This window comes from Pseudomonas flexibilis, assembly GCF_000802425.1.
Lineage (GTDB): Bacteria > Pseudomonadota > Gammaproteobacteria > Pseudomonadales > Pseudomonadaceae > Serpens > Serpens flexibilis.
Window position 1 is genome coordinate 1 of record NZ_JRUD01000030.1, and the last position, 84,619, is coordinate 84,619.

General features: G+C 65.9%; 77 protein-coding genes, 3 tRNA genes and 3 pseudogenes. 47 read left to right on the top strand and 36 right to left on the bottom strand.

Annotation, left to right across the window (positions count from 1 at the left end):
• Positions 1–137: 137 nt before the first annotated feature.
• The 3 genes from SF06_RS16110 to nirJ are packed head-to-tail and all read right to left on the bottom strand — an operon-like array spanning position 138 to position 3,712.
• Positions 138–1,655, bottom strand: coding sequence for a nitrite reductase (locus SF06_RS16110; protein WP_039562668.1), 1,518 nt, complete (start codon positions 1,653–1,655; stop codon positions 138–140).
• Complete coding sequence (gene cobA / locus SF06_RS16115; RefSeq protein WP_039562669.1) at positions 1,646–2,467, bottom strand: uroporphyrinogen-III C-methyltransferase; 822 nt, start codon at positions 2,465–2,467, stop codon at positions 1,646–1,648. The genes SF06_RS16110 and cobA overlap by 10 nt, the downstream gene beginning before the upstream one ends.
• Before the next feature lie 57 nt (positions 2,468–2,524).
• Positions 2,525–3,712: a heme d1 biosynthesis radical SAM protein NirJ gene (gene nirJ / locus SF06_RS16120; RefSeq protein WP_039562670.1), complete on the bottom strand. Its 1,188-nt coding sequence runs from the start codon at positions 3,710–3,712 to the stop codon at positions 2,525–2,527.
• Positions 3,713–4,085: 373 nt separating this feature from the next.
• Between nirJ and SF06_RS16125 the strand changes: the two genes are divergently transcribed.
• The 4 genes from SF06_RS16125 to arfB (SF06_RS16135) all read left to right on the top strand — a co-directional run bounded on the left by SF06_RS16125 (position 4,086) and on the right by arfB (SF06_RS16135) (position 6,091).
• Positions 4,086–4,316: a hypothetical protein gene (locus SF06_RS16125; protein ID WP_052199854.1), complete on the top strand. Its 231-nt coding sequence runs from the start codon at positions 4,086–4,088 to the stop codon at positions 4,314–4,316.
• Positions 4,317–4,454: 138 nt separating this feature from the next.
• Positions 4,455–4,868, top strand: a complete 414-nt coding sequence (gene arfB, locus SF06_RS16130) for an alternative ribosome rescue aminoacyl-tRNA hydrolase ArfB (RefSeq protein WP_039562671.1) — start codon at positions 4,455–4,457, stop codon at positions 4,866–4,868.
• Between the two features lie 258 nt (positions 4,869–5,126).
• A complete protein-coding gene (locus tag SF06_RS18415; RefSeq protein ID WP_139182051.1) occupies positions 5,127–5,402 on the top strand; it encodes a hypothetical protein in 276 nt (91 codons plus the stop codon).
• A 317-nt stretch (positions 5,403–5,719) separates the two neighbouring features.
• Positions 5,720–6,091 (top strand): alternative ribosome rescue aminoacyl-tRNA hydrolase ArfB, encoded by a 372-nt coding sequence (gene arfB, locus SF06_RS16135; RefSeq protein WP_052199855.1) that lies wholly within the window; start codon positions 5,720–5,722, stop codon positions 6,089–6,091.
• A gap of 661 nt (positions 6,092–6,752) precedes the next feature.
• Here arfB (SF06_RS16135) and SF06_RS18420 read toward each other — a convergent pair.
• From SF06_RS18420 to SF06_RS16195, 13 genes are all read right to left on the bottom strand, one after another.
• Positions 6,753–7,244 carry a hypothetical protein gene (locus SF06_RS18420; RefSeq protein WP_139326749.1) on the bottom strand — a complete coding sequence of 164 codons (492 nt, stop codon included), beginning with the start codon at positions 7,242–7,244 and terminating at the stop codon, positions 6,753–6,755.
• Positions 7,245–7,330: 86 nt separating this feature from the next.
• Positions 7,331–8,647: a hypothetical protein gene (locus SF06_RS18135; RefSeq protein ID WP_234703340.1), complete on the bottom strand. Its 1,317-nt coding sequence runs from the start codon at positions 8,645–8,647 to the stop codon at positions 7,331–7,333.
• Between the two features lie 207 nt (positions 8,648–8,854).
• Positions 8,855–9,343 carry a siroheme decarboxylase subunit beta gene (ahbB, locus tag SF06_RS16145; RefSeq protein WP_039562675.1) on the bottom strand — a complete coding sequence of 163 codons (489 nt, stop codon included), beginning with the start codon at positions 9,341–9,343 and terminating at the stop codon, positions 8,855–8,857.
• Complete coding sequence (locus SF06_RS16150; RefSeq protein WP_039562676.1) at positions 9,318–9,761, bottom strand: Lrp/AsnC family transcriptional regulator; 444 nt, start codon at positions 9,759–9,761, stop codon at positions 9,318–9,320. The genes ahbB (SF06_RS16145) and SF06_RS16150 overlap by 26 nt, the downstream gene beginning before the upstream one ends.
• Positions 9,754–10,260 (bottom strand): siroheme decarboxylase subunit beta, encoded by a 507-nt coding sequence (gene ahbB, locus SF06_RS16155; protein ID WP_039562677.1) that lies wholly within the window; start codon positions 10,258–10,260, stop codon positions 9,754–9,756. Before ahbB (SF06_RS16155) ends, SF06_RS16150 begins: the two co-directional genes overlap by 8 nt.
• Positions 10,257–10,718, bottom strand: coding sequence for an Lrp/AsnC family transcriptional regulator (locus SF06_RS16160; protein WP_039562678.1), 462 nt, complete (start codon positions 10,716–10,718; stop codon positions 10,257–10,259). Before SF06_RS16160 ends, ahbB (SF06_RS16155) begins: the two co-directional genes overlap by 4 nt.
• Before the next feature lies 1 nt (position 10,719).
• Positions 10,720–11,898 (bottom strand): cytochrome D1 domain-containing protein, encoded by a 1,179-nt coding sequence (locus tag SF06_RS16165; protein WP_039562679.1) that lies wholly within the window; start codon positions 11,896–11,898, stop codon positions 10,720–10,722.
• A 1-nt stretch (position 11,899) separates the two neighbouring features.
• Positions 11,900–12,187, bottom strand: a complete 288-nt coding sequence (locus SF06_RS16170) for a c-type cytochrome (protein ID WP_037008655.1) — start codon at positions 12,185–12,187, stop codon at positions 11,900–11,902.
• 58 nt (positions 12,188–12,245) lie between these two features.
• Entirely contained in the window at positions 12,246–12,563 is a 318-nt protein-coding gene (locus tag SF06_RS16175; protein WP_027589866.1) for a c-type cytochrome, read from the bottom strand.
• A 57-nt stretch (positions 12,564–12,620) separates the two neighbouring features.
• Complete coding sequence (locus SF06_RS16180; RefSeq protein ID WP_039562681.1) at positions 12,621–14,342, bottom strand: cytochrome D1 domain-containing protein; 1,722 nt, start codon at positions 14,340–14,342, stop codon at positions 12,621–12,623.
• Positions 14,343–14,849: 507 nt separating this feature from the next.
• Entirely contained in the window at positions 14,850–15,725 is an 876-nt protein-coding gene (locus SF06_RS16185; protein WP_027589864.1) for an ethylbenzene dehydrogenase-related protein, read from the bottom strand.
• A 43-nt stretch (positions 15,726–15,768) separates the two neighbouring features.
• Entirely contained in the window at positions 15,769–16,374 is a 606-nt protein-coding gene (locus SF06_RS16190; protein WP_027589863.1) for a NapC/NirT family cytochrome c, read from the bottom strand.
• A gap of 52 nt (positions 16,375–16,426) precedes the next feature.
• Positions 16,427–18,112, bottom strand: coding sequence for a cytochrome D1 domain-containing protein (locus SF06_RS16195; RefSeq protein WP_052199858.1), 1,686 nt, complete (start codon positions 18,110–18,112; stop codon positions 16,427–16,429).
• A gap of 239 nt (positions 18,113–18,351) precedes the next feature.
• On the opposite strand from SF06_RS16195, the gene SF06_RS16200 reads away from it, so the two are divergent.
• From SF06_RS16200 to SF06_RS16230, 7 genes are all read left to right on the top strand, one after another.
• The gene (locus SF06_RS16200; protein WP_234702662.1) at positions 18,352–19,131 is read left to right on the top strand and encodes a CbbQ/NirQ/NorQ/GpvN family protein; all 780 of its coding nucleotides are present in this window, start codon (positions 18,352–18,354) and stop codon (positions 19,129–19,131) included.
• Positions 19,115–19,714 carry a cytochrome c oxidase subunit 3 gene (locus SF06_RS16205; protein WP_027589860.1) on the top strand — a complete coding sequence of 200 codons (600 nt, stop codon included), beginning with the start codon at positions 19,115–19,117 and terminating at the stop codon, positions 19,712–19,714. The genes SF06_RS16200 and SF06_RS16205 overlap by 17 nt, the downstream gene beginning before the upstream one ends.
• 9 nt (positions 19,715–19,723) lie before the next feature.
• Positions 19,724–19,972, top strand: coding sequence for a cytochrome C oxidase subunit IV family protein (locus SF06_RS16210; RefSeq protein WP_027589859.1), 249 nt, complete (start codon positions 19,724–19,726; stop codon positions 19,970–19,972).
• 706 nt (positions 19,973–20,678) lie between these two features.
• The gene (locus tag SF06_RS16215) at positions 20,679–21,212 is read left to right on the top strand and encodes an REP-associated tyrosine transposase (RefSeq protein ID WP_039562682.1); all 534 of its coding nucleotides are present in this window, start codon (positions 20,679–20,681) and stop codon (positions 21,210–21,212) included.
• A 223-nt stretch (positions 21,213–21,435) separates the two neighbouring features.
• On the top strand, positions 21,436–21,876 hold the full coding sequence (locus tag SF06_RS16220) for a c-type cytochrome (RefSeq protein WP_027590186.1): 441 nt from the start codon (positions 21,436–21,438) through the stop codon (positions 21,874–21,876).
• 3 nt (positions 21,877–21,879) lie between these two features.
• On the top strand, positions 21,880–23,298 hold the full coding sequence (locus SF06_RS16225; RefSeq protein ID WP_027590185.1) for a cbb3-type cytochrome c oxidase subunit I: 1,419 nt from the start codon (positions 21,880–21,882) through the stop codon (positions 23,296–23,298).
• 107 nt (positions 23,299–23,405) lie between these two features.
• Positions 23,406–25,256 (top strand): nitric oxide reductase activation protein NorD, encoded by a 1,851-nt coding sequence (locus tag SF06_RS16230; protein ID WP_039562683.1) that lies wholly within the window; start codon positions 23,406–23,408, stop codon positions 25,254–25,256.
• 298 nt (positions 25,257–25,554) lie between these two features.
• On the opposite strand, the gene SF06_RS16235 is transcribed toward SF06_RS16230, so the two are convergent.
• Positions 25,555–26,352, bottom strand: coding sequence for a hypothetical protein (locus SF06_RS16235; protein ID WP_027590183.1), 798 nt, complete (start codon positions 26,350–26,352; stop codon positions 25,555–25,557).
• An 83-nt stretch (positions 26,353–26,435) separates the two neighbouring features.
• Positions 26,436–27,530 (bottom strand): RDD family protein, encoded by a 1,095-nt coding sequence (locus SF06_RS16240; protein WP_039562684.1) that lies wholly within the window; start codon positions 27,528–27,530, stop codon positions 26,436–26,438.
• 127 nt (positions 27,531–27,657) lie between these two features.
• Between SF06_RS16240 and aroC the strand changes: the two genes are divergently transcribed.
• From aroC to SF06_RS16265, 5 genes are all read left to right on the top strand, one after another.
• Positions 27,658–28,749, top strand: coding sequence for a chorismate synthase (gene aroC, locus SF06_RS16245; protein WP_027590182.1), 1,092 nt, complete (start codon positions 27,658–27,660; stop codon positions 28,747–28,749).
• A 62-nt stretch (positions 28,750–28,811) separates the two neighbouring features.
• On the top strand, positions 28,812–29,978 hold the full coding sequence (locus SF06_RS16250) for an MFS transporter (protein ID WP_039562685.1): 1,167 nt from the start codon (positions 28,812–28,814) through the stop codon (positions 29,976–29,978).
• A gap of 22 nt (positions 29,979–30,000) precedes the next feature.
• Positions 30,001–30,552, top strand: a complete 552-nt coding sequence (locus tag SF06_RS16255; RefSeq protein WP_039562686.1) for a cupin domain-containing protein — start codon at positions 30,001–30,003, stop codon at positions 30,550–30,552.
• A gap of 80 nt (positions 30,553–30,632) precedes the next feature.
• Complete coding sequence (locus SF06_RS16260) at positions 30,633–31,217, top strand: tetratricopeptide repeat protein (protein WP_039562687.1); 585 nt, start codon at positions 30,633–30,635, stop codon at positions 31,215–31,217.
• 108 nt (positions 31,218–31,325) lie between these two features.
• Positions 31,326–31,763 (top strand): hypothetical protein, encoded by a 438-nt coding sequence (locus tag SF06_RS16265; RefSeq protein WP_039562688.1) that lies wholly within the window; start codon positions 31,326–31,328, stop codon positions 31,761–31,763.
• Positions 31,764–31,778: 15 nt separating this feature from the next.
• On the opposite strand, the gene SF06_RS16270 is transcribed toward SF06_RS16265, so the two are convergent.
• Positions 31,779–32,669, bottom strand: a complete 891-nt coding sequence (locus tag SF06_RS16270) for a DNA-3-methyladenine glycosylase family protein (protein ID WP_039562689.1) — start codon at positions 32,667–32,669, stop codon at positions 31,779–31,781.
• A gap of 871 nt (positions 32,670–33,540) precedes the next feature.
• On the opposite strand from SF06_RS16270, the pseudogene SF06_RS19080 reads away from it, so the two are divergent.
• Together SF06_RS19080 and SF06_RS19085 are read left to right on the top strand one after the other, a co-directional pair.
• Positions 33,541–33,915 (top strand): annotated as a pseudogene (locus SF06_RS19080) (HAMP domain-containing protein); the annotation flags it as partial.
• Between the two features lie 339 nt (positions 33,916–34,254).
• A pseudogene (locus SF06_RS19085) lies at positions 34,255–34,770 on the top strand (methyl-accepting chemotaxis protein); the annotation flags it as partial.
• Between the two features lie 105 nt (positions 34,771–34,875).
• Here SF06_RS19085 and SF06_RS16280 read toward each other — a convergent pair.
• From SF06_RS16280 to SF06_RS16295, 4 genes are all read right to left on the bottom strand, one after another.
• Positions 34,876–36,219 (bottom strand): short-chain fatty acid transporter, encoded by a 1,344-nt coding sequence (locus SF06_RS16280; RefSeq protein ID WP_027591680.1) that lies wholly within the window; start codon positions 36,217–36,219, stop codon positions 34,876–34,878.
• Positions 36,220–36,343: 124 nt separating this feature from the next.
• The gene (locus tag SF06_RS16285; protein ID WP_039562691.1) at positions 36,344–37,522 is read right to left on the bottom strand and encodes an acetyl-CoA C-acetyltransferase; all 1,179 of its coding nucleotides are present in this window, start codon (positions 37,520–37,522) and stop codon (positions 36,344–36,346) included.
• Positions 37,523–37,572: 50 nt separating this feature from the next.
• Entirely contained in the window at positions 37,573–38,229 is a 657-nt protein-coding gene (locus SF06_RS16290) for a CoA transferase subunit B (RefSeq protein ID WP_039562692.1), read from the bottom strand.
• A 14-nt stretch (positions 38,230–38,243) separates the two neighbouring features.
• Complete coding sequence (locus SF06_RS16295) at positions 38,244–38,942, bottom strand: CoA transferase subunit A (RefSeq protein ID WP_027591677.1); 699 nt, start codon at positions 38,940–38,942, stop codon at positions 38,244–38,246.
• Between the two features lie 124 nt (positions 38,943–39,066).
• On the opposite strand from SF06_RS16295, the gene SF06_RS16300 reads away from it, so the two are divergent.
• A complete protein-coding gene (locus tag SF06_RS16300) occupies positions 39,067–39,957 on the top strand; it encodes a LysR family transcriptional regulator (RefSeq protein WP_027591676.1) in 891 nt (296 codons plus the stop codon).
• A gap of 190 nt (positions 39,958–40,147) precedes the next feature.
• Here the strand turns inward: SF06_RS16300 and betA are convergent, their stop codons facing one another.
• From betA to SF06_RS16340, 8 genes are all read right to left on the bottom strand, one after another.
• Positions 40,148–41,815: a choline dehydrogenase gene (gene betA, locus SF06_RS16305; protein ID WP_039562694.1), complete on the bottom strand. Its 1,668-nt coding sequence runs from the start codon at positions 41,813–41,815 to the stop codon at positions 40,148–40,150.
• Between the two features lie 296 nt (positions 41,816–42,111).
• Positions 42,112–43,584 (bottom strand): betaine-aldehyde dehydrogenase, encoded by a 1,473-nt coding sequence (gene betB / locus SF06_RS16310; protein WP_039562695.1) that lies wholly within the window; start codon positions 43,582–43,584, stop codon positions 42,112–42,114.
• Between the two features lie 17 nt (positions 43,585–43,601).
• Complete coding sequence (locus tag SF06_RS16315) at positions 43,602–44,441, bottom strand: glycine betaine ABC transporter substrate-binding protein (protein ID WP_027591673.1); 840 nt, start codon at positions 44,439–44,441, stop codon at positions 43,602–43,604.
• Between the two features lie 23 nt (positions 44,442–44,464).
• Positions 44,465–45,409 carry a choline ABC transporter substrate-binding protein gene (locus SF06_RS16320; protein WP_039562696.1) on the bottom strand — a complete coding sequence of 315 codons (945 nt, stop codon included), beginning with the start codon at positions 45,407–45,409 and terminating at the stop codon, positions 44,465–44,467.
• Entirely contained in the window at positions 45,406–46,305 is a 900-nt protein-coding gene (locus tag SF06_RS16325) for an ABC transporter permease (RefSeq protein ID WP_027591671.1), read from the bottom strand. The genes SF06_RS16320 and SF06_RS16325 overlap by 4 nt, the downstream gene beginning before the upstream one ends.
• A complete protein-coding gene (locus SF06_RS16330; RefSeq protein WP_039562697.1) occupies positions 46,302–47,504 on the bottom strand; it encodes a quaternary amine ABC transporter ATP-binding protein in 1,203 nt (400 codons plus the stop codon). Before SF06_RS16330 ends, SF06_RS16325 begins: the two co-directional genes overlap by 4 nt.
• 818 nt (positions 47,505–48,322) lie before the next feature.
• Positions 48,323–49,084, bottom strand: coding sequence for an SDR family oxidoreductase (locus SF06_RS16335; protein ID WP_039562698.1), 762 nt, complete (start codon positions 49,082–49,084; stop codon positions 48,323–48,325).
• A 103-nt stretch (positions 49,085–49,187) separates the two neighbouring features.
• Positions 49,188–50,114 (bottom strand): alpha/beta hydrolase, encoded by a 927-nt coding sequence (locus SF06_RS16340; protein ID WP_027591668.1) that lies wholly within the window; start codon positions 50,112–50,114, stop codon positions 49,188–49,190.
• Positions 50,115–50,502: 388 nt separating this feature from the next.
• Between SF06_RS16340 and SF06_RS16345 the strand changes: the two genes are divergently transcribed.
• The 5 genes from SF06_RS16345 to SF06_RS16365 all read left to right on the top strand — a co-directional run bounded on the left by SF06_RS16345 (position 50,503) and on the right by SF06_RS16365 (position 58,684).
• Positions 50,503–51,459, top strand: coding sequence for a lipase family alpha/beta hydrolase (locus SF06_RS16345; protein ID WP_027591667.1), 957 nt, complete (start codon positions 50,503–50,505; stop codon positions 51,457–51,459).
• Between the two features lie 143 nt (positions 51,460–51,602).
• Positions 51,603–52,658: a lipase secretion chaperone gene (locus SF06_RS16350; protein ID WP_052199856.1), complete on the top strand. Its 1,056-nt coding sequence runs from the start codon at positions 51,603–51,605 to the stop codon at positions 52,656–52,658.
• 150 nt (positions 52,659–52,808) lie between these two features.
• Positions 52,809–53,153 (top strand): ribonuclease E inhibitor RraB, encoded by a 345-nt coding sequence (locus tag SF06_RS16355; RefSeq protein ID WP_027591666.1) that lies wholly within the window; start codon positions 52,809–52,811, stop codon positions 53,151–53,153.
• Between the two features lie 57 nt (positions 53,154–53,210).
• A complete protein-coding gene (locus SF06_RS16360; protein ID WP_139326748.1) occupies positions 53,211–55,814 on the top strand; it encodes a winged helix-turn-helix domain-containing protein in 2,604 nt (867 codons plus the stop codon).
• Positions 55,815–55,936: 122 nt separating this feature from the next.
• On the top strand, positions 55,937–58,684 hold the full coding sequence (locus SF06_RS16365; protein WP_027590716.1) for a peroxidase family protein: 2,748 nt from the start codon (positions 55,937–55,939) through the stop codon (positions 58,682–58,684).
• A 343-nt stretch (positions 58,685–59,027) separates the two neighbouring features.
• Here the strand turns inward: SF06_RS16365 and gspD are convergent, their stop codons facing one another.
• Together gspD and SF06_RS16375 are read right to left on the bottom strand one after the other, a co-directional pair.
• A complete protein-coding gene (gene gspD, locus SF06_RS16370; RefSeq protein ID WP_234703341.1) occupies positions 59,028–60,881 on the bottom strand; it encodes a type II secretion system secretin GspD in 1,854 nt (617 codons plus the stop codon).
• A gap of 72 nt (positions 60,882–60,953) precedes the next feature.
• Positions 60,954–61,619 carry a type II secretion system protein N gene (locus SF06_RS16375; protein ID WP_051587448.1) on the bottom strand — a complete coding sequence of 222 codons (666 nt, stop codon included), beginning with the start codon at positions 61,617–61,619 and terminating at the stop codon, positions 60,954–60,956.
• Positions 61,620–61,789: 170 nt separating this feature from the next.
• Between SF06_RS16375 and gspE the strand changes: the two genes are divergently transcribed.
• The 12 genes from gspE to SF06_RS16435 all read left to right on the top strand — a co-directional run bounded on the left by gspE (position 61,790) and on the right by SF06_RS16435 (position 69,463).
• Positions 61,790–63,274, top strand: a complete 1,485-nt coding sequence (gene gspE / locus SF06_RS16380) for a type II secretion system ATPase GspE (RefSeq protein ID WP_027590718.1) — start codon at positions 61,790–61,792, stop codon at positions 63,272–63,274.
• A gap of 3 nt (positions 63,275–63,277) precedes the next feature.
• Complete coding sequence (xcpS, locus tag SF06_RS16385; RefSeq protein ID WP_039562700.1) at positions 63,278–64,489, top strand: GspF family T2SS innner membrane protein variant XcpS; 1,212 nt, start codon at positions 63,278–63,280, stop codon at positions 64,487–64,489.
• A 3-nt stretch (positions 64,490–64,492) separates the two neighbouring features.
• A complete protein-coding gene (gene gspG / locus SF06_RS16390; protein WP_027590602.1) occupies positions 64,493–64,921 on the top strand; it encodes a type II secretion system major pseudopilin GspG in 429 nt (142 codons plus the stop codon).
• Positions 64,921–65,436, top strand: a complete 516-nt coding sequence (gspH, locus tag SF06_RS16395) for a type II secretion system minor pseudopilin GspH (RefSeq protein ID WP_027590601.1) — start codon at positions 64,921–64,923, stop codon at positions 65,434–65,436. Before gspG ends, gspH begins: the two co-directional genes overlap by 1 nt.
• Positions 65,433–65,810, top strand: coding sequence for a type II secretion system minor pseudopilin GspI (gene gspI, locus SF06_RS16400; protein ID WP_039562701.1), 378 nt, complete (start codon positions 65,433–65,435; stop codon positions 65,808–65,810). The genes gspH and gspI overlap by 4 nt, the downstream gene beginning before the upstream one ends.
• Positions 65,807–66,433 carry a type II secretion system minor pseudopilin GspJ gene (gene gspJ / locus SF06_RS16405; RefSeq protein ID WP_039562702.1) on the top strand — a complete coding sequence of 209 codons (627 nt, stop codon included), beginning with the start codon at positions 65,807–65,809 and terminating at the stop codon, positions 66,431–66,433. The genes gspI and gspJ overlap by 4 nt, the downstream gene beginning before the upstream one ends.
• The gene (gspK, locus tag SF06_RS16410; RefSeq protein ID WP_027590598.1) at positions 66,430–67,392 is read left to right on the top strand and encodes a type II secretion system minor pseudopilin GspK; all 963 of its coding nucleotides are present in this window, start codon (positions 66,430–66,432) and stop codon (positions 67,390–67,392) included. Before gspJ ends, gspK begins: the two co-directional genes overlap by 4 nt.
• Positions 67,385–68,491: a type II secretion system protein GspL gene (gene gspL / locus SF06_RS16415; RefSeq protein WP_039562703.1), complete on the top strand. Its 1,107-nt coding sequence runs from the start codon at positions 67,385–67,387 to the stop codon at positions 68,489–68,491. The genes gspK and gspL overlap by 8 nt, the downstream gene beginning before the upstream one ends.
• Complete coding sequence (locus SF06_RS16420) at positions 68,492–69,016, top strand: type II secretion system protein M (protein ID WP_039562704.1); 525 nt, start codon at positions 68,492–68,494, stop codon at positions 69,014–69,016.
• 92 nt (positions 69,017–69,108) lie between these two features.
• Positions 69,109–69,184 (top strand) — tRNA-Val (locus tag SF06_RS16425).
• A 36-nt stretch (positions 69,185–69,220) separates the two neighbouring features.
• Positions 69,221–69,297, top strand: a tRNA-Asp gene (locus SF06_RS16430).
• An 89-nt stretch (positions 69,298–69,386) separates the two neighbouring features.
• Positions 69,387–69,463: transfer RNA gene (locus SF06_RS16435), tRNA-Asp, on the top strand.
• A gap of 126 nt (positions 69,464–69,589) precedes the next feature.
• Here SF06_RS16435 and SF06_RS16440 read toward each other — a convergent pair.
• A complete protein-coding gene (locus tag SF06_RS16440) occupies positions 69,590–70,057 on the bottom strand; it encodes a DUF305 domain-containing protein (protein WP_027591487.1) in 468 nt (155 codons plus the stop codon).
• A gap of 301 nt (positions 70,058–70,358) precedes the next feature.
• On the opposite strand from SF06_RS16440, the pseudogene SF06_RS19090 reads away from it, so the two are divergent.
• The 3 genes and pseudogenes from SF06_RS19090 to SF06_RS16450 all read left to right on the top strand — a co-directional run.
• Positions 70,359–71,045 (top strand): annotated as a pseudogene (locus SF06_RS19090) (cache domain-containing protein); the annotation flags it as partial.
• A gap of 129 nt (positions 71,046–71,174) precedes the next feature.
• On the top strand, positions 71,175–71,900 hold the full coding sequence (locus SF06_RS19095) for a methyl-accepting chemotaxis protein (protein ID WP_407681069.1): 726 nt from the start codon (positions 71,175–71,177) through the stop codon (positions 71,898–71,900).
• A 66-nt stretch (positions 71,901–71,966) separates the two neighbouring features.
• Positions 71,967–72,950, top strand: a complete 984-nt coding sequence (locus SF06_RS16450) for a lipid A deacylase LpxR family protein (protein WP_027591485.1) — start codon at positions 71,967–71,969, stop codon at positions 72,948–72,950.
• Here SF06_RS16450 and SF06_RS16455 read toward each other — a convergent pair.
• Positions 72,938–73,756: a hypothetical protein gene (locus tag SF06_RS16455; RefSeq protein WP_027591484.1), complete on the bottom strand. Its 819-nt coding sequence runs from the start codon at positions 73,754–73,756 to the stop codon at positions 72,938–72,940. The two genes, SF06_RS16450 and SF06_RS16455, sit on opposite strands and share 13 nt — an antisense overlap.
• 1 nt (position 73,757) lies before the next feature.
• Positions 73,758–74,660, bottom strand: a complete 903-nt coding sequence (locus tag SF06_RS16460) for a LysR family transcriptional regulator (protein WP_039562706.1) — start codon at positions 74,658–74,660, stop codon at positions 73,758–73,760.
• A gap of 155 nt (positions 74,661–74,815) precedes the next feature.
• On the opposite strand from SF06_RS16460, the gene SF06_RS16465 reads away from it, so the two are divergent.
• The 8 genes from SF06_RS16465 to SF06_RS16500 all read left to right on the top strand — a co-directional run bounded on the left by SF06_RS16465 (position 74,816) and on the right by SF06_RS16500 (position 84,479).
• Positions 74,816–75,643, top strand: a complete 828-nt coding sequence (locus SF06_RS16465; RefSeq protein WP_039562707.1) for an HTD2 family dehydratase — start codon at positions 74,816–74,818, stop codon at positions 75,641–75,643.
• A 109-nt stretch (positions 75,644–75,752) separates the two neighbouring features.
• Entirely contained in the window at positions 75,753–76,916 is a 1,164-nt protein-coding gene (locus SF06_RS16470; protein WP_027591481.1) for an acyl-CoA dehydrogenase family protein, read from the top strand.
• Positions 76,917–77,092: 176 nt separating this feature from the next.
• Positions 77,093–77,485 (top strand): VOC family protein, encoded by a 393-nt coding sequence (locus tag SF06_RS16475; RefSeq protein WP_027591480.1) that lies wholly within the window; start codon positions 77,093–77,095, stop codon positions 77,483–77,485.
• On the top strand, positions 77,482–78,834 hold the full coding sequence (locus tag SF06_RS16480) for an MmgE/PrpD family protein (protein ID WP_039562709.1): 1,353 nt from the start codon (positions 77,482–77,484) through the stop codon (positions 78,832–78,834). The genes SF06_RS16475 and SF06_RS16480 overlap by 4 nt, the downstream gene beginning before the upstream one ends.
• Before the next feature lie 140 nt (positions 78,835–78,974).
• Positions 78,975–80,180, top strand: a complete 1,206-nt coding sequence (locus tag SF06_RS16485; protein ID WP_027591478.1) for a CaiB/BaiF CoA transferase family protein — start codon at positions 78,975–78,977, stop codon at positions 80,178–80,180.
• Between the two features lie 25 nt (positions 80,181–80,205).
• On the top strand, positions 80,206–81,024 hold the full coding sequence (locus tag SF06_RS16490) for an HpcH/HpaI aldolase/citrate lyase family protein (protein ID WP_039562710.1): 819 nt from the start codon (positions 80,206–80,208) through the stop codon (positions 81,022–81,024).
• Between the two features lie 131 nt (positions 81,025–81,155).
• Complete coding sequence (locus SF06_RS16495) at positions 81,156–82,169, top strand: TRAP transporter substrate-binding protein (RefSeq protein ID WP_039562712.1); 1,014 nt, start codon at positions 81,156–81,158, stop codon at positions 82,167–82,169.
• A gap of 378 nt (positions 82,170–82,547) precedes the next feature.
• On the top strand, positions 82,548–84,479 hold the full coding sequence (locus SF06_RS16500; protein WP_039562713.1) for a PAAR domain-containing protein: 1,932 nt from the start codon (positions 82,548–82,550) through the stop codon (positions 84,477–84,479).
• Positions 84,480–84,619 lie beyond the last annotated feature (140 nt).

Consider the following 84,619-nt stretch of genomic DNA (forward strand, 5'->3'; position numbering starts at 1 on the left):
GCGTTGTCCGCCCTACGGGAACGGGGCTGGGCGGACAACGAAGTTCTTGTCCGCCGGACAGCCGTAACGGCGGAGCGCCGAGGCGGCGGACAGGTGAAGCGTTGTCCGCCCAACATCAGGCTCGGCAACCGCCGGGCTCAGTGCGAGGTGCCTTCCACGAAGCCGATCTTGTTGCCCACGTTGTACTTGCCCGAGGGCTTGTTCATCGGGATGCGCTTGATCTCCTTGAGGGTGTCGGACTCGATCACCAGCAGCGCGCCGTCGGTGTCCCACACGCTGAGCAGCAGGTGCTTGCCGTCGCGGGTGAACTCCACGTGGGCGGCGTTCTTGCCGGGCATCGGCCGCAGGGTGTGGGCGACCTTGAGGGACTGCTTGTCGATCAGGTGGATGGCGTCGTTGTTGGGGCCGAAGAACACGTCGGTCCAGGCGTACTTCGAGTCGGCGTGGCTGCGCATGAAGAAGCCCGGGCCCTCGGTGGGGATCTCCTCGATCAGCTTCCAGCTCTGCATGTCCAGCACCGAGATCAGCCCCTGGCTGACGTTCGGCGTGGCGAACACCCACTGGCCGTCGCGCTGCCAGTAGATGCCCGAGCCCAGGTGCGGCATGCCCGGCAGCGGGATGTCGGTGAGCGCCTTGCCGCTGTCCAGGTCGATCACCTGGCCGCCCTTGGCCTTGCGCGAGGTGGCCAGCAGCTGGCGGTAATCCGGGGTGAAGGAGAAGTCGTCGAGGAAGTCCGCCGCCGGGATACGGCGCGGCTCGAAGGTCGGCTGGCCGGCGTAGGACAGTTCCCACACCTCCTGCACGTCCTTGAGCGCCACCACGAAGCTGTCGCGCGGCGGCGCGGTGTACACGGCGCTGACCCGGGAAATCGTGCCGTCCAGACCCTTGGCCGGGATGCGCTTGACCAGCGACAGGTCGCGGGCGTCGAGCACCACCAGCTCGCCGGGCAGGTAGTTGCCCACCAGCGCCCAGCGGCCGTCGTTGCTGACCGCCAGGTTGCGGGTGTTCAGGCCGGCGCGCACCTCGGCGATCATGGTCAGGTTGTGCAGGTCGTAGACGCTGATCCAGCCGTCCCGGGAGGCGAAGTAGACGAAGCGCCCGTCCGGCGAGAACTTCGGCCCGCCATGCAGGGCGAAGTGCGACTGGAATTTCGCCAGCTCCTCGAAGCGGTCGCCGTCGAGGATACGCACCTGATGGTTGCCGGCTTCCACCACCACGAACAGGTTGAGCGGATCGGCGCCGTGCTGCGGGGTGTCCGGCAGCTTGCGCACGTCGGCCAGCAGACGGTGGCTGGCGCGCAGGTCGGCGTCGGTCCATTGCGGCGCCACGGCGGGCGGGGTGTACAGGTAGTCGGTCAGCGCCTGGATCTGGGTGTCGTCCAGCAGGTGCCCGTAGGCGGCCATCTGGCTGGCGGGGCGGCCATCGCGAATGACCTTCTTCGCCTCGGCGGGCTTCAGGCGGCCGAGGCTTTCCGGCAGCAGCGCCGGGCCGGCGCCGCCCAGGCGGTTCTCGCCGTGGCAGGCCAGGCAGTGTTGGCGGTACAGGGCATCGGCGTCCGACGTCGCGGCGGCCGCCTTGGGGATGCACAGGTCGAGGGCCACGAAGGTCGCCGCCGGCAGGGCGGCGATGGCCAGCAGGGTCATGATCAGTCGCATGGGTCTTCCTCCGTGGCGACCAGGCGCGCCGGGAACTGCGGAGTGCGCTCGGCGAACAGACCGACCACCTTGCCGATCACCGTCAGCGCTGGCGCGCTCAGCTGGTTGCTGCAGGCCATTTCCTCCAGCTCCGCCAGCGTGCCGCGCACCACGCGCTGATCCGCATGGGTGCCGCGGCTGATCAGCGCGGCCGGGGTATCAGCGGCCAGGCCGGCGGCGATCAGCTGGCGGGCGATCACTCCCAGGCTGGCCAGGCCCATGTAGAACACCAGGGTCTGGCCGCCGTTGGCCAGGCTGCTCCACGGCAGCTTCAGCTCGCCGTCCTTCTGCAGGTGGCCGGTGATGAACTGGCAGGAATGCGCCAGGTCGCGATGGGTGAGCGGGATGCCCGCGTAGGTGGTGCAGCCCGAGGCGGCGGTGATGCCGGGCACCACCTGGCAGTCGACGCCCTGATCGAGCAGGAACTCCAGCTCCTCGGCGCCGCGGCCGAAGATGAACGGGTCGCCGCCCTTCAGGCGTACCACGCGCAGGCGGTCGCGGGCCAGGTCCAGCAGCAGCTGGTTGATCTGCTCCTGGGGCAGGCTGTGGTAGCCGCTGGCCTTGCCGACGTAATGGCGGGCGCAGCGCACCGGCAGCAGGGCCAGCAGTTCGTCGCTGACCAGGCGGTCGTAGACGACCGCGTCGGCCTGTTGCAGCAGGCTCCAGGCGCGCAGGGTGAGCAGGCCGGGATCGCCGGGACCGGCGCCGACCAGGGCGACCTCGCCGGGTACGAGGGACGCGTGCAGTGCAGGGGGGAGGGTGAGCTGGTCCATGCGGACTCCTTATCTCGTCTCATCGGCGGCTCTGGCGGCCGCTTGTGTCGGATGCGGTCAGGCGAGCTGCACGCTGGGAATGCATCGGGTTTCCGGCAGGCCGATTTCCGTGTCGCTCAGGTAGCAGCCGGGGTCTTCACCCCACAGGTTGCCTTCGGCCCAGGCGCGGGTACGGGTGTTGCCGTTGCAGATCGACAGCCACTGGCACTCGGCGCAGCGGCCTTCCACGGCGCGCGGGTGTTCGCGCAGGCGCAGCAGCAGCGGATCGGGGTTGTCCAGCCAGATGTCGCGGAAACTGCGCTGGCGCACGTTGCCCACGGTGTGCTGCCACCAGTAGGTATCCGGGTGCACGGCGCCGGTGTTGTCGATGTTGGCGATGCCGCTGCCCGAGGCGTTGCCGCCCCAGGCGCGCAGCATCTTCTCCAGACGCGCGGCGTGCTGCGGCAGGCGCTCGCGCACCCACTGCAGCAACAGGATGGCGTCGGCGTCGTTGTTGCCGGTGACGAAGTCGGTGTCGCGGCCGTTCACCACGTCGGCCCAGGCCTGCTCGAACAGCTGGCCCATGGCGTCGCGGGGCATGCGGTGGTGGGCGTCGGCCTTGCGGCTGCGCTTGCCGCGCCCGCTGTAGTTGAGGTGCGAAAGGTAGAACTTCTGCACGTCGTGCTCGCGCATCAGCGCGAGGATCTCGGGCAGTTGCGGGTAGTTGTACTGGGTGAGGGTGGTGCGCAGGCCGACGCGGATGTCGTGCGCCCGGCACAGGTCGATGGCGTGCATCGAGGCGGCGAAGCTGCCCTTGAGCTGGCGCCAGTCGTCGTGCACCGCTTCCAGGCCGTCGATGCTGATGCCCACGTAGTCGTACTGGGCGGCGACGATCCGGTCGATGTTGCCCGCGTCGATCAGCGTGCCGTTGGTCGACAGTGCGACGAAGAAGCCCTTGTCCCGCGCGTAGGCGGACAGCTCGAAGATGTCCTCGCGCAGCAGCGGCTCGCCGCCGGAGAGAATCAGCACCTTCACCCCGGCGGCGTGCAGGTCGTCGATCACCCGCAGCGCCTCGGCGGTGTCCAGCTCGTCGCGGAACTCGCTGTCGGCGGAGGTGGCGTAGCAGTGCTTGCAGGTGAGATTGCAGCGCCGCAACAGGTTCCAGATCACCACCGGCGGCCGGGTCCCCGGCGTGCCCCGCGCGCCCAGCACCGGGCCGGCCTCCGGCCGGGCCAGCGCGCGCAGGTAATGGCTGATTCGCAGCATGGGCAATTCTCCTCGCGAGACCGAATAGGCCTCCTTTGCGTGGGAGAATCGCCGAGCCGGCCGCCTCGCTCCTTGATCAGAAACAAGCAAAGTGCTGTGCCACAGCCTGTTCGACCGTGGAGCGAGGCGAGGGCGGTCGGCGGTGGTGGTGTTGCAAGAGGCGTAACGGCGGCGTTCCGGCAGGGCGGTCGGCGCTTTCCCGGCCGCCGATGTGGGTTGCACCGAAGCCGCGCCCGGTGGCCAACGCTTTCACGATCGCCGATGCGCATTGCAGCGAAGCCGCAGGGTTCCGGCTGCAACGAGATCGCCGTCAATCCGGACACAGGCCGCTGTGCATAGACTCCGGCTCCCCGACCATCGCCGAGGAGCATCCGTGGAGACCGGAGAATTCGTTGCGCTCTACTGCCTGAACAGCCTGTTCTGGAAATGGATCATCAGCTGGGGCGGCGCACGCTGGCTCGAAGGCTGGAAGAGCATGGTGTTTCTGGAGTGGTTCGCGTGGGGCTGGAACGCCGAGCAGATCCGCCTCTATGCGCTGGTGGCGTGGGGCTTTAGCACGCTGTTCTTCGTGGTTGGCCTGTTCAAACCGGAATGGCGGTTCTGAACCCGGCGCCGTGAATCGCGTAGGGCGACCGGCGCTTTTCCCGGCCGCCGCTGGGTTCCACACCGGGTCGGAACCGCGGGTCGCGGCCCGGCGGGGCCGGCGTTATCCTGTCGCCCCGGCCATTCCTCCGAGCCCGCCATGCTGCACATTTCCAACTCCGTCGAGCTGCCCGACAGCGAAATCGAGCTGAGCGCGATCCGTGCCCAGGGCGCCGGCGGGCAGAACGTCAACAAGGTGTCCAGCGCGCTGCACCTGCGCTTCGATATCCGTGCCTCGTCGCTGCCGGAATTCTACAAGGAGCGCCTGCTGGCGCTGCGCGACAGCCGCATCACCGCCGACGGGGTGATCGTCATCAAGGCGCAGCAGTACCGCACGCAGGAACAGAATCGCGAGGATGCCCTGCAACGCCTGGCCGAGCTGATTCGCAGCGCTGGCAAGGTGGAGAAGGCCCGGCGCCCGACCAAGCCGACCCTCGGGTCGAAAAAGCGGCGGCTTGAAGGCAAGAGTCAGCGGGCGGCGATCAAGTCCGGGCGGGGGAAGGTGGAGTATTGATGAGGCAGATATATTTTTATATCTGTTCCCTTTGTCGTTGTAGTAGTTGGTGTTTTGACCGCCGGGCCTTTAGCTAAATTGCTGGGTATATAGAAGGAGAGCTCCCAGAGGCGTTGGTGCATGAAGCGACGGGGATGGCGGTCGAAAAGTATTCGGTTCTGCGCAGCGCCACCGATGAAATCGAACAGAAGTTATCTGCAATAGCAGTCTTGAGCGGAGCTTGGGATTCTGTCTTGGAAGATATAAGGAATATGTTGGGTGATTAATTTATTGGTTGCGTATAGAGGTATTGTTTTTTCGGTCCTTGTCGCTGCGTCTTTCGCTAACTCAGTGAGATTTCTTCCTGATTGGGGTGTGTTATTGAGTTTTTTGATTCTTCAGATATCCCTTTCTCGTGGGATTTACGCTTATCTTAATGGTGGTCGCATGCTCACCCTTTTAGGGGGTGTGGTGTCTGCAAAGGCTGATCCTGAGAGTAGGTCGGTAATGGCGGGCATTATTTTTGCGGTATATGTTGCGATATTTTTTGTGTGAGTGTTGGGGCAGATTTATTTTCCTTTCCTTTCCTTTCCTTTCCTTGGCTCCGCTATTATTGATAGTTGCGAACACACACCGAGACCAAGGAGCAGCCCGCATGGATGCTAGGCGCCAAACCGATCTTCATCAACAACAGCGCGCTTGGAGGCTTGCCGCCAGCACGGACGTCGATACGTTTGCCAGCTTGCTATCCAGACCTGACCTGCTCGACTGCATCAACATGAAATGGGGACAACATGAAATGGGGACAGATTTATTTTTCTGGCTGCCTGATAATCCAGGGATGGAAAATAAATCTGTCCCCTTTTCCTTAAATCGAGCTGAGCGCGATCCGTGCTCAGGGCGCTGGCGGGCAGAACGTCAACAAGGTGTCCAGCGCGCTGCACCTGCGCTTCGATATCCGTGGCTCGTCGCTGCCTGAGTTCTATAAGGAGCGCCTGCTGGCGCTGCGCGACAGCCGCATCACCGCCGACGGGGTGGTCGTCATCAAGGCGCAGCAGTACCGCACACAGGAACAGAATCGCGAGGATGCCCTGCAACGCCTGGCCGAGCTGATTCGCAGCGCGGGCAAGGTGGAAAAGGCCCGGCGCCCGACCAAGCCGACTCTTGGCTCGAAAAAGCGGCGGCTCGAAGGAAAGAGCCAGCGGGCGGCGATCAAGGCTGGGCGGGGGAGGGTGGAGTATTGAAGGGGTAATAGAAAATAAATCTGTCCCCTTTATTAATTCCTATAATTCCTATGTTTATGGGGAGGAATGATGTTGATTGTATTTTTCAGGATTTTGTATGTTTCTTTTTTTTCGGCGATTTGCTGGGGGGGTAGTGTTCTTTTGATGGGATTGCTAGCTCCGCTTGTGTTGAGTATTTTTAGAGGTCATGATCTGGTTTTCATGTTTCGTTTCGATCTATTTCCTATTGGATTTTTGTTTGGTGGACTTTCTGGGTTTGTTATGGCTTTGTTTTCCTTGTGGAATAATAAAAGAGTTAATTGAAATAAGACAAAAAGGGGACAGATTTATTTTTTCCGGCTAGCTGATTGGCCTAGGGAAGGGAAATAAATCTGTCCCCTACTCGTTTAACGAGTCAGTGCTCTTTTGCAATGATAAAGCTCATTATCGCTCTCGCTTTTCAAGGTCATCTTCGAGTCGGAAAGCTCAACAATCTCGGATCTATCAGCTACATTCAGGGGCATGATTTCCTTTAAATCAATCAAGTCATCAAATTCCGGATGGCTTAGATTGACGACATCAATGCTGTTAAGCGTGCTCACCTAACAAAAAGGGGACAGATTTATTTTTTCCGGCTAGCTGATTGGCCTAGGGAAGGGAAATAAATCTGTCCCCTACTCGTTTAACGAGTCAGTGCTCTTTTGCAATGATAAAGCTCATTATCGCTCTCGCTTTTCAAGGTCATCTTCGAGTCGGAAAGCTCAACAATCTCGGATCTATCAGCTAAATTCAGGGGCATGATTTCCTTTAAATCAATCAAGTCATCAAATTCCGGATGGCTTAGATTGACGACATCAATGCTGTTAAGCGTGCTCACCAAAAAGCCATCCTCCACCTTCCAGGACGATGTGCCGGACAGACGATACTCAATCTCAGGAAGTCGCGAAGAGAACTTGGCCTTAAATAATCCAATGCTATTTGAAACGCCATTCATCATGTAGGTTTCTTTTGCTGTCAGGCTCATCCTGGTCGCGCCCTCGCCAAGGCTATAGATGCAGTCCCATGCACCCGAAATCCTTTTCTCCACCGAAGCAGTACCAGAATCCTTGCTGGAGCATGACGCAACAAGAAAAAATGCCGGGATGAATAAATACTTTGCATTGCAATTAATCATAATTTTTACCAGTATTTAATATTGATTGTCGCTGGCCGAAACCATCGTCCCTATTTAAATCCATCGATATAGATTAAGAATTGTTATCAGCGTTCGAGTTCTAGGCTGCTGATTTCGTAAACGTAGTTTTCTGAGGCTGCCGTATATTCCAGCGTGATGGCGACACCTAGATCTTCGATAAAGGCTTCTAAAGTTCTCGAATTGCCTTGGTTGCATATAAGTTCAAAGGCGTTTCCAGGGAGAGAGTCGAATACTTGCCGGGCAGGGAAACTCTTGCCTACCGTGCACGCTATCAGTCTCTCGGATGATTTGTCGCCACGTTTGGCTGGGAAATATTCCATACGAATTCGGGCAGTAAACTTCTGGCCGGTGTCCCAGCTTTTTGGAGCATTAATTTCAAGCTCTCGAGTTAGGAATACTCGCTCGTTGCCAATGCCACTCATTTTTGATTTTAGTTGAACAAGATCTGCCTTAGTAATGCGCTCAACTTGGAAAGTTCGGTAATTTTCAGTCTTCTTTAGTAATCCGTCCTCCGCGTGAAGTGTTACCGAAACCGGATTGCCCCTACTTCCGCCGTTCTTTTTCGATTCGTAGATATATTTCAAAGATATAAATTTAGGCTGTAGCAGGGGAGAGTTGAGGCTCTTTAGCAATCCTTCAGGTAGGGCAACATTATCAATCTGGGTATCAGTCAGTTTTTGAGGATAATCCGTGGCTGGGATGTCCGGGCGCAATTCGGCAAGTGAAGAGTTATCAACGGCTCCTTGCAGAGAGCAGCTAATACGTGTTAGTGCATCTTCCGGCCCTTCTGGTTCGAGGATCAGTACGCGCTCCAGCCGTGTAGTCCCAGGTGCGCCAGGCGTGGGCTTAATCGTTTGCCAGCGACCGTCCTCTTTCACCTCACTACGAACATAAGATGATTCAACCTGTTGAAGCAGTTCGGAATTCTTCATCAGCGGGGTCAGGCGTTTAGCCACTTCTGCTGTGCGGCCTTCAACTATAAATCCCCAATAAAGGTAAACTCCCAGGCTGCCGAGATCTGAAACTTCGTCGAAATAGGACAGCAGCTCTAAACCAGCCACCTCCGGCGTATTTCGAATGAGGACAGAATTGGCGGACTTGCTGGTTCGGTTTTCAACGGCAATCCAGCTTGTATTTTCCCCATGGCCTAACGGCACATGGGCCTTCCAAATATCGCTGTGGCCATGGAGGCTGGCAAAGAAACCAGCATCACAATCAGTGAATTCCGTGAAAGTATCAACTAGCGATGCGTCACCGGCTTGGGCAATGGAGGGAATCAGCAAGGCTGCGAACAGCAGGGCGGTACGGTTCGACGTTTTCATTGAGAAGGATATTCCATTGAACATTGGGCGGATTTGTTTGCGCGCAATTTCACGCGGCACACGAAACAGTCCGTGCTGGTAAAAGCAATGAGAGGGGTAGAGAAAGGTCTGAAGGCGAAGGCACGCGACGATCCCTGTTTGGCGCTTGGGTTGAGGCTACTGTTTCGCCATCATCGTTGTCCAGCCTACGGACGTTAAGGCGGGAGTTCGGAAAGGATTTGGGTCAGGCAGAAGGCTGTCGGAAGGGTAGCCGGCGCTGGGATCGGGCTAAATCCTCAACCCCGTCTTCTTCAATATCCGACTACTCACCAACATCTCATCCGCCCTGCACGCCTCCCCGAGCAGTTCGCGAATCTGCGCCCGGTACGCCTCGATCTCTTCCGCGCTGCGCCCGTGCACCATGGCGAATAGGTTGTAGCGCCAGCCGTCGCGGCGGGGGCGCCGGTAGCAGTGGCTGACGAAGGGCTGGGCGCCGAGCAGGGGGCCGAGGCGGGGAAGTTCGGCGTCGTCCACGTCCCACACGGTCATGCCGTTGTGGCGGTAGCCGAGGCGGTAGTGGTTGGGCACGGCGGCGATGCGGCGGATGGCGCCGTCGTTTTGCAGCTGGCGCAGCAGGTCGAGCACGGCCTGTTCGTCGAGGCCGAGCTGTTCCCCGATCCACGCCCAGGGGTTGTCCACCAGTGGCAGGCCGGCCTGGGTGAGTTCCATCAGGCGGCGGATCAGCGCGCCGTCATACCGGGAAGTGCAGGCCGACATGGTAGGTCTCCTCCTTGGGCAGGTTGAGCACTGGCAGGCCGGTCAGCGTTTCGATGCGGGCGATGGTGTCGCTGATGCCTTCCGGGGTGGCGCAGCCGAGCACGAACCACATGTTCCATTCATGTTCGCGACGGTAGTTGTGGGCGACTTCCGGCAGGCCGTCGAGGATGGCGGCCACGGCGTCGAAGCGTTCTTCCGGCACCGACAGCGCGGCCAGGGTGAAGGCGCCGCCCAGGCGGTCGATGTCGAACATGGGGCCGAAGCGGGTGAGGGTGCCGTCGTCCAGCAAGGCCTGCACGCGGGCGCGCAGGGTGGCGGCGTCGCTGTGCAGTTCCTCGGCCAGCGCCTCCCACGGGCGCGGCACCAGCGGCAGGCCCAGTTGCAGGCGGTTGATCAGGCGGCGGTCGAGGTCATCCATGGGCGCGGTCCAGGGCCGGCGCGAAGCGCCCGCCGCATTGCTTGTAGGCGCGGGTGCTGAACAGCAGCTTGTGCGGGCGCTCGCTCAGGCCCAGTTCGGCCAGCAGCGCGGCGATGTGCGCGGTGACGCTGGCCCGCTCGCGGCCGTGCACCATGCAGAACAGGTTGTAGGGCCAGTGCGGCAGGCGGCGCGGGCGGCGGTAGCAGAGGTTGACGCCCGGCGCGGCGGACAGCCGTTCGCCCACCGCGTCCACCTCGGCGTCGGGGATGTCCAGCACCAGCATGGCGTTGGCGTGGATGCCCAGGGCGCGGTGCTTGAGCACCAGACCGACGCGGCGGAACAGCCCGTCGCGCTGCCACTGCTGCACTTGTGCCAGCACCCGGTCTTCGGTGGCGCCGATGCGTTCGGCCAGCAGCCGATACGGACTGGCTTCCAGCGGCAGGCCTTCTTCCAGCAGGCGGCGCAGGCGCACGGCCTGCAGGTCGTCGAGCGGCGTCATGGCAGGTTCTCCAGGGAAAAACCCAGGTCGATGCGGTAGGAGTGCTCCATCGGCAGGTCGAGCGGGGCCAGGCTGGTGTCCGTCTCGATCTCGGCGAGCAGGCGATCCAGGCTGGCCCGATCCGGCCCGGTGAGCACGAACCACAGGTTGTAGGCGTGCTCGCGGCGGTAGTTGTGGTTGACCTCCGGGTACTGGCTGATGCGCGCGGCCACCTGTTCCAGGCGTTCGGCGGGTACCGCCAGGGCGACCAGGGTGCTGGCGCCGGCGCGGCTGTGCTCGAACACCGGGCCGATGCGCGACAGGGCATCGCGCTCTTGCAGTCGGCGCAGGCTGTCGAGCAGCGCCTGTTCGCTGCAGCCCAGTGCCTCGGCCATCGCCCGGTAGGGCTCGGCGCACAGCGGCATGCCGTGCTGGAAGCGTTCGATCAGCCGGCGGTCCAGCGGCTCCAGGCGGTCCATGTCACAGCCCCGTCTCGTGGGCACGGCTGGTGAAGAAGATGCCGCTGGGGCTGTCGGCCGGCAGGCGCTGGATCAGCTCCAGGCGGTACGGGTCCCAGACCTGCACCTCGTTGTTGTCGCGCACCGACAGCCACAGCTGGTCGCCACGCGCGGTGAATTCCATGTGCAGCACGGCCGGGCCGGGCTCCAGGGTCTTGATGACCTTGCGGGTTTCGGTGTCGATCACCTGGATCAGGTGGTTGTCCGGGTGGGCGAAGTTCACCCAGATCTGCCGGCCGTCCGGGCGGGCCATGACGAACACCGGCTGGCCGGCCACGTCGATGGCGCCGACCTGTTTCCAGCTATGACTGTCGACCACCAGCACGCGGTGCTGGCCGATGGCGGGCACGAAGGTCTGCTCGCCGGCCACCGTCCAGCCTTCCAGGTGCGGCATCTTGTAGACCGGCAGTTTCTGCTGGCCGCGGCCGTAGCCATCGAGGATGCGTTCGGTGCCGCGCTCGGGGTGCCAGAGGTCGAGCTTGGCCATGCCGTCCTCGCCGAACAGGCCGGCCACGTAGTAGCGGCCATCCGGGGTGAGCAGGGCGTCGTAGGGCTGTTTGCCGATGTTCTCGAAGCGGGTGACCTTCGGCGTGCGGCTTTCGCTGAAGTCCAGCAGCCAGGTTTCGCCGGTGTCGAACAGGCTGTAGATGAAGCCGTTGTTGGGCACGTCGGTGACGCCGACCACGCGGGAATTGCGGCTGCCGTCGGGCAGCGGGGTGGCGGGGATGTCGGCCACCTGTTCCAGGGTGACGGCGTCGAACACCTTCACGCCGCCCGGTTCGTAATTGCCCACGGCGATCAGCGTGCCGTCCTGGCTGATGGCGCCGCCGATACTGTTGCCGCCCTGCACCACGCGCTTGACCAGCCGCTGTTCCAAGAGGTCGACCTTGCTCAGCCCGCCGTCGCGGCCGAACACGTAGGCGAAGCGCTGGTCGCGAGAGAACACCACCGAGGCGTGTGACAGGTCGCCCAGGCCCTCGATGCGCGCCAGGCGGGTCTGGCCGCTGGTTTCGACGAGCTGCAGGGTGCCGGCGGCGCGTTCGACCACCACGCCAAGATCACCGGTGCCGCGCAAGGTGGGCTGCGCGCAGGCGCAGAGAGCCAGGCTGGCCAGGGCCAGCAGCAGGGAAGGGCGCTTCATGTCAGGGATTTCCTTGCAGGAGTCTATCGACCAGCCAGGTGATTTCGCCGTCGTTGAGCAGGGCGTTCCAGCCGGGCATGGCGGTGCCGGGGCGGCCGTGGGTGACAGTGGCGATCAGGGAGTCGCGGGGTTTGCCGGCGAGGGCCTCGGGGGTGATGGCCGGGCCGAGTCCGCCGGTCAGGCGCAGGCCGTGGCAGGAACCACAGTCCTGCAGGAGCAGATGCTCCAGCTGGCGGCGGTCGATGGATTCATCGGCCGACACCGGGGGAATCGACAGCAGGGACGTCATGCTCAGGGCGGTGATGAAACTCAGCAATCGCGATCTGTTCATGACGTCCCCCTGCGGTTTACTTCTTCAGCGACAGGACCCACTCGGCGAGGGTCTTGGCTTCGGCGTCGGATACGGCGTTCGGCGGCATCGGGATCGGACCCCAGACGCCCTGGCTGCCGTTCTTGATGTGCAGGGCCAGGGTGTCGGCGGCACCGGCGACACCGGCGTACTTGGCGGCGATGTCCTTGAGGGCCGGGCCGACCATCTTCATGTCGGCGTTGTGGCAGGCAGCGCAGGGCTTGCTCTTGAACAGCGCTTCACCGTCAGCGGCCAGGGCCGGCTGCAGGCTCATGGCGGCGCCCAGGGCGAGCATCGGGAGCAGGACTTTCTTCATATAAAGACTTCCTTAAGGCTAATGGGACGGGCGGCGAACCCGTCCCGCGGAGGTACCTCAGTAAACGTCGTACTGAGTGTTGTGCACGTTGAATTTACCCGTCGGGGTAATCAACCTTTTGTCCCGGATCACTGTTTTGAGCTTGAGGGTCTTGTCGTCGACCACCACGATGGCCGATTCCTCGTCCTGACCGCTCCAAACCGAGAACCAGACTTCGTCGCCGGCCTTATTGTACTCAGGCTGCACGACGCGCTTGGCACCTTCCTTGATTCCGGACCAGTCGCCAATAGGCAGAACGGTGTAGCCGGCCGCCAGATTGTCGATGTTGAACACCGTCACCGACTGGCTGATCGCCGCGTCGGGGTGGAAGGTGGTATCCAGGTACAGGTTGCGGGATTTCGGGTGCGTCTTGATGAACAGCGAACCGCCGCCCTGGCCCTTGAGGGTTTCCACCACCTTCCAGGCGTGCTGCGGGTTCTTCTCCGGATCGGTGCCGATCAGCGAGATGGTCTCGTCGCCCAGGTGGCTGGTGGCCCACACCGGACCGTATTTCGGGTGGTTGAAGTTGGCGCCACGACCCGGGTGCGGGATCTTGCCGACGTCCACCAGGGCCGCCATCTTGCGGTCCTTGGAGTCGATCACCGCCACCTTGTTGGAGTTGTTCGCCGCCGTCATGAAGTAGCGGTGGCTGACGTCCCAGCCGCCGTCATGCAGGAACGGCGCGGTGCCGATGCTGGTGATGGACAGGTTGTCGATGTCCTCGTAGTTCACCAGCATGACCTTGCCGGTTTCCTTGACGTTGACGATGAACTCCGGGTGCTCGTGGGAGGCGATGATCGCCGCCACGCGCGGTTCCGGGTGGTATTCCTGGGTGCCGACGGTCATGCCGCGGGTAGAGACGATCTGCAGCGGCTCCAGGGTTTCGCCGTCCATGATGGTGAACTGCGGCGGCCAGTAGTCGCCGGCGATCACGTACTTGTCCTCGTAGCCCTTGAACTTCGAGGTTTCCACCGAGCGGGCCTCGATGCCCACCTTGATCTCGGCGACCTTGATCGGCTCCTTGCCCCACAGGTCGATCATGTCGATCTTGGCGTCGCGGCCAATCACCAGCAGGTAGCGGCCGGAGGCGGACATGCGCGAGATGTGCACGGCGTAGCCGGTATCGATGGTCTTGACGATCTTCTTGGTCTTGCCGTCGATCAGCGCGATCTTGCCGTCGTCACGCAGGGTGACGGAGAACAGGTTGGGCAGATCCAGCTTGTTCAGCTGCTTCTTCGGACGGTTCTCGGGCTTGACCAGCACCTTCCAGGAATTCTTCATCTCGGCCAGACCCCACTCCGGCGGCGTCGGCGGGGTGTGCTGGATGTACTTGGCCATCAGCGTGATTTCGTCCTTGGTCAGCGCGTTGGACGTGCCCCAGTTGGGCATGCCGGCGGGCGAACCATAGGTGATCAGCGCCTCCAGGAAGGCCTGGCCGCGTTGCTGGGTGATGTCCGGAGTCAGCGGCTTGCCGGTGGCACCCTTGCGCAGCACACCGTGGCAGCCGGCGCAGCGCTGGAAGTAGATTTCCTTGGCCTTCTCGAACTCGTTGGCGGTCAGGTCCGGTGCGCCGGGGCTGCGTACCACCTGGGCACTGGCCGGATCGACGGCCGAGGCCTGGCTGGTGTAGGCAGCATCAGGGCTGTCGGGGGTAGTGGTCTTGGCGTGCGCGACGGCAACGCCGAGCAGCGAAAGAGCGGCAATGAACCCTGTCACTAGCGGTTTGCTTGCGGTGCTCATGCGAATCTCCTTAGGGCCGGCCTGGGTCGTATCGCGGCGGGCCATTACAGCGGGTACGGGGGTACTCGGTGAGTACATTTTTTTAGGATCGGTACTCTCTGTTCTGGGTAACTGGCTGTTTTCGATCTGGCCCTTGGGTCTGGTGAAAACTTTGCTCCGGGTCGATGCCCCTCACACCGAGGCCGGGCGCCGTGATGCGGGGCTAGGATCGCGCGCGGGCCCGAGGGAGGTCCTTGACGATAATCAAACGGTTCCAAAGCCCTGCCCGCGCACGAGGGCGGTCAGAACTTGGGGCGGACAGCGCTTTCCTGTCCGCCGATGGCGCCCGACCGCAGCCGCGCCCGGCGGACAGAAACGACGTTGTCCGCCCTACGGGTCACCTATGCACGATCGCAGCCGCGCAGGGGTGGAAATTCTGGATATAAAGGAAGGGAAAAAAACCGCGGCCGGGTCCCGGTCGGCCGCGGAAAGAGTACCCCCCGTCTCTGAAGGGACGGGGGGAGGTTCTTACAGACGCTTGGCGGTGATCCCCGCCTCGGCGTCGATGCCCAGCTGGTAGCCCAGCGAGACGTGGTGGTAGCGACCGCTGGCGTGGTCGTCGTGGATGGCGAAGCCGAAGTTGTAGACCTTGCCCGGTTCGAGCGTCACGTCGCCCTGGCCGCCGGCGAAGGCGCGGGTGAATACCACCGACCAGGTGCCGCCGTTCTGGCCGCCGGTGGCGCCCTTGAGCGCGCTGCCGCCTTCCATCACGCGCGCTTCGGCGATGTGGCCGTCGTAGGCCTTGTTCTCGCCGCTGCGCCACTGGTTGAGGTCGTAGTACACGCCGGCCGCCAGCGAGCCGTCCTTGACGTACTTGGTCTTCTGTTCGTCGCCGCCGGGCATGGTGCGCACGCCGTTGTGGCAGCTGCCCCAGCAGCCACCCTGTTCGGCCAGTTCCACCTGGGCGCCGGCTTCGAGCATGTAGGCGAGCTTCACCGGGTTCTTGGCGTCCATCTTCGCCGCGCCGGACGCCGCCGGCTGTTGCCAGCTGAAGCGCAGGTAGAGGTTCTGGCCGTCATGGGCGGCCTGTACCCGGGCATTGATGAAGGGCGCCTTGCCGGCGATGGGGCTGGGCTCCAGCTTCGCGCCGCCGACGATCTTCTTGCCCATGTCGCCCGCTTCCTCGGAGTGGCAGTCGGCACAGGTCTCGCCTTTCTTCAGGGCGCGGGCGCCGCCGTGTTCGGTGCCCTTGGTGATCCATTCCACCGGCGAGACGCCCGGGTAGAACAGGGTGATGTCAGTGGCCGGCACCGCGTTCCAGTCGGCGGGCGGGGCGGCGAGGGCGGCCTGGGTGGTCAGCAGCAGGGCGCCGGCAATTGCGGTATGCAGCGGGGAAAGCGTCATGGTGGGGTTCTCCGTCAAGGCTGTGTGGTCCGTCAGGCGGTCCTTATCCTTCGTCTTCCTCGGTCATGCCCTGCGGTTTGCGGTGGGCGATGCCCTTGTGGCAGTCGATGCAGGTCATGTTGTCTTCGCGGGCCATCTCGTGCTGCTTGCGGGCCCGTTGTTTCTGGCTGGCGGCGTTCATGCTGTCCAGGCTGTGGCAGTTGCGGCATTCGCGCGAGTCGGCGGCCTTCATGCGCGCCCATTCGCTGCGCGCCAGCTGCAGGCGCTTGGCCTCGAACTTCTCGGGCGTGTCGATGGTGCCCACCAGCTTGCCCCACAGCTCCCGCGAGGCCTGGATCTTGCGGACCATCTTGTAGGTCCACTCCTTGGGCACGTGGCAGTCCGGGCAGGTGGCGCGCACACCGGTGCGGTTGCTGTAGTGGATGGTCTGCTGGTACTCCGGGTACACGTTGTCGCGCATCTCATGGCAGGAGAGGCAGAAGGCTTCGGTGTTGGTGGCTTCCAGGACGGTGTTGAACCCGCCCCAGAAGATCACCCCGGCCGCGAACCCGACCAGCAGCAGGGCGCCGAGCGAGTAACGCGCGCTGGGCCGCTTCAGCAGGGCGAGCAGGCGCTTGAACGCTGACGTGCGAACTTCAGGGTCTTTCATGGTGTGGTCCTCGGCTCACCCCCGCGCCGGGCGCGGGGGTGGCGGCAGGCGATCAGTACACGTCGTGCATCGTGTTGAAGACGTTGAACTTGCCGGTGGGCGTGACGATCTCCGGATCGGTGATCACGCGCTTCACCTTCAAGGTCTTGTCGTCGTACACGACGATGGCGGACTGGTCGGTCTTGCCTCCCCACAGGGAGATCCACACCTCGTCGCCGGCCACGTTGTACTCCGGCTGCACGGCGCGGCGGATCGCCTTGCTCTCCGGCAGGCCGGAGTCCTTGGCGACGTTGAGCTGCTTGGGTGCCTTGTTCAGATCGTTCATGTCGAACACGTACACCGACTCGGCCACTTCACGCTCCGGGTTCATCGGCGCATCCGCCCAGAAGTGCTTGGACTTCGGGTGGGTCTTGACGAACAGGTTGCCGGCGCCCGGCATCTTCAGCTCCTGCACCACCTTCCAGTTGTGCTGCTTGTACTGGGCGTACTTCTTCTCTTCGGACGGCGTGGAGATCAGCGAGACCACGTCATCGCCCAGGTGGCCGGTGGACCATACCGGACCGAACTTCGGGTGCACGAAGTTGGCGCCGCGACCCGGGTGCGGGATCTTCGCGGTATCCACCAGCGCGGCCAGCTTGCCGGTCTTGGTATCCACCGCGGCGACCTTGTTGGAGGCGTTGGCAGCGACCATGAAGTAGCGCTTGGAGGCGTCCCAGCCGCCGTCATGCAGGAACTTGGCGGACTCGATGGTGGTGGTCTTGAGGTTCTTCAGGTCGGTGTAGTCCACCAGCAGGATCTGCCCGGTTTCCTTCACGTTGACCACCCACTCGGGCTTGATCATCGAGGCGACGATGGAAGCCACGCGCGGTTCCGGGTGGTACTCGCCGTCCACGGTCTGGCCGCGGGTGGAGACGACCTTGATCGGTTCCAGGGTCTCGCCGTCCATGATCGAGTACTGCGGCGGCCAGTAGGTGCCCCCGATCAGGTACTTGTCCTCGTAGCCCGCGAACTTGGAGACGTCCACCGAACGGGCGTCGGAGCCCAGGCGCACAGTGGCGACCGTGGTGGGTTCCTCGAACCACATGTCGATGATGGTGGTCAGGCCGTCGCGGCCAACCGTATAGACGTAGCGGCCGGAAGCCGACAGGCGCGAGATGTGCACCGCGTAACCGGTGTCGAGGATCTTCCAGATCTTGTGGGTGTCCCCGTCGACCAGCGCCAGCTTGCCCGCGTCACGCAGGGTGATGGCGAAGACGTTCTTCAGGTTCACCTTGTTCATCTGCTTCTTCGGCCGCTTGTCCACCGGCACGATCAGCTTCCAGCTGTCCTTCATGTCCTGCAGCGAGAACTCCGGCGGTACGTCCGGGGCGTTCTGGATGTAGCGGGCCATGAGGTTGATTTCATCCTTGGTCAGGATGTCGTCGTAGTTCACCATGCCGCCTTCGGTGCCGTAGGCGATGATGTTTTCCAGGCGCTTGGTGCCCAGCTTCAGGGTGCCGCCTTCCAGCTTGCTGCCGTCGGCCTGCACCTTCTCCCAGTGCGGCTCCAGGTTCTTGCCGGTGGCGCCCTTGCGCAGCACGCCGTGACAGCCGGCGCAGCGCTCGAAGTAGATTTTTTTGGCGGCTTCCTTCTCGGCCGCGGTCATGGCAGGTGCCGACGCCTGGGCGACACCCAGGCTCAGCAGGGAAAGGCTGGCGAACAGACCAGCCAGTAAGGGTCTTGCTACGGTGCTCGACATCGACATGTTCTTCTCCTTGTTGGAGCGCGTTGGCAGCTCCATGTAGAACGACTGCGTTTGCCACCGGGACCTTCTTGTTGGCAGGGCCGATCCTAGAGAGAGGCATCTGACGAGACGCTTGACGACAATCAAGAGGGGGCTCGGAAACCCTTGAGCGTGACGCCTTGTCGCGGGTAGGTTGCGGCCATGACCTACCGCATCGCTGAGGTATTTCCGTGAATGCAATCGAGAAGCCGGAGCTGAGCACGGCGCCCTTCTACCAGGCGCTGGGCAACGAGGTGGCACTGTTCGAGCAGGCCTGGAAGCAGGGGCTGCCGGTGCTCATCAAGGGGCCGACCGGTTGCGGCAAGACCCGCTTCGTGCAGCACATGGCGCACCGTCTGGGGCTGCCGCTGTATACCGTGGCCTGCCATGACGACCTGTCCGCCACCGACCTGGTCGGTCGCCACCTGATCGGCGCCGAGGGCACCTGGTGGCAGGACGGCCCGCTGACCCGCGCGGTGCGCGAAGGCGGCATCTGCTACCTGGATGAAGTGGTCGAGGCTCGCCAGGACACCGCCGTGGTCCTCCACCCGCTGGCCGACGACCGCCGCGAGCTGTATCTGGAGCGCACCGGGGAAACCCTCAAGGCGCCGCCCGGCTTCATGCTGGTGGTGTCCTACAACCCCGGCTACCAGAACCTGCTCAAGGGCATGAAGCCGTCCACCCGCCAGCGTTTCGTGGCCATGCGTTTCGACTACCCGAGCGAGGCCGAGGAAATCCGCATCGTGGCCAGCGAGTCCGGGGTGGACGAGTTGCTGGCGGCGCGCATCGTCAAGCTTGGCCAGGCGCTGCGCCGGCTGGAGCAGCACGATCTGGAGGAAGTGGCCTCGACCCGTCTGCTGATCTTCACCGCCAGCATGATCAAGGCCGGCCTGACGCCGCGCGAAGCCTGTCTGGCGTGCCTGGCCGAACCGCTGTCGGATGACGCGCAGACCGTGGCGGCGCTGATGGATGTGGTCGATGTCCATTTCGACTGATCCGGCCGTGCTGTCCGCCGGGGTGGCCCGCCGGCTGCCCGGCGACCTGGCGATGTGGATCTTCATCCTCGCCGAGCTGGCGGTGTTCGGCATCCTGATCCTCGCCTTCGCGGTCACGCAGATGCTGCATATCGATCTGTTCCGCGAAAGCCGCCTGGCGCTGGACAGCTCCACCGGCCTGGCGCTGACCCTGGGGCTGTTGACCTCGGGGCTGTTCGCCGCCCTGGCGGTGGAGCAGGTGCGCGGCGCACGCCAGGATCGGGCCGGTTGGCTGCTGCTGGCCGCGCTGGTCTCGGCGGGCGTGTATGTGGTGCTGAAACTGCAGGAATACGGGCATCTGGCCGGACTGGGTTACGGACTGGAATACAACACCTTCTTCACCCTGTACTGGCTGCTGACCGGCTTTCACTTCCTGCACGTGCTGCTGGGCATGCTGATCCTCGGCTACATGGCCAACCGCTGCCGCATCGGCGCCTACGCGCCCGGGACCTCGCGCAGCGGACTGGAATCCGGGGTGCTGTATTGGCACATGGTGGACCTGGTGTGGGTGCTGCTGTTTCCGCTGGTCTACCTGTTGGGCTGAGGAGGGCGAGTGAGCGCGTCGAAGACATTGCTGATTTGCTGGCTGGGACTGGTGCTGCTGTCGGTGGGCACCGTGGCCCTGGGAGGCCTGGGAACCAGCCTGGCCCTGGCCGGCGGCATGCTGGCGGTGGCGCTGGGCAAGGCCTGGCTGATCACCGACGGCTTCATGGAGTTGCGTCACGCCCCGCTGTTCTGGCGGGTCCTGCTGTTCGGCTGGCCGCTGGCCATGGCCGGTGGGGTGTGGCTCACGTTGTTGTAAGGGGTTCCTTTGTAGGGGTTGGGCCGGCGCAAGCCGGCCTTTTTTTGTCTCACATGCCGCAGAACAAACGTAGGGCGGACAACGCTTCACCTGTCCGCCATCTGCGGCGCCGGGCCGGTACCTGGGCTGGCGGACAAGAACAACGTTGTCCGCCCTACGCCGGCCGGGCGGGCGATACCGGTGAACGAACGTAGGGCGGACAACGCTTCACCTGTCCGCCGCTGCGGCGTCGGGCCGGTGCCTGGGCTGGCGGACAAGAACAACGTTGTCCGCCCTACGCCGGCTGGGCGGGCGATACCGGTGAACGAACGTAGGGCGGACAACGCTCCACCTGTCCGCCATCTGCGGCGCCGGGCCGGTGCCTGGGCTGGCGGACAAGAACAACGTTGTCCGCCCTACGCCGGCTGGGCGGGCGATACCGGTGAACGAACGTGGGGCGGACAACGCCCCACCTGTCCGCCATCTGCGGCGCCGGGCCGGTGCCTGGGCTGGCGGACAAGAAAGACGTTGTCCGCCCTACGCCGGCTGGGCGGGCGATACCGGTGAACGAACGTAGGGCGGACAACGCTTCACCTGTCCGCCGCTGCGGTGTCGGGCCGGTGCCTGGGCCGGCGGACAAGAGCGACGTTGTCCGCCCTGCGCTGGACAGCCCCCGTTTCGTTATCCATAACCATCGTCCGAATGCGGACCCTCATGGACGAGACGAATGCCCAATTACCGCCGTGCCCGGGTGGCGGGTGCGAGCTACTTTTTCACGGTCAATCTGCGGGATCGCCGTTCGGATCTTCTGACGCGGCATGTGGATTTTCTGCGAGATGCGGTACGGGTGACCCGCAACCGTCATCCGTTTGAAATCGATGCCTGGGTGGTCCTGCCCGATCACATGCACTGCCTGTGGACACTGCCCGCTGGCGATTCTGATTTTGCGCTGCGCTGGAAGGTGCTCAAGGCACGCTTTTCCCGCCGTCTGCCGGCGAGCGAAGCGCCTGCCGTGGCCAACCTGCGCGGCCGCGAACGAGGGATCTGGCAGAGGCGCTATTGGGAACACCTGATCCGCGACGAGGAGGATTACCGCCGCCACGTGGATTACATCCATATCAACCCGCTCAAGCACGGTCATGTCGGGCGCGTGGCGGATTGGCCCTATTCCACGTTTCACCGGGCGGTGCGCGAGGGGCTTTATGCGGCTGACTGGGCGGGCGGGTCGATCACGGACATCCCCAACACCGGAGAACCGTAGGGCGGACAACGCTTCACCTGTCCGCCGCTGCGGTGCCAGGCCGATGTCTGGGCTGGCGGACAAGAACGACGTTGTCCGCCCTACGCCGGCTCTACGGCGGACTACCGGGCGTCAGTCTGGCCGAATGCCTGACCAATTCATTTGGGCTTCTTGATTGCCATCAAGCAGGATCGAAAGGGGCGGTTCCTAGAATGGCCATGCCAAGCCAACAGGAGGCGTCACGATGTCAGAGACCTTCACAAAGGGCATGGCCAGGAACATCTACTTTGGAGGAAGTCTTTTCTTCATCCTGGTGTTCCTGGGCCTGACCTACCACACAGAAAAGGAAATACCAGAGCGCACCAACGAGTCGGAAATGACCGAAGCGGTGGTGCGCGGAAAACTGGTCTGGGAGCAGAACAACTGCATCGGCTGCCACACGCTGCTGGGCGAGGGTGCGTACTTCGCGCCGGAGCTGGGTAACGTGTTCGTCCGCCGCGGGGGTGAAGAAGCCTTCAACAGCTTCCTGCATGCCTGGATGAAGGCCCAGCCGCTGGGTGTTCCGGGTCGCCGTGCGATGCCGCAGTTCAACCTCACCGAGCAGGAAGTGAACGATATGGCGGAGTTCCTCAAGTGGACTTCGAAGATCGATACCTTCAGCTGGCCGCCGAACAGGGAGGGTTGATCCATGAACCTCTTGAACCCGCATTTGAAATTCCAGTCGCAGAAGGTTGCGCTGCCGTACTTCGTGTTCGCCATGATCCTGTTCGTGGGCCAGGTGCTCTTCGGCCTGATCATGGCCACCCAGTACGTCATCGGTGACTTCCTGTTCCCGGCCATTCCGTTCAACGTGGCGCGGATGGTGCACACCAACCTGCTGATCGTCTGGATCCTGTTTGGCTTCATGGGCGCCGCCTACTACCTGATTCCGGAAGAGTCCGACCGCGAGCTGTACAGCCCGAAGTTGGCCATGATCCTGTTCTGGGTGTTCGCCGTCGCCGGCGTGCTGACCATCCTCGGCTACCTGCTGGTGCCCTATGCCGGCCTGGCCAAGATGACCGGCAACGAGCTGCTGCCGACCATGGGACGGGAGTTCCTCGAGCAACCGACGATCACCAAGATCGGTATCGTCATCGTCGCCCTGGGCTTCCTGTTCAACATCGGCATGACCATGCTCAAGGGCCGCAAGACCGCCATCAACGTGGTCATGATGACCGGTCTGATCGGTCTGGCCGTGCTGTTCCTGTTCTCCTTCTACAACCCGGAAAACCTCACCCGTGACAAGTTCTACTGGTGGTGGGTGGTGCACCTGTGGGTGGAAGGCGTGTGGGAACTGATCATGGGCTCGATGCTGGCCTTCGTGCTGATCAAGATCACCGGCGTGGACCGCGAAGTCATCGAGAAGTGGCTGTACGTGATCATCGCCATGGCCCTGATCACCGGCATCCTCGGCACGGGTCACCACTACTTCTGGATCGGCGCACCGGGTGTGTGGCTGTGGCTGGGTTCGATCTTCTCGGCCCTGGAACCGCTGCCGTTCTTCGCCATGGTGCTGTTCGCCTTCAACATGGTGAACCGCCGTCGTCGCCAGCACCCGAACAAGGCTGCTTCCTACTGGGCCATCGGCACCACGGTGACGGCGTTCCTCGGCGCGGGCGTCTGGGGCTTCATGCACACCCTGGCTCCGGTGAACTACTACACCCACGGCACCCAGCTCACCGCCGCCCACGGCCACCTGGCCTTCTACGGCGCCTACGCGATGATCGTCATGACCCTGATGTCCTACGCCATGCCGCGCCTGCGTGGCCTGGGCGAGGCACCCAGCGCTCGTGCGCAGAGTGTCGAGCTGTGGGGCTTCTGGCTGATGACCAGCGCCATGCTGCTGATCACCCTGCTGCTGACCGCCGCCGGCGTGGTGCAGGTCTGGCTGCAGCGCATGCCTGCAGACGGCGCCGCCATGTCGTTCATGAACACCATGGACCAACTGGCCGTGTTCTTCTGGCTGCGTCTGGTCGCCGGTGTGATGTTCCTGGTCGGCCTGGCCTGCTACCTGCTGAGCTTCCGCCAGCGGGCCGAGGCCACGGTACAGGCTCCGGCCACGGCCTGAGTGACGCGTTGAGGTAAGGCAGGGCGGCCCGGCTGGAACAGCGGGCCGCCCTGTGGCGTTTCAGGGGCGATCGTTCGCCTCGTCAAGCAACACAAGAGGATTCTGTCATGGCCTTCAGCGTCGAAGTCGAAGAGTGGGTCGGCGGCATCTGGCACCGTTTCATCACGCGGCGTGCCAGCCCGGAATTCCCCGAAGCCCGGGTGGAACTGGCCGACATGCAGCGCTCGCTGGCCGTGCTGTTCCGCGCCTTGGGTGGGGCCAGCGGTGTCGAGCTGGCGGCCGCCAGCGCCCGCGAACTGCTGCTGCGCCGCAGCCTGCTGCAACAGGTGGCCGGCACCTGCCAGCAGGCCCCCGTGGCCTGGTGCGACCCCGGCAACCTGCGCCTGCCGGCCAGCCTGGCGGTGTTCCCGGATGTGGCGCTGAACCGCGAGTTGTACCGCTGGCTGGCGCTGCTGGCCGCCCACGCCGGACCGATGCGCCACTGGGGTCGCGACAATCAGCGCTGGACCGCCGAACTGCTGGAACGCTACCCGGCCCTGCGCAAGCGCTACCAGCGCCTGGTGGAAGCCTTGTTGCCGCTGCGCCCCGCCCCGGAACAGATGCCTGCCGAGGAGGCGGCGCTGGAGCGCGCCCTGCGCCAGGCGCTGCGCCAGCCCGGCAGTGTGGATAAATTTCCGCGCAGCGAGCGCTCGCCCTGGCCGTTGCCGTTGTGGCTGTATCCGCCGCAGCGCCTGGACGACCCGCAGGCCGTCAGCCTGGAGGACAGCGAGGAGGAAGAAGGCGTCGGCCTGAAGCCGCCGAGCGAGGAAGGCAAGGCGCCGCGCAAGCGTGCCGAGCGGGTCGAGGAAAACACCGGCAAGGGTGGCCTGCTGCTGTTTCGCCTGGAGAACCTGTTCAGCTGGTCCGAGCACGTCGACCTGGACCGCTGCGGCGACGACACCGAAGACCTGGACGCCGCCCGCGTGGCCGACGATCTGGATCACCTGTCGGTGTCGCGCAAGCGCTCCAGCAAGGGCGGTGGGCTGAAGCTCGACCTTGACCTGCCCTCCGCCGAAAACGACGACGTGCCGTTCGGCGAGGGCATCCGCCTGCCCGAGTGGGACTACCGCAAGCAGGCGCTGGTCGAGGATTACGTGCTGCTGCAGCCGATGCTGCCGCGCGACGCCGAGCCGAAGAGCCTGCCGCTGCACCTGGCGCCGCTGGCGCGCCGCCTGCGCCGGCAGTTCGAGCACCTGCGCAACGACCGCCAGTGGCTGCGCCAGCAACCCCAGGGCAGCGAACTGGACCTGCAGGCCTGGCTGGATTTCCACGTCGAGCGCGTGCACGGCCAGTGCGTCGAGCGCGGCCTGTTCATGGACATGCGCCAGAGCCGCCGCGACCTGGCCTGCCTGCTGCTGGCCGACCTGTCCATGTCCACCGACGCGCACCTGGACGACGAACACCGGGTCATCGACCTGATCGTCGATAGCCTGCTGCTGTTCGGCGAGGCGCTCAGCGCGGTGGGCGACCCGTTCGCCCTGTACGGCTTCTCCTCGCTGCGCCGCAACCAGGTACGCCTGCAGGAACTGAAGACCTTCCGCCAGCGCTACGACGACACCACCCGCGGGCGCATCCAGGCGCTGCGGCCCGGCTACTACACGCGCATGGGGGCGGCGATCCGCCAGGCCAGCCGCACGCTGGCGGCGCGGCCGCAGAAGCGCAAGCTGCTGCTGCTGGTCACCGACGGCAAGCCGAACGATCTGGATCTGTATGAGGGCCGCTACGGCGTGGAAGATACCCGCCAGGCGGTGATCGAAGCGCGGCGCATGGGCCTGCTGCCGTTCTGCATCACCATCGACCGCGAGGCCGGTGACTACCTGCCGTACATGTTCGGGGTGAACGGCTTCACGCTGATCCACGACCCGAAACAGCTGCCGTTCCGCTTGCCGCAGCTGTATCGGCAGCTGACCCAACCGTAGGCGGGACTGCAGCGTAGGGCGGACAACGTTGTTTTTGTCCGCCAGGCGGCAGCTGGCCCGGGCGTTGCGGCGGGGTACGCGACGGCGGACAGGTGAAGCGCTGTCCGCCCTACCGCTGAGCCCGGGCACCGCTCACCGCGAGGCCGGCGATGTACCGGCAGTTGACCAGCCATAGGCGGGACTGCAGCGTAGGGCGGACAACGTTGTTTTTTGTCCGCCAGGCGGCGCTTGGCCGAGCGTTGCGGCTGGGTACGCGACGGCGGACAGGTGAAGCGCTGTCCGCCCTACAGGGCACCGCTTACCGCGTGGCAATCCAGATCAGCAGCCCCGCCTGGAACAGCGCGAACGCCACCAGGCAGGTGACGGTGAAGCGCAGGCCGCTGTCTTCGCGCTTGAGCCAGGTGATGCGTTCCTCGTGCTTGCGGATCAGCGCTTCCTGATCGCGCAGCTGGGTGTCGGCCTGTTCCAGCATGGCGGCGCAATCCAGCTCGTCGAGCACCTGGACCTTGTCCGGGTTCCACTCGGCCTCCAGCTCGCTGACCCGCTTGGCCCCGTAGGTGGCGCGCAGTTGGCCCTCGTCCGGGTACAGCACCTCGAAACCCTGCTGGCGCAGCGCATGGTCGCGGCGCAGGCGGGCGTCCTCGCTGAGCATGTTGCGATAGGGCAGGTCGCCGGACTTCACCGCGTAGTGCGACCACTTCTGCTGCGCCCACTCGATGGCCTGGGCCAGCAGGAAACGTCCCAGGCCACGGTTCGGCGGGTCGATCTGCAGTGGCTCGAAGCGCATTTCCTTCTGCTGGTGATCCAGCCAGACATCCAGGCGGTTCTGGTCCTTCTTCAGCGACTGGCCGGGCAGCTCGACGCTCAGGCGCAGCAGGCTTTCCTTCTGGCTGTGGCGCTCAATGCGCGAAAACTGCGCAAAGCGCAGCGGCCGCGCGCCGGTGGCCCGGTCGAAAGGCTGCGGATACAGGCGCAGCAGACAGTAGGGCTCGGGCGCCAGCAGTTCCCAGGGATGGCCCTGGGGCGCCTGCGCGTCCGGCTCGGCCGGAGCGGCCGCCTGCTGTTCGGGTTGTTCGGGAGTGTGTGTGTCGGTCATTGCGGTGCCCACAGACTGTCTGCCTCAGCGTTATCGGCCGCAACGCCGTTTCCTGCAGTGTTGCGGCCGAAAAATTGGGCAGCTCACGGGTATGTCTGGCTGTAGTTGCGGGGCGGGTTGCGCGGCAGGGTATCGAGCAGGCGGGTCTGGATCTGCTCCACCTCAGCGGGGTTGGGGTGGTAGGGCGGTCGCTGGGCCGTGATGACGTGCCACAGGGTGTCGCCGCTTTGGATGAGTTGCACGTGCCTCAGATGGTCAGGCTCGTCCAGGGGACTGCCGTTGGTGCGCCATGTCGGTAGCCCTTTGTAGTCGGAGTAGGAGCCCATCTTCAGTTCCATCTTGTTCGCCGTGGCCATGATGAATGCGAACACCAGATCCTCGAACGGAGCATCATCGGCCGCACGCTCGGGCAAAAAGAACACTGTGGTCAGCGGGCCGTGGAAGGCGTACCCGTTCCGGCCAGTAGGCAGCGGCCCGACTTCGGTCTGCCAATACCCGGGCAATACCGCCGTATAACCTGTCTCAGGATTCTTCCAGTACAGCGGGGCCATGTTCCTGGGCGGCGGTTGATTCGGCGCGGACAGGGAGTTCAGGCCATACACACCGCACATCAGCACGACGAACACCAGCTTGCGCCACAGAGGCAGCGGCTTGGCCAGGACACGGAAACCGGTTTTCAGATCGTAATGGGTCAGCTCATGTTCCTTGGCCTGAAAGAACTGCCGCAGCATGGTGAACAGTGTGACGATGGGGATCGAAAAGCCCAGGCCGCGTACCCAGAGCCCAAGATTGCGCAGCAGATACAGGCCCAGGGTCGGGCGGGACTTTTCGGAGTGCACCACTTTAAGTCCCAGCAGGGCCTTGCCCGGTGTGTTGCCGAAGAAGCGCAACATCAGCGCATCCAGCAACAGGGCAAACGGCACAAACACAATGAGCGAGTAGAACCATGGGTTCAGCAGCGACTGGCGCGAATCAACGACGAAAAACAGCTTCACCATCAGCTCCGGCGCAAGCTTGGCCAGCAAGAAGCCGAATACAAGGCCCAGAGTGGTCATCTGCCACGAGAGGTCGAAGGTGCGTGCCCAGAAGCGTCGCCAGAGCGCGGGAATGTGCTTCTGGTTGTCGCTCTGGGGCGTCGAGGTTTCGGTAGAAGGGGGCGCGTCTTGCATGGTTTTCATCACAACAGCCTCTGTCCAATGCTCGTTAGATCGGCTGCGTGGAGATCCGCTTGAGGGACCTGCGGAACAATGCCCGCTCTCGGGTATACTGCCGGCCTTTTCCAGAGGCTGATCGCGGAGCATCAGGATGTCCGGCAATACCTTCGGCAAGCTGTTTACCGTTACCACCGCCGGCGAGAGCCATGGCCCGGCCCTGGTGGCTATTGTCGATGGCTGCCCGCCGGGGCTGGAGCTGTCGCTGGACGACCTGCAGCGCGACCTGGATCGCCGCAAGCCGGGCACCAGCCGCCACACCACCCAGCGTCAGGAAGCCGACGAAGTCGAGATCCTCTCCGGCGTGTTCGAAGGCAAGACCACCGGCTGCCCGATCGGCCTGCTGATCCGCAACACCGACCAGAAGTCCAAGGACTACTCGGCCATCCAGGACCTGTTCCGCCCGGCCCACGCCGATTACACCTACCACCACAAGTACGGCATCCGCGACTACCGGGGCGGCGGCCGCAGCTCGGCCCGCGAGACCGCCATGCGCGTGGCTGCCGGCGCCATCGCCAAGAAGGTCCTGGCCAAGCTGGGTGTTCAGGTGCGTGGCTACATGAGCCAGCTCGGCCCGATCGAAATTCCCTTCAAGACCTGGGACGCGGTGGAGCAGAACGCCTTCTTCTGCCCGGACCCGGACAAGGTGCCGGAGCTGGAGGCCTACATGGACCAGCTGCGCCGCGACCAGGATTCCGTGGGCGCCAGGATAACCGTGGTCGCCGAGGGCGTGCCGCCGGGCTGGGGTGAGCCGATCTTCGACCGCCTGGACGCCGAGCTGGCCCACGCGCTGATGAGCATCAACGCGGTGAAGGGTGTGGAAATCGGCGACGGCTTCGCCGCCGTCGCCCAGCGGGGCACCGAGCACCGCGACGAACTGACCCCGGAGGGTTTCCTCTCCAACCACGCCGGCGGCATCCTCGGCGGCATCTCCAGCGGCCAGCCGATCGTCGCCCATCTGGCACTCAAGCCCACTTCCAGCATCACTACGCCGGGTCGCTCCATCGATGTGCATGGCAATCCGGTCGAGGTGATCACCAAGGGCCGCCACGATCCGTGCGTGGGCATTCGCGCCACGCCCATCGCCGAAGCCATGATGGCGCTGGTGCTGGTGGATCACCTGCTGCGCCACCGTGCCCAGAACGCCGAGGTGAGCGTCTCCACCCCAGTGTTAGGACAACTCTGAACCTGAGTCCGCGAGCCTGAAGCCGGGTAAGCGACTCCGGCTCGCACATTCGGCTGAAGGCTATGGATTCCGCGCTCCCGTATTGGCGTCTCTCCGGTTTTTATTTCGCGTACTTCGCCCTGCTCGGGGCGACCGCGCCGTTTCTCTCGCTGTATTTCGCCCACCTCGGCTTTTCGCCCGCGCGCATCGGTGAACTGGCGGCCATTCCGCTGCTGATGCGCTGCCTGTCGCCCTTCGTGTGGGGCTGGCTGGGCGACGTCACCGGGCGTCGGCTGGCGATCGTGCGCCTCGGCGCGGTCTGCACGCTGCTGGCCTTTGCGCTGATCCTGTTCGACAAGAGCTTCATGTGGCTGGCCATGGTCATGGCCCTGCATGCCTTCTTCTGGCACGCCATCCTGCCGCAGTTCGAGGCCATCACCCTGGCCCACCTGCGCGAACGCCCAACCTTCTATAGCCGCGTGCGCCTGTGGGGCAGCATCGGCTTCATCGTCGCCGTGGTGGGCCTCGGCTGGCTGTTCGACTGGTTGAGCCTGAACAGCTTTCCCGCAGCCATGCTGGTGATCATGCTGGCCATCGTCGTCACCGCCTGGCGCGTGCCGGACGCCGCGCCGTCGCCGAGCGGCGACACCACCGTGCACGAGGGCTTCTGGAAGCTGCTGCTCAAGCCTGGCGTGCCGGCGTTCTTCCTGTGCGTGGTGCTGATGCAGGCCTCCCACGGCCCGTACTACACCTTTCTGACCATCCACCTTGAGAACCTCGGCTACCCGCGCGGCACCATCGGCCTGATCTGGGCGATGGGCGTGGTCGCGGAAATCGGCGTGTTCATGGTCATGGCGCGCATCCTCGACCGCTTCTCCCTGCGTCGGGTGCTGATGTTCAGCATGCTGCTGGCGGCACTGCGCTGGCTGCTGATGGGCTACCTGGCCGATGAGCTGTTCGTGCTGCTGTTTGCGCAATTGCTGCATGCGGCCAGCTTCGGCTGCTTCCATTCCGCCGCCGTGCACTTCGTGCAACGCGCCTTCGGCATTCGCCACCTGGGTCGGGGGCAGGCCTCCTATGCCACGGTGTCGGGCATGGGCGGCGCGCTGGGCGCGCTGTATGCCGGTTACAGCTGGAGTGCTTTGGGCGCCGGCCCCACCTTCCTGATTGCCACCGCCGGCGCGACCCTGGCGGCCTTCATCATCGCCAAGCGATTGAAGGACACCCCGCACAGCGCGCCGCCGGTATGACGATGATTACGAGGCTTTATTCATGAGCGTGTTGAGCGTCTACAGCGTTGCCCTCCCCGAAGTCCCGAGCAAGATGCTCATCGACCCTCAGGACGTGGCCGCCACGCTGGCTGAGATGGGTGTGCGCTACGAACAGCGCGAACTCGCCGGCGGCCTGCGCCCCGGCGCCAGCGAAGCCGAGGTGCGCGCTGAATATGGCGCGCTGCTGCAAGGTGTAGCCGCTGAGCTGCAGCTGCCCGCCGAGACAGTCATCAGCCTGGAGCGGGGCAGCGAGCAGGCCGCCGAACTCAACGCCCGCTTCGCCAATGAGCAAACCCTTGGCGGTGAACACGCCTGGCTGTTCCTGGGCGGGAGGGCGCTGGTGAGCCTGCATGCGGACGGCGCGGTATTCGCCTTCCTGGGCGAGCGTGGGGATCTGCTGGTTGTGCCGAAGGGCGTGGCTCATTGGGTGAGCCTGGGCGAAGAGCCGCATTGCCTGGCGGTGCGCCTGGCGCCGGAAGGGGTTGTCGCCGAAGAGACCGGAGAGACGATTGCCGGGCGTTTTTTGGGGTGGAGCATTATTGCTGAGTATTAAATGAAGGTGATTTAAATGGCACGAAGTCCGTCAGCGCTCCTCGGGACTTCGTTATAGGGTTAACTGAAGCGAGATTTTTAATGGAACCTGAGAAGATTAAAGAGTTTTTGGATTCTCTTGCTGCCTGGGATGCTGAGGATGATAAATGGGTTGAAAGCTCTATCACTTTCTTCTCGGATAATATTGAAAAGACAGATTCTGAGTTTGTAGCTTCTTTGCTGCGGGAGAAGAAGAAAGGAGCTGGATCTCTGGTTGAGGTGATGAAGGAATATGCCTACAAGGGTTCGCCGGCTGCTCAAGTGGCAATTGGCGCTTTGATGCTTGAAGGAAAAGGCATTGAAAAGAATACCCACGAGGCGGTTTTCTGGTTGAAGCGGGCTTGCATTGGGAAAAACCCAAATGCGGGTCTTTTGCTGTCCAACATGTACGCCAATGGTTTGGGTGTGTGTGAGTCGCTTATCAAAGCCAGACAGTACATGCAAGCGTCAGCAGACTTGGGTGTGTCCCGGGCTCAGTACCACTATGCAGTGATGTTACTGGACCAGGCGTGGGGGCCGGTGGATGAGGAGGAAGCGCTGCGTTACATGAAAATGGCCGCCCATAATGATTATTCGCAAGCAATAGATTTTTTGAAGGAAAATGGCTTATTTGGTCTCGGCGATTGAGCGTTGTGGTCGGATATCGTCAGGATTGATCTGGCAGCACTGATCTTGCCCGGTCTCATACGAGTCACCTGAGCAGGCCTGGGTCTGGTTGATAGAGGGTTTGTCTTTATGCACCGCGCCTACCTCGACACCGAATTCACCGACCTCAACCCCTTCACCTACAAGCTGATCAGCCTGGCCCTGGTCGTTCCCGACGGCCCTGAGTTCTATGTGGAGCTTGCCGACCACTGGGTCGAGGATGAGTGCTCCGACTTCGTGCGGGAAATCGTCCTGCCGCAGCTGGATCTACCTGTTCACGGACGTACGACGGATCAGGCACGCACTGAGCTGCGAGAGTTCCTGCTGGCGCTCGGGCCGGTCGAGATCGTCAGTGATGCGGTGATGTGGGACTGGCCGCTACTGGTGTGGCTGGCCGGCTCCGATGGGCTGCCGGAAGGGGTGACGGCCGGGCGGATCAGCAGCGATATCGAGTTCGATGATCTGGGCTACGAGCCGCCTCACCATGCGCTGCAGGATGCCCGGCTGCTGGCCGAGCTGTTAGGGTGAGGCGGCCGCCGCCGCCTAGTCGTCACCCGCCGCCCCATAACGCTCCCACAGATAAATCGCCGCATACGCCCGCCACGGCCGCCAGGCCTCGGCGCGGCGTTTCAGCTCCCGTGCATTGACCCCGCCCGGGCCCCATACCGGTGACTTGAGCAGACCCAGGTCGGCGCCCGGAAAGGCATCCACCGCGCCGAAGCCGCGCAGGGCAATGTACTCGGCGGTCCAGGGTCCTATGCCGGGCAATGCGCAGAGGCGCTCGACCAGCGCGTCGGCACCATCTTCCACATGCAGTTCAAGGCTGCCATCGGCCACGGCGGCGGCCAGGTGTTGCAATGCCGCCACCCGCTTGGCAGGCATGCCGATGGCGGAGAGGTCGGCGTTGGCCAATTGTTCGGGGGTGGGAAACAGTCGCTGCGGACCGCTCGCGGGCGCGTCCGCCAGCGGCTCACCGAGCCGCGCCACCAGACGGTTGGTGATGGTCACGGCCGCCTTGACGGTGACTTGCTGACCGACGATGGCGCGCACGGCCTGCTCGAACGGGTCGAACGCGGTGGGCAGGCGCAGACCGGGTGCTCGGGCCACCAGCGGCGCCAGCACGGCATCGCCGGCGAAATGCGTGGCGATGGCCTGCGGATCGGCATCCAGATCGAACATGCGCCGCACCCGGGTGACGAGGGCGGCGCTCGCGGCCAGGGCGGACGGGCTGATCCGCAATTCCAGGCTGTTCGTTTCCGGCAATGGTCGTACCGCAAACCAGCCAGTCACCGAACCCATGCGCAGGCTGCGGCAATAGCCGTTGGCGTCGAGGGTTTCCACACCGGGCAGCAGGCGCAGGGCGAAGTGGCGCTGGAACTGCTGCCAGTCCCAGGGCGGCAGGAAGGGAAGATGAAGGACGGGGGTGCTGTTCATGCGTGGAGCTTAGGCCCTTTGACGCCAGAAAATAACTGTCTGGCTCGCTATTCAGTTTCCTTACGTCCCAGCGATAACCCTGCAAATCAAAAGGCCATTACGGCTTCGAATCTCAGGGAGTAATTCGATGGGTTGGCAGGGTTTGGCGCTGCGCACGCGCCTGTTTGCGGTTTCCTCGCTGGTGCTGGTGCTCACGGTGTTGCTGGTGGTGGGCTTCCAGTCGTATCTGACCAGCCAGGATCAGCTGCGCCGGCTGAAGGAGCAGGAACTGCCGGGGCGCATGCAGACCATCGCGGCAGGCATTCGCGGTCAGCTCACGCTGGCCATCAACGGTTCCGAGGCGTTGGCCAACAACGTGTTCATCCAGGACTGGGCGCGCGCCGGCGCGCCGCTGGATCGCCTGCCCGACATGCGCCGGGCCATGGAGCAGACGCTGAAAGCCCTGGGCGCCAACGCGGTGTTCATGGCGGTGCGCACCCCGGATGGTGGCGTGCGCTACCACCATCTGGAAGGCAATAAGCTGCAGTGGCGGCCGATGTCGGAAGGCAATGCCGACGACGGCTGGTATTTCGAGTACCTCAAGCGCAACACCCCCTACGAGCTGAACCTGGACACCAACGCCCTCGGTTCCCAGGGCCTGCAGATCTTCGTCAACTACCGCGGCGCGCAGACCGACGACCAGGGCCGTCCGTTGCTGGTGGCCGGCGGGGCGATGAACATGGAACAGCTGGCCAGCATGATCCGCAACTACCGCTTCGGCGAGTCCGGCCAGGTGATGCTGGTACAGCCGAGCGGGCTGGTGGATATCCACCCGGATGCCCGCCAGGCCGGCAGCCTGGACCTCTCCAGCCAGTCGGGCTTCCGGGCGCTGATGGCCAACGACTGGCTGAAGGTGCGCGATCAGGGGCTTCATATCCTGCAGATAGAGCTGGCTGGCCAGCCGGCCTTCGTCGGCGCGCTGCACCTGCCGGATCTGCAGCGTTACCTGGTGGTCACCCAGCCGGTGCGCGACACCGTGGCTGGCATCACCGCCAACCGCCGCCTTACGCTGGGGGTGGGCCTGGCGCTGCTGGTGCTGGGCCTGCTAGTGCTCTATCCGCTGGCCGGTCGCCTGACCCGCCCGCTGGACGACCTGCGCAGCCAGCTCAAGCGCATCAGCGACAGCCTGCAACTGGACCAGCCGCTGCAGACCCGGGATCAGGCGGAGATCGGCGAGATGTGCGCCCAGCTGAACCAGTTCCTCGGCCGGCTGCGCGAGACCCTCGGCGCGGTACGCCAGACCAGCGATGCGGTGCAGGGCATCACCCGCGAGCTGGAAGTGGGCGCCGTGCAGGCCACCCAGGCGTTCCATGATCAGCAGGCGACCTTGCGGGTGGTCAACCAGGATCTCGATCATCTGAGCCAGAGCGTGCGCAGCATCGCCGGGCACGCCGGTGAAGCGGCGGTGTCGTCCGACCAGGGCAGCCGCCTGCTGGAGCAGGCCCATCGGCAGATCGATGCCAGCCATGCGGCGATCACCCGGCTGACCGAGGACATGCAGGCCAACATCGAGCAGTTGCAGGTGCTGCAGACCCACAGCGGCGAGATCACCCATGTGCTGGAGGTGATTCGTGGCATCTCCGAACAGACCAACCTGCTGGCGCTGAACGCGGCCATCGAGGCGGCACGGGCCGGGGAGCAGGGCCGTGGATTCGCCGTGGTGGCCGACGAGGTGCGCGCCCTGGCGCAGCGCACGCAGAGCTCGACCACCGAGATCCAGCAGACCACCGACCTGCTGCGCCAGGCCTCCAACCAGATGGCCGAGCGCATCACCGAGAGTGCGCAGAGCACCCAGGAAGGCATGCAGCAGCTGGCGCAGGCCCGCCATGAGCTGGGCCAGTTGCAGACCGGCCTGCAGCGGGTGTTCCAGATGAACCGCTCGATCGCCGAGGCCACCGAGGATCAGAACGCATCCGTGGCCGACACTCATCGCAGCCTGCAATCGCTGGCCGACCAGGGCCAGCAGGCGGTGGTGATGGCCGAGCAGGCCACCGCCGCCACCAAGCGCCTGGCGGTGCTGATTCGCGAGCTGCATGTGCGCACGCAGCGGTTTCGCTGCTGAAAGCACAGCGTAACTGAAGCCGCTCCACGGTCCGTAGGAGGGGCTTCAGCCGCGATGAGGGATGCACCGGGGTTGCGCCCCGGTGCAAGGAGGTGCGGCCTGCGATCAGGTCAGGAAGTAGAACGCGCCGCAGATCACCACGCCCGAGTACAGCAGCATCATCAGGCAGTAGCCCATGATGTCGCGGGCGCCGAGGCCGACGATGCCGAGCAGCGGCAGCGCCCAGAACGGCTGGATCATGTTGGTCCAGGCGTCGCCCCAGGCGATGGCCATGGCGGTCACGGTGGGCGAGACGCCGAGGGCCTGGGCGGCCGGCAGCATGATCGGGCCCTGCACTGCCCACTGGCCGCCGCCGGAGGGCACGAACACGTTGACCACGCCGGCGCTGAGGAAGGCCAGCAGCGGGAAGGTGTCCGCCGAGGACCAGGAGATGAACGCCTCGGTGATCTGCCGGCCGAGCGAGATGCCCTCGGCGTTGGCGCCCATCATCATGCCCATGATGCCGGCGTAGAAGGGGAACAGCAGGACGATGCCGCCGATGCCGCGCACGCTCTCGTCCACCGCGCGCATGTAGCGCTCCGGGGTTCCGTGCAGCAGCAGGCCGCAGAACAGGAAGATGGCGATCACCACGTCCAGGCCGAGCACGAAGCCCTTGCTGCTGAAGTGGTTGAACAGGTAGATGGCCGCCAGGGCGACCAGCGCAAGGCCGAGGATGCGGCTGTCATCCAGGCGCTGAGCCGGGGTTTCCCGGGCCGGCTGCTCGGCGCGCGCTTCCACCAGCTTGGCCGGGTCGGCCACCTTGGCGTCCTGGCGCGGGTGCATGGCGCGGTTGAGCAGCGGCAGGCCGATCACCAGCAGGGCGACGATGGTCAGGTTCAGCGGGCTGAACAGCGACTCGGTGATGCTTACCGGACTGGTGAGCACACCGGCGGTCATGCGCGCCAGGTCGGGGCCACCGCTGGCCATCGACAGCGGGATCGAGCCGGCCAGGCCGCCGTGCCAGACCAGGAAGCCGGAGTAGGCCGAGGCCACCAGCAGCGGGTAGTCGACCCCCTGCACCTGGCGGGCCAGGGCGCGGGCGAACACCGCGCCGATCACCAGGCCGAAGCCCCAGTTGACCCAGCAGCCGACCAGCGCCACCAGGGTGACCATGATGATGGCCTGCCCGGGCGTGCGGGCCATGCCGGCCAGGCGGTCGAGCTGACGGTTGACGATGGGAGCGCTGGCCAGGGCATGGCCGGTGACGAAGATCAGCGCCATCTGCATGGCGAAGCCGAGCAGGGTCCAGAAGCCGCCGCTCCAGTGTTGCACCATGCGTGGCAGGGATTGGTCGGTGGAGAGCATGCCGGCGATCAGCACGGCAAGGGTGAGCAGTGCGGAGAATACGAAGGGTGAGGGCAGGTAGCGCTGCACCAGACCCACGCTCATGCGGGTGAGGGTGTTGAACATGAGTGACGCCTCTTTCTTATGTTTGTTGGGCTTTATCGGTCGGGCGCGGTAACGCCCAGGGGTGCGGCGCGGGTATGCCGCAGCCCGGCGGTCACGCCGGGCGCTTACAGGTCTCCTTTGGAAATCAGCGTTCGATGGCCAGCGCCACGCCCTGGCCGCCGCCGATGCACAGCGTGGCCAGGCCCTTGCGGGCGTCGCGGCGAAGCATTTCGTGCAGCAGGCTGACCAGGATGCGGCAGCCGGAGGCGCCGATGGGATGGCCCAGGGCGATGGCGCCGCCGTTGACGTTGACCTTGTCGGCGTCCCAGCCGAGGGCCTGGCCGACGCACAGCGCCTGGGCGGCGAAGGCTTCGTTGGCTTCGATCAGGTCCAGGTCGGCCAGTTGCCAGCCGGCCTTCTCCAGGCAGCGGCGGGTGGCCGGCACCGGGGCGTAGCCCATGATCGCCGGGTCGACGCCGGCGCTGGCGTAGGCGGCGATGCGCGCCAGTACCGGCAGGCCGAGGGCCTGGGCCTTGGTGGCGCTCATCAGCAGTACGGCGGCGGCGCCGTCGTTGAGGCTGGAGGCGTTGCCGGCGGTGACGCTGCCGTCCTTCCTGAAGGCTGGCTTGAGTCTGGCCAGCGCCTCGGCAGTGGTGCCGGCGCGCGGTTGCTCGTCGCGGGCGAAGACCAGCGGCTCACCCTTGCGCTGTGGAATCGACACCGGGGTGATCTCGGCATCGAAGCGGCCGGCTTCGATGGCGGCCAGGGCCTTCTGTTGCGAAGCGGCCGCAAAGGCGTCCTGGGCCTCGCGGCTCAGGCCGTACTGCTCCACCAGGTTCTCGGCGGTGATGCCCATGTGGTAGTCGTTGAAGGCGTCCCACAGGCCGTCGAGGATCATGCTGTCCTGCAGCTGGGCATGGCCCATGCGCAGGCCGGTGCGCGCCTTGGGCAGCACGTAGGGCGCCTGGCTCATGTTCTCCATGCCGCCGGCGATCACCACCTCGGCGTCGCCGCAGCGGATCGCCTGGGCGGCCAGGTGCAGGGCCTTGAGGCCCGAGCCGCAGACCTTGTTGAGGGTCAGTGCCGGGACTTCGTGGGGCAGGCCTGCCTTCAGCGCGGCCTGGCGGGCGGGGTTCTGGCCGGCGCCGGCGGTGAGCACCTGGCCGAGGATCACTTCGTCGACCTGCGCCGGGTCGAGGCGGGTCTGCTCCAGCAGACGGCGGATGACGAGGGCGCCGAGCTCCGGGGCGGGAATCTCGGCGAGGCTGCCCTGGAAGGCGCCGATGGCGGTACGGGTGGCGGCGACAATGACAACGTCTTGCATGGGAACTCCTGACATGCGTCCGGGGCGCCGAAACGGGCCCCGGGGAGGGTTCAGAACTGCATTTCCGGGACCTGGTCCGGCACGATCAGTTTACCGGCGGTCTTGGCGACGATTTCCTCGACGCTCACTCCCGGCGCGCGCTCGCGCAGGATGAAGGCGCCGTTGTCGATTTCCAGCCAGGCCAGGTCGGTGAGCACGGTGCGGATGCAGCCGGCGCCGGTCAACGGCAGGCTGCAGCGTTCCAGCAGCTTGGACTCGCCGTCCTTGGAGGCGTGGGTCATCACCACGATGATGTTCTCGGCGCCGGCCACCAGGTCCATGGCGCCGCCCATGCCCTTGACCAGCTTGCCGGGGATCATCCAGGAGGCGATGTTGCCCTGCACGTCGACCTCGAAGGCGCCGAGCACGGTCAGGTCCACATGGCCGCCACGGATCATGGCGAAGGAGTCGGCGGAGTCGAAGATCGCCGCGCCGGGCAGCGCGGTGACCGTCTGCTTGCCGGCGTTGATCATGTCGGCGTCCAGCTCGGCCTCGGTGGGGAAGGGCCCCATGCCGAGCAGGCCGTTCTCCGACTGCAGCAGCACCTGCATGCCTTCGGGCACGTAGTTGGCCACCAGGGTGGGGATGCCGATGCCGAGGTTCACGTAGTAGCCGTCGCGCAGTTCGCGCGCCACACGCTGGGCCATCTGTTCGCGGGTCAGTGCCATGGCGATTTCTCCTCTCAGCCGCGCAGCGTGCGTTTTTCGATGCGTTTTTCGAAGGTGCCCTGGATCAGGCGGTCCACGTAGATGCCGGGGGTGTGGATCTGCGCCGGGTCCAGCTCGCCGGGTTCGACGATCTCTTCCACTTCCACCACGGTGATGCGTCCGGCCATGGCGGCCAGCGGGTTGAAGTTCTGCGCGGTGTGGCGGTAGATCACGTTGCCGTAGTGGTCGGCCTTCCAGCCCTTGACGATGGCGAAGTCGCCCTTGATGGCGCGTTCGAGGATGTAGTGACGGCCGTCGAACTCGCGCACTTCCTTGCCCTCGGCGACCGGGGTGCCGTAGCCGGTGGCGGTGAAGAACGCGGGAATGCCGGCGCCGCCGGCGCGCAGTTTTTCGGCCAGGGTGCCTTGCGGGGTGAGTTCCACTTCCAGTTCGCCGCTGAGCAGTTGCTGCTCGAACAGGGCGTTCTCGCCGACGTAGGAAGCGATCATCTTGCGGATCTGCCGGTCTTCCAGCAGCACGCCGAGGCCGAAGCCGTCCACGCCGCAGTTGTTGGAGACCACGGTGAGGTCGCGCACGCCGCGGCGGCGGATCTCGGCGATCAGATTCTCGGGAATGCCACACAGACCGAAGCCGCCGGCCAGCACGGTCATGCCGTCCTGCAGGCCATCGAGGGCTTCCGCATAGCTGCCTACGCGCTTGTCGAGTCCACTCATTCTTGGGTGCCTCTTGTTGTTGTTGGGAGGGCAGGGGCGCTGCCAAGCGTGCGCCCAAGCTTCGGTGCTGGGGTGTTATTTGTTAAGTTTGTTTTTCCTCGCCATTGATCAGGAAAACAAAACAATGACCGTCAAGCAGCTGCGCGCCTTCCTCGCCGTGGCGCAGACCCTGAGCTTCGCCCAGGCCTGCGAACGCCTGCACCTGTCGCAACCGGCGCTGAGCCTGGCGATCAAGAACCTGGAGCAGTCGCTGGGCGGCCAGCTGCTGGTGCGTACCACCCGGAGTGTGGCACTCACCCCGGAGGGCGAGACCCTGCTGCCCATCGCCACGCGCCTGCTGGCTGATTGGGACAACGCCGAGGATCTGCTGCGCCAGCATTTCACCCTGCAGCTCGGCCGCGTGGCGCTGGCGGCCATGCCGTCGTTCGCCGGCAACCGCCTGCCGGCCGCGCTCAAGGCGTTTCGCGCCGCCCATCCACGGGTCGGGGTGACGGTGCACGACGTGATCAACGAACAGGTGCTGGAGATGGTGCGCGACCGTCGCGTGGAACTGGGCATCGCCTTCGAACCGGCCACCCTCGATGGCCTGCAGTTCACACCGTTATATGACGACCGCTTTGTCGCCATGGTGCCGGCGCACAGCCCGCTGGCCGGGCTGAAGCGGCTGAGCTGGGCGCAGTTGCTCGGCGAGCCGTTCATCACCCTGCAGCGGCCCTCGGCGGTGCGCCTGCTGCTCGAGGACAGCATCATCGCCCGCCACGGCAAGCTGCCGGTGGCGTTTGAGAGCCATCAACTGGTCACGGTCGGGCGCATGGTCGCCGAAGGCCTCGGCGTGAGCGCGGTGCCGAGCCTGTGCCGGGAGCAGATGGAGGAACTGGGCGCGCGCTGCCTGCCGCTCGATGAACCGCAGGTCACCCGCCGCATCGGCCTGCTGCACCTGGCCGGCCACCAGCTTTCCAAGGCCGCGCTGGCGCTGAGCGACACCCTGATCCGCCAAGCTAAAGGCCCGGCGTAGGACGTGCGCGGCGCGTTCGGCCGCCGAAGCCAGCGTAGGGCGGACAACGTCGTTCTTGTCCGCCACTCCAGCCCCCGGCCCGGCGCGCAGCGGCGGACAGGTAAAGCGTTGTCCGCCCTACCTTCTGTGAAGGCGGTCGGTGCTTTTCCGGCCGCCGAAGTGCATATCGCCCGGAACGACGTTGTCCTCCCTACAAGCGCCGCGCCGGGGCATCCCCGGCCACGTAGTACGCGGCGCTGCTGCGCGGCAGCGGTTCGCGGCCACGGATGCGGTCGGAGATCTTCTCAGCCAGCATGATGGTGGTGGCGTTCAGGTTGCCGGTGATGATGCGCGGCATCAGCGAGGCGTCCACCACGCGCAGCCCGGACAGGCCGTGCACGCGGCCCTGGCCGTCGGTCACCGCCAGCGCGTCGCTGCCCATGCGGCAGGTGCCGCAGGGGTGGAAGGCGGTTTCCGCCCGGTCGCGCACGAAGTCGTCCAGCTCCCGGTCGCTCTTCAGGTCCACGCCGGGGCTCAGCTCGCGGCCCCGGTAGGGGTCGAGGGCCGGCTGGGCCATGATCTCGCGGGTGATGCGGATCGCCGCGCGGAATTCCTCCCAGTCCTGGGCGTGGCTCATGTAGTTGAACAGGATGCTCGGATGCTGGCGCGGGTCGCGGGACCGGGCGCTTACCCGGCCGCGGCTCGGCGAACGCATGGAGCCGACGTGGGCCTGGAAGCCGTGTTCCTTCACCGCGTTGCTGCCGTTGTAGTTGATGGCCACCGGCAGGAAGTGGAACTGGATGTTCGGCCAGGCGAAGGATTCGTCGGTGCGGATGAAACCGCCCGCCTCGAACTGGTTGCTGGCGCCGATGCCGCTGCCGGCGAACAGCCACTGGGCGCCGATGGCCGGCTGGTTCCACCACTGCAGCGCAGGGTACAGCGACACCGGCTGCTTGCAGGCGTACTGCAGGTACATCTCCAGGTGGTCCTGCAGGTTCTCGCCGACGCCGGGCAGGTCGAGCACCAGCGGCACGTCCAGGTCGCGCAGCAGCGGCGCCGGGCCGACGCCGGAACGCTGCAGGATCTGCGGCGAGGCGATGGCCCCGGCGCACAGCAGCACCTCGCGGCGGGCGCGGGCCTGTTCCGGCTGGCTGGAATTGCCGCGCAGGTAGGCCACGCCGCTGGCGCGCAGGCCGTCGAACAGGATGCGCTCGGTGAGGGCGTGGGTGCGGATGGTCAGGTTCGGCCGCTGGCGAGCCTGGTCCAGGTAGCCGCGCGCGGTGCTGGCGCGCCGGCCGTTGGGCGTCACGGTGCGGTCCATCGGCCCGAAGCCTTCCTGGCGGTAGCCGTTGAGGTCGTCGGTGCGCGCGTAGCCGGCCTGCTCGCCGGCTTCGACCATGGCATGGAACAGCGGGTTGTTACCGGCCTTGGGCGTGCACACCGACACCGGGCCGCTGTCGCCGTGGTAGTCGTTGGCGCCGCTGTCGCGGGTCTCCGCCTTGCGGAAGTAGGGCAGGCAGTCGAGGTAGCTCCAGTCTTCCAGGCCGGGTTCCTGGGCCCAGTGGTCGAAGTCCAGGGCGTTGCCGCGGATGTAGCACATGCCGTTGATCAGCGAGGAACCGCCCAGGCCCTTGCCGCGTCCGCATTCCATGCGGCGGTGGTTCATGTGCGGCTCCGGGTCGGTCTCGTAGGCCCAGTTGTAGCGCCGGCCCTGCAGCGGGTAGGCGAGGGCGGCGGGCATCTGGGTGCGGAAGTCCAGGCGATGGTCCGGGCCGCCGGCTTCCAGCAGCAGCACGCTGACCTCGGGGTCCTCGGTCAGGCGCGTGGCCAGCACGTTACCGGCCGAACCGGCGCCGATGATGATGTAGTCGAATTCCATGGGAACTGCCTTTCCTCGAGACGGTGGCCATGGCATTGACGGCCACCTACGGTGAAGTGATTGCGCGGGCCTGGCGGTCGGCGCTTTTCCGGCCGCCCGGGCGGCTTGCACGGGCCCCGGGCTTGCATGGCCTTGGGCTTGCTCGGGCCTTGGACTTGCCCGGACCCTGTAGGAGGGGCTTTAGCCGCGATGCTTTTCGGGTGTAGGGCGGACAGCGCTCTTCTGTCCGCCGATGGCGTCCGACCGAGGCCGCACAACGTTGTCCGCCCTACACCGCAACGCTCGCGGCCACGGGTTCAGTCGAACGGCGACACGAACTCGCCCAGCTCCACCTGCACCGACTTGATGCGCGTGTAATGGGCCAGCGCGGCCAGGCCGTTCTCGCGGCCGATGCCGGAGTGCTTGTAGCCGCCCACCGGCATCTGCGCCGGGGACTCGCCCCAGGTATTGATCCAGCAGATGCCAGCTTCCAGGCGGTGGATCAGCCGGTGCGCGCGGGCCAGGTCGGGGGTCACCACGCCGGCGGCCAGGCCGTAGTCGGTGGCGTTGGCGCGGCGGATGACCTCTTCTTCATCGTTGTAGCCGAGCACGCACATCACCGGGCCGAAGATCTCCTCGCGCACGATGCGCATGTCGTCGCGGCAGGCGCTGAAGATGGTCGGCGCCACGTAGGCGCCCTCGGCGAAGGCGCCTTCACGCACCCGGCCGCCACCGACCAGCACGCGCGCGCCCTCGTTCACGCCGCTGTTGATGTGCTCCAGCACGCGCTCCATGTGGGCGAAGCTGACCAGCGGGCCGAAGCGGGTGGCCGGGTCCAGCGGGTCGCCGGGCTGGATGCGCAGGGTGCGCTCCAGCAGCTTTTCCTCGAACGCGCCCTGCAGCTCGCTCGGCACGAACACCCGGGTGCCGTTGGTGCACACCTGGCCGCTGCTGAAGAAGTTGGCGGCGATGGCGATGTCGGCGGCGCGGTCCAGGTCGGCGTCGGTGCAGACGATCAGCGGCGACTTGCCGCCCAGCTCCAGGGTCGTTTCCTTGAGCGTGGCGCCGGCGCTGGCCGCCACCTTGCGACCGGTGACGGTGCCGCCGGTGAAGGACACCTTGGCGATGCCCGGGTGCTCCACCAGCCACTGGCCGACCTCGGCGCCGCTGCCGTTGAGCACGTTGAACACGCCGTCGGGCAGGCCGGCCTCGGTGTAGATCTCGGCCAGCTTCAGGGCGGAAAGCGGGGTGACTTCGCTGGGTTTGAAGATCATCGCGTTGCCGGCGGCCAGGGCCGGGGCGGACTTCCACAGGGCGATCTGGATCGGGTAGTTCCAGGCGCCGATGCCGGCCACCACGCCCAGCGGCTCGCGGCGGGTGTAGGCGAAGGCCGTGTCGCGCAGCGGGATCTGTTCGCCTTCGATGGCCGGGATCAGCCCAGCGTAGTACTCCAGCACGTCGGCACCGGTGACGATGTCCACGCTCCGGGTTTCCGACAGCGGCTTGCCGGTGTCGAGGGTTTCCAGCAGCGCCAGTTCATCGTTGCGCTCGCGCAGGATGTCCACGGCCCGACGCAGGATGCGGGCGCGCTCGAAGGGGCCCATGGCCGCCCAGATCTGCTGGCCCTGGCGGGCGCTGGTTACGGCCTGCTCGACGTCGTCGCGGCCGGCGCTGTGCACCCGGGCCAGGATTTCGCCGTTGGCCGGGTTGATGGATTCGAAGAGGGTGCCGGAGGTCGCCGCGACCGGGCGGCCGGCGATGTAAAGCAGTTGTTCGCCGAAGCGGGGCATGGGGGCTCCTTGAGTCATCACAACCACTGCGCCACGCGCTCCGGGTTCTGCTCCACCCAGGCGCGGGCGGCATCGGCGGGCTTGGCGCCGTCGCGGATGGCTAGCATCACCGCGCCGATTTCCTTGTCCTGCCAGGCGAACTTCTTCAGGAACGCGGCCGCCTCGGGGGCCTTGGCGTGCAGGCCGGGATTGACCGCGTTGTGCACCTGCTCGGCATCGCCGAACACCTTCTTCGGGTCGTCCAGGAAGCGCAGCTCCCACTTGGCGGTCATCCAGTGCGGAATCCAGCCGGTGACCACGATGGGCTTGTTGGCCTGTACGGCGCGCGCCAGGGCCACGGTCATCGCCGGGCCGGAGCTGGCCATTAGGTTGAGGTCCAGGTCGTAGGCCTTGATGGCGTCCTCGGTGCGACGCATCACGCCGGCGCCGGCGTCGATGCCGGTGACCTGGCCGCGCAGGTCCTTCCTGATGCTGTTCAGGTCAGCGATGGACTGCACATTCATATAGGTGGGCACCAGCAGGCCGATGCGTGCGCCGCTGTAGTTGACGCCCAGCAGCTCCACCTTGTCCTTCAGGCGCGCGTAGTACTCGCCGTGGGTGGCCGGCAGCCAGGCGGAGAGGGTGGCGTCCAGGTCGCCGCGCGCCACGCCCTGCCACATGATGGCGGCTTCCACCGCCTTGAGTTCCACCGGATAGCCGAGCTTGCTGCGCAGGATCTCGGCCGCCACGTGGCTGGTGGCGACGCTGTCGTCCCAGCCGTTGACGTAGCCGAAGGTCAGGGTGGGCTTGTCGGCGGCGTGCGCGCCGGCGGTCAGGCCGAGGGCCAGGGCGGCGGTGCAGAGGATTTTCTTGAGCATGGGAAGTCTCCTTGTCGACAGCCTTACAGGCCGATGTGCCGGCGCACGGCGCTCAGGCCGTCCTCGCCGGTGAAGGTGGTGACGCCGTCGAGCCAGCGCTCGAGGATGGCCGGGTTGGCCTTCAGCCAGGTGCGGGCGACCACCTGCGGGTCCTGCTTGTCCAGCACCTTCTCCATCAGCTGGCTTTCGATCTCGACGCTGAATTGCAGGTTGTTGAGCAGTCGGCCCATGTTCGGGCAGCGCGTCTCGTAGTCCGGCGGCACCACGGTGAACACCTTGGCGGCGCCATGGTCCGGACCGAACAAGTCGTCGCCGCCATCCAGGTAGGTGATGTCGAACTGGGTGTTCATCGGGTGCGGCGCCCAGCCGAGGAACACCACCGGCTTCTTCTGGCGAATGGCGCGCTGAACCTGCACCAGCATGCCGGCCTCGCTGGATTCCACCATGCGGAAGCCGCCCAGGCCGTACTGGTCGTTGTCGATCATCTGCTGGATCAGCAGGTTGCCGTCGTTGCCCGGCTCGATGCCGTAAAGGCGGCCGCCCAGCGCGTCCTTGAAGCGGGCGATGTCCTGGAAGCTCTTCAGGCCGGCCTCGGCGGCGTAGGTGGGCACCGCCAGGGTGTACTTGGCGCCGTCCAGGTTGGGGGTGGGCAGTACCTTGATGCCGTCGTTCTTCAGGAACGGCTCCACGATACTGTCCATGGACGGCGCCCAGTAGCCGAGGAAGGCGTCGATCTGGCCGTTCTTCACGCCGGTGAAGGCGATCGGTACCGAGGCCATCACCTTGCGGGGCTGGTAGCCCAGCCCTTCACTGAGGGTCATGGCCACGCCGGTGGTGGCGGCGATGTCGGCCCAGCCGATTTCGGCGAAGCGCACCGGCTGGCAGCTGGCCGGCTCGGCGGCCAGGGCGGGCTGGGCGAGGGCGGCGCACAGCAGGGCGGCGCCGCTCAGGGTGAGGCGGTTGTTCATGACGGTTCCTGTGTCGTGGAGCGGGAGGTGAACAGGCGATCGAACCAGGCGCGCAACGCGCCGCGCGCCGGACGTGGGGTGCCGAAGCTTTCGGTGATGCGGTCGAGAATGATCGCCAGCAGCACCACGGCCATGCCGCTTTCGAAGCCCAGGCCGATGTCCAGGCGCTGGATGCTGGCCAGCACGTCGTTGCCCAGGCCGCCGGCGCCGACCATCGAGGCGATGATCACCATCGACAGCGCCATCATGATGGTCTGGTTGACCCCGGCCATGATCGACGGCAGCGCGTTGGGCAGCTGCACCTTGAACAGCAGTTGGCGACGGTTGCAGCCGAATGCCTGGCCGGCCTCCACCAGCTCGCGGTTGACCTGGCGGATGCCCAGGTTGGTCAGGCGCACCGCCGGCGGCATGGCGAAGATCACCGTGGCGAGGATGCCCGGCACGCGGCCCAGGCCGAACAGCATGGCGGCGGGAATCAGGTAGACGAACGCCGGCATGGTCTGCATGAAGTCCAGCACCGGGCGGATGATGGCGGCCACGCGGTCGCTGCGCGCCGCCCAGATGCCAAGCGGCACGCCCAGCAGCAGGCTGATCAGCGTGGCCGAGAAGGTCAGGCCGAGGGTGACCAGGGTCTGCTCCCAGAAGCCGGTCAGCAGGATCAGAGCGAAGGCCACGGCGGTGAACAGCGCGAAGCGCACGCCGATGCGCCACAGGCCCAGTGCTACGAACAGTGCGATCAGCAGCCAGGCCGGGGGCAGCATCAGCAGCGCTTCGATGCCTTCGGAAAAGCCGCTGACCACCTGACCGGCGCTGTCGAAGGCGCCACCATGGTTGTCCAGCAGGTTCTGCACGCCGTCGTTGATCCAGCTGCCGAGGTCGAGGGTCTTGTCGCTCATGCCTGGCCCCCCTTCAACTGGGTGAGCACGGCGGTCTTGCTGATGGCGCCGCAGTAGTTGCCATCTTCATCGACCACTGGCACCGGGCCGGGGCTTTCCACCAGGCGCTCGATCACCTGTTCCAGCGAGGCGTCGGCGGGCATGGGATCGACACTTTCCAGCGATTCGCTGTGCACGCGCGCGCCCTGGTCTTCCTGGACCAGCTGCGCGGCCTGTTCACGGCTGATCACCCCACGCAGAGTATTGTCCTCGTCGATGACGATGCCGAACGCCTTGTTCTGCTCCTCCAGGGTACGGCACACGGTGGACGCCCGGGGCGCCTTGCCGTTGTGCACGAACATCGGCACGTCATCGCTGGTCAGCTGGCCGGCGGTCAGGTAGCGGCTGGTATCCACGGCATCGAAGAAGTTCCGCACATAGTCGTTGACCGGGTTGTCGATCAGCTCCTGGGGCGTGCCGACCTGGATCAGCCGGCCGCCTTCCATGATCCCGATGCGCGTGCCGATGCGCAGGGCTTCTTCGATGTCGTGGGAGACGAACAGGATGGTGCGCCGGTGCTGGCGTTGCAGTTCCAGCAGCACGTCCTGCATTTCGCGGCGCTTGAGCGGGTCGAGGGCGGAGAAGGCCTCGTCCATGATGATCAGCGAGGGGTCCACGGCCAGCGCGCGGGCCAGGCCGACCCGCTGCTGCATGCCGCCGGACAGCTCGTGAGGGAACTTGTCGGCGAAGGGGGCCAGGCCGACCTGTTCGAGCACCGCCATGGCGCGGGCTTCGCGCTCGGCGCGGGGCTCGCCGGCGACTTCCAGGCCGAAGGCGGCGTTGTCCAGCACGCTGCGCCCGGGCATCAGCGCGAAGGACTGGAACACCATGCTCATGTCGCGGCGGCGCAGTTCGATCAGTTGCGCCTCGGGCAGGGTGGCGATGTCCCGGCCGTCGATGAACACGGCGCCGGCGCTGGGTTCGACCAGGCGGTTGATGAGGCGGATCAGGGTGGACTTGCCTGAGCCGGAGAGGCCCATGAGCACGAAGATCTCGCCTTCCTGGACACTGAACGAGACGTCGCAGACGCCGATCACGTTGCCGGTGTCGGCCAGGATGCGGTCCTTGTCATGGCCCTGTTCGAGGAGGCGGATGGCCTGCTTTGGGTCGGGGCCGAACACCTTGAACAGATGTTCGACGACGATTTTTCCATGCGACATGGAAAGGCTCCTTTGGCTATCTCCCTTCATCCAAGGCCTGGCGCGCGGCCATGGATGGTCGCCGGGACACGGCACACGGCCGGCCCGCTGGCGAGGGCATGATGAATGGGGCTGGCAAGACGAGTGCGCGACAACAAGACACGGCGGATGCAGAACGTGCGGCCACGTTGCGCAACTGTGCCAGTCCCCTCGAAGTGTGCGGTTTCAATGTTTCTTGCCATATTCGAATGTTCTTCGAGTGGGGCAGAACGAAATGAAAACGTCAGGCGTCATTAATTCTTGAATAACTTGACGCTCTATTCTCGCGATCAGGGTCCGCTCGCTTGGGGCTGAATATTTCACCCTGTGCAAACAGTGTGAATGGACCTCGATCCGATCGAGCTGCGAAACCTTAACAGAAGGGTTGGGGGGGCTGGTCAACCCTTGGAGGCCGCGCCTGGCGCGGTTCTGGCTTGCATACTCCCCCTGGAGGCCAGGTATCACGGGGGCTTCGGGAAAATCGAAAAAGTTCAGAAAATTTCGTGGGCGGAGCAACTTGCGCGGCGTTCGGGAGTGAATCTGGCGAGAGGGATGGGCGGGTTCAGGTGGGTTTTTTGTCTTCGAAGAGGTCGTGCGCGGTAGTTGCGGCTTGGAGAAGATTTTGGAGTTTCCAATCTTATTCAGAACGCAACTTCCATGAGCCAGAAGACTATTCCGCGCGGGTACATTCCATTCAATTGCAGGCCCGTCTGTGCAGTTGCGGCTGCTCTGTGGGCACCGCCTCGGCGGCCAGGAAAAACGCTGACCGCCATTGCGCACGCTGCCCTGGGTTGCCCGCCTCAGGCCCGGCTCAGCCAGCCCATCACCAGGCGATTCATCCAGGCCGGCGCCAGTTGGCCGCTCAGGTACAGCAGGCGGAACTGCCAGCCCACCGGGCGGTGCACCCGCGGGCCGTGGGCCTGTTGCCAGGCGGCCTGGGCAATCTGTTCGGCATTCAGTTTCACGCTCAAGCGGCGCATCACCGGCGGGGTGAAGCGCTGGCTGGTGACCATCGGTGTGGCCACGAACAGCGGCATCAGGTCGCCGACGCGAATGCCGTGCTCGCGCCATTCCAGCTCCAGCGCCTCGGTCAGCCCGCGCACCGCGAACTTGCTGGCCGAGTAGCTGGCCATGGTCGGCGCGCCGTATTGCGCCGAGGCCGAGCTCATGTTGATCACCTGGGCGTTGGCGGTGCGCTTCAGGTAGGGGAAGGCGGCATGGCACAGGTTGAGCAAGCCGAGCACGTTGATATTCAGGGTGCGCGCGTGCTCCTCCAGGGCCAGCTCGGCGAACGGCCCGCAGCGCAGGATGCCAGCACCGTTGAACAGCAGGCGCAACTGGCCGTCATGCCCGGCGCAGAATGCCTCCAGGGCTTCGCGCACCGCGTCCGCATCGGTGACATCCAGCGCCTGGTGCCAGGCGCCGCCCAGTTCCTCGGCCAGCGTGGTCAGGGCGCCCCGGTCGATATCCAGCAGGCCGACGCTCCAGCCCTGGCGGTGAAACAGCCGCGCGGTGGCGGCGCCGATGCCCGATGCGGCGCCGGTGATGAGTATGTTGTGCATGCTGATAGGTCCTTTCTTGTTGTTATGGGTGGTTCAGGTGGGTGCGCAGGGCGGTCAGCGCTTTCCTGGCCGCCGGCGGAGGACAAGAAGAACGTTGTTCACCCTACGGATTGGCCAGGAACTCCGCCACCCGTTGCACCGCCAGATCGGCCACGTCGAGTACGCCGACATGGGCCTGGAACACGTGCCAGCAACCGGGGTAGCGCTCCAGGCGTAACGCCGCGCCGGCGGCCTGGGCGCGTTCGGCCAGGCGCAGGCTGTCGTTGAGCAGCAGCTCGTCCTCGCCCACCTGCAGCAGCAGCGGCGGCAGGCCGGAGAGGTCGGCGAACACTGGCGAGAGCGAGGGCTTGCGCGGGTCGCTGCCGGGCTGGGCGGTCAGCGCGCGGGCCTGTTCGATCCACGGCAGGCTGATCATCGGATCGCCGGCGGGCGGCCGATGCAGCTGCTCGAAGCTGAGGTCGGTGACCGGCGAGAAGCACACCAGTGCCCGGGGCAGCGGCTGGCCGCGCTCCCTGAGCTCCAGGGTGGTGGTCAACGACAGATGCCCGCCGGCCGAATCGCCGCCGAGGATGATCTGTTCCGGTCGATAACCCTGGTCCTGCAGCGCCTGGTAGGCTGCCAGGGCGTCGATCAGCTGGGCCGGGTAGCGGTACTCCGGGGCCAGGCGATAATCGATGGCGCAGACGCTCAGCCCGCACTGCCGGGCCAGGGCGCCGCACAGGGCGCGGTGAGTGGCGGGCGAGCCCAGCAGATAGCCGCCGCCGTGCAGGTACAGCCAGACCTGGCCGTTGTCCCGTGCCGGGCGATGCCACTCGCAGGGAATGCCGCCCAGTTGGCCCGCAGTGCGGGTCACGCCGCGCGCCGGTAGCGTGAGGCTGGTCAGTGCGCGCAGCACCGCGCGTTGCCCGGCGATGGGCATGCCCGGACGGATCAGGCCACGGAACAGCAGGCGCAGGCTGGTGCGCAGGACGCCGGTCAGCAAGCGTTGTGCGGTGCCGGGCGGATGGGGCAGGTCGACGTAGGCAGTCATGCAGAAGCTCCAGGAACGTGAGTGAGAACACGGTAGCCTGCCTGGCCGCCGGTTACCGATGCGCCGTTCGCAATGAGGCCTGGTTTCGTAACGAGCGGTGTCGTGCCATGCCCCTACCTTCGTTGGGCTCGTGCCAGGCGCTGCGGCGGCGCCGTCGCAAACGTTACGCCCGCCGGAGCCTCTCGCGGCCCGGCATGCGTTCCCCGTTGTAACAGGCCAATCCTTGGGTGGGGCGGCTGCCGGGGGGGTATCCCGGATGCCAGAGCGTTCGGCCGAAAGGCACGATGACTGGCATGGAACCTGCCATCTCCCCACGGCTGATGTGTACAGCCCCGTTGCGGGGAGGCCATTGCACGCTGCGCCTCACATCAACTGCTGCGAGATTGCCATGAAGAAGACCACCACCCTGCTGGCCCTGGGCCTGGGGGCCTGTCTGACCACAGGCGCCGCCCACGCTTCATTGCTCGACAGACTGTTTGGAACATCCGACTACACCAAGACCCGTTACCCCATCGTGCTGTCCCACGGCATGCTCGGCTGGGACAGCATGCTTGGCATCGACTACTGGTACGGCATTCCCGGCGCGTTGCGCAGTGGCGGCGCCAGCGTCTACACCACCGAGGTGAGCCAGTTGAACACCTCCGAAGTGCGCGGCGAGGAACTGATCGAGCAGGTCGAGGACATCGTCGCCCTGAGCGGCAAGCCCAAGGTCAACCTGATCGGCCACAGCCACGGCGGCCCCACCGTGCGCTACGTGGCGGCCATGCGCCCGGATCTGATCGCCTCCGCCACCAGCGTCGGCGCACCGCACACTGGTTCGGACCTGGCCGACTTCCTCAAGCTGTTCCCGGACGGCTCGCTGACCCAGACCATCGTTTCCGAGCTGGTCAACCAGATCGGCAAGATGATCCATTTCCTCTCCGGTAGCCCCAGCACCAACCCGCAGGACTCCCTGGGCTCGCTGGAGTCGCTGCACAGCGAAGGCGCCGCGCGCTTCAACGCCAAGTTCCCGCAGGGCATGCCCCTCAGGAAATGCGGCGAGGGCGCCTACAAGGTCAATGGCGTGAACTACTACTCCTGGAGCGGCACCAGCCCGCTGACCAATCCGCTGGATCCCAGCGACGGGATGATGGGCGTGGCGTCACTGACCTTCATCGGCGGCGAGGCCAACGACGGTATGGTCGGGCGCTGCAGCTCGCACCTGGGCAAGGTGATTCGCGACAACTACCGGATGAACCACCTGGACGAGGTCAACCAGTTCTTCGGCCTCACCAGCCTGTTCGAGACCGATCCGGTCACCGTCTACCGCCAGCATGCCAACCGTCTGAAGAACGACGGCCTCTGACCCCGGAGGGGCCGGGGACGGCCCCTTCGCTTCGCAAAGGAGATACCGATTCGTTGACCGTCTTCCGCCAGCATGCCAATCGCCTCAGGCTGAGGGCTTGCAAGGGCCGGACCCGCCGCTCGCCACAACCAGGGAAGGTGCTTATGAAGCGTGTGCTGATAGTCGTGCCGCTGGCTGTTCTGGTCAGCTATGCCGGCTTCCATCATCTCGGGCGTTCGTCCGCAACGCCGGCGGCATCGCCGCGCCTGGAATGGGCTGAGCCGCGGGTGTCGGCCCCCGTGGCGTCGCCGCCGGATCCGGCGTCAGCGCCATCGCGCACTGCCGAGGCGCTGCTTGCCAGCCTGCCGCCGTCCTTTCGCGGCACCGAGGTGGATGGCGGCTTCGAGGTGGATGCGGCGGGCAATCTGATCGTTACCCAGGAGGTTCGCCACCTGTTCGACTACTTCCTGGCCGCCATCGGCGAGGAGCCGCTGGAGCGCACCCTCGAACGCCTGCGTGACTACATCGACGCCAGCCTGGCAGCACCCGCCCGCAATCAGGCACAGGCGCTGCTCGACCAGTACCTGGACTACAAGCAGCAACTGGCCCAGCTGGAACAGGAGCTGCCGCAGCTGGCCACGCTGGATGGTCTGCGCAGCCGCGAGGCTGCCGTACAGGCCCTGCGCGCCCGGGTGTTCAGCGCCGAAGCACACCAGGCGTTCTTCGCCCGCGAGGAAGGTTTCAATCGCTTCAGCCTGGAGCGCCTGGCCATCCGCCAGAACCCCGATCTGGACGATGCGGGCAAGGCGCAGGCCATCGACCGGCTGCGCGCCGGACTGCCCGAGGCGCTGCATGCGCATGTGCTGCCGCAGTTGCAGCAGGAGTTGCGCGTGCAGACCGAACGGCTCGGGCCTGACGCCACGCCTGCCCAGGTTCGCCAGCTTCGCCAGCAACTGGTGGGCGCCGAGGCCACCGCACGCCTGGAAGTGCTGGATGCCCAGCGACAGCAATGGCGCCAGCGCCTGAAGGACTACCTGACCGAGAAGCAACGCCTCGAAACGCACCCCGGACTGAGCGGCGCGGAGCGCGAGGCCGCGTTGCAGCGGTTGATCGAGGAGCGCTTCGACGAACGCGAGCGTCTGCGCCTGGACGCCGCCGAGCGGTTGTTGCACGCCCGTGAAAAGATGGAAGGCCGCGCGCAGGCCGGCCTGGACGGCTAGGATCAATGGACGGCTTCGGTCTGCTTCTCCAAAGCCGTTGGCACAGAGCCCGCCGGCACCTGCCCGGTCTGGTAGCCGGGCGAGGTGCGAGCCTGTCACGTATGGGCCTCTGCGGTGCGACAGACGATCGATCGAGAGGAGCGTTCAGTCATGGGCAAGACCTTGCACGAAGATGTCAGCAATACGGTTCTGCGTCGCATGAAGGAAAGCGGGTTCGACTTCGCGCGCGTCCATCCCATCGAGTTCTACGCCATCTTTCCCGACGAGGACGGGGCGCGCCGCGCGGCGCGCAACTTTCGGGGCGAGTCCCTCAATGCCCAGGTCAGCGCGCGCAGCGATGGTTCCTGGAACTTGCAGGTCAGCAAGGTGATGTTCGCCACCCGCGCCGGTATCGGCGATTTCGAGCAGGGGCTGGAGGACCTGGTCGAGCCGCTGGGTGGCGTGCTGGATGGCTGGGGTGTGACACAGGAGCTGGCCGCCGCCAAGTCGGACTGAAAGACCGCGCCGCCGTAGCTTCGGCTTGCGGCGGCGCGCGTCCCTCGGAGTGTCTGCATGGAACGCCATGACGGGGCCGCAGGAAGCGCGCCATTGATATTCCGCGAGCGTCTCGTCCTGCTGCTGGAACAGGGCAGGCGGGTGCCGCTGACCCTGATGCTGGCACCGCCCGGCGCCGGCAAGACCACCGCGCTGCGGCAGTGGCTCGAGGGCCCGGGCGACGTGCGCAAGATCTACCACCCCGTTCCCCGGCGCGACGACGAGCCACGGCGCTTCTTCCGCGGCCTGCTCGAAGCGCTGGAGCGACAGGTCGAGGGCTTGGCTGTTGGCGGAATGATCGGGCGCGTACTGCGCTTGGCGCCGGCCGCACTGGGGGAGTGGCTGGCGGTGCGCCTGGCGCGTAGTCCCGAGCCCCTGTGTCTGATCCTCGACGACTTTCAGCACATCGGCGACGCTGACGTCCTGGCCGGACTGGCGGCCTTGCTGGAGCGTCTGCCCAGCCACGTGCGGGTGCTGATCGCCAGCCAGGTGCGGCCGGATCTGCCCCTGGTGCGCCTGCAGGTGACCAACCGCGTGCAGCTTGTCGACGCGGCCGACCTGGGCTTCTCGGCAGAGGAGGTTTGCGAGCTGCATGAGCGGCTGGGCGGCAGCCGGCTGGACGAGCAGGCGCTCGCCAGCCTGCTGGCAATCACCGAGGGCTGGGCCACCGGCGTCGCGTTGGCATTACGCCTGCGTGCCCTGCAGGGCGATGCTGTGCCGGCTCGCTTCGATGGCAGCCATGCGGGCATCGCCGCGTTCTTCGACCAGGAAGTGCTGCGCGGCCTCCCGGACAGCTGTCGCCAGTTGTTGATCACCTCGGCGGTGTTCGAGCGTTTCGACGGCCCCGCCTGCGATGCCGTGCTGGGCTCCCAGGGTGCCGCCCGGCAGCTGGAACGCCTGGCGGTACGTCAGCTGTTCCTGCTGCCGCTGCCCGAGCCCGGCTGGTACCGCCATCACGCGCTGCTGCGCGATTTTCTCGCCGGCCGCCTGGCCATCGAACAGCCTGAACGGGTCGGCGACCTGCATGGCCGCGCCGCGGCCCATTTCCTGCGCAGAGGCGAATATGAACAGGCCGTGAGGCATGCCTGGCAGAGCGCCGATGACGCGCTGTTCCAGTCCGTGCTGAGCGCCTGTTGCGGGGCCTGGCTGGCCAGCGGCGAGTTCGCCGCCATCATCCATTGGCTGGGGCGGCTCCCCGAAGAGCGGCTGCGCGGCGACCCGCGCCTGCTGCTGTGCCTGGTGGAGGCACTGACCCTGTCGAGGCGTTTCCACCAGGCCAGCCACCACCTCGCCCAGGCTTGCGCGCTGTCCGCCGATCCGGCCAGCCTGCGCTGCCTGGCCTTCTACCTGCAGCTGTTCCAGCAGGACCGCCACTTCGTGCCCGAGCCCAACTGGGAACGCCTGACCGACACCGAACAGCCGTTGGCCATCCGCGCCCGCGCCCTGGTGATAGGCGCCTATCACCATTTGCTCGGCGGCCGGCTGGCGCGCGCGTTGCGTTTCGCCGTGCAGGGCAAGGAGCTGCTGGCCGAAGCCGGACTGGCGTTCCTGGAAAGCTACGCCGATCTGGTGATCGCCCTCTGCCACCGCCAGGCCGGTCGGGTTGCCCAGGTGCGCCGCGAGGTCAGTGCGGATTTCCAGCGCACCGATCCCTCTCGGCCGGCCTGGGTCAACCGGGCCACGGCCATGGTGGTGGCGCTGTATGAGCAGAATCGCCTGGAGGCCGCCGAACCGCTGTGCGAACAGCTGCTGGCGCGGGTCAGCGCGTCGTCGGCGACCGAGGCCATCGCCACTGTCTACCTCACCCTGTCGCGGCTACTGTTCCGCCGCCAGGCCCACGAGCGGGCGAGCCGTCTGCTGGAGCAACTGGCGGGCCTGCTGCAACTGGGGCAGTACACGCGTTTTTCCAGCCAGTTGATCCAGGAGCAGGCACGCCAGGCCTGGCTGTCCGGGCGCACGGCGCTGCTGGAAAGCCTGGTGCGCCGCTACCGGCTTGACGTGGCGCTGGCCGAGGGCAGCTGGGAGCGGGTGCGCGAGCATGACGAGTGCTGGGAGCGCCGCGGGCTCGCCGTGGTGTACTGGCTCCAGGCGCGCGGCCAGCACGGCCGCGCCGAGCGGGTGCTGCGGGTGCTGCTGGAAGCGCTGCGGCGTGGCGAGCTGCGGGCGCGGCAGTTGATCGTCGAGGCCAACCTGCTGACGCTGCTGGCGCGCCAGCACGACGACGCCGAACAGTTGAGTGCGCTGGTGCGCCTGGTCGAGGAGTACGGGCTGGTCACCATCAACCGCTCGGTGTTCGACGAGGCGCCGGGGTTCGGCGAAGGGGTGTTCGGGCTGCTCGATGCGACCGGGCTGGACATCCCCGAACGCTATCGGCAGCTGTTCGGCGAGTTCCTGGCCCCCCGGCCGCCGGCGCAGCGGCCCTGGCTGGCCGGCCTGCTCACCGGCAAGGAAGTGGAGATCTTCGACTGTCTGCTACAGGGGCTCTCCAACACCGAGATCAGCGTGCGGACCGGCATCGCCCTGTCCACCACCAAGTGGCACCTGAAGAACATCTACGCGAAGCTCAACGTGGCCAACCGCACCGAGGCGATCCTCTGTGCGCGGCCACGCTCTGTTTCCTGACGAGCTGCAGGCCCATGCGCCCTTTCCCCTCCCTGGGGAGGGGGGCAGCCCCTGGCCTCCCTTCCTAAGCTGGTGCCGCCGAACCGCTCGGCACCACACAATAAAAACAAGGGAGATACTGCATGTCCGTCTGGGTAACATGGCCAGCCCTCACCAAGCTGGGAACGCTAGGCATCTTCGCAGGCCTGATCACGCTCGCGATGGAGCGCGAGGCGCTGTTCGAAAACAACCTCATCGACGTAGAAAACTACGAGCGCCACAACGCCGATATCACCTGCGACCCGCGAAGCGAGATCGCACGTACCGAGGACGGCACCTGTAACATCCTGTCCAACCCATCCGAAGGTTCCGTGTACATGCGCTTCAGCCGTAACGTCGGCCTGAGCGCGGCACACGCCGAAACCGACACGCTGCTGACACCCAACCCGCGAGAGGTCAGTAACGTCCTGATGGCGCGCGACGAGTTCAAGCCCGCGCCCAGCCTCAACTTCATCGCCGCTGCATGGATCCAGTTCATGATCCACGACTGGTTCGACCACGGCCCGAACGCCGAAGCCGATCCGATTCAGATTCCGCTGCCGGCCGGCGACCCGCTCGGCTCCGGCACCATGTCGGTACGCCGTACCCAGGCCGACCCTAGCCGCACCCCGGATGAAGCCGCCCTGCCGCAGACCTTCCGTAACCACAACACCCACTGGTGGGACGGTTCGCAACTCTACGGCAGCAGCAAGGAAGCCAGTGACAAGGTCCGTTCCTTCGTGGATGGCAAGCTGAAGATCGATGCCAACAACCGCCTGCCCCGCGAGTTCGTCAGCGGCAAGCCGGTCACCGGCTTCAACGAGAACTGGTGGCTGGGCCTGAGCATGTTGCACCAGCTATTCACCCTGGAGCACAACGCCATCGCCGACCGGCTGAAGGCCCGCTACCCGGACAAGGATGACCAGTGGCTGTACGACAAGGCCCGTCTGATCAACTCCGCGCTGATGGCCAAGATCCACACCGTGGAATGGACGCCGGCGGTGATCGCCAACCCGGTGACCGAGCGCGCCATGTACTCCAACTGGTGGGGCCTGCTGGGCCAGGGCGGCCCGCGTAGCGATTTCCAGGAGGAAGTCCGCAAGCTGCGTGAGGATCTGGCCAAGTCCGACTCCTTCATCACGCGTATCCTGGGCTTTGACCCGAACCTTTCCGACGGCGTGGGCAACAGCGCCATCGACCACGCTCTGACCGGCATCGTGGGCTCGGCCGCCACCAACAACTACGGCGTGCCGTTCAGCCTGTCGGAGGAATTCGTCGCGGTTTACCGCATGCACCCGCTGATGCGCGACAACATCGAGGTGTATGACATCGGTTCGAACCTGGTTTCGCGCACCATTCCGCTGCAGAACGCCATCGACCGCGAGGCTGAGAACCTGCTGGCCGCCGAGCGTCCGGAGCGCCTCTGGTACTCCTTCGGCATCACCAACCCCGGCTCGCTCACCCTCAACAACTACCCGGGTTTCCTGCGCGACCTGTCCCTGCCGCTGGTAGGCAACGTCGACATGGCGACCATCGATGTGCTGCGTGACCGGGAGCGCGGCGTGCCGCGCTACAACGAGTTCCGCCGCCAGATTGGCCTGAATCCGATCACCAAGTTCGAGGACCTGACCAAGGATCCGGAAACCCTGGCCAACCTGAAACGCCTGTACAACAACGATATCGAGCAGATCGATGCATTGGTCGGCCAACTGGCCGAAACCGTGCGCCCGGATGGCTTCGCCTTTGGTGAAACCGCCTTCCAGATCTTCATCTCCGCAGCCTCGCGCCGCCTGATGGCTGACCGCTTCTACACCCAGGACTACCGCCCCGAGGTCTACACCCAGGAAGGTATCGACTGGGTCGAGCACACCACCATGGTGGACGTCCTGAAGCGCCACAATCCCCAGCTCAACAGCAGCCTGGTGGGCGTTGAGAACGCGTTCAAGCCCTGGGGCCTGAACATCCCGGCGGACTACGAGAGCTGGCCGGCGGCCAACAAGATGGAGAACCTCTGGGTCAACGGCGCCCTGCGTACCCAGTACCAGGACGGCGAACTGCCCCCGCTGGTGCCGGTCGATGTCGGCGGCCTGATCGGCTCCATCCTCTGGGACAAGGTGAAGAAAAATAGCGACGTCGCGCCGGTCGGCTACTCCAAACCGATCCACCCGCATGGGGTGATGGCCAAGGTGCGTTTCGTGCCGACTGCCAACAACGGCTATACCGGCCTGTTCGCCAGCGGTTCAGACCATAGCCTGCTGCGCCTCTCCGTTACCGGCGATCCGGCCGATCGCGGCTTCGCGCCGGGCCTGGCCTGGAAAGCCTTCGTGGATGGCCAGCCGTCGAAGAACGTCTCGGCGCTGTACACCCTGTCCGGCCAGGGCGGCAACTACAACTTCTTCGCCAACGAGCTCTCGCAGTTCGTTCAGACCGAGGCGAACGAAACCCTGGGCACCACGATCCTGTTCTCGGCGGTCACCCTGAAGCCGACCCTGCTGCGGGTCGACGACATGGCCAAGGTCAAGCAGGACGGCAGCGCTGTCAGCAGCCCCAAGGCGCCGACGCAGATCTACTTCGTGCCGCGCGCCGAGGTGAAGTCGCGATTCGCCAGCACGCCGCACGATTTCCGCGAGGATCTGCTGAGCATCGAGGAAGGCACCAAGCTGTATGACGTGTACGCCACCTCGATGGAAATCAAGACCTCGATCCTGCCGTCGCTGAATCAGCGCTATGCCAACGAGCGCCGCAGCAGTGCGCGCAAGATCGGCGAAATCGAGCTGACCTCGCCCTTCATCGCCTCGGCCTTCGGCGACACCGGTGTGTTCTTCAAGCACCAGCGTCACGAAGACAAGTAGTAAAGCGGTAGGCAGCACAGGGCCTCCGGCGCGAGCCGGGGGCTTTTTGTTTTGTGGGCGCAAAAGGCTTGAGTGCCGGCGTCAGGCGTGACGGTGTTATGCGGGACGTACCAGCGGTAGCGGGGACGACAGGTAGGGTGGACAACGTTTTTCTTGTCCACCGTCGTGCCGGAACGGCACGCCAGATTGCCCATCACGCGCCGTATCCAGCGCAGCGACATGAAGTGGCTTGCGGAGCGGGGGAACGAACAAGGCCGGCCGGAGGCGGCCCTTGTCGTTTGCCTGGCCCGGTCAGGCCAGCGGTGCGCGGCGGCGGTTCTGACGCCGCCATTGCTTGCGTCTGTTATGGCGCGCGCAGGTCCACCGGCCGATCCCCCGGCCCGTCGAACAACTGGTACTCATTGGGCGGAAGCAGCGCGCTGCGGCTGCCGTTGCTGAGCACGCGGATGTCGCCGTACTTGCGACCTGACAGCGCCGCCAGGCCGGCGGCATCGCGGACCACGCTGGGACGCAGGAACACCATCAGGTTGCGCTTGACATGCGTGTCCTTGGTGGAGCGGAACAGGCGGCCGAGCAGCGGGATGTCGCCGAGCAGCGGCACCTTGGATTCGCTGCGCGTCACGTCGTCCTGGATCAACCCGCCGAGCACCACCACCTGGCCGTCCTCGGCCAGGATGGTGCTCTTGATGGCGCGCTTGTTGGTGATCAGGTCGACCGCCCGCGCGGTCAGGCTGGCGCTGGGTGCGATGGAGGAAATTTCCTGCTCGATCTCCAGGCGCAGGGTGGCGCCTTCGTTGATGTGCGGGGTGACCTTGAGGGTGACGCCGATGTCCTGCCGCTCGATGGTGGTGAACGGATTACCGGCCCCGGAGGCATCGGTGGTGTAGGAACCGGTCTGGAAGGGCACGTTCTGGCCGACGAGGATTTCCGCGCGCTGGTTGTCCAGGGTCAGCAGGCTGGGCGTGGACAGCAGGTTGCTCTTGCTGTTCGACGACAGCGCGGTGATCAGCGCGCCGAAACTGTCGGTGCCCAGGCCGATGATGGCGCCGTCCGGCAGGCTCTCCGGCACGCTTTCATCCTGCAGGCTCTGCAGCAGGGAGCCGACCGACAGGCCGGTATTGGCGAAGTTCACTCCGCCGAGCCCGCCGGTGCTGCCGCGCGCATCGATGGCCCACTGCACGCCCAGGGCGTCGGCGATATCGCCGGACACCTCGACAATCGCCGCCTCCACCAGTACCTGGGCGCGCGGCACGTCGAGCTGGCGCACGACGTCCTCCAGGGTGTTCACGGTTTCCGGTTCGGCCAGCAGGATCAGTGCGTTGAGGCTTTCGTCGGCGCGGATCAGCATGTTGTTTGGCCGGCTGGCGGCGCCACCGCCGCCTTCCGGGCTGGCCATGCCTGCCGCCAGTTCGCCGAGGGTGGCGGCCAGGGTCTTGGCGTCGTTGTGGCGCAGACGAATCACCCGGGTGTTGGCCGAACGCACGCTGGGCGTGTCCAGCGCCCGGGCCATGGTGGCCAGCTTGGCGCGCGCGGCCGGCGGGCCCAGCAGGATCAGGCGGTTGGTTCGCCCGTCGGCGATCACCTGGGTGCCGTTGGCGCCGCCGGCCTGGCCCCGGGCGATGGCGGCGTTGAGGGTTTCCGCCGCGTCCATTACCCAGGCGTGCCGCAGGTTGAGCACGCTGTAGTCCTTCTCGTTCTTCTGGTCCAGCTGGCGGATCAGTTCCTCCAGGCGGGCGATGTTGGCGCGCCGGTCGCTGATGATCAGCGCGTTGCTGCTGGGCACGGCCGCCAGGTGGCCATACTGCGGCACCAGCGGGCGGATCAGCGGCAGCAGCTCGCTGGCAGCGTTGTGCTGCACCTGGATCAGGCGGGTCTCCAACTGGTCGGCCAGCGCCGCCGGCGCGCCGGCCTCGGCCTTGGCGTCGGCGTTGGGCACGATGCGCGCCTGGTCACCCTGGGGGATGACGGTAAAGCCGTGGGTGGACATCACCGAGAGAAACAGCTGGTAGGCCTCCCGGCTCGACAGGCGCGCCTGAGAGACCACGCTCACCTGGCCCTTCACGCGCGGGTCGACGATGAAGGTTTCCCCGGTGATCTCCGCCACCTGGTCGATGAACTCGCGGATGTCGGCATCCTTGAGGTTGATGGTCCAGTATTCGGCGGGCGGGCCATCCGCGACGGCGGCTGTCTGGGCCATGGCGGACAGGGAAAGGAACGAAGCCAGCAGCAGGCCGGCCAGGCGGAGGGCGAGGGGAGAGCGCGGCATCGGTCAGTCGCTTTGCGTGGGGGAGTCGGTAGGAGGCGGAAGCACATCAGCCTCGGCGGTGTTGCCCTGGATGCGCTGGCGCAGGGTGGCCATGCGTTCGCGCAGCTGTCTGAAGCGTTCTTCCTGCAGCATGGCCAGCTGTTCGCTGCTGGCGGCCGGGGCCTCAGCCGCTGCCGAGGCGGGAACGGCTGAGACGCCGCTGCCGGCCATCGCCTGTCGGCGGCGGGGGAAGGGCAGGGTTTCCAGTTTTCCGTTGCGGTCGATTTCCACCCGATCCGGGTAGACCGCATGCAGGCGCACGCCCGGCTCCAGCTGGCTGTTCACCGTCTGGCGCCGGGCCGGGCCGCCATCGCGCTGGATGATGGCGCGCGAGCGCGCCGGGTCCGGATGCACGAAGCTGCCATGCAGGGTCAGGCGCAGGGTGGTGGCGGGCGGCGCCACCGGTGCGGCGCGCGGCGGTAGGCCGAACAGGTTGGCCAGTTGTCGCGGCGCGACGCTGGTGATCGGCGCCTGCGGGCGGGGCAGTGCGACCACCGGCTCGCTGCGCAACAGGTTCAGCCAGGCGCTGCCGCGCCAGGCCAGATGAACGGCGGTGCCCAGCAGCAGGACGATGGCGAGCAGAAGCGGGGCCTGCAGCGACCACCAGTGCGCATTGCCGAATCGGGACAAGAAAGGCTCCCTGCACGTGTTCTTGTTATGGGTCCGTGGGTGGCGAATCGAGCATAGACGGCCGTCGTAGAGCGACAAGCCGAACTTTGGGCGAGTCGAACGGCGGTGCGCGAACGGGCGGCGAAAAATCGTCTAGAACCTATAGGCCATGCCTGTCGAGGGACCGACCGATGACCCAGCCCGCACCTTCGCCGCCGCGCCGGCTGCCGTTCAGTTATGCCCGCCGGCATGGGGTGCTGCTGCTGGAGGATCCGCAGCCCGCTTGCCTGGGGTTCCGTCCCGGTGTCGAGCCGCTCGCCCTGGCCGAGGCCCGGCGCTTCGCCGGTCGCCGCTTGCCGTTGCGCCCGCTGTCTGCCGAGGAATTCGAACGTCTGTTGGCCGGCACCTACCAGCAGGATGCCAACTCCATGCAGCTGGCCGAGGACCTGGGGGACAGCCTGGACCTGGCCGCCCTGGCCGAGCAGGTGCCGGAAACCGAGGACCTGCTGGAGCAGGAGGACGACGCGCCGATCATTCGCCTGATCAACGCCATTCTCGGCCAGGCAATCCGCGAGAACGCCTCGGACATCCACCTGGAAACCTTCGAGAAGCGCCTGGTGGTGCGCTTCCGTGTCGACGGCCTGCTGCGCGAGGTGCTGGAACCGAGACGCGAGCTGGCGGCGCTGCTGGTGTCGCGCATCAAGGTCATGGCGCGCCTGGACATCGCCGAGAAGCGCATCCCCCAGGACGGGCGCATCTCGCTGCGCATCGCCGGGCGCGAGGTGGACATCCGCGTGTCCACCCTGCCGTCGGCCAACGGCGAGCGGGTGGTGCTGCGTCTGCTCGACAAGCAGGCCGGGCGCCTGAGCCTGGCGCACCTGGGCATGAGCGAGCGCGACCGCCTGCGCATGGAGGAGACGGTGCGCAAGCCGCACGGCATCCTGCTGGTCACCGGCCCTACCGGCTCGGGCAAGACCACCACCCTGTACGCCAGCCTGGTCACCCTCAACGACCGCACGCGCAACATCCTCACCGTCGAGGACCCCATCGAATACCACCTGGAAGGCATCGGCCAGACCCAGGTGAATCCCAAGGTGGACATGACCTTCGCGCGCGGCCTGCGCGCCATCCTGCGCCAGGACCCGGATGTGGTGATGGTCGGCGAGATCCGCGACCGGGAAACCGCCGAGATCGCCGTACAGGCCTCGCTCACCGGCCACCTGGTGCTGTCCACGTTGCACACCAACAGCGCCGTGGGGGCGGTCAGCCGCCTGGTGGACATGGGCGTCGAGCCATTCCTGCTGGCCTCGTCGCTGCTCGGCGTGCTGGCCCAGCGCCTGGTGCGCGTGCTCTGCCCGGAATGCAAGGAAGCCATCACTGCCGACGAGTCGGCCTGCGCGCTGCTCGGCCTGGAGGCGCAGCAGGCACCGGTCATCTACCGCGCCTGCGGTTGCGCCGCCTGCAACCAGCAGGGCTATCGCGGGCGTACCGGCATCTACGAGCTGGTGGTGTTCGACGATGTCATGCGCACCCTGGTGCACAACGGCGCCGCCGAGCAGGAGCTGATTCGCCATGCCCGCCGGCTCGGGCCGGGCATTCGCGAGGACGGCCGGCGCAAGGTGCTCGAAGGCGTGACCACGCTGGAAGAGGTCCTGCGGGTGACCCGCGAGGAATAACCGATGGCCGCTTTCGAATACCTGGCCCTCGACACGCGGGGCCGTCAGCGCAAGGGCATCCTGGAAGCCGACAGCAGTCGCCAGGTGCGGCAGATGCTGCGCGAAAGGGAACTGGCGCCACTGGAGGTCAAGGCCGCGCGGGCCCGCGAGGCCAGCGGCAGCGGCTGGCAGCTGGTGCGTGGCCTGTCGGCGCGCGACCTGGCGCTGCTGACCCGCCAGTTGGCCACCCTGGTTCAGGCCGCGTTGCCGATCGAGGAAGCGCTCGGCGCGGCCGCCGCCCAGGCCGGCTCGGCGCGCATCCAGGCCATGCTGCTGGCGGTGCGCGCCCGGGTGCTGGAGGGCCATAGCCTGGCGGAAGGTCTGAAAGCCTTTCCGGCCGCCTTCCCCGAGCTGTATCGCGCCACGGTGGCCGCCGGCGAGCACGCCGGCCATCTCGGGCCGGTGCTCGAGCGTCTGGCCGACTACACCGAGCAGCGTCAGCAGTCGCGACAGAAGATCCAGTTGGCGCTGCTGTATCCGCTGATCCTGCTGATCGCCTCGCTGGCCATCGTGGGTTTCCTGCTGGGTTACGTGGTGCCGGACGTGGTGCGCGTGTTCATCGATTCCGGGCAGACGCTGCCGGCGCTGACCCGTGGGCTGATCGCGGTCAGCGACGCGGTGCGCGCCTGGGGCTGGCTGGCGCTGCCGCTGCTGTGCGGCGCGCTGTTTGCGGCGCGCCGGGCGCTGCGCGACGACGCGCTGCGCCTGCGCTGGCATCGCCTGCTGTTGCGCCTGCCGCTGATCGGCGGGTTGCTGCGCACCGCCGAATGTGCGCGCTTCGCCTCGACCCTGGCGATCCTCACCCGCAGCGGTGTGCCGCTGGTGGAGGCGCTGGACATCGCCGGCCAGGTGATCGGCAACCGGCTGATTCGCGGCGAGGTACGCGAGGCGGCGCGCAAGGTGCGCGAGGGCGGCAGCCTGACCCGCGCCCTGGAGGCCACCCGCCAGTTCCCGCCGATGATGCTGCACATGATCGCAAGCGGCGAACGCTCCGGCGAACTCGATCAGATGCTGGCGCGCACCGCCACCACCCAGGAAAGCGACCTGGCCGCCCGGGTGGCGCTGCTGGTCGGCCTGTTCGAACCCTTCATGCTGGTGTTCATGGGCGCCACGGTGCTGGTCATCGTGCTGGCGATCCTGATGCCGATCCTTTCCCTCAACCAACTGGTGGGCTAATCCATGCAACGACGCACGCAGCACGGCTTCACGCTGATCGAGATCATGGTGGTGGTGGTCATCCTCGGCATCCTCGCCGCCCTGGTGGTGCCGCAGATCATGAGCCGTCCGGACCAGGCCAAGGTCACCGTGGCGAAGAATGACATCAAGGCCATTTCCGCCGCCCTCGACATGTACAAGCTGGACAACTACAGCTACCCGAGCACCCAGCAGGGCCTGGAGGCGCTGGTGCGCAAGCCCTCCGGCAACCCGACGGCGCGCAACTGGAACCCCGACGGCTACCTCAAGCGCCTGCCGGTGGACCCCTGGGGCAATCCGTACCAGTACCTGGCGCCGGGCAGCAAGGGCGCCTTCGATCTCTATTCGCTGGGCGCCGATGGCCGGCAGGACGGCGCCGAGCTGAACGCCGACATCGGCAACTGGGACATCTGATGCGCCCGCAACCTGCCAGCCGGGGCTTCACCCTGGTCGAGCTGCTGGTGGTGCTGGTGCTGATCGGCAGCCTGGTCGGCCTGGCGGTGCTCGGTGGCGGCTTCGCCGGCCCGGCCCGCGAGCTGCGTGGCGAGGCCGAGCGGCTGGCCGGGCTGATCGGCGTGCTGGCCGAGGAAGCGGTGCTGGAGAACCGCGAGTACGGCCTGCGCATCGACGCGGATCAGTGGCAGGTGCTGGCGTACGACGGCGACCGCTGGGCGCCCTGGGAAGACCGGCCCGCGCAGCGGTTGCCGCATGGCGTGCAGGCCAGCCTGGAAATCGAGGGCCGGCCGCTGCGGGTCGCCGGTGCGAAGGGACCGGCGGCTGCCGCCCCGCAGGTGCTGATTCTCTCCAGCGGCGAGATCAGCCCGTTTCGGCTGGAACTGGCCGAGCGGCGCGCCGCTGGCCTGCGCCTGGAGTTGAGCAGCGACGGCTTTCGTCTGCCCCGCGTGCAGACCCTCGGAGCGGGCGGATGAAATCGGCGCGTGGCTTCACCCTGCTGGAGGTGCTGGTCGCCCTGGCGATCTTCGCCCTGGTCGCCGCCAGCATCCTCACTGCCAGCGCGCGCAGCCTGCAGACCGCCGCGCGCCTGGAGGACAAGACCCTGGCGCTGTGGATCGCCGACAACCAGCTGATCGAGCTGCAGCTGGAAGAGCCGCCGCCGGGCGAGGGCAATCGTCAGGGCCGGCTGGACTACGCCGGGCGCCCCTGGCAATGGCAGGCGCGCATCGGTTCGACGGCGCATCCGGCCCTGCGCCGGGTGGAACTGTGGGTCGCCCGGGGCGGCGAAAGCCTTGAACGCGAACAGGCACTGCTGGCGCTGAGCGGATTCCTGGAGGTTGCGCCATGAGGGCTACACGCGGCTTCACCCTGCTGGAGCTGCTGATCGCCATCGCCCTGTTCGCCCTGCTCGGGGTGGGCACCTACCGGCTGCTGGACAGCGTGCTGCGCGTCGACGAGGCAACCCGCCAACAGGAGCAGCGCCTGCGCGAATTGACCCGGGGCATGGCCGCCTTCGAACGCGATCTGCGCCAGGTGCTGGCGCGGCCGGTGCGCGCGCCCTACGGCGACAGCCTGGCCGCGCTGCTCGGCGAGGGACGCGAACGGCAGACGCTGGAGTTCACCCGCACCGGCTGGCGCAACCCCACCGACAGTCCGCGCTCGCGTCTGCAACGGGTGCGCTGGGAAGTCCGCGATGGCTACTGGGAGCGCCGCTACTGGCCAGTGCTCGACCAGGCCCAGGACAGCCAGCCGCAGGTGCAGCAGGTGCTCGACGGCGTGAGCGGCTGGCAGGTGCGCTACCTCGACCAGGACGGCAACTGGCAGGACAGCTGGCCTGGTGGCGTCGACGAGCAGAGCCTTGGCTCGCTGCCGCGCGCCGTGGAGCTGCGCCTGGAGCATCGGCATTACGGCGTGCTGCGCCGGCTGTTCCGGCTGCCCGACACGGATGCGGGCAGCGAGGCGGGCGCATGAACGGGCAGCGCGGCGTGGCCCTGATCACCGTGCTGCTGGTGGTGGCGCTGGTCACCGTGGTGGGTGCCGGGCTGATCGCCCGCCAGCAACTGGCGATTCGCAGCAGCGGCAATCTGCTGGTGCACAACCAGGCCTGGCACTACGCGCTGGGCGGCGAGCTGCTGGCCAAGGCGATCCTGCGCGAGGATCTGCGCCGGGGTGACGCGCGCCAGCCGCTCGACCATCCCGCCGAGCCCTGGGCGCAGCCCCTGAAACCCTTTCCCTTCGATGAAGGCGGCACGCTGCAGCTGCGCCTCGAGGACGCCACCGGGCGCTTCAATCTCAATGCCCTGGCATTGCCGGACAACGCCGGGCTGCAGGCCTTTGCCCAGTTCCAGCGGCTGCTGCGGCTGCTGGATATCGACCCGCCCTATGCCGAGCGCCTGCGCGACTGGCTCGACGAGGATGAGCAGGTCAGCCCCGGCGGCGCCGAGGACAACGACTACCTGCTGCTGCAGCCGGCGTACCGGGCGGCCAACCGGATACTGGCGGAGCCTTCCGAGCTGCGTCTGTTGCTGGACATGGCCGAGGTGGATTACCGGCGCTTGCTGCCCCACGTCACGGCGCTGCCGCTGGATGCCCGGTTGAACCTGAACAGTGCCGGGCCGCTGGTACTGGCCAGCCTGGCCGAGGGGCTGTCGCCGCAGCTGGCCCAGGGATTGATCGTTGCCCGCGAGGGGCAGGGCTTCGCCAGCGTGGAAAGTTTCATCGCCCAACTGGGCGCCGCCGGACAGACCGTGACAGGCCAGCCGCTGGCGGTGGGCAGCCGGTATTTCCGGGTGATCGGCGAGGTGGAATTGGCCGGGCGCCGCCAGGTGCTGGTCAGCCTGTTGCGGCGCGATGCCGATGGCGGCCTGACGGTGCTGTCGCGCGATCTGGGCCAGGCGGGAATGCACAAGGAGCGGGACGACGATGCTTGAAACCTGGCTGTTCCTGCCGCCGGAGGCGGCACAGGGCGTGGATGCCGATCTGGCCGTGCGCAGGGTCTCCGGCGACGGGGAGGGCGCCGTGGCGTTCGCCACGGCACTGGCCGAGCTGGCGGAGCCCTGGTGCCTGGTGCTGCCGGCCGAGGTGGTGACGGTCTGCGCGGTGAACCTGCCCACGCTGAAGCCGCGCTGGTTGCGCAAGGCCTTGCCGTTCGCCGTCGAGGAGTGGCTGGCCGAGGAGGTGGAAGCCTTCCATCTGGCGGTGGGGGAGCGCCTGGGCGATGGGCGCCATCGGGTCTTCGCGCTGCGCCGTGACTGGCTGCGTGACTGGTTGCAGGCCTGCGCCGCGCATCCGCCCCGGGAAATCCGTGTCGATGCCGATCTGCTGCCCGTGGACGGTCCGCAGCTGTGCCGGCTCGGCGACCGTTGGCTGCTGGGCGGCGACCTGCCGGTCCGGCTGGCCGTGGAGGATGCGGACCTGCCGGTGCTGCAGACGCTGCTGCCTGATCCGCTACCGACGAGCAGTGCGCCCCCGGCGGGCGAGGCCAGTCCGCATCGCTGGCTGACCCGCTGCGCCGCCGGCTGCAACCTGGCCCAAGGCGAGTTCGCGGTGCGCGAGCCGGCGGGTGACTGGCGGCGCTGGCGCCTGCCAGCTGCCGCGCTGGGCCTGTGTCTGCTGCTGCAGTGGGGCTTCGGGCTGGCACAGGCCTGGCAGCTGCGCCACGCCGGCCAGCTGCAGGCGCAGGCCAGCGAGCAGCTGTATCGCGAGCTGTTCCCGGAGGATCGCAAGCTGATCAATCTGCGCCAGCAGTTCGACCAGCATCTGGCCGACGGCCAGGGCGACCGCGAGGGGCTGCTCGCCCTGCTGGGGCGCGCGGGTCCGGTGCTGGCCGCCGAGGGCCGGCAGGTGAGCGTGCAGCAATTGGACTTCAGCCTGACCCGCGGCGATCTGGCGCTGCAGGTGCAGGCGCCCGGGTTCGAAGCGCTGGATCGCCTGCGCCAGCGGCTGGTAGAGGCCGGGCTGGTGGTCAAACTCGGTTCGGCGAACCGCGAGGACGCCGGCGTGAGTGCACGATTGGTGATCGGAGGCTAGATGCACGCATTGAAACTCAAGCTGCAGGCGCAGCTGGCGCTGCTTGATGCTTCACCGTTGTTGCAGCGCTGGCGTCAGTTGGCGGGGCGCGAGCGGCTGGCGTTGTCGATCCTGGGGTTGGTACTGCTGGCGTTGCTGGTTTATGGCGCACTCTGGGTCCCGGTCGAGCGCAGTCGCGCCGAGGCGCTGGTCGGGTTCCAGCAGCAGCGGGAACTGCAGGCCTACCTGCGGGCGCGGGCGCCGGAGGCCCGCGCGCTGAGTGGGCGCGCAGCAGCGCGGCCGGCCCCGGCCGATCTGCAACGCCTGGTGACCGCCGCCGCCGAGCAGCAGGGGCTGGCCATCGAACGGCTGGATGCCGAAGGGGAGGGTGGGGTACAGGTCAGCCTGCAGCCGGCGCCGTTCGCCACGCTGCTCGCCTGGTTCGAGGTGCTGCAGCGGCAGGGCATCCGCATCGAGGAAGCGGGACTGGAGCGGCATGGTGAAGGGGCCGTGGTGGCCCGCCTGGGTCTGCGGCCGGTTCCGTGAAAAGCCGGTAAGCCATTCATTTTTAAAAATTTCTTTGGCAACTGTTGACTTGATCGGGGCCCCTGCGTAAAGTGCGCGCCTCGCAAGGCGATGGCTGATTAGCTCAGCTGGGAGAGCACCTGCATCACACGCAGGGGGTCGGCGGTTCGATCCCGTCATCAGCCACCATATCCTTGTGAATTCGGACGCAAGTCCGGCCGACGCGCAGTGGTAGTTCAGTCGGTTAGAATACCGGCCTGTCACGCCGGGGGTCGCGGGTTCGAGTCCCGTCCACTGCGCCATTATTCCTCCAGTCCCGCTGTCCGGGGCTGAGATCGAAGCGAAGCCTTCGATCAGAAACCGAGTTATCGGACGCAAGTCCAGCCGACACGCAGTGGTAGTTCAGTCGGTTAGAATACCGGCCTGTCACGCCGGGGGTCGCGGGTTCGAGTCCCGTCCACTGCGCCATACCTGATCACCTTCCTCATCGAAGGTGGAACAAGAGAAGCTGCCAAGGGCAGCTTTTTTTGTGCCTGCAGAAAATCACTGGCGGTACCTACCTGCCTGGCTGCCAGTGGCCTGGGCTCGAAGACCTTATTCGCCCTCCCGGTCCTTTTTCTCAAGGTCGCTGATGAGATATTCCATCTCGGCGATTTCACGGCGCTGGGCGCGGATGATCTCGTCGGCCAGTTCGCGTACCCGTGGATCGCTGATCCGCGCCCGCTCGCTGGTCATGATGGCGATGGAGTGGTGGGGGATCATCGCCCGCATGTAGTCCTGGTCGTCTATTGTCGCCTGGCTGCGCACCAGCCAGAGGGCGAGTGCGAAGACCAGCAGGCTGCTTGCGTAGATCGCCAGGTTGAGCGCCCTGTTGGCATACATGTTCAGCATGAAGCTGAGCATGATCATCGCCATGCTCGCGCCCATCAGGAGCGCCATCCAAAGCCGTGTTTCGCTCCAGCGGACATGCGCGAAGGCGTAGGTGTTGAGATACATCAGGCCGAACATGACCAGCGTCGAGGTGGCGATCATGGCGGCAAAGCGCCAATAGGACATCTGCATGGACTGGATCCCCTGTTCAGGTGTGGGTGTCGGGGCACCGAAACCTTCCAGCCGGCGGACCCACCGGTCCTGCGTTGAGTTCAGGCAAGCCGGCTGGACGGGTGTTGTTCGCTGTCCGTGCCCGTTTGTCGCAGTGGCGTAATCCTGGCCTGCTGCTTGCTGCACCCAGACTCCATGTCAAAACGGTGACGTATTACCAGGGTGGTGTCCGATGTTCCAACTGCGCAATCTGATGATCAGCCGTCGCTTGTTGCTGATCCTGCTGGCCTCTGTGCTGATGCTGCTGGTGTTGGCGGCGATGATGCTGCAGCGCAGCTATCGGAACCTCCATGACGGCAAGATCGAGCAACTGAGCTGGGTGGTGCAGACCGCTGCCGGCGTTCTTCAGCAGGCCCACCAGCGGGAGCGCGCCGGGGAGCTGACCCGCGAGCAGGCCCAGCAGCAGGCCCTGGCCCTGCTGGCGACGCTGCGCTATGCCGAGGGCGAGTACTTCTTCGTCACTACCCTGGACAGCCTGATGCTGATGCACCTGGATCCGAAGCTGGTCGGCCAGAACCTCAGCCAGCTCAAGGACAGTACGGGTGTTGCCTTCGTGGCTGAAATGACACGCACGGCGCGTGAGCAGGGTTCGGGGACGGTTCCCTACCTGTGGCCGAAACGGCCCGGCACGCCGCCGGTGGAGAAAGTCACCTACGTGGCGCAGTTCGAACCCTGGGGCTGGATGCTCGCCACCGGGGTGTACATCGATGACGTGAAGGCCCAGTTCCGCCAGGAGCTGGCCCAGGCCTCGCTGCTGGGACTGTTCATGGCTGGGCTGCTGGCCGGCATCATTGCCCTGATTGCCCGCAGCATTTCGCGACCGCTGGGCGATACCGTGCGGGCCATGGCCGACATCGCCAGTGGCGAGGCCGACCTGACCCGCCAGCTGAAGACCGACGGCCGCGATGAGCTGAGCGAGCTGGCCGGGCATTTCAACAGCTTCACCGGCAGCCTGCGCCAGGTGATCGGCGAAACCCTGGAATCGGCACGCATCCTCAGCCGCTCGGCCCAGGGCCTGGGCCAGCAGGCGCGTCTGTTCAGCGAGCAGAGCGCGCGCCAGTCCCAGCAGGTGGAGCAGGTGGCCACGGCCATCCATGAAGTGGCCTACAGCGTGCAGGACGTGGCGAAGAACGCCGAGCACACCGCCGTCGATGTACGCAGCGCTGAGGAGCGGGCCGGGCAGGGACTGCAGGGCATCGACAATGCGCTGGCGCAGATCGGCCAACTGTCCGCCAGCATTGAGCAGGCGGTGGACGTGATCCGTGCGCTGGCTGATGAAACCACCCGGATCGGTGGTGTGCTGGAAGTCATTCGCGCGGTGGCCGAGCAGACCAACCTGCTGGCGCTGAATGCCGCCATCGAGGCGGCGCGGGCGGGCGAACAGGGGCGCGGCTTCGCGGTGGTGGCCGACGAGGTCCGCCTGCTGGCGCAGCGCACCCAGCAGTCCACGGCGGAAATCCAGGCGATGATCGAGCAGCTGCAGACCCATTCGGCGGCGGCCGTAAAGGTCATCCAGGACAGCAGCCGGCAATCCGAACAGACCGTCGAGCAGGCCAGCCAGGCCGGCGCCAACCTGCGCCAGATCGTCGAATCGCTGCGCAGCATCAGCGGCCTGGCGGCCTCGATCGCCAGTGCCACCCTGGAGCAATCCCACGTGGTCGACGAGATCAACGGCAACGTGACGCAGACCGCCAGCCTGGCCCAGGACAATGCCGGCGAGGCGGAAAAGGCCGCCGGCACCAGTCAGGCGCTCAACCAGTTGGCCGAGCGTCTGGACGCGTTGCTGAGCCGTTTCCGGGTGTAGGCATCGCGAGGAACGTTGCGAACCGGTGGCTCTCTAACGAACGTTGGAGACTGCCGGGGCGACGACATGGTGTGTTGGAAATCGCTGCGACTGGGCCTGCTGCTGATTGCCGGCCTGCCGGTGCCGCTGCTGGCCGATTCGCTGTCCATCAAGGTCGAGAATGACCTGCTGTCCTACGAGGACGACGACGGCCACTACAGCGGCGGACTGGAGCTGTTCTGGTCCTTCGAACCCGACAACGGGCACTGGGCGCGCGGCCTGGCCGAGGCCCTGCCGGGCTGGGCGGGCGACGAGGTGCAGACCCTCGCCTACCGGTTCGGCATGCAGGGCTATACCCCCGAGGACCTGCGCAGTCGCGAGCTGATCGAGGACGACCGGCCTTACGCGGGTTTGCTGTTCCTCGGCGTATCGATGTACGCGGAGCGTGACGAGACGAACCAGCGCGTGAGCCGCGAACTGCACCTGGACACCGGCCTGGTGGGGCCGGGCACCGGGGTTGGCAAGGTGCAGCACTGGATCCACAAGCACATCAACGCCACCGAGCCGCGCGGCTGGAAGCACCAGCTGCGTAACGAACCCTTCCTCAATGTGGCCTACGGGCAGCAGTGGTGGCGCCAGGGCCAGCTGTTCGGTCTGGAACTCGAATACGCGCCTACCGCCGGCCTGGCGCTGGGCAATCTCTACACCTATGCCTCGGCCGGCGGGGTGTTGCGCTTCGGCCGGCACCTGGAGCGCAGCCAGGGCATTCCCTCGGTGACCCCGGCGCAGAGCGGCAGCCAGTACTTCACGCCGCTTGGACACTTCGCCTGGTACGGTTTCCTGGGGCTGGAAGGTCGCTACATGGCCTACAACCTGCTGCTCGACGGCAACACCTTCAAGTCCAGCCACTCGGTGGATCGCGAGGAATGGGTCGGCGATGCCCTGGCCGGCCTGGCACTCACCTGGAGCCGCTGGCAGCTGACCTTCGTCAGTGTCTGGCGCACCCACGAGTTCCGTGGCCAGCAGGGGCATGACCAGTTCGGCTCGGTGACCCTGTCCTACGGTTTCTGAGCCGGCGCGCAGACCAGCGGCCGTTGCCGGAAGCCGGCCCAGGCCGTTTCCCAGCCCTCGCTGTGCGTCGCATCCACCGTCCGGATCTCCAGGCAGTCGGCCGTCCCGAGGCTGTCGGCGTACTGATAGGCCAGCGGGGGCGGCACCACCTTGTCGCGCTGTCCGGTCAGGTGCCGCTGGGGAATCTGGCGCAGGCGCTCGCGATAGGCCAGCGGCTCCAGCGAACCGGTCAGCGGCGTGAGGCGGTGATGGGCGATCCAGGCACTGGGGTGCAGGTTGCCGGCCAGGGTCTGCACGGCAACCACGTCGTTGCGCTCGGCCGCCAGGAGCAGGGCAAGGGCGCCGCCACCGGAATACCCCACCAGCTCCAGGCGGCGCACGCCGTAGCGCTGCTTCAACTGGTCGAGGGCCGCATGCAGGCTGTTGAGTACCGGGCGGCTGAAGCGCTGGTCGGTCCATAGCAGCGGCTTGCAGTCCGGGTGCTCGACAAACTGGCAGGGCCGCGCCAGGTATACCGCACCCAGCGGGTCGAGGGTGGCCAGGCGGGCCACCAGCAGGTCGCGGGGCGTGGGGTCCAGGCTGGGCTGGGTGGGCGTGGCCCAGGCATAGCCGTCACCCTCCAGGTACACGCGCAGGCTGTGGCCCTCGACGCGGCGCGGCAGCACCGCCTGCAGCGGGAAGGGGGTGGTGGCCAGCACGCGGACCTCCCGGCTGGTCAGTTGTGCTTCCTCGCTCAGCTGTTTCAGGGGCGCCCCGCAGCCGCCGAGCAGTACCGCGAGCACGAGCAGGAACGCGCCGCGGCGCATATCAGGTCTCCTGGGTGACCGGACGGCCGGTGAGCCGCTCGATCAGCGCCAGCAGGATGCCGGGCAGGGCGTTCAGGTCGCGGGCCAGGATGCGTCGTTCGCGCACCGCCCAGGGCTCGTCGAGCTGCACCGTGGCCAGGCGCATGGTGCGGCTGTGCCGCTGGGCGGCGGACTCGGGAATGATGCCGATGCCCACGCCGGCCTCGATCATCCGGCAGCTGGCTTCGAAGCTGGAGACCTGGATGCGCAGCGACAGCTTCTGGCCGAGTTTTTCCACCTCGTCGCGCAGGAAGGTCAGCAGCGTGCTGCCTTCGTGCAGGCTGATATGCGGGTAGGCCAGAGTCTGCGAGAGGGTCACGGACTTCTCGCCGGCCAGGGGATGGCCCTCGGGTACGGCCAGCACCAGGCGATCGGTGCTGAAGTGGATGGCCTGCAGGCCGCTGACCTCCAGCGGGCCGGCGATGATGCCCAGGTCGGTGGTGCCGTCCAGCACGCCGCGCACGATGTCGCGGCTCTGGCGCTCCTGCAGGTCCACGGTCACGCCCGGGCGCTCGACCAGGAAACCGGCCAGCACTTCGGGCAGGAACTCGGTGACCGCCGTGGTGTTGGCGAAGATGCGGATGTGCCCGGCGTTATCGGCGCCGTAGGTGGTGAACTCGCTTTTCAGGTAGTCCACCTGGCGCATGATGAGCCGCGCATGCTGCAGCAGCTTGTGGCCGGCGGGGGTCAGCTCCACACCGCGGCTGTCGCGGTACAGCAGGCGGCTGTCCAGCTGGCCCTCCAGCGCCTTGATGCGGGCGCTGGCGGCAGCCGGTGACAGGTGCGCGCGGCGCGCGCCCTGGGTCAGGCTCGGCGATTCGGCAATGTGGATGAACAGGCGCAGGTCGGCCAGATCGAAGTGCATGGATGTCCTCCGGACAACAGCGGTAAGTGGGACCGTCTCTCGGAAAAGGCGTTCAGAATATCCGAATGCCGGTGGTTGTAAATCCGGATTCACGAAACGCGAGGCGCCGATGCATCCTGCGGTCACAACCACAAGACACACGCGGGATGCCCGTAATGACCGACGCCGCCCTGACTGCCTGGATCGGACGCACCGAAGAAGCCCAGGACCAGCTGAGCCATAACCTCCTCAAGCGCATCGCCGCCACCCTGGGCGAGCAGACCCCTGCCAACGGCCAGCCGCTGCCGCCGCTGTGGCAGTGGTGTTTCTTCCAGGACCCGGTGTTCGAGACTGGCCTGGGCGCCGATGGCCATCCGGCGCGTGGCGGCTTCCTGCCGCCGGCCGACAACCGCAACCGCATGTGGGCGGGCGGCCGCGTGGAGTTCTTCGAGCCGCTGCAGGCCGGCGCGAACGCCGAGAAGGTTTCCACCATCAAGCACATCGAGGAAAAGCATGGCCGCACCGGCTCGCTGCTGTTCGTCACCGTGCAGCACGACTACCTGCAGGACGGCAGCCTGGCGATCCGCGAGGAACAGGACATCGTCTACCGCGAGCCGACCCCGCCGAAGCTCGGCGGCGGCGAAGAGCTGCCCACCGGCGACTGGCACGAGTCCATCACGCCCAGCTCGACCCTGCTGTTCCGCTATTCCGCCGTGACCTTCAACGGCCACCGCATCCATTACGACTTCCCCTATGTGACCGAGACCGAAGGCTACCCGGGTCTGGTGGTGCACGGTCCGCTGATCGCCACCCTGAACCTGCGCGCCTTCTGCCGCGCCCACCCGCAGGCCCGCCTGCGCCGCTTCGCCTATCGCGGCGTGCGTCCGCTGATCGCGCCGCAACCGTTCGAGGTGGGCGGCCGCATCGTCGCGCCCGGCAAGGCCGAGCTGTGGGCCGGTAACGCCGACGGCATCGCCCAGAAGGCCGAAGTGGAATTCGAATAAAAGCGGCCAACACCGCGCTATCCGGAGGGTGGTCAAGGTACAGCCTTGGCCACCGAGTGGCGGCCCGAGCAACAGCCGTCGGTAACAAGAAGAACATCGAGGAACCGCAATGAACCCGTACCTGAATGACGAATACAACGCCATCCGTGAAGGCGTGCGCGCCCTGTGCGCCGAGTTCCCCGCCGAATACTGGCGCAAGATCGACGAGGAAAAGGGCTTCCCGGAAGCATTCGTCACCGCGATGACCGAAGCCGGCTGGCTGTCGGCGATGATCCCGGAAGAGTACGGCGGCTCGGGCCTGGGCCTGGCTGAAGCCTCCATCATCCTGGAGGAGGTCAACCGCTGCGGCGGCAACTCCGGCACCATCCATGGCCAGATGTACAACATGTTCACCCTCCTGCGTAACGGCAGCGAGGAGCAGAAGCGCTACTACCTGCCCAAGCTGGCCAGCGGCGAGCTGCGCCTGCAGTCCATGGGCGTGACTGAGCCGACCACCGGCACCGACACCACGAAGATCAAGACCACCGCGGTGCGCCAGGGCGACAAGTACGTCATCAACGGCCAGAAGGTGTGGATCTCGCGCATCCAGCACTCCGACCTGATGATCCTGCTGGCGCGCACCACGCCGCTGGCCGAGGTGAAGAAGAAGGCCGACGGCATGTCGATCTTCCTGGTCGACCTGCGCGAAGCCATCGGCAACGGCCTGACCGTGCAGCCGATCGCCAACATGGTCAACCACGAGACCAACGAGCTGTTCTTCGACAACCTGGAAATCCCCGCCAGCAGCCTGATCGGCGAAGAGGGCAAGGGCTTCCGCTACATCCTCGACGGCCTGAACGCCGAGCGCACCCTGATCGCCGCCGAGTGCATCGGCGACGGCCGCTGGTTCACCGAGAAGTCGGCCCAGTACGCCCGCGACCGCGTGGTGTTCGGTCGCCCGATCGGCCAGAACCAGGGTGTTCAGTTCCCGATCGCCGAGGCGCACATCGAGCTGGAAGCGGCCGACCTGATGCGCTGGCGTGCCTGCGAAGAGTATGACGCCGGCCGTAACGCCGGGGCCGCCGCCAACATGGCCAAGTACCTGGCCGCCAAGGCGTCCTGGGAAGCGGCCAACGCCTGCCTGCAGACCCACGGCGGTTTCGGCTTCGCCAACGAGTACGACGTCGAGCGCAAGTTCCGCGAGACCCGTCTGTACCAGGTAGCGCCGATCTCCACCAACCTGATTCTTTCCTACGTCGCGGAACACCTGCTGGAGCTGCCGCGCTCGTTCTGATGAACCCGTAGGGTGGAAAACGGCGCAGCCTTTTCCACCAGACGGAGCAGTGGGCGGGCATCGGTGGAAAAGACCCGGCGGTCGTTCTCCACCCTACGAATGACCGTAGGGTGGTCAACGCAACCCGTTGGCCACCACCGCGCCGGAACGGTGCGTTATGAAGACGGAGAGACGTTATGCAGATCAGCCATCTCGACCATCTGGTGCTTACGGTGCAGGACATCGGGCGCAGCGTCGACTTCTACACCCGCGTGCTGGGCATGCAGCCGGTGGTGTTCGGTGAAGGCCGCAAGGCACTGGCCTTCGGCGAGCAGAAGATCAACCTGCACCAGGCCGGCGCGGAATTCGAACCGCACGCCCATCGCCCGACGCCGGGTTCGGCGGACCTGTGCTTCATCGTCGCCGAGCCGCTGGAACAGGTGATCGCCCAGCTGCAGGCCAACGGCGTCGAGATGCTGATGGGGCCGGTGATGCGCACCGGCGCCCAGGGACCGATCCGCTCCGTCTACCTGCTCGACCCCGATCTGAACCTCATCGAACTCTCGAATTACGTGGAGATGGCCGAATGAGCCAGCACACCCAAGCTCTTGCCGCTTTCCTTGCCGACCTGCGCTACGAGCAGGTGCCGGCCGCGGTTCTCGACCGCACCGAAGACCTGTTCCTCGACTGGCTGGGCTCGGCGCTGGCCAGCCAGGGCGCGCACCCGATTCCGCTGTTCGAGCGCTACGCCGAGAAGATGGGTCCGGCCGAAGGACGTTCCCGCATCCTGGTCAGCCGCCGCTCCAGCTCGGCCTACTTCGCCGCGCTGGTCAACGGCGCCAGCTCGCACCTGGTGGAGCAGGACGACCTGCACAACAGCTCCGTGCTGCACCCGGCCACCGTGGTGTTCCCGGCCGCGCTGGCCGCCGCGCAGGATCTCGGCAAGTCCGGCCGCGAGCTGCTGCTGGCCTCGCTGGCCGGCTACGAGGCGGGTATTCGCATCGGCGAATTCCTCGGCCGCTCCCACTACCGCATCTTCCACACCACCGCGACCGTCGGCACCCTGGCCGCTGCCGTGGCGGTCGGCAAGCTGATGGGCTTCGACAAGGAACAGTTCATCAATCTGCTGGGCAGCGCCGGCACCCAGGCCGCCGGCCTGTGGGAGTTCCTGCGCGACGCCGCCGATTCCAAGCAGCTGCACACCGCCAAGGCCGCCGCCGACGGTCTGCTGGCCGCCTACCTGACTGCCGATGGGCTGAGCGGGGCGCGCAACATCCTGGAAGGCGAGCAGGGCATGGCCGCCGGGATGTCGAAGGACGCCGATCCGCGCTGGCTGTCCGACCGCCTGGGCGAGCGCTGGGCGCTGGCCGAGACCAGCTTCAAGTTCCACGCCTCCTGCCGTCACACCCATCCGGCCGCCGACGCGCTGCTGGCGCTGATGCAGCGCGAGAACCTGACTGCCGACGAGATCGCCCGGGTGACCACCCGCGTGCACCAGGGCGCCATCGATGTGCTAGGTCGCGTGCAGGTGCCGCAGACCGTGCACCAGGCCAAGTTCTCCATGGGCACCGTGCTGGGCCTGATCGCCCTGTACGGCAAGGCCGGCCTGACCGAATTTCACACCCACGCGCTGACCGACCCCCGCGTCGGCCAGTTCCGCGACAAGGTCAGCATGCTGCTGGATCCGGAAGTGGATGGCGCCTACCCGCAGCGCTGGCTGGGCCGCGTCGAGGTGGTCACCGTCGATGGCCGCACCCTGACTGCCGCCGTGGACGATCCCAAGGGCGATCCGGGCAACACCCTGAGCCGCGCCGAGCTGGAAGACAAGTTCCGCCGCCTGGTGGCCTTCTCCGGCGCGCGCAGCGCCGCCGAGGCCGGCGTGCTGATCGACCGCGTCTGGCGCCTGCGTGACACCTACGACCTGGGCGGCCTGGCCTGAAGGCCGGAGCGTTTCCGTAGGGTGGAAAACGACCCCAGGCCTTTTCCACCGAATGCCGAGCGCATGGATTTGAAACGCGTGGAAAAGGCTTCGCCGTTTTCCACCCTACGGACTGAACCGAATTTGCAGGAACACCGGATATGACCGTACCGAACAACAACATCCGTCCGCTGGACGGCATCACCGTCGTCAGCCTGGAACACGCCATCGCCGCGCCGTTCTGCACCCGCCAACTGGCCGATCTGGGCGCGCGGGTGATCAAGGTCGAGCGTCCCGGCGCGGGCGACTTCGCCCGGGGCTATGACGAGCGCGTCGACGGCCTGGCCTCCCACTTCGTGTGGACCAACCGCTCCAAGGAAAGCCTGACCCTGGACCTCAAGCAGGACGATGCCATGCAGGTGCTCGACCAACTGCTGAGCCAGGCCGACGTGCTGGTGCAGAACCTGGCGCCGGGCGCCGCCGCGCGCATGGGCCTGTCCTTCGAGGTGCTGCATGAGTGCTACCCGCGCCTGATCGTCTGCGACATCTCCGGCTATGGCGAGGGCGGCCCCTACGAACAGAAGAAGGCCTACGACCTGCTGATCCAGTCCGAAGGCGGCTTCCTGTCCGTCACCGGCGGGCCCGGCGAGGACGAGATGGCCAAGGCCGGTTGCTCCATCGCCGACATCGCCGCCGGCATGTACGCCTACACCGGCGTGCTCTCGGCGCTGATGCTGCGCGACAAGACCGGCAAGGGCAGCCGGGTGGACGTGTCCATGCTGGAAAGCCTGGTGGAGTGGATGGGCTACCCCCTGTACTACGCCTACAAGGGTGCCACTCCGCCGCCGCGCGCCGGCGCCGCCCATGCCACCATCTACCCCTATGGCCCGTTCCCGGCTGGCGATGGCAAGACCGTGATGCTGGGCCTGCAGAACGAACGCGAGTGGGTGGCCTTCTGCGAGAAGGTGCTGCTCAAGCCGGAACTGGCCCGGGACCCGCGCTTCTCCGCCAACTTCAAGCGCTCGGAAAACCGCGCCGAGCTGCGCGCCATCATCGTCGAGGTGTTCAGCAGCCTGACCGCCGACGAGGTGATCGCCCGCCTGGATGCCGCGCCCATTGCCAACGCCCATGTCAACGACATGGCCGGCGTCTGGGAGCACCCGCAGCTCAAGGCCCGCCAGCGCTGGACCACGGTGGGCAGCCCGGCCGGCGAATTGCCGGCGCTGCTGCCGCCGGGCCGCAACGCCTCCTTCCAACCGCGCATGGACCCGGTGCCCGCGCTCGGCGAGCATACCGAGCGCCTGCTGGGCGAGCTGGGCTACGCCGAGGGCGATATCCAGCGCCTGCGCCAGCAGGGCGCCGTCTGATCCCCTTACAAGAAGGACATTCTTCATGAGCAGCATCGTTCGCTCCGCCCTGTTCGTGCCGGCCACCCGCCCGGAACGTATCGCCAAGGCCCTGGCCACCGGCGCCGACGTGGTCATCGTCGATCTCGAGGACGCCGTGGCCGAGGCCCAGAAGGTCGAGGCCCGTGACAACCTGGAGCGCTACCTGCACGACAACCCCGACGTGCGCGTCTTCGTGCGGATCAACGGTTCCCTGCATGCCCAGCATCTGGAGGATCTGGAAGTCTGCCGCCGCTATGCCGGTGTGGCGGGCATCCTGCTGCCCAAGGCCGAAAGCGCTCGCCAGGTCGAGCGCGCGGCGGAATGTGGCAAGCCGGTCTGGCCGATCATCGAGAGCGCGCTGGGTCTGCAGCGCCTGGAAGAGATCGCTCGCGCCAAGGGGGTCGAGCGCCTGAGCTTCGGTGCGCTGGACCTGGGTCTGGATCTGGGCCTGGCCAGCGGCACTGCCGCGGCCGAGCGCATCCTCGATCAGTCCCGCTACGCCATCCTGCTGCAATCGCGCCTGGCCGATCTCGCCGCACCGCTGGACAGCGTGTTCCCCGACTTCCAGGACGCTGACGGCCTGGCCCGCCACACCGCCGACATCCGCGACATGGGCTTCGGCGGCCGACTGTGCATCCACCCGAAGCAGGTGGAGGTGGTGCACGCCACCCTGATGCCCAGCGAAGCGGAGCTGGACTGGGCCCGCCGCGTCATGGCCGGCTTTGCCCGGGGCGAGGCGGTGTTCGTGGTGGACGGGCAGATGGTGGACATGCCGGTGGTCGGCCGTGCCCGGCGCCTGCTTGAGCGTGCCGGAGAGCAGTAAACGTTCGCGCGGGCGGCGATGTGCCGCCCGCATCCATTCCTTCGTTTTCAGAGGAGCGCAATAGACACCAGGGAGGGACCGCTGCCCTGTCAGGGCTTCAACGCTTACAACAACAATGAGGTAAACACCCCATGCGCAACTTCACTTTCAAAGCGCTCGCCTGCGCCATGTCCCTGTCCTTTGCCGGCCTTGTGCAGGCGGCGGACCCCATCGTCATCAAGTTCGCCCACGTGGTGGCGGACAGCACGCCCAAGGGGCAGGGTGCCCTGCTGTTCAAGCAGATGGCCGAAGAGCGTCTGCCCGGCCAGGTCAAGGTCGAGGTCTACCCCAACTCCTCGCTGTACGGCGACGGCAAGGAAATGGAGGCCCTGTTGCTCGGCGACGTGCACATGCTGGCGCCCTCGCTGGCCAAGTTCGAGCCCTACGCCAAGTCCATCCAGATCTTCGACCTGCCGTTCATCTTCGATGACATCCACGCGGTGGATCGCTTCCAGGCCAGCCCGCAGGGCCAGGCGCTGCTGCGCAGCATGGAAGGCAAGGGCATCACCGGCCTGGCCTACTGGCACAACGGCATGAAGCAGCTGTCGGCCAACAAGCCGATGCGCCTGCCCAAGGACGCCCGCGGCCTCAAGTTCCGCGTGCAGGCCTCCAACGTGCTGGACGAGCAGTTCAAGGTCATTCGCGCCAACCCGCGCAAGATGAGCTTCGCCGAGGTGTACCAGGGTCTGCAGACCGGCGTGGTCAACGGCACCGAAAACACCTGGTCGAACTACTTCAGCCAGAAGGTGCATGAGGTGCAGCCGTACTTCACCGCATCCGACCACGGCGCCATCGACTACATGGTGATCACCAACACCAAGTTCTGGAAGGGCCTGCCCGAGAATATCCGCAGCGAACTGCAGGACGTGCTGAACGATGTGACCAAGGAGGTGAACCGCCAGGCCGACGACCTCAATCGCGAAGCCCGCGAGTCCATCGTCAAGGCCGGCACCAGCCAGATGATCGAACTGACGGCGCAAGAGCGTAACGAGTGGCGTGAAGCCATGAAGCCGGTGTGGAAGAAGTTCGAAGCCGAGATCGGCAAGGACCTGATCGACGCCGCCGTGGCGTCCAACAACCCGGACAGCGTGGCCGCCAGCCACTGATCCTGCGTTAACCCTGAGTACATCCTCTTTGCCCGTCGGCTCCCGGAGTCGACGGGCCTTTTTTTGCGAGCCACCCAATTGAATTGCGTTCTCGATGCTGATGGGCAGAACCGACTGTCAATTGGCCGAATCAAGCGTTCGTTTCGCCTTGCGGGATTGCCGATAAAAACGCCAGTTTCACAACTTCCTGATCCCGGTCCTGGTGTTGCATTGACAAAGCAAGTTCTTCGCTACAGTATTTTTTGCGAATATTACCTGCAGTTAATTGTGCAGAAAGTTGCACAACTATAATGGATCACAGGGTTTGAAAAACTAATTCAAACCGAATAATCGTCGCCGATCCCACAGAGCCCAACGGGATCCACAAGGAAGTCTGTCATGTCAGGAAAACCCGCCGCCCGCCAGGGCGATGCCACCCTCTGCCCACTTCCGGGGCACGGCAACAGCCCCATCGCCACCGGCTCGCCAGACGTCCTCATCGACGGTCTGCCCGCCGCGCGTATGGGCGACACCACTGCTTGCGGCGCCGCCTTGAACGGCAATGTCATTCCGAATCTGTTGATCAATGGCCAGCCCGCCGTCGTGCTGGGCAGCCTGGGTAGCCACGGCAACGTGGTCGTCGGCGGCTCCGGCACGGTAATCATCGGCAACAGTGCGGCCGGTGCATCTTCTTCCGTCAGCACATCCTCCACCTCAGATGCGAGCGCGGGTGCAGCAGCAACATCCACCCCTGCCGCCACGCAGGCACTGCGTACCGCCGAAAGCAGGCTGGCCAGCAGTCAGTCCGAGAGCTTCGACCAGGATGCCGCACTGGAGGAGGCCCCGTTCGAGGAGGAAGAAGAGGAGGAAGAGCTGATCGCCGAGAGCCGCCAGGCCATTACCCTGCGTGTCGGTTTCTTCTTCGACGGGACCGGGGACAATGCCGACAATATCGCGCGCGGCAATCAGTGCCGGGCCAGCCAGTTGGGGCTTGATTCGCAGGACGCACAGAATCTGCTCGACCATTGCTTGCCTCATCAGATGGATCCGATGAGTAGTTATGGTCGGGAGAGAACCAACATCGCGAAGTTGTTTGATTTTTACATGGATGACTCAGCTCGGTTGTTAGAGAAGCATGAACGCAAAGCCATGCTGAGAGTCTATATCGAGGGCGTGGGGACTGAGGCTGGGCAGCCTGATAAGATTTTTCCGGATATGGCGCTTGGTAGAGGCCGAAATGGAGTTTTAGAAAAGTTTGAGTATTCAATAACTCAGCTTTCTGAGCTAATTGATGTATTTGCAAAAACAAACCCTCAATGCTCCGTATCAAAGATTGAAATAGACATCTTTGGCTTTAGTCGTGGTGCTGCTGCCTCCCGGCATTTCGTCAACGATCTTCGCCGAGGCCGGAGCTCGCAGCTTGCGCAAACCTTGCGCGGCGAGGAGTCTCTGGCTATGGACTTTGACTGGCGATTTGGCCATGGCGTGCGTGTCAACCTGATAGGACTGTTCGACACCGTGGCCGCCATCGGTACCTTCAGCGACGGCTGGGATGTGCATGACGACCGCAACGGTGATATCAGGCTTCACCTGGCCCCGGACAGCGCGCCCACGGTTATCCATCTGGTGGCCGGCGATGAATATCGCCACAACTACTCGCTCAACAGTACCCGTCCTGGCTTCAAGGATATCGTTATACCTGGCGCCCACGGCGATATCGGTGGGAGCTATCCAGCCGTGGCGGAAGAGCATTTGTTCCTGACTCGCCCCTTCATCGACATCGTCGATGAGCGGCTGCGCAAGGAAGAAAGCCTGGCCTGGCGGCGCGCCGAACAGGCTCTTGCGGAATGGCGGCAGCGAGGCCTGCTCGACCCCTGGCAGCCGGAAGGTCGCCTGTACATCGACTGCTGGGAGGTTCTGTCCAACCTACGCGAGGCACGTCCCTCCAAGGCGGTTTATGCACAGATCAAGCTGGAGCGGCGGGTGCGTGGAGAATACGGGCGCATCACGTTACGCCTCATGCATGCACTGGCTCGCGATGCCGGGGCGCCCTTTAAGGCTCTGGAGGAACATGATCCCCAAAACGCGATCCCGGCGTCTCTAACGCTAATTTCCGATAAGCTTCTGGCCTACGCCCGTGGCCAGTCCGCTCTGAACTTGTCCCCCGAAGAGATCACCTTGCTCAAGGCGCACTACCTGCACCAGTCTGCACACTGGAATATTTACCCGGGGGAAAGCGGCGCCATGACGGCCCACTTCGTCAATCGCCCCGCCAAGGACAACAAGCGCGCCATTCACGCAAACAAGGCCGAGGGGGTGTTCCAGCCATGAAACTCCTCTTGTTCGTAGTCCTGACCATGCTATCTGTGGCAAGCGGGGCAAACGAAACAGACCCTGCCGGCCGTTACGTGCTCAATGGCGTGCGGGAAATGGACTCGGCGCTGCTCCTCCGTAGTCTCTTTTACACATCT

Bases quoted from the DNA above. Each gene is read 5' to 3' on its own strand.
- SF06_RS16110 (WP_039562668.1), bottom strand. From the start codon at position 1,655: ATGCGACTGATCATGACCCTGCTGGCCATCGCCGCCCTGCCGGCGGCG.
- cobA (WP_039562669.1), bottom strand. From the start codon at position 2,467: ATGGACCAGCTCACCCTCCCCCCTGCACTGCACGCGTCCCTCGTACCC.
- nirJ (WP_039562670.1), bottom strand. From the start codon at position 3,712: ATGCTGCGAATCAGCCATTACCTGCGCGCGCTGGCCCGGCCGGAGGCC.
- arfB (WP_039562671.1), top strand. From the start codon at position 4,455: ATGCTGCACATTTCCAACTCCGTCGAGCTGCCCGACAGCGAAATCGAG.
- SF06_RS18420 (WP_139326749.1), bottom strand. From the start codon at position 7,244: ATGATTAATTGCAATGCAAAGTATTTATTCATCCCGGCATTTTTTCTT.
- ahbB (WP_039562675.1), bottom strand. From the start codon at position 9,343: ATGTCGGCCTGCACTTCCCGGTATGACGGCGCGCTGATCCGCCGCCTG.
- SF06_RS16150 (WP_039562676.1), bottom strand. From the start codon at position 9,761: ATGGATGACCTCGACCGCCGCCTGATCAACCGCCTGCAACTGGGCCTG.
- ahbB (WP_039562677.1), bottom strand. From the start codon at position 10,260: ATGACGCCGCTCGACGACCTGCAGGCCGTGCGCCTGCGCCGCCTGCTG.
- SF06_RS16160 (WP_039562678.1), bottom strand. From the start codon at position 10,718: ATGGACCGCCTGGAGCCGCTGGACCGCCGGCTGATCGAACGCTTCCAG.
- SF06_RS16165 (WP_039562679.1), bottom strand. From the start codon at position 11,898: ATGAAGCGCCCTTCCCTGCTGCTGGCCCTGGCCAGCCTGGCTCTCTGC.
- SF06_RS16170 (WP_037008655.1), bottom strand. From the start codon at position 12,187: ATGACGTCCCTGCTGTCGATTCCCCCGGTGTCGGCCGATGAATCCATC.
- SF06_RS16175 (WP_027589866.1), bottom strand. From the start codon at position 12,563: ATGAAGAAAGTCCTGCTCCCGATGCTCGCCCTGGGCGCCGCCATGAGC.
- SF06_RS16180 (WP_039562681.1), bottom strand. From the start codon at position 14,342: ATGAGCACCGCAAGCAAACCGCTAGTGACAGGGTTCATTGCCGCTCTT.
- SF06_RS16185 (WP_027589864.1), bottom strand. From the start codon at position 15,725: ATGACGCTTTCCCCGCTGCATACCGCAATTGCCGGCGCCCTGCTGCTG.
- SF06_RS16190 (WP_027589863.1), bottom strand. From the start codon at position 16,374: ATGAAAGACCCTGAAGTTCGCACGTCAGCGTTCAAGCGCCTGCTCGCC.
- SF06_RS16195 (WP_052199858.1), bottom strand. From the start codon at position 18,112: ATGTCGAGCACCGTAGCAAGACCCTTACTGGCTGGTCTGTTCGCCAGC.
- SF06_RS16205 (WP_027589860.1), top strand. From the start codon at position 19,115: ATGTCCATTTCGACTGATCCGGCCGTGCTGTCCGCCGGGGTGGCCCGC.
- SF06_RS16215 (WP_039562682.1), top strand. From the start codon at position 20,679: ATGCCCAATTACCGCCGTGCCCGGGTGGCGGGTGCGAGCTACTTTTTC.
- SF06_RS16220 (WP_027590186.1), top strand. From the start codon at position 21,436: ATGTCAGAGACCTTCACAAAGGGCATGGCCAGGAACATCTACTTTGGA.
- SF06_RS16225 (WP_027590185.1), top strand. From the start codon at position 21,880: ATGAACCTCTTGAACCCGCATTTGAAATTCCAGTCGCAGAAGGTTGCG.
- SF06_RS16230 (WP_039562683.1), top strand. From the start codon at position 23,406: ATGGCCTTCAGCGTCGAAGTCGAAGAGTGGGTCGGCGGCATCTGGCAC.
- SF06_RS16235 (WP_027590183.1), bottom strand. From the start codon at position 26,352: ATGACCGACACACACACTCCCGAACAACCCGAACAGCAGGCGGCCGCT.
- SF06_RS16240 (WP_039562684.1), bottom strand. From the start codon at position 27,530: ATGAAAACCATGCAAGACGCGCCCCCTTCTACCGAAACCTCGACGCCC.
- aroC (WP_027590182.1), top strand. From the start codon at position 27,658: ATGTCCGGCAATACCTTCGGCAAGCTGTTTACCGTTACCACCGCCGGC.
- SF06_RS16250 (WP_039562685.1), top strand. From the start codon at position 28,812: ATGGATTCCGCGCTCCCGTATTGGCGTCTCTCCGGTTTTTATTTCGCG.
- SF06_RS16255 (WP_039562686.1), top strand. From the start codon at position 30,001: ATGAGCGTGTTGAGCGTCTACAGCGTTGCCCTCCCCGAAGTCCCGAGC.
- SF06_RS16260 (WP_039562687.1), top strand. From the start codon at position 30,633: ATGGAACCTGAGAAGATTAAAGAGTTTTTGGATTCTCTTGCTGCCTGG.
- SF06_RS16265 (WP_039562688.1), top strand. From the start codon at position 31,326: ATGCACCGCGCCTACCTCGACACCGAATTCACCGACCTCAACCCCTTC.
- SF06_RS16270 (WP_039562689.1), bottom strand. From the start codon at position 32,669: ATGAACAGCACCCCCGTCCTTCATCTTCCCTTCCTGCCGCCCTGGGAC.
- SF06_RS16280 (WP_027591680.1), bottom strand. From the start codon at position 36,219: ATGTTCAACACCCTCACCCGCATGAGCGTGGGTCTGGTGCAGCGCTAC.
- SF06_RS16285 (WP_039562691.1), bottom strand. From the start codon at position 37,522: ATGCAAGACGTTGTCATTGTCGCCGCCACCCGTACCGCCATCGGCGCC.
- SF06_RS16290 (WP_039562692.1), bottom strand. From the start codon at position 38,229: ATGGCACTGACCCGCGAACAGATGGCCCAGCGTGTGGCGCGCGAACTG.
- SF06_RS16295 (WP_027591677.1), bottom strand. From the start codon at position 38,942: ATGAGTGGACTCGACAAGCGCGTAGGCAGCTATGCGGAAGCCCTCGAT.
- SF06_RS16300 (WP_027591676.1), top strand. From the start codon at position 39,067: ATGACCGTCAAGCAGCTGCGCGCCTTCCTCGCCGTGGCGCAGACCCTG.
- betA (WP_039562694.1), bottom strand. From the start codon at position 41,815: ATGGAATTCGACTACATCATCATCGGCGCCGGTTCGGCCGGTAACGTG.
- betB (WP_039562695.1), bottom strand. From the start codon at position 43,584: ATGCCCCGCTTCGGCGAACAACTGCTTTACATCGCCGGCCGCCCGGTC.
- SF06_RS16315 (WP_027591673.1), bottom strand. From the start codon at position 44,441: ATGCTCAAGAAAATCCTCTGCACCGCCGCCCTGGCCCTCGGCCTGACC.
- SF06_RS16320 (WP_039562696.1), bottom strand. From the start codon at position 45,409: ATGAACAACCGCCTCACCCTGAGCGGCGCCGCCCTGCTGTGCGCCGCC.
- SF06_RS16325 (WP_027591671.1), bottom strand. From the start codon at position 46,305: ATGAGCGACAAGACCCTCGACCTCGGCAGCTGGATCAACGACGGCGTG.
- SF06_RS16330 (WP_039562697.1), bottom strand. From the start codon at position 47,504: ATGTCGCATGGAAAAATCGTCGTCGAACATCTGTTCAAGGTGTTCGGC.
- SF06_RS16335 (WP_039562698.1), bottom strand. From the start codon at position 49,084: ATGCACAACATACTCATCACCGGCGCCGCATCGGGCATCGGCGCCGCC.
- SF06_RS16340 (WP_027591668.1), bottom strand. From the start codon at position 50,114: ATGACTGCCTACGTCGACCTGCCCCATCCGCCCGGCACCGCACAACGC.
- SF06_RS16345 (WP_027591667.1), top strand. From the start codon at position 50,503: ATGAAGAAGACCACCACCCTGCTGGCCCTGGGCCTGGGGGCCTGTCTG.
- SF06_RS16350 (WP_052199856.1), top strand. From the start codon at position 51,603: ATGAAGCGTGTGCTGATAGTCGTGCCGCTGGCTGTTCTGGTCAGCTAT.
- SF06_RS16355 (WP_027591666.1), top strand. From the start codon at position 52,809: ATGGGCAAGACCTTGCACGAAGATGTCAGCAATACGGTTCTGCGTCGC.
- SF06_RS16360 (WP_139326748.1), top strand. From the start codon at position 53,211: ATGGAACGCCATGACGGGGCCGCAGGAAGCGCGCCATTGATATTCCGC.
- SF06_RS16365 (WP_027590716.1), top strand. From the start codon at position 55,937: ATGTCCGTCTGGGTAACATGGCCAGCCCTCACCAAGCTGGGAACGCTA.
- gspD (WP_234703341.1), bottom strand. From the start codon at position 60,881: ATGGCCCAGACAGCCGCCGTCGCGGATGGCCCGCCCGCCGAATACTGG.
- gspE (WP_027590718.1), top strand. From the start codon at position 61,790: ATGACCCAGCCCGCACCTTCGCCGCCGCGCCGGCTGCCGTTCAGTTAT.
- xcpS (WP_039562700.1), top strand. From the start codon at position 63,278: ATGGCCGCTTTCGAATACCTGGCCCTCGACACGCGGGGCCGTCAGCGC.
- gspG (WP_027590602.1), top strand. From the start codon at position 64,493: ATGCAACGACGCACGCAGCACGGCTTCACGCTGATCGAGATCATGGTG.
- gspH (WP_027590601.1), top strand. From the start codon at position 64,921: ATGCGCCCGCAACCTGCCAGCCGGGGCTTCACCCTGGTCGAGCTGCTG.
- gspI (WP_039562701.1), top strand. From the start codon at position 65,433: ATGAAATCGGCGCGTGGCTTCACCCTGCTGGAGGTGCTGGTCGCCCTG.
- gspJ (WP_039562702.1), top strand. From the start codon at position 65,807: ATGAGGGCTACACGCGGCTTCACCCTGCTGGAGCTGCTGATCGCCATC.
- gspK (WP_027590598.1), top strand. From the start codon at position 66,430: ATGAACGGGCAGCGCGGCGTGGCCCTGATCACCGTGCTGCTGGTGGTG.
- gspL (WP_039562703.1), top strand. From the start codon at position 67,385: ATGCTTGAAACCTGGCTGTTCCTGCCGCCGGAGGCGGCACAGGGCGTG.
- SF06_RS16420 (WP_039562704.1), top strand. From the start codon at position 68,492: ATGCACGCATTGAAACTCAAGCTGCAGGCGCAGCTGGCGCTGCTTGAT.
- SF06_RS16440 (WP_027591487.1), bottom strand. From the start codon at position 70,057: ATGCAGATGTCCTATTGGCGCTTTGCCGCCATGATCGCCACCTCGACG.
- SF06_RS16450 (WP_027591485.1), top strand. From the start codon at position 71,967: ATGGTGTGTTGGAAATCGCTGCGACTGGGCCTGCTGCTGATTGCCGGC.
- SF06_RS16455 (WP_027591484.1), bottom strand. From the start codon at position 73,756: ATGCGCCGCGGCGCGTTCCTGCTCGTGCTCGCGGTACTGCTCGGCGGC.
- SF06_RS16460 (WP_039562706.1), bottom strand. From the start codon at position 74,660: ATGCACTTCGATCTGGCCGACCTGCGCCTGTTCATCCACATTGCCGAA.
- SF06_RS16465 (WP_039562707.1), top strand. From the start codon at position 74,816: ATGACCGACGCCGCCCTGACTGCCTGGATCGGACGCACCGAAGAAGCC.
- SF06_RS16470 (WP_027591481.1), top strand. From the start codon at position 75,753: ATGAACCCGTACCTGAATGACGAATACAACGCCATCCGTGAAGGCGTG.
- SF06_RS16475 (WP_027591480.1), top strand. From the start codon at position 77,093: ATGCAGATCAGCCATCTCGACCATCTGGTGCTTACGGTGCAGGACATC.
- SF06_RS16480 (WP_039562709.1), top strand. From the start codon at position 77,482: ATGAGCCAGCACACCCAAGCTCTTGCCGCTTTCCTTGCCGACCTGCGC.
- SF06_RS16485 (WP_027591478.1), top strand. From the start codon at position 78,975: ATGACCGTACCGAACAACAACATCCGTCCGCTGGACGGCATCACCGTC.
- SF06_RS16490 (WP_039562710.1), top strand. From the start codon at position 80,206: ATGAGCAGCATCGTTCGCTCCGCCCTGTTCGTGCCGGCCACCCGCCCG.
- SF06_RS16495 (WP_039562712.1), top strand. From the start codon at position 81,156: ATGCGCAACTTCACTTTCAAAGCGCTCGCCTGCGCCATGTCCCTGTCC.
- SF06_RS16500 (WP_039562713.1), top strand. From the start codon at position 82,548: ATGTCAGGAAAACCCGCCGCCCGCCAGGGCGATGCCACCCTCTGCCCA.